Source organism: Janibacter indicus, assembly GCF_900176385.1.
Taxonomy (GTDB): Bacteria; Actinomycetota; Actinomycetes; order Actinomycetales; family Dermatophilaceae; genus Janibacter; species Janibacter indicus.
The window spans coordinates 1-111,374 of sequence record NZ_FWXN01000010.1; the positions used below are offsets into that span (position 1 = coordinate 1).

118 protein-coding genes, 1 pseudogene and 1 riboswitch (1 of these 120 running past the window's edge) are annotated in these 111,374 nt (G+C 71.0%); of the genes and pseudogenes, 58 read left to right on the forward strand and 61 right to left on the reverse strand.

What is annotated here, in order from left to right; translation table 11 throughout:
• From B9B60_RS17585 to zwf, 5 genes are all read right to left on the reverse strand, one after another.
• Positions 1–230: hypothetical protein (locus B9B60_RS17585; RefSeq protein ID WP_234993875.1), on the reverse strand; the 230-nt coding region annotated here is incomplete at its 3' end.
• 87 nt (positions 231–317) lie between these two features.
• The gene (ppgK, locus tag B9B60_RS12435) at positions 318–1,097 is read right to left on the reverse strand and encodes a polyphosphate--glucose phosphotransferase (protein ID WP_084451852.1); all 780 of its coding nucleotides are present in this window, start codon (positions 1,095–1,097) and stop codon (positions 318–320) included.
• The gene (eda, locus tag B9B60_RS12440) at positions 1,090–1,716 is read right to left on the reverse strand and encodes a bifunctional 4-hydroxy-2-oxoglutarate aldolase/2-dehydro-3-deoxy-phosphogluconate aldolase (protein ID WP_084451854.1); all 627 of its coding nucleotides are present in this window, start codon (positions 1,714–1,716) and stop codon (positions 1,090–1,092) included. The genes ppgK and eda overlap by 8 nt, the downstream gene beginning before the upstream one ends.
• The gene (edd, locus tag B9B60_RS12445) at positions 1,713–3,527 is read right to left on the reverse strand and encodes a phosphogluconate dehydratase (RefSeq protein ID WP_084451856.1); all 1,815 of its coding nucleotides are present in this window, start codon (positions 3,525–3,527) and stop codon (positions 1,713–1,715) included. The genes eda and edd overlap by 4 nt, the downstream gene beginning before the upstream one ends.
• The gene (gene zwf, locus B9B60_RS12450; protein WP_084451857.1) at positions 3,524–4,981 is read right to left on the reverse strand and encodes a glucose-6-phosphate dehydrogenase; all 1,458 of its coding nucleotides are present in this window, start codon (positions 4,979–4,981) and stop codon (positions 3,524–3,526) included. The genes edd and zwf overlap by 4 nt, the downstream gene beginning before the upstream one ends.
• Positions 4,982–5,070: 89 nt before the next feature.
• Here zwf and B9B60_RS12455 point away from each other — a divergent pair, with 89 nt between their 5' ends.
• The 4 genes from B9B60_RS12455 to B9B60_RS12470 all read left to right on the forward strand — a co-directional run bounded on the left by B9B60_RS12455 (position 5,071) and on the right by B9B60_RS12470 (position 9,483).
• Positions 5,071–6,252, forward strand: a complete 1,182-nt coding sequence (locus tag B9B60_RS12455; protein WP_084451858.1) for an ROK family transcriptional regulator — start codon at positions 5,071–5,073, stop codon at positions 6,250–6,252.
• A 100-nt stretch (positions 6,253–6,352) separates the two neighbouring features.
• Positions 6,353–8,038: a glycoside hydrolase family 13 protein gene (locus B9B60_RS12460; RefSeq protein ID WP_084451859.1), complete on the forward strand. Its 1,686-nt coding sequence runs from the start codon at positions 6,353–6,355 to the stop codon at positions 8,036–8,038.
• Positions 8,039–9,052 carry a LacI family DNA-binding transcriptional regulator gene (locus B9B60_RS12465; RefSeq protein WP_084451860.1) on the forward strand — a complete coding sequence of 338 codons (1,014 nt, stop codon included), beginning with the start codon at positions 8,039–8,041 and terminating at the stop codon, positions 9,050–9,052.
• Between the two features lie 74 nt (positions 9,053–9,126).
• The gene (locus B9B60_RS12470; RefSeq protein ID WP_084451861.1) at positions 9,127–9,483 is read left to right on the forward strand and encodes a helix-turn-helix domain-containing protein; all 357 of its coding nucleotides are present in this window, start codon (positions 9,127–9,129) and stop codon (positions 9,481–9,483) included.
• A gap of 2 nt (positions 9,484–9,485) precedes the next feature.
• Here the strand turns inward: B9B60_RS12470 and B9B60_RS12475 are convergent, their stop codons facing one another.
• Both B9B60_RS12475 and B9B60_RS12480 read right to left on the reverse strand, forming a co-directional pair.
• Entirely contained in the window at positions 9,486–10,073 is a 588-nt protein-coding gene (locus tag B9B60_RS12475; protein ID WP_084451862.1) for a ClpP family protease, read from the reverse strand.
• On the reverse strand, positions 10,070–10,699 hold the full coding sequence (locus tag B9B60_RS12480) for a ClpP family protease (protein ID WP_084451863.1): 630 nt from the start codon (positions 10,697–10,699) through the stop codon (positions 10,070–10,072). Before B9B60_RS12480 ends, B9B60_RS12475 begins: the two co-directional genes overlap by 4 nt.
• 90 nt (positions 10,700–10,789) lie before the next feature.
• Here B9B60_RS12480 and B9B60_RS12485 point away from each other — a divergent pair, with 90 nt between their 5' ends.
• The gene (locus B9B60_RS12485; protein WP_143445571.1) at positions 10,790–12,190 is read left to right on the forward strand and encodes a MoxR family ATPase; all 1,401 of its coding nucleotides are present in this window, start codon (positions 10,790–10,792) and stop codon (positions 12,188–12,190) included.
• Entirely contained in the window at positions 12,180–14,204 is a 2,025-nt protein-coding gene (locus tag B9B60_RS12490) for a vWA domain-containing protein (RefSeq protein WP_084451865.1), read from the forward strand. Before B9B60_RS12485 ends, B9B60_RS12490 begins: the two co-directional genes overlap by 11 nt.
• A gap of 65 nt (positions 14,205–14,269) precedes the next feature.
• Here B9B60_RS12490 and B9B60_RS12495 read toward each other — a convergent pair whose 3' ends face one another.
• Genes B9B60_RS12495 through B9B60_RS12515 form a run of 5 tightly spaced genes read right to left on the reverse strand, consistent with a single transcriptional unit; the run spans position 14,270 to position 18,626 of the window.
• Positions 14,270–15,058 (reverse strand): putative hydro-lyase, encoded by a 789-nt coding sequence (locus B9B60_RS12495; RefSeq protein WP_200811223.1) that lies wholly within the window; start codon positions 15,056–15,058, stop codon positions 14,270–14,272.
• Positions 15,051–15,950, reverse strand: a complete 900-nt coding sequence (locus B9B60_RS12500) for a 5-oxoprolinase subunit C family protein (RefSeq protein ID WP_234993865.1) — start codon at positions 15,948–15,950, stop codon at positions 15,051–15,053. The genes B9B60_RS12495 and B9B60_RS12500 overlap by 8 nt, the downstream gene beginning before the upstream one ends.
• Entirely contained in the window at positions 15,947–16,552 is a 606-nt protein-coding gene (locus B9B60_RS12505) for a 5-oxoprolinase subunit B family protein (RefSeq protein WP_200811224.1), read from the reverse strand. The genes B9B60_RS12500 and B9B60_RS12505 overlap by 4 nt, the downstream gene beginning before the upstream one ends.
• Positions 16,553–16,557: 5 nt before the next feature.
• Positions 16,558–17,328 (reverse strand): LamB/YcsF family protein, encoded by a 771-nt coding sequence (locus B9B60_RS12510; RefSeq protein ID WP_200811225.1) that lies wholly within the window; start codon positions 17,326–17,328, stop codon positions 16,558–16,560.
• 38 nt (positions 17,329–17,366) lie between these two features.
• Entirely contained in the window at positions 17,367–18,626 is a 1,260-nt protein-coding gene (locus tag B9B60_RS12515) for an NRAMP family divalent metal transporter (RefSeq protein ID WP_407656484.1), read from the reverse strand.
• Between the two features lie 131 nt (positions 18,627–18,757).
• Here B9B60_RS12515 and B9B60_RS12520 point away from each other — a divergent pair, with 131 nt between their 5' ends.
• The gene (locus B9B60_RS12520) at positions 18,758–19,438 is read left to right on the forward strand and encodes a GntR family transcriptional regulator (RefSeq protein WP_072624540.1); all 681 of its coding nucleotides are present in this window, start codon (positions 18,758–18,760) and stop codon (positions 19,436–19,438) included.
• A 15-nt stretch (positions 19,439–19,453) separates the two neighbouring features.
• On the opposite strand, the gene nhaA is transcribed toward B9B60_RS12520, so the two are convergent.
• Complete coding sequence (gene nhaA, locus B9B60_RS12525) at positions 19,454–20,734, reverse strand: Na+/H+ antiporter NhaA (protein ID WP_084451868.1); 1,281 nt, start codon at positions 20,732–20,734, stop codon at positions 19,454–19,456.
• A gap of 53 nt (positions 20,735–20,787) precedes the next feature.
• Entirely contained in the window at positions 20,788–20,958 is a 171-nt protein-coding gene (locus B9B60_RS17340; RefSeq protein ID WP_164513578.1) for a hypothetical protein, read from the reverse strand.
• Between the two features lie 176 nt (positions 20,959–21,134).
• On the opposite strand from B9B60_RS17340, the gene B9B60_RS12535 reads away from it, so the two are divergent.
• Both B9B60_RS12535 and B9B60_RS12540 read left to right on the forward strand, forming a co-directional pair.
• Complete coding sequence (locus B9B60_RS12535) at positions 21,135–21,431, forward strand: DJ-1/PfpI family protein (protein WP_084451872.1); 297 nt, start codon at positions 21,135–21,137, stop codon at positions 21,429–21,431.
• Between the two features lie 158 nt (positions 21,432–21,589).
• The gene (locus B9B60_RS12540; protein WP_072624543.1) at positions 21,590–21,859 is read left to right on the forward strand and encodes a DUF7218 family protein; all 270 of its coding nucleotides are present in this window, start codon (positions 21,590–21,592) and stop codon (positions 21,857–21,859) included.
• Between the two features lie 80 nt (positions 21,860–21,939).
• Here B9B60_RS12540 and B9B60_RS12545 read toward each other — a convergent pair whose 3' ends face one another.
• The 4 genes from B9B60_RS12545 to B9B60_RS12560 form a co-directional block, all read right to left on the reverse strand.
• On the reverse strand, positions 21,940–22,329 hold the full coding sequence (locus B9B60_RS12545) for an ectoine synthase (RefSeq protein WP_072624544.1): 390 nt from the start codon (positions 22,327–22,329) through the stop codon (positions 21,940–21,942).
• A gap of 46 nt (positions 22,330–22,375) precedes the next feature.
• Positions 22,376–23,656 (reverse strand): diaminobutyrate--2-oxoglutarate transaminase, encoded by a 1,281-nt coding sequence (gene ectB / locus B9B60_RS12550; protein WP_072624545.1) that lies wholly within the window; start codon positions 23,654–23,656, stop codon positions 22,376–22,378.
• A gap of 52 nt (positions 23,657–23,708) precedes the next feature.
• Entirely contained in the window at positions 23,709–24,224 is a 516-nt protein-coding gene (gene ectA, locus B9B60_RS12555; protein WP_084451874.1) for a diaminobutyrate acetyltransferase, read from the reverse strand.
• A gap of 151 nt (positions 24,225–24,375) precedes the next feature.
• Positions 24,376–25,503, reverse strand: coding sequence for a MalY/PatB family protein (locus B9B60_RS12560; protein ID WP_084451876.1), 1,128 nt, complete (start codon positions 25,501–25,503; stop codon positions 24,376–24,378).
• Positions 25,504–25,544: 41 nt separating this feature from the next.
• Between B9B60_RS12560 and B9B60_RS12565 the strand changes: the two genes are divergently transcribed.
• The 10 genes from B9B60_RS12565 (at position 25,545) to gcvP (ending at position 34,244) form a co-directional block, all read left to right on the forward strand.
• Positions 25,545–26,150: a CDP-alcohol phosphatidyltransferase family protein gene (locus B9B60_RS12565; protein ID WP_084451878.1), complete on the forward strand. Its 606-nt coding sequence runs from the start codon at positions 25,545–25,547 to the stop codon at positions 26,148–26,150.
• Positions 26,140–27,141, forward strand: a complete 1,002-nt coding sequence (locus tag B9B60_RS12570; protein ID WP_143445572.1) for a DUF881 domain-containing protein — start codon at positions 26,140–26,142, stop codon at positions 27,139–27,141. Before B9B60_RS12565 ends, B9B60_RS12570 begins: the two co-directional genes overlap by 11 nt.
• The gene (locus B9B60_RS12575; protein WP_072624550.1) at positions 27,138–27,470 is read left to right on the forward strand and encodes a small basic family protein; all 333 of its coding nucleotides are present in this window, start codon (positions 27,138–27,140) and stop codon (positions 27,468–27,470) included. The genes B9B60_RS12570 and B9B60_RS12575 overlap by 4 nt, the downstream gene beginning before the upstream one ends.
• On the forward strand, positions 27,467–28,252 hold the full coding sequence (locus tag B9B60_RS12580) for a DUF881 domain-containing protein (RefSeq protein ID WP_084451882.1): 786 nt from the start codon (positions 27,467–27,469) through the stop codon (positions 28,250–28,252). Before B9B60_RS12575 ends, B9B60_RS12580 begins: the two co-directional genes overlap by 4 nt.
• 22 nt (positions 28,253–28,274) lie before the next feature.
• Positions 28,275–28,664: a glycine cleavage system protein GcvH gene (gcvH, locus tag B9B60_RS12585; protein WP_084451883.1), complete on the forward strand. Its 390-nt coding sequence runs from the start codon at positions 28,275–28,277 to the stop codon at positions 28,662–28,664.
• Between the two features lie 81 nt (positions 28,665–28,745).
• Positions 28,746–29,195, forward strand: coding sequence for an FHA domain-containing protein (locus B9B60_RS12590; protein ID WP_072624553.1), 450 nt, complete (start codon positions 28,746–28,748; stop codon positions 29,193–29,195).
• Between the two features lie 2 nt (positions 29,196–29,197).
• On the forward strand, positions 29,198–29,902 hold the full coding sequence (ftsR, locus tag B9B60_RS12595) for a transcriptional regulator FtsR (protein ID WP_234993866.1): 705 nt from the start codon (positions 29,198–29,200) through the stop codon (positions 29,900–29,902).
• 22 nt (positions 29,903–29,924) lie between these two features.
• A complete protein-coding gene (locus B9B60_RS12600) occupies positions 29,925–30,401 on the forward strand; it encodes a bifunctional nuclease family protein (RefSeq protein ID WP_072626199.1) in 477 nt (158 codons plus the stop codon).
• Between the two features lie 155 nt (positions 30,402–30,556).
• Positions 30,557–31,132, forward strand: a complete 576-nt coding sequence (locus B9B60_RS12605) for a MerR family transcriptional regulator (RefSeq protein WP_094078824.1) — start codon at positions 30,557–30,559, stop codon at positions 31,130–31,132.
• 42 nt (positions 31,133–31,174) lie between these two features.
• Positions 31,175–31,271: riboswitch (glycine riboswitch) on the forward strand.
• A gap of 72 nt (positions 31,272–31,343) precedes the next feature.
• Positions 31,344–34,244 (forward strand): aminomethyl-transferring glycine dehydrogenase, encoded by a 2,901-nt coding sequence (gcvP, locus tag B9B60_RS12610; protein WP_084451887.1) that lies wholly within the window; start codon positions 31,344–31,346, stop codon positions 34,242–34,244.
• A 78-nt stretch (positions 34,245–34,322) separates the two neighbouring features.
• Here gcvP and B9B60_RS12615 read toward each other — a convergent pair whose 3' ends face one another.
• The 6 genes from B9B60_RS12615 to B9B60_RS12640 all read right to left on the reverse strand — a co-directional run bounded on the left by B9B60_RS12615 (position 34,323) and on the right by B9B60_RS12640 (position 44,172).
• Positions 34,323–37,580 carry an AAA family ATPase gene (locus B9B60_RS12615; protein ID WP_084451889.1) on the reverse strand — a complete coding sequence of 1,086 codons (3,258 nt, stop codon included), beginning with the start codon at positions 37,578–37,580 and terminating at the stop codon, positions 34,323–34,325.
• Positions 37,577–38,758 carry an exonuclease SbcCD subunit D gene (locus tag B9B60_RS12620; protein ID WP_084451891.1) on the reverse strand — a complete coding sequence of 394 codons (1,182 nt, stop codon included), beginning with the start codon at positions 38,756–38,758 and terminating at the stop codon, positions 37,577–37,579. Before B9B60_RS12620 ends, B9B60_RS12615 begins: the two co-directional genes overlap by 4 nt.
• Before the next feature lie 147 nt (positions 38,759–38,905).
• Complete coding sequence (locus B9B60_RS12625) at positions 38,906–41,383, reverse strand: ABC transporter permease (RefSeq protein ID WP_084451892.1); 2,478 nt, start codon at positions 41,381–41,383, stop codon at positions 38,906–38,908.
• On the reverse strand, positions 41,376–42,146 hold the full coding sequence (locus B9B60_RS12630; protein ID WP_084451893.1) for an ABC transporter ATP-binding protein: 771 nt from the start codon (positions 42,144–42,146) through the stop codon (positions 41,376–41,378). Before B9B60_RS12630 ends, B9B60_RS12625 begins: the two co-directional genes overlap by 8 nt.
• A 77-nt stretch (positions 42,147–42,223) precedes the next feature.
• Entirely contained in the window at positions 42,224–42,916 is a 693-nt protein-coding gene (locus B9B60_RS12635) for a response regulator (RefSeq protein WP_084451894.1), read from the reverse strand.
• On the reverse strand, positions 42,913–44,172 hold the full coding sequence (locus tag B9B60_RS12640; protein WP_159451207.1) for a sensor histidine kinase: 1,260 nt from the start codon (positions 44,170–44,172) through the stop codon (positions 42,913–42,915). Before B9B60_RS12640 ends, B9B60_RS12635 begins: the two co-directional genes overlap by 4 nt.
• Positions 44,173–44,286: 114 nt before the next feature.
• On the opposite strand from B9B60_RS12640, the gene B9B60_RS12645 reads away from it, so the two are divergent.
• A complete protein-coding gene (locus B9B60_RS12645) occupies positions 44,287–45,768 on the forward strand; it encodes a glutamate-cysteine ligase family protein (protein ID WP_084451896.1) in 1,482 nt (493 codons plus the stop codon).
• A gap of 82 nt (positions 45,769–45,850) precedes the next feature.
• Here the strand turns inward: B9B60_RS12645 and B9B60_RS12650 are convergent, their stop codons facing one another.
• A complete protein-coding gene (locus B9B60_RS12650; protein WP_084451897.1) occupies positions 45,851–46,462 on the reverse strand; it encodes a histidine phosphatase family protein in 612 nt (203 codons plus the stop codon).
• Positions 46,463–46,547: 85 nt separating this feature from the next.
• On the opposite strand from B9B60_RS12650, the gene B9B60_RS12655 reads away from it, so the two are divergent.
• Both B9B60_RS12655 and B9B60_RS12660 read left to right on the forward strand, forming a co-directional pair.
• Positions 46,548–47,003, forward strand: coding sequence for an OsmC family protein (locus B9B60_RS12655; protein WP_084451898.1), 456 nt, complete (start codon positions 46,548–46,550; stop codon positions 47,001–47,003).
• 6 nt (positions 47,004–47,009) lie between these two features.
• Complete coding sequence (locus B9B60_RS12660) at positions 47,010–48,056, forward strand: ArsO family NAD(P)H-dependent flavin-containing monooxygenase (RefSeq protein ID WP_084451899.1); 1,047 nt, start codon at positions 47,010–47,012, stop codon at positions 48,054–48,056.
• On the opposite strand, the gene B9B60_RS12665 is transcribed toward B9B60_RS12660, so the two are convergent.
• Positions 48,057–48,611, reverse strand: coding sequence for a YceI family protein (locus B9B60_RS12665; RefSeq protein WP_084451900.1), 555 nt, complete (start codon positions 48,609–48,611; stop codon positions 48,057–48,059). It lies immediately after the preceding gene.
• A 139-nt stretch (positions 48,612–48,750) separates the two neighbouring features.
• Between B9B60_RS12665 and B9B60_RS12670 the strand changes: the two genes are divergently transcribed.
• Positions 48,751–49,371: an L-threonylcarbamoyladenylate synthase gene (locus B9B60_RS12670; RefSeq protein ID WP_084451902.1), complete on the forward strand. Its 621-nt coding sequence runs from the start codon at positions 48,751–48,753 to the stop codon at positions 49,369–49,371.
• Positions 49,372–49,390: 19 nt separating this feature from the next.
• Here the strand turns inward: B9B60_RS12670 and B9B60_RS17710 are convergent, their stop codons facing one another.
• The gene (locus B9B60_RS17710; RefSeq protein WP_268766764.1) at positions 49,391–49,516 is read right to left on the reverse strand and encodes a hypothetical protein; all 126 of its coding nucleotides are present in this window, start codon (positions 49,514–49,516) and stop codon (positions 49,391–49,393) included.
• Here B9B60_RS17710 and B9B60_RS12675 point away from each other — a divergent pair.
• On the forward strand, positions 49,515–49,835 hold the full coding sequence (locus B9B60_RS12675; RefSeq protein ID WP_143445573.1) for a DUF4190 domain-containing protein: 321 nt from the start codon (positions 49,515–49,517) through the stop codon (positions 49,833–49,835). The genes B9B60_RS17710 and B9B60_RS12675 overlap by 2 nt on opposite strands.
• 100 nt (positions 49,836–49,935) lie before the next feature.
• On the opposite strand, the gene B9B60_RS12680 is transcribed toward B9B60_RS12675, so the two are convergent.
• Positions 49,936–51,063 carry a methyltransferase domain-containing protein gene (locus tag B9B60_RS12680; RefSeq protein WP_084451906.1) on the reverse strand — a complete coding sequence of 376 codons (1,128 nt, stop codon included), beginning with the start codon at positions 51,061–51,063 and terminating at the stop codon, positions 49,936–49,938.
• A 114-nt stretch (positions 51,064–51,177) separates the two neighbouring features.
• On the opposite strand from B9B60_RS12680, the gene B9B60_RS12685 reads away from it, so the two are divergent.
• Entirely contained in the window at positions 51,178–52,473 is a 1,296-nt protein-coding gene (locus B9B60_RS12685; RefSeq protein WP_084451908.1) for a mechanosensitive ion channel, read from the forward strand.
• Between the two features lie 100 nt (positions 52,474–52,573).
• On the opposite strand, the gene B9B60_RS12690 is transcribed toward B9B60_RS12685, so the two are convergent.
• A complete protein-coding gene (locus B9B60_RS12690) occupies positions 52,574–54,202 on the reverse strand; it encodes an AMP-binding protein (protein ID WP_084451910.1) in 1,629 nt (542 codons plus the stop codon).
• Between the two features lie 75 nt (positions 54,203–54,277).
• On the opposite strand from B9B60_RS12690, the gene B9B60_RS12695 reads away from it, so the two are divergent.
• Positions 54,278–54,781: a GNAT family N-acetyltransferase gene (locus tag B9B60_RS12695; protein ID WP_327078590.1), complete on the forward strand. Its 504-nt coding sequence runs from the start codon at positions 54,278–54,280 to the stop codon at positions 54,779–54,781.
• A gap of 54 nt (positions 54,782–54,835) precedes the next feature.
• Here the strand turns inward: B9B60_RS12695 and B9B60_RS12700 are convergent, their stop codons facing one another.
• The 5 genes from B9B60_RS12700 to B9B60_RS12720 form a co-directional block, all read right to left on the reverse strand.
• Positions 54,836–56,038: an MFS transporter gene (locus tag B9B60_RS12700; protein WP_143445585.1), complete on the reverse strand. Its 1,203-nt coding sequence runs from the start codon at positions 56,036–56,038 to the stop codon at positions 54,836–54,838.
• Between the two features lie 35 nt (positions 56,039–56,073).
• A complete protein-coding gene (locus B9B60_RS12705) occupies positions 56,074–56,523 on the reverse strand; it encodes a MarR family winged helix-turn-helix transcriptional regulator (protein ID WP_084451914.1) in 450 nt (149 codons plus the stop codon).
• Between the two features lie 102 nt (positions 56,524–56,625).
• Positions 56,626–58,641, reverse strand: coding sequence for a choline BCCT transporter BetT (gene betT / locus B9B60_RS12710; protein ID WP_084451916.1), 2,016 nt, complete (start codon positions 58,639–58,641; stop codon positions 56,626–56,628).
• Positions 58,638–60,398: a choline dehydrogenase gene (gene betA, locus B9B60_RS12715; RefSeq protein ID WP_084451918.1), complete on the reverse strand. Its 1,761-nt coding sequence runs from the start codon at positions 60,396–60,398 to the stop codon at positions 58,638–58,640. The genes betT and betA overlap by 4 nt, the downstream gene beginning before the upstream one ends.
• The gene (locus B9B60_RS12720; RefSeq protein WP_084451920.1) at positions 60,395–61,903 is read right to left on the reverse strand and encodes an aldehyde dehydrogenase family protein; all 1,509 of its coding nucleotides are present in this window, start codon (positions 61,901–61,903) and stop codon (positions 60,395–60,397) included. Before B9B60_RS12720 ends, betA begins: the two co-directional genes overlap by 4 nt.
• Positions 61,904–61,994: 91 nt before the next feature.
• Here B9B60_RS12720 and B9B60_RS12725 point away from each other — a divergent pair, with 91 nt between their 5' ends.
• Positions 61,995–62,582, forward strand: a complete 588-nt coding sequence (locus tag B9B60_RS12725; protein ID WP_084451922.1) for a TetR/AcrR family transcriptional regulator — start codon at positions 61,995–61,997, stop codon at positions 62,580–62,582.
• A gap of 80 nt (positions 62,583–62,662) precedes the next feature.
• Here B9B60_RS12725 and B9B60_RS12730 read toward each other — a convergent pair whose 3' ends face one another.
• Positions 62,663–63,400: a class I SAM-dependent DNA methyltransferase gene (locus B9B60_RS12730; RefSeq protein WP_084451924.1), complete on the reverse strand. Its 738-nt coding sequence runs from the start codon at positions 63,398–63,400 to the stop codon at positions 62,663–62,665.
• Positions 63,401–63,513: 113 nt separating this feature from the next.
• Here B9B60_RS12730 and B9B60_RS12735 point away from each other — a divergent pair, with 113 nt between their 5' ends.
• Positions 63,514–65,877, forward strand: coding sequence for an ATP-binding cassette domain-containing protein (locus B9B60_RS12735; RefSeq protein WP_084451926.1), 2,364 nt, complete (start codon positions 63,514–63,516; stop codon positions 65,875–65,877).
• Positions 65,878–66,163: 286 nt separating this feature from the next.
• Here B9B60_RS12735 and B9B60_RS12740 read toward each other — a convergent pair whose 3' ends face one another.
• The 3 genes from B9B60_RS12740 to B9B60_RS12750 all read right to left on the reverse strand — a co-directional run bounded on the left by B9B60_RS12740 (position 66,164) and on the right by B9B60_RS12750 (position 69,744).
• Positions 66,164–67,081, reverse strand: coding sequence for an SDR family oxidoreductase (locus tag B9B60_RS12740; protein WP_234993867.1), 918 nt, complete (start codon positions 67,079–67,081; stop codon positions 66,164–66,166).
• 52 nt (positions 67,082–67,133) lie between these two features.
• Complete coding sequence (locus B9B60_RS12745; RefSeq protein WP_084451928.1) at positions 67,134–68,159, reverse strand: TerC/Alx family metal homeostasis membrane protein; 1,026 nt, start codon at positions 68,157–68,159, stop codon at positions 67,134–67,136.
• 175 nt (positions 68,160–68,334) lie between these two features.
• On the reverse strand, positions 68,335–69,744 hold the full coding sequence (locus tag B9B60_RS12750; protein ID WP_084451930.1) for an FAD-binding oxidoreductase: 1,410 nt from the start codon (positions 69,742–69,744) through the stop codon (positions 68,335–68,337).
• 171 nt (positions 69,745–69,915) lie between these two features.
• On the opposite strand from B9B60_RS12750, the gene B9B60_RS12755 reads away from it, so the two are divergent.
• The 3 genes from B9B60_RS12755 to vapC are packed head-to-tail and all read left to right on the forward strand — an operon-like array spanning position 69,916 to position 70,870.
• Positions 69,916–70,245 carry a single-stranded DNA-binding protein gene (locus B9B60_RS12755; RefSeq protein WP_084451932.1) on the forward strand — a complete coding sequence of 110 codons (330 nt, stop codon included), beginning with the start codon at positions 69,916–69,918 and terminating at the stop codon, positions 70,243–70,245.
• A gap of 20 nt (positions 70,246–70,265) precedes the next feature.
• A complete protein-coding gene (locus tag B9B60_RS12760; protein ID WP_094078827.1) occupies positions 70,266–70,475 on the forward strand; it encodes a type II toxin-antitoxin system VapB family antitoxin in 210 nt (69 codons plus the stop codon).
• Complete coding sequence (vapC, locus tag B9B60_RS12765; protein ID WP_084451934.1) at positions 70,472–70,870, forward strand: type II toxin-antitoxin system VapC family toxin; 399 nt, start codon at positions 70,472–70,474, stop codon at positions 70,868–70,870. Before B9B60_RS12760 ends, vapC begins: the two co-directional genes overlap by 4 nt.
• A gap of 19 nt (positions 70,871–70,889) precedes the next feature.
• Here the strand turns inward: vapC and dapA are convergent, their stop codons facing one another.
• Positions 70,890–71,780, reverse strand: coding sequence for a 4-hydroxy-tetrahydrodipicolinate synthase (dapA, locus tag B9B60_RS12770; RefSeq protein WP_084452107.1), 891 nt, complete (start codon positions 71,778–71,780; stop codon positions 70,890–70,892).
• Between the two features lie 74 nt (positions 71,781–71,854).
• On the opposite strand from dapA, the gene B9B60_RS12775 reads away from it, so the two are divergent.
• The 8 genes from B9B60_RS12775 (at position 71,855) to B9B60_RS12810 (ending at position 78,487) form a co-directional block, all read left to right on the forward strand.
• Entirely contained in the window at positions 71,855–72,766 is a 912-nt protein-coding gene (locus B9B60_RS12775; protein ID WP_084451935.1) for a LysR family transcriptional regulator, read from the forward strand.
• Entirely contained in the window at positions 72,763–73,683 is a 921-nt protein-coding gene (locus B9B60_RS12780) for a dihydrodipicolinate synthase family protein (protein WP_084451936.1), read from the forward strand. The genes B9B60_RS12775 and B9B60_RS12780 overlap by 4 nt, the downstream gene beginning before the upstream one ends.
• Positions 73,680–74,204, forward strand: coding sequence for a putative immunity protein (locus tag B9B60_RS12785; RefSeq protein ID WP_084451937.1), 525 nt, complete (start codon positions 73,680–73,682; stop codon positions 74,202–74,204). The genes B9B60_RS12780 and B9B60_RS12785 overlap by 4 nt, the downstream gene beginning before the upstream one ends.
• A gap of 84 nt (positions 74,205–74,288) precedes the next feature.
• The gene (locus B9B60_RS12790) at positions 74,289–74,534 is read left to right on the forward strand and encodes a hypothetical protein (RefSeq protein ID WP_084451938.1); all 246 of its coding nucleotides are present in this window, start codon (positions 74,289–74,291) and stop codon (positions 74,532–74,534) included.
• 453 nt (positions 74,535–74,987) lie between these two features.
• Complete coding sequence (locus tag B9B60_RS17590) at positions 74,988–75,140, forward strand: hypothetical protein (protein WP_234993868.1); 153 nt, start codon at positions 74,988–74,990, stop codon at positions 75,138–75,140.
• Between the two features lie 126 nt (positions 75,141–75,266).
• On the forward strand, positions 75,267–75,767 hold the full coding sequence (locus B9B60_RS12800) for a hypothetical protein (RefSeq protein WP_084451939.1): 501 nt from the start codon (positions 75,267–75,269) through the stop codon (positions 75,765–75,767).
• Positions 75,768–75,802: 35 nt separating this feature from the next.
• A complete protein-coding gene (locus B9B60_RS12805; RefSeq protein WP_084451940.1) occupies positions 75,803–76,810 on the forward strand; it encodes a hypothetical protein in 1,008 nt (335 codons plus the stop codon).
• Positions 76,811–76,930: 120 nt separating this feature from the next.
• Positions 76,931–78,487, forward strand: coding sequence for a calcium-binding protein (locus tag B9B60_RS12810; RefSeq protein ID WP_084451941.1), 1,557 nt, complete (start codon positions 76,931–76,933; stop codon positions 78,485–78,487).
• Between the two features lie 48 nt (positions 78,488–78,535).
• Here the strand turns inward: B9B60_RS12810 and ilvD are convergent, their stop codons facing one another.
• From ilvD to B9B60_RS17860, 7 genes and pseudogenes are all read right to left on the reverse strand, one after another.
• Positions 78,536–80,341 (reverse strand): dihydroxy-acid dehydratase, encoded by a 1,806-nt coding sequence (ilvD, locus tag B9B60_RS12815; protein WP_446027413.1) that lies wholly within the window; start codon positions 80,339–80,341, stop codon positions 78,536–78,538.
• A gap of 188 nt (positions 80,342–80,529) precedes the next feature.
• Positions 80,530–82,686 (reverse strand): NAD(+) synthase, encoded by a 2,157-nt coding sequence (locus tag B9B60_RS12820; RefSeq protein WP_084451943.1) that lies wholly within the window; start codon positions 82,684–82,686, stop codon positions 80,530–80,532.
• Positions 82,687–82,695: 9 nt separating this feature from the next.
• Complete coding sequence (locus tag B9B60_RS12825; RefSeq protein ID WP_159451208.1) at positions 82,696–83,181, reverse strand: DUF4345 family protein; 486 nt, start codon at positions 83,179–83,181, stop codon at positions 82,696–82,698.
• Positions 83,168–84,172: a sterol desaturase family protein gene (locus B9B60_RS12830; protein ID WP_084451946.1), complete on the reverse strand. Its 1,005-nt coding sequence runs from the start codon at positions 84,170–84,172 to the stop codon at positions 83,168–83,170. The genes B9B60_RS12825 and B9B60_RS12830 overlap by 14 nt, the downstream gene beginning before the upstream one ends.
• Before the next feature lie 133 nt (positions 84,173–84,305).
• Entirely contained in the window at positions 84,306–85,553 is a 1,248-nt protein-coding gene (locus B9B60_RS12835) for a hypothetical protein (RefSeq protein WP_143445574.1), read from the reverse strand.
• Positions 85,550–87,382: an NHL repeat-containing protein gene (locus B9B60_RS12840; RefSeq protein WP_143445575.1), complete on the reverse strand. Its 1,833-nt coding sequence runs from the start codon at positions 87,380–87,382 to the stop codon at positions 85,550–85,552. The genes B9B60_RS12835 and B9B60_RS12840 overlap by 4 nt, the downstream gene beginning before the upstream one ends.
• Positions 87,383–87,505, reverse strand: a pseudogene (locus tag B9B60_RS17860) (putative Ig domain-containing protein); the annotation flags it as partial. It abuts the gene before it with no gap.
• A gap of 206 nt (positions 87,506–87,711) precedes the next feature.
• Here B9B60_RS17860 and B9B60_RS12845 point away from each other — a divergent pair.
• Both B9B60_RS12845 and B9B60_RS12850 read left to right on the forward strand, forming a co-directional pair.
• Positions 87,712–88,173 (forward strand): endonuclease/exonuclease/phosphatase family protein, encoded by a 462-nt coding sequence (locus tag B9B60_RS12845; protein ID WP_143445576.1) that lies wholly within the window; start codon positions 87,712–87,714, stop codon positions 88,171–88,173.
• On the forward strand, positions 88,170–88,466 hold the full coding sequence (locus B9B60_RS12850) for a hypothetical protein (protein ID WP_084451954.1): 297 nt from the start codon (positions 88,170–88,172) through the stop codon (positions 88,464–88,466). The genes B9B60_RS12845 and B9B60_RS12850 overlap by 4 nt, the downstream gene beginning before the upstream one ends.
• A 109-nt stretch (positions 88,467–88,575) precedes the next feature.
• Here the strand turns inward: B9B60_RS12850 and B9B60_RS12855 are convergent, their stop codons facing one another.
• Positions 88,576–88,947 (reverse strand): helix-turn-helix domain-containing protein, encoded by a 372-nt coding sequence (locus B9B60_RS12855; protein ID WP_143445577.1) that lies wholly within the window; start codon positions 88,945–88,947, stop codon positions 88,576–88,578.
• Between the two features lie 341 nt (positions 88,948–89,288).
• Here B9B60_RS12855 and B9B60_RS12860 point away from each other — a divergent pair, with 341 nt between their 5' ends.
• On the forward strand, positions 89,289–91,241 hold the full coding sequence (locus B9B60_RS12860) for a sortase domain-containing protein (protein WP_143445578.1): 1,953 nt from the start codon (positions 89,289–89,291) through the stop codon (positions 91,239–91,241).
• 74 nt (positions 91,242–91,315) lie between these two features.
• On the opposite strand, the gene B9B60_RS12865 is transcribed toward B9B60_RS12860, so the two are convergent.
• Both B9B60_RS12865 and B9B60_RS12870 read right to left on the reverse strand, forming a co-directional pair.
• Positions 91,316–91,699 (reverse strand): YqhA family protein, encoded by a 384-nt coding sequence (locus B9B60_RS12865; RefSeq protein ID WP_200811226.1) that lies wholly within the window; start codon positions 91,697–91,699, stop codon positions 91,316–91,318.
• 31 nt (positions 91,700–91,730) lie between these two features.
• Positions 91,731–92,555 carry an isocitrate lyase/PEP mutase family protein gene (locus B9B60_RS12870; RefSeq protein ID WP_084451960.1) on the reverse strand — a complete coding sequence of 275 codons (825 nt, stop codon included), beginning with the start codon at positions 92,553–92,555 and terminating at the stop codon, positions 91,731–91,733.
• A gap of 162 nt (positions 92,556–92,717) precedes the next feature.
• Here B9B60_RS12870 and B9B60_RS12875 point away from each other — a divergent pair, with 162 nt between their 5' ends.
• Positions 92,718–93,302: a CAP domain-containing protein gene (locus tag B9B60_RS12875; protein WP_084451962.1), complete on the forward strand. Its 585-nt coding sequence runs from the start codon at positions 92,718–92,720 to the stop codon at positions 93,300–93,302.
• A gap of 107 nt (positions 93,303–93,409) precedes the next feature.
• On the opposite strand, the gene B9B60_RS12880 is transcribed toward B9B60_RS12875, so the two are convergent.
• Genes B9B60_RS12880 through B9B60_RS12890 form a run of 3 tightly spaced genes read right to left on the reverse strand, consistent with a single transcriptional unit; the run spans position 93,410 to position 96,774 of the window.
• A complete protein-coding gene (locus B9B60_RS12880) occupies positions 93,410–94,213 on the reverse strand; it encodes a hypothetical protein (RefSeq protein WP_226282483.1) in 804 nt (267 codons plus the stop codon).
• Between the two features lie 5 nt (positions 94,214–94,218).
• Positions 94,219–95,037 carry a SatD family protein gene (locus B9B60_RS12885; RefSeq protein WP_084451966.1) on the reverse strand — a complete coding sequence of 273 codons (819 nt, stop codon included), beginning with the start codon at positions 95,035–95,037 and terminating at the stop codon, positions 94,219–94,221.
• A 48-nt stretch (positions 95,038–95,085) separates the two neighbouring features.
• The gene (locus B9B60_RS12890) at positions 95,086–96,774 is read right to left on the reverse strand and encodes a bifunctional [glutamine synthetase] adenylyltransferase/[glutamine synthetase]-adenylyl-L-tyrosine phosphorylase (RefSeq protein ID WP_084451968.1); all 1,689 of its coding nucleotides are present in this window, start codon (positions 96,772–96,774) and stop codon (positions 95,086–95,088) included.
• A 20-nt stretch (positions 96,775–96,794) separates the two neighbouring features.
• Here B9B60_RS12890 and B9B60_RS12895 point away from each other — a divergent pair, with 20 nt between their 5' ends.
• The 10 genes from B9B60_RS12895 to B9B60_RS12930 all read left to right on the forward strand — a co-directional run bounded on the left by B9B60_RS12895 (position 96,795) and on the right by B9B60_RS12930 (position 103,400).
• Complete coding sequence (locus tag B9B60_RS12895) at positions 96,795–97,076, forward strand: hypothetical protein (RefSeq protein WP_084451970.1); 282 nt, start codon at positions 96,795–96,797, stop codon at positions 97,074–97,076.
• 242 nt (positions 97,077–97,318) lie between these two features.
• A complete protein-coding gene (locus B9B60_RS12900; RefSeq protein ID WP_200811227.1) occupies positions 97,319–97,684 on the forward strand; it encodes a hypothetical protein in 366 nt (121 codons plus the stop codon).
• A 127-nt stretch (positions 97,685–97,811) separates the two neighbouring features.
• A complete protein-coding gene (locus tag B9B60_RS12905) occupies positions 97,812–98,201 on the forward strand; it encodes a single-stranded DNA-binding protein (protein WP_084451974.1) in 390 nt (129 codons plus the stop codon).
• 16 nt (positions 98,202–98,217) lie between these two features.
• A complete protein-coding gene (locus B9B60_RS12910) occupies positions 98,218–99,246 on the forward strand; it encodes a DUF4192 domain-containing protein (protein WP_084451976.1) in 1,029 nt (342 codons plus the stop codon).
• A 14-nt stretch (positions 99,247–99,260) separates the two neighbouring features.
• Entirely contained in the window at positions 99,261–99,425 is a 165-nt protein-coding gene (locus B9B60_RS17345) for a hypothetical protein (protein WP_192910208.1), read from the forward strand.
• Entirely contained in the window at positions 99,422–100,453 is a 1,032-nt protein-coding gene (gene dprA, locus B9B60_RS12915; protein ID WP_084451978.1) for a DNA-processing protein DprA, read from the forward strand. The genes B9B60_RS17345 and dprA overlap by 4 nt, the downstream gene beginning before the upstream one ends.
• A 118-nt stretch (positions 100,454–100,571) precedes the next feature.
• Complete coding sequence (locus tag B9B60_RS12920) at positions 100,572–101,681, forward strand: hypothetical protein (protein ID WP_143445579.1); 1,110 nt, start codon at positions 100,572–100,574, stop codon at positions 101,679–101,681.
• Between the two features lie 45 nt (positions 101,682–101,726).
• Positions 101,727–101,852, forward strand: coding sequence for a hypothetical protein (locus tag B9B60_RS17715; protein WP_264158390.1), 126 nt, complete (start codon positions 101,727–101,729; stop codon positions 101,850–101,852).
• A 7-nt stretch (positions 101,853–101,859) separates the two neighbouring features.
• Positions 101,860–102,405 (forward strand): hypothetical protein, encoded by a 546-nt coding sequence (locus B9B60_RS12925; protein WP_084451982.1) that lies wholly within the window; start codon positions 101,860–101,862, stop codon positions 102,403–102,405.
• Positions 102,405–103,400: a hypothetical protein gene (locus B9B60_RS12930; protein ID WP_084451984.1), complete on the forward strand. Its 996-nt coding sequence runs from the start codon at positions 102,405–102,407 to the stop codon at positions 103,398–103,400. The genes B9B60_RS12925 and B9B60_RS12930 overlap by 1 nt, the downstream gene beginning before the upstream one ends.
• A 5-nt stretch (positions 103,401–103,405) precedes the next feature.
• On the opposite strand, the gene B9B60_RS12935 is transcribed toward B9B60_RS12930, so the two are convergent.
• Both B9B60_RS12935 and B9B60_RS12940 read right to left on the reverse strand, forming a co-directional pair.
• Positions 103,406–103,663, reverse strand: coding sequence for a hypothetical protein (locus B9B60_RS12935; RefSeq protein ID WP_143445580.1), 258 nt, complete (start codon positions 103,661–103,663; stop codon positions 103,406–103,408).
• 5 nt (positions 103,664–103,668) lie between these two features.
• The gene (locus B9B60_RS12940) at positions 103,669–103,920 is read right to left on the reverse strand and encodes a hypothetical protein (protein WP_200811228.1); all 252 of its coding nucleotides are present in this window, start codon (positions 103,918–103,920) and stop codon (positions 103,669–103,671) included.
• 144 nt (positions 103,921–104,064) lie between these two features.
• Between B9B60_RS12940 and B9B60_RS12945 the strand changes: the two genes are divergently transcribed.
• From B9B60_RS12945 to B9B60_RS12970, 5 genes are all read left to right on the forward strand, one after another.
• Complete coding sequence (locus tag B9B60_RS12945) at positions 104,065–104,835, forward strand: hypothetical protein (protein ID WP_084451990.1); 771 nt, start codon at positions 104,065–104,067, stop codon at positions 104,833–104,835.
• Positions 104,836–104,876: 41 nt separating this feature from the next.
• Complete coding sequence (locus B9B60_RS12950) at positions 104,877–105,539, forward strand: hypothetical protein (protein ID WP_200811229.1); 663 nt, start codon at positions 104,877–104,879, stop codon at positions 105,537–105,539.
• Positions 105,536–106,345: a GIY-YIG nuclease family protein gene (locus B9B60_RS12955; RefSeq protein ID WP_084451992.1), complete on the forward strand. Its 810-nt coding sequence runs from the start codon at positions 105,536–105,538 to the stop codon at positions 106,343–106,345. The genes B9B60_RS12950 and B9B60_RS12955 overlap by 4 nt, the downstream gene beginning before the upstream one ends.
• Positions 106,346–106,385: 40 nt before the next feature.
• Positions 106,386–107,216, forward strand: a complete 831-nt coding sequence (locus B9B60_RS16965; RefSeq protein ID WP_143445581.1) for a competence protein CoiA family protein — start codon at positions 106,386–106,388, stop codon at positions 107,214–107,216.
• Positions 107,217–107,373: 157 nt separating this feature from the next.
• Complete coding sequence (locus B9B60_RS12970) at positions 107,374–107,619, forward strand: hypothetical protein (protein WP_143445582.1); 246 nt, start codon at positions 107,374–107,376, stop codon at positions 107,617–107,619.
• Here the strand turns inward: B9B60_RS12970 and B9B60_RS12975 are convergent.
• The 7 genes from B9B60_RS12975 to B9B60_RS13010 all read right to left on the reverse strand — a co-directional run.
• Positions 107,592–107,939 carry a hypothetical protein gene (locus B9B60_RS12975; RefSeq protein WP_143445583.1) on the reverse strand — a complete coding sequence of 116 codons (348 nt, stop codon included), beginning with the start codon at positions 107,937–107,939 and terminating at the stop codon, positions 107,592–107,594. The genes B9B60_RS12970 and B9B60_RS12975 overlap by 28 nt on opposite strands.
• A 389-nt stretch (positions 107,940–108,328) precedes the next feature.
• Positions 108,329–109,120: a protein NO VEIN domain-containing protein gene (locus tag B9B60_RS12985; protein ID WP_084452004.1), complete on the reverse strand. Its 792-nt coding sequence runs from the start codon at positions 109,118–109,120 to the stop codon at positions 108,329–108,331.
• Positions 109,117–109,434 carry a hypothetical protein gene (locus tag B9B60_RS12990; RefSeq protein WP_084452006.1) on the reverse strand — a complete coding sequence of 106 codons (318 nt, stop codon included), beginning with the start codon at positions 109,432–109,434 and terminating at the stop codon, positions 109,117–109,119. The genes B9B60_RS12985 and B9B60_RS12990 overlap by 4 nt, the downstream gene beginning before the upstream one ends.
• Complete coding sequence (locus B9B60_RS12995) at positions 109,434–109,688, reverse strand: hypothetical protein (protein WP_084452008.1); 255 nt, start codon at positions 109,686–109,688, stop codon at positions 109,434–109,436. The genes B9B60_RS12990 and B9B60_RS12995 overlap by 1 nt, the downstream gene beginning before the upstream one ends.
• Before the next feature lie 63 nt (positions 109,689–109,751).
• Entirely contained in the window at positions 109,752–110,462 is a 711-nt protein-coding gene (locus B9B60_RS13000; protein WP_159451209.1) for an RES domain-containing protein, read from the reverse strand.
• Positions 110,463–110,470: 8 nt separating this feature from the next.
• Positions 110,471–110,872: a hypothetical protein gene (locus tag B9B60_RS13005; RefSeq protein ID WP_084452012.1), complete on the reverse strand. Its 402-nt coding sequence runs from the start codon at positions 110,870–110,872 to the stop codon at positions 110,471–110,473.
• Between the two features lie 97 nt (positions 110,873–110,969).
• Positions 110,970–111,374: the 3' portion of an FUSC family protein gene (locus B9B60_RS13010; RefSeq protein WP_084452014.1), read on the reverse strand. The gene runs 669 nt beyond the window's last position; the window shows 405 of its 1,074 coding nt (coding positions 670–1,074); its start codon lies off the right edge, out of view; its stop codon occupies positions 110,970–110,972.

A 111,374-nucleotide genomic window follows, 5' to 3' on the forward strand; every position in this document is an offset into this window, starting at 1 on the left:
TCTCCCGGCAGGTTCGCCTGCGACAAGTACGCCGCCGCCCGCCGCAACACCTCGTTCTCCTGCTCCAGCATTCGGTTACGGCGCTTGAGCTCGCGGGCCCTGCGCACCGCCGCCACCACGCGGCTTTGGTCATCGGAGCCGACTCCCGCCAGCAGTTCGACGACATCCTCAAGTCCACGGAGGTGGCCGCTGTCATCGATCGTCAGGAGCGGCACATCACCGCAGCACACGCCTACACCGTCGATCGGACCGTTCCCGGCATCAGGATGAAGCCGTGAAGGTCACCGACGAGCCCGGCCCGACTGAGGACCCCATCGTCATCCGGCCGCGGGCATCACCACGGGTTGGTCGGCGACCCGTCGGCCTGCCAGAGCGGCGCCGATGACCCCCGCGTCGTTGCCGAGCGCTGCCGGGACGATCGGGGCGCGGGTGCGCACGTGCGGGAGGAACCGGTCGGCCGATGCGCTCACCGCCCCGCCGACGACGATGAGGTCGGGGGTGAGGAGGCTCTCGAGGAGCCCGTAGTAGGCGGTGAGCCGCTCCGCCCACTTCACGTACGAGAGCCCTTCCCGCTCCCGGGCCGCGGTCGAGGCGAGGTGCTCGGCGGGGCGGCCCGACATGGGCAGGTGACCCAGCTCGGTGTTCGGCACGAGGGTGCCGTCGACGAGGAGGGCGCTGCCGATGCCGGTGCCGAGGGTCGTCACGACGACGACACCGGAGCCTGCCGCCGCGGCGCCCCGCCTGGTCTCGGCGATGCCGGCGGCATCGGCGTCGTTGACGGCCGTGACGGGGCGCGCCAGTGCCGTGTGGAGCGAGTCCTCGACGGGGTACCCGATCCACGACGGGTCGATGTTCGCGGCCGTCTCGACCACCCCGCGCCGGACGACGGCCGGGAGGGCGATACCGACGGGGGTGGCGTCGGTCGGTGCCAACGCCCGCACGATCTCCGCCACACACTCGGAGATCGCCGTCGGCGTGGCCGGCCGGGGGGTGTCGGCGACGAATCGCTGTCCCATGAGGATGCCGCTGCCGGCGTCGACGAGGGCGGACTTGATCGTCGTCCCGCCGACGTCGACCCCGACGACGTGCTCAGGCACGGATGGTCCCGGCCACCGCGAGCGCCTCGCTCGCGAGGCGGGTGATCTCGCCCCAGTCAGCGACCTCGACCACGGCCGCGGGGGTGATCCACGAGCCGCCGACGCAGCCGACGTTGGGGAGCGCGAGGTAGTCGGCGGCGTCGGCCGACCCGATCCCACCCGTGGGGCAGAAGCGCATGTCGGGCACCGGGCTGTGCACCGCCTGGAGGAAGGGAGCACCACCCGAGGCCCGCGCGGGGAAGACCTTCGCCTCGCGGATGCCGCGCTCGCGCAGGGCGAGCATCTCGCTCACGGTCGCGGTGCCGGCGAGGAAGGGCAGCCCGGTCTCCGTCATGGCGTCGAGGAGGGGGTCCGTGGCGCCCGGGGAGACGAGGAAGCTCGCCCCCTTCGCTGCAGCCTGCCCCGCCTGCGCCGGGTCGACGACCGTGCCCGCCCCGACGGTGATCTCGGGCACCTCCTCGGCGATCCGCTCGATGGACTCGAGCGCGGACGAGGTGCGCAGGGTGAGCTCGATGATGTCGATGCCGCCCGCGACGAGGGCCCGTGCGAGCGGGACCGCCCGGCTGGCGTCCTCGAGGATGACGACGGGGATGACGGGGGAGATGTCGAGAAGGCTCATGCGTGACCACCTGAGAAGAAGAAGGACGCGCCCTCGTCGGCCGGGCCGGCCGACGCGCGCATGTTGTCGAAGAGCTCACGGCCGGTGCCCGTGAAGTCGTGGGAGACGAGGTGCGCCTCCCGCGCACTGATGTCGTCGTGGACGAAGAAGGTCCCGGCATCCGCGTCGACGGTGACGAGATCGCCGTCCACCACGCGGCAGAGCGGGCCGTCGAGGCTGGCCTCGGGCGTGACGTGGATGGCCGCGAGGATCTTGCCCGAGGCGCCGGACATCCGGCCGTCGGTGACGATCGCGACCCGGTGGCCTCGGTCCTGGAGGACCCCGAGCGCGGGCGTGAGCTTGTGCAGCTCCGGCATCCCGTTGGCCGCCGGACCCTGGTGCCGGACCACGGCGACGAGGTCGCCGTCGAGGCTGCCCTCCTCGAAGGCGCGCAGCAGGTCGTGCTGGTCGTCGAAGCACCGCGCCGGTGCGGTGACGCTCCGGTGCTCCGGCGCGACCGCGGAGACCTTGACGACGCCGCGACCGAGGTTGCCCTCGATGACCCGCAGACCGCCGTCCGTGGCGAAGGGGGCGTCCACCGTCCGCAGCACGGACTCGTCGAGGCTCTCTGCCGGTCCCTCCTCACGCACCACCTCGCCGTCGCGCAGCCGCGTCTCACGGGTGTACCGCCGCAGGCCCCGGCCATCCGCGGTGAGGACGTCCTCGTGGAGCAGTCCGTGCTCGAGGAGGGTGCGCACGGTGACGGCGAGCCCGCCCGCCGCCGCGTAGTGGTTCACGTCCGCGGAGCCGTTGGGGTAGATGCGGGCGAGGAGGGGCACGACCGTCGACAGGTCGGCGAGGTCGTCCCAAGAGAGGATGATGCCGGCGGCCCGCGCGATGGCCACGAGATGGAGAGTGTGGTTCGTCGAGCCGCCCGTTGCGAGGAGCGCGACGCACGCGTTGACGACCGCCCGCTCGTCGACGACCTCCCCGAGCGGCGCCTGCCCGGCGAGCGCGAGCTCGGTGACCCGGCGCCCGGCCTCGACGGTCAGCGCCTCCCGCAGTGGCGTGCCGGGGTTGACGAAGGTGGCTCCCGGCAGGTGCAGGCCCATGACCTCCATGAGGAGCTGGTTGCTGTTCGCCGTGCCGAAGAAGGTGCACGTGCCCTCGGAGTGGTACGAGCTGGCCTCCGCGTCGAGGAGGGCGCGCCGGTCGACCTTGCCCTCGGCGTACTCCTGCCGCACCCGCGCCTTCTCACCGTTCGGCAGTCCCGAGGTCATCGGACCCGCGGGCACGAAGAGGGTCGGCAGGTGGCCGAAGGACAGCGCACCGATGAGCATGCCCGGCACGATCTTGTCGCACACGCCGAGCAGGAGCGTGCCGTCGAACATGTCGTGCGAGAGCGCCACAGCGGTCGACATCGCGATGACGTCACGGCTGAAGAGCGAGAGCTGCATGCCGTCGCGTCCCTGGGTGATCCCGTCGCACATCGCGGGCACGCCGCCGGCGACCTGCGCGATGCCGCCCGCCCCGAGCACCGCCTTCTTGAGCGTCTCGGGGTAGCCGGCGAAGGGGGCGTGCGCGGAGAGCATGTCGTTGTAGGCCGTGACGATCGCGATGTTGGGCTTGACCAGGCCGCGCAGGTCCCTCTTCGCCTCCCGAGGTGCTCCGGCGAAGCCGTGGGCCAGGTTGGCGCAGCCGAGCCGGCCGCGGGCGGGTCCGCGGTCGGCGGCGGCACGCACCCGTGACAGGTAGGCCCGGCGGGTCGTCGCGCTCCGCTCGCGGAGTCGGGTGGTCACGTCGTCGATGACGGGGTGGAGGGTGGGGTTCATCGGGTCACGTCCTCGTTCCAGGAGCGTCCGTCACGCTCGATCAGCAGGTCGGCCGCGGCGGGGCCGTCGGTGCCGGCCGCGTAGGGGCGGGGTCGGCGGGCACCGACCCCACGGATGATCGGCTCGACCCAGCGCCAGGCCGCCTCGATCTCGTCGCGGCGCATGAAGAGCGTCGTGTTGCCGCGCACGACGTCCATGAGGAGTCGCTCGTAGGCGTCGGGGGAGGGTGCGCCGAAGGCCTGGGAGAAGTTGAGGTCGAGCGAGACGGGGCGAACTCGGATCCCGCCGGGTCCGGGCTCCTTGGCGACGAGGTGGAGCCTGACGCTCTCGTCGGGCTGGAGGCGCATGACGAGCCTGTTCGGCTCCTGCGTCCCTTCGCTGCCGGGGAACATCGGGTGCGGGGTCGGCTTGAAGGCGACGACGATCTCGGAGCAGCGCTCGCGCATCCGCTTGCCGGTGCGCAGGTAGAAGGGGACGCCCGCCCAGCGCCAGTTGCGGACCTCCGCCCGGAGCGCGACGAAGGTCTCCGTCCGGCTCGGCGCCTCGACCTCCTCGACGTAGGAGGGGGCGGCCGCGCCGTCGACGAGACCGGCCGTGTACTGCCCGAGGACGCACGCGCCGTCGAGGTCCTCGAGCGGCGTGAGGGCCTGCAGGACCTTGAGCTTCTCGTCGCGCACCGACTCACCGGCGACCTGGGTCGGGGGTTCCATCGCGACGAGGCAGAGGAGCTGGAGCAGGTGGTTCTGCAGCATGTCGCGCATCGCGCCTGCACTGTCGTAGTAGCCGCCGCGGCTCCCGACACCGACCGACTCGGCGACCGTGATCTGCACGTGGTCGATGGCCGTGGCGTGCCACAGCGGCTCGAAGACCGAGTTGGCGAAGCGCGTCACGAGGAGGTTCTGCACGCTCTCCTTGCCGAGGTAGTGGTCGATCCGGAAGATCTGCGACTCGGCGAAGACCTCGCCGACGGAGTCGTTGATCTCCCGGGCAGAGGCGAGGTCGTGCCCGAGCGGCTTCTCGAGGACGACACGGCTGCTCGGCTGGACGAGCCCGATCTCGTCGAGGCGGTGGCAGATCGTCCCGAAGAGGGCCGGCCCGACGGCGAGGTAGAACACCCGGACCGGGTTCGCCCGCTCGCGGAGGCGACCCCCGAGTGCGTGCCAGTCGTCCGGCTCGTCGACGTCGAGGCACACGTGCTCGAGCCGCGCGGCGAAGTCGTCGATCTCGCCCGACGTGACGCCGGGGACGAACTCCGGGAGCGCGCCGCGCACCTTGTCGCGGTAGCCGGCGTCGTCGAGACCGGCGCGCGAGACGGCGACGACGCGCGTCCGCGTGGGCAGCTGGCCGTCGCGCAGTCGGAGCAGCAGCGCGGGGAGCAGCTTGCGGAGGGCGAGGTCGCCCGTGCCTCCGAAGATGACGAAGTCGGTGGCCTCGAGAGGCGCGGTCACGTTCATGGGCGGTGAGCCTAGGGAAACTTATGAACGCTTGCAATACAAAAGGCAGTATTCGAAAGAACTAAAGTCCTGCGTGGTTGAATGACGCGGTGCCCGCCCCCTCCGCGCCCGCCACTGCCGGGGAGGTCCTCGCACTCATCCGCGAAGGGCGAGCGACGACCCGAGGCGATGTCGGTCGGGTCACCGGGCTCTCCCGCACCGCCGTGACCGCTCGGCTGTCCGCGCTCCTCAGGGCCGGGCTGCTCGTCGAGACAGTCGTCGAACCCTCGGGAGGTGGCCGCCCGCCGGCGCGCCTGACCTTCAACTCGGACTTCGGGGTCGTCCTCGCCGTCCCGCTCGGACGGAGCCGGACCCAGGCCGCGGTGTGTGCCCTCGACGGCGAGGTCCTCGCCGCCACGGCCTTCGACCACGCCGACGGGGCATCGCCGGCGGAGATGATGCCGCGGATCCTCGGGGCACTCGAGGAGCTCCTCGCATCGATCGACGTGCCGCCGGAACGAGTCCGGGGCATCGGGGTCAGCCTGCCCGGCACCGTCGACACCGAGCGCGGCATGAGCCTGTCCTCGCCGATCATGCCCGGGTGGGACGGCGTGCCGCTCGCCCCCTTCTTCGACGCCTACGGGGAGGCCCCGGTACGCGTCGACAACGACGCGACCGTCCTCGCCCTCTCGGAGGCCGACGGCCACCGTCGGCGCTTCGACGACTTCGTCGCCCTCAAGGCCTCGACCGGGATCAGTGTCGGCATCTTCGGCGGAGGGCGCCTCCTGCGGGGCGCTCTCGGCGCGGCCGGGGAGATCGGGCACACCCGCACCCCGGCGGCGGCGGGACGCACCTGCCGGTGCGGTGGCACGGGCTGCCTCGAAGCCGTCGCGGGCGGCTGGGCGCTCGTCCAGGACACGGTGGCCGCGGACCGTCCGGTGGCCCACGTGCGCGAGCTCGTCGCCAGGGCCATCGAGGGCGACGCCGCCGCGCGTCGGCAGCTGCGCGAGAGCGGACGGCGGGTCGGCGAGGTGCTGTCCGGGGTCGTCAACCTGCTCAACCCCGGGGCGGTCGTCGTCGGTGGCGACATGGCTGCGGGCTACGACTTCTTCGTCGCGGGACTGCGCGAGACCCTCTACGCGGAGGCGACGGCACTCGCGACGCGGGACCTCGAGATCCTGCCGAGCACGCACGGGCAGGAGGCCGGAGTCGTCGGCTGCGCCCAGCTGGCCCTGAGTGAGGTGCTCCGACCCGAGCGGGTGGACCGCTACCTCGCGCGGGCGGGGTCCTGAGGGCTCGCGACACGCGCTTGCAGCAAGTTGCAGATCTCTTGCACGGCAACTTGCGGCTGCGTTACCGTCGGTCGGCACTCACCCCGACCGAGAGAGACCGATGACCCACCCCGCACCCACCGCACCCACCGCGCCCGCCCCCTTCGCCCACGAGGACGCGGCCGACTGGTACCGCGGCGCCGTCATCTACCAGGTGTACCCGCGCAGCTTCGCCGACAGCGACGGTGACGGCATCGGTGACCTGGCCGGCATCCGCGCACGGCTGCCCCACCTGCGGGACCTCGGCGTCGACGCCGTGTGGATCTCGCCCTTCTACGCCTCACCCCAGGCCGACGCCGGCTACGACGTCTCCGACTACCGCAAGGTCGACCCGGTCTTCGGTGACGCCGCCGACGCGGAGGGGCTCGTGCGCGATGCCCACGAGCTCGGGCTGCGGGTCATCTTCGACATCGTCCCCAACCACTGCTCCGAGGAGCACGAGTGGTTCCAGCGGGCCCTCGCCGAGGGGCCCGGCTCCGCCAGCCGCGCGCTCTTCCACTTCCACGAGGGCCGGGGCGAGGCCGGCGAGCTGCCGCCCAACGACTGGGAGTCGATCTTCGGCGGGCCGGCGTGGACCCGCGTCGAGGGCGGCGAGTGGTACCTGCACCTCTTCGCCCCACAACAGCCGGATCTCAACTGGGACAACCCGGTCGTGCGCGAGGAGTTCCGCTCCGTCCTGCGCTTCTGGCTCGACCTCGGGGTCGACGGATTCCGCGTCGACGTCGCCCACGGCCTCGTCAAGGCACCCGGCCTGCCGGACATCGGTCGGACCGGTCAGTTCGGCCTGCTCGGCAACGCACCGATGCCCTTCTTCGACCAGGACGGTGTCCACGAGATCTACCGCGACTGGCGGCGTGTCCTCGAGGAGTACCCCGGTGAGCGAGTCCTCGTCGCCGAGGCGTGGACCCCGACCATCGAGCGGTCGGCGTGCTACGTCCGCCCCGACGAGATGCACCAGGCCTTCAACTTCACCTACCTCGCGACGGACTGGGACGCCTGCGCCCTTCGCGAGGTCGTCGACACGACGCTCGAGGCGATGCGGCGGGTGGGCGCCCCGGCGACCTGGGTCCTGTCCAACCACGACGTCACCCGGCACACGACCCGTCTGGGCAACCCACCCGGCTCGGGGACCCAGATGGTGACGCCCGGCGACCCGGTCCTCGGCCTGCGCCGCGCCCGGGCCGCGACGCTCCTCATGCTCGGCCTGCCCGGCTCCGCCTACCTCTACCAGGGGGAGGAGCTCGGCCTGCCTGACGTCACCGACCTGCCCGACGAGGTCCGCGCCGACCCCTCCTTCCACCGGGCGGCCGGGCAGGAAGGCTTCCGGGACGGCTGCCGCGTGCCCATCCCGTGGTCCGGGACGAGCCAGCCCTACGGCTTCGGCCCACGAGAGGGCGACCCGAGCTGGCTGCCGCAGCCGGACGCGTGGCGCGAGTTGAGCGTCGAGGCCCAGACCGGGGTCGCCGGGTCGACCCTCGAGCTCTACCGCTCCGCCCTCGACGTGCGCCGCGAGCAGCCCTCGCTCGGAGCCGGCGACGAGGTCGAGTGGCTCGACGCGCCCGACGGCGTCCTCGCCCTGGTCCGGCGCGGCGAGGACGGCGCGCCCGTCGTCGTCACGACGAATCTCACGAGTGAGGAGGTCCGCCTCCCGCTGCCCGGGGGCCTCCTGCTCGCATCGGCGGAGCTCGCGGTCGACGGCGACGAGGCCGTGCTGCCGGCTGACACGACCGCGTGGTGGCTGGGCTAGATGACCGAGTCGCGCCCGGGAGCCCGTCTCGCCGACGTCGCTGCCCACGCCAGGGTCAGCCAGGCGACGGTCTCGCGCGTCCTCAACGGTCGGGCGGGCCCCTCCGCGTCGACGCGACAGGCCGTCCTGGCCGCGCTCGACGTGCTCGGCTACGAGCGACCCCGCCGGCCCAAGGAGACGAAGGCCGGTCTCGTCGGGCTGATCATGCCGGAGCTGAGCAACCCGATCTTCCCGGCGATCGCCCAGGTCATCGAGCAGACCCTCGCGAGACACCGCTACATCCCGGTGCTCGGCACACAGACCCCGGGCGGGTCGACGGAGGACGACCTCGTCGAGGTGCTCATCGCGCGCGGCGTCGACGGGATCATCTTCGTCTCCGGCCTGCACGCCGACATGACGGCCGACCACGAGCGGTACGCACAGATCGCGGCGCAGGGCATCCCCTTCGTCCTCGTCGACGGGTACAGCGAGCGGATCTCGGCCCCCTTCGTCTCGGCCGACGACGCCGCGGCCATGGAGATGGCCGTGAGCCACCTCGCCGAGCTGGGCCACGAGCGAGTGGGTCTCGCGCTGGGGCCCGAACGGTTCGTCCCCGTCGCCCGCAAGGTCGCCGGGTTCGCCGACGCGATGCGCCGCAGGGGCCTCGACGCAGGCCACGTCGAGCACTCGCTCTTCACCCTGGCGGGTGGGCAGGCGGCCGCCGGTGCGCTCCTGGACCGGGGGTGCACGGCGATCGTGTGCGGCAGCGACATCATGGCGCTGGGCGCGGTCCGTGGCATCCGTGCCCGTGGGCTCTCGGTGCCCGAGGAGGTCTCCGTCGTCGGCTTCGACGACAGCCCGATGGCGGCCTTCTCCCATCCCGCACTCACGACGCTGCGCAAGCCGGTCGAGGCGATGGGGACCGCAGCGGTCGACGCGTTGCTCGACGAGATCGGCGGCAGCACGGCCCACCGCGCGGAGTTCCTCGTCCAGCCCGAGCTCGTGCTCCGCGGGTCGACAGCGCGGGCACGCTGACGCGACTCGACCCCCGGATTCTGCCGGGAGCGGAACTCTCACCGCAGCGCCGCCGGCCAGTCCTACGCTGAGGCATGGCCGAGTCAGCCCAGACCACCCACCGCGAGGCGACCCCCTTCGAGCGGGCGCTGCTCCAGCGACGACGACGAGCAGCCGAGCCACTGTGGCGCGAGGCCCTCGGCGAGCGCCTGCGCGGCTTGCGGCACGAGCGGGGCGACACCCTCGACGAGACGGCCGAGCGAGCCGGCATCTCGATGCAGTACCTCTCCGAGATCGAGCGTGGGCGCAAGGAGCCGTCGAGCGAGATGATCGCCGCGGTCGCGGGGGCACTCGACGTCACGCTGCTCGACCTCACCCTCTCGGTCGCCGAGTCACTGCAGGAACCGACCAGGACGAGGGGGAGCGCCTCCGCCCTCGCCCTGGCCGCTTGAGCTCACCGCACGTCGATCACCTCGTCGACGATCCCGAACTCGAGCGCTGCCGCGGCGGTGAGCACCCGGGTGCGGTCGGTGTCGGCCCGGAGCTGCTCCGTCGTCCGCCCCGTGGCCCGGGCGAGGATGCCCTCGATGTCGGCCCGGACCCGAACGAGCTCGTCGGCCTGCAGGATGAGGTCGGGGATAGGCCCCCGGCCCTGGGCCGACGGCTGGTGCAGCACGACCCGGGCGTGGGAGAGCGCCGACCGCTTGCCCGGCGCGCCCGCCGCGAGGAGCACGGCCCCGACCGAGATCGCCTGTCCCACACAGGTGGTCGCGACATCGGGGCGGATGTAGCGCATCGTGTCGTGGACCGCGAGCATCGCGCTGGGGTCACCCCCTTCGCAGTTGATGTAGAGCTGCACGTCGCTCTCAGGGGCCACCGCCTCGAGGTGGATGAGCTGGGCGATGAGGGCATTGGCCACGCCCGCGTCGATGGCCGTGCCGAGGTAGATGATGCGCTCGGCGAGCAGGTGGGAGTAGACGTCGAGGACCCGCTCACCCCGCGGGTGCTGGGCGATGACGTTGGGGATCGGGTAGGTGCTCATCGGGTGCTCCCGACGAGGCCGCCGCGGAAGCCCGTGGGTGTGCGGCCCCCCGGCACGACGTCGGCGTAGCTGGTGACGATCTCGTCGACGAACCCGTAGTCGAGCGCCTCCTGCGCGCTGTACCAGCGGTCGCGCAGTGAGTCCTCGAAGACCCGCTCCAGCGGCTGACCGGTGTCGTCGGCGATGAGACCGAGCACCGTGTCGCGGGTGTGCCGCAGGTCGTCGGCCTGCAGCTCGACGTCGACGGCCGTGCCACCGATGCCGGCCGACCCCTGGTGCAGCAGGATCCGTGAGTGCGGGAGCGCCCGCCGCTTGCCCGGAGTGCCGGCCGAGAGGAGGAACTGGCCTGCGCTGCAGGCGATCCCGAGCGCCAGCGTGCTCACGTCATTGGGCACGAGCCGCATGATGTCGCGGATGGCGAGCATCGCGGGGACGGAACCACCGGGGGAGTGGATCCACAGGGCGATGTCGTTCGTCGGGTCGTCGGCGGCGAGTGACATCAGCTGGGACATCAGCAGCGTGCCGTTGTCGTCGTCGAGGACGCCGTCGAGGACGAGGACGCGCTGCCGCAGCAGTTCGCGTCGGGCCCGGTCGTCGAAGGGGGAAGGGGTAGGTGTCTCGCTCATACCTCCACCGTCGCGCTGGGTCGTCCGGATGCCGGCAGGATTCCGCCTGCAGCAGATCTGCCCACAGCGAAGGGGTCTAGCCTGCGGAGGGTGAGCACCACGACTGCCGCCCCCACCATCTCGACCGTCGCCGAACTGCGCGCCGCCGGCCACGAGGCCAAGCCGCTGCGGGTCGAGATCCGCGACAACCTCCTGGCCCGCCTGCGTGCCGGTGAGGACCCCTGGCCGGGCCTGCACGGCTACGAGGACACGGTGATCCCGCAGGTCGAGCGGGCACTGCTCGCCGGGCACGACATCGTCCTGCTCGGCGAGCGCGGTCAGGGCAAGACCCGCCTGCTGCGCACCATCGCCGGGCTGCTCGACGAGTGGACCCCGGTCATCGAGGGCTCGGAGCTCGCCGAGCACCCCTACGAGCCCATCACGCACGCCTCGCGGCGCCGGGCCCAGGAGCTCGGCGACGACCTGCCCGTGACCTGGCTGCACCGCGACGAGCGCTATGTCGAAAAGTTGGCCACCCCCGACACCTCGGTCGCCGACCTCATCGGTGACGTCGACCCGATGAAGGTCGCCGAGGGACGCTCGCTCGGCGACCCCGAGACGATCCATTTCGGGCTCATCCCGCGCAGCCACCGCGGCATCGTCGCGATCAACGAGCTGCCCGACCTCGCGGAGCGGATCCAGGTGGCGATGCTCAACGTCATGGAGGAGCGCGACATCCAGATCCGCGGCTACGTCCTGCGCCTGCCGCTGGACGTGCTCGTCCTCGCGAGCGCCAACCCCGAGGACTACACCAACCGCGGGCGGATCATCACGCCGCTCAAGGACCGCTTCGGCGCCGAGATCCGCACGCACTACCCGCAGGAGCTCGAGGCCGAGGTCGCCGTCACCCGGCAGGAGGCGCACCTCGTCGCCGAGGTCCCCGACCACCTGCTCGAGATCCTCGCCCGGTTCACCCGCAACCTACGGGCCTCCTCGTCCGTGGACCAGCGCAGCGGCGTGAGCGCCCGCTTCACCATCGCGGGCGCGGAGACTATCGCGGCGTCCGCCCTGCACCGGGCCGCCCGGCAGGGCGAAGGGGAGGCCGTCGCCCGCATCGTCGACCTCGAGACCGCGGTCGAGGTCCTCGGCGGCAAGATCGAGTTCGAGAGCGGCGAGGAGGGCCGAGAGCACGAGGTCCTCACGCACCTGCTGCGCACCGCCGTCGCCGACACGGTCCGGCACCTCGTGCGGGGGATCGACTTCGGCCCGCTCGTCACGGCGATCGAGGAGGGTGCCGAGATCGCCACGGGTGAGCAGGTGAGCGCACGGGACTTCCTCGACGGGTTGCCGGCACTCGGCGAGTCGCGCGTCTACGAGGAGCTCTTCGAGCGGCTCGACGCGCAGACCGACGGTCAGCGGGCCGCAGCCGCCGAGCTCGCGCTCGAGGGCCTCTACCTGGCGCGCAAGGTCGGCAAGGACTCTGCTGGGGGCGAGACCGTGTATGGCCAGTAGCCGCAGTCGATTTCGGCGCTACGCCGGGGGTGATCCGCTCGCCCCGCCCGTCGACATCGCCGAGGCGCTCGACGACATCGGCGAGCGGGTCATGGGCGGCTCCTCGCCCGAGCGGGCTCTGCAGGAGCTGCTGCGCCGGGGCACGTCCGACCGGATCGGGCTCGACGAGCTGTCCCGACGCATCCACGAGCAGCGGCGGGAGATGCTGCAGCGGCACAACCTCGACGGCACCCTCCAGCAGGTGCGCGAGCTGCTCGACCGCGCGGTGCTCGAGGAGCGCAAGCAGCTCGCCCGTGACGTGCGGATGGACGAGACCGACCGGTCCTTCGCCGAGATGAGGCTCGACGGGCTCCCTTCGTCCACGGCCGCGGCGGTAAGCGAGCTGCAGGACTACCCGTGGCAGTCCTCGCAGGCGCGGGCCGACTACGAGCAGATCAAGGACCTGCTCGGTCGGGAGGTGCTCGACCAGCGCTTCGCCGGCATGAAGCAGGCGCTGGAGGGGGCCACGGACGAGGACCGCGTTGCTGTCGGAGAGATGCTGCGCGATCTCAACTCCCTGCTCGAGAAGCACCAGCGCGGCGAGGACACGCCGCAGGACTTCGACGACTTCATGGCCCAGCACGGGGACTTCTTCCCCGAAGGGCCTCAGGACATCGACGAGCTCGTCGACGCGCTGGCCCAGCGAGCCGCCGCAGCCCAGCGGATGCTCGCCTCGATGACGCCCGAGCAGCGCCAGGAGCTCATGGAGCTGTCCGCGCAGGCCTTCGGCTCGCCCGACCTGATGGAGGCACTGGGGCGGCTCGACGGCAACCTGCAGGCCATGCGTCCGGGAGAGGACTGGAGCGGGTCGGAGCGCTTCGGCGGTGACCAGGGGCTGGGCCTGGGCGACGGGACCGGGATGCGCCAGGACATCGCGAGCCTCGATGCCCTGGCCGAGCAGGTGTCGCAGACCTACGGCGGAGCACGGCTCGACGACATCGACCTCGACGCCCTCGCCCGGGTCCTCGGTGAGGACGCCGCTGTCGAGGCCCGTGCGCTCCGCGAGCTCGAGCAGGCCCTGCGCGGCAGCGGGGCGCTGCGCCGGGACTCCGAGGGACACCTGCGGCTGACGCCCAAGGCCATGCGTCAGCTGGGCAAGGCCCTGCTCCGTGACATCGCGCAGCGCATGTCCGGCCGTCAGGGCCAGCGCGATCTGCGACAGGCGGGCGCGGCGGGCGAGCGCTCGGGCGCGACCCGGCCCTGGGCCTTCGGCGACACCGAGCCGTGGGACATCCCGCGCACCGTGCTCAACGGCGTGCTGCGCCGGGCGGGTGCCGGCGCCGACGGTGGTCGGCTCATCACGACCGATGACATCGAGGTGGCCGAGACGGAGGCGCGCACCCAGGCCGCCGTCGCGCTGCTCGTCGACACCTCCTTCTCGATGGCCATGGACGGACGCTGGGTGCCGATGAAGCGGACCGCGCTGGCGCTGCACACCCTGATCCGCACCCGCTTCCGCGGTGACCACCTGCAGCTGATCGCCTTCGGGCGGCACGCGCGCGTCATGGAGATCGAGGAGCTCACCGCGCTCGACGCCTTCTGGGACAAGGGGACCAACCTCCACCACGGGCTGCTCCTGGCGCACCGGCACTTCCGCAAGCACCCCAACGCGCAGCCCGTGCTGCTCGTCGTGACCGACGGCGAGCCCACCGCGCACCTCGAGCCGCACGGGGAGACCTTCTTCGACTACCCGCCGCACCCCCTGACGATCGCCAGGACGGTCCGCGAGCTCGACGCGGTGAGCCGGCTCGGGGCCCAGACGACCTTCTTCAGGCTGGGCGAGGACCCCGGTCTCGCGCGCTTCATCGAGTCACTCGCCCGGCGGGCGGACGGCCGGGTCGTGGCGCCCGAACTCGACGACCTCGGTGCTGCGGTCGTCGGCTCCTACCTCGGCGCGCGGCACCCCGGGCGCGGGAGCGATGCGGGCGGCTACGGCAGCTGGTTCGGCGACCGGGGCTTCTGGTTCGACGAGTGATGCCGGCGCGACGGCGGGTCTGGGGCCGGTGCCGACCGTAGTGCGCCGAAGGACCAAGGGGTATGTCAGGGCACGAGGTAGTCGGAGTCGCGCGCGTCGGTGATCGCCATCATCCCGGGAGCGTGCCCGATGGCGAAGGGCGGGCGAGACTGCATGATCGCTGCCTGCGGGGTCACCCCGCAGGCCCAGAAGACCGGGACCTCGCCCTCGTGCACCGGCACCGGGTCACCGAAGTCGGGCGCCGCCAGGTCACGGATCCCCAGGGCGGCCGGGTCGCCGATGTGCACCGGGGCGCCGTGCACCGCCGGGTAGCGGGAGGTCACCCGCACGGCCGTGGCGACCTGATCGGCGGGCATCGGCCGCATCGACACCACGAGCGGGCCGCCGATCGATCCGGCCGAGCGGCACGGACGGTTGGTGCTGTACATCGGCACATTGCTGCCGGTCTCGATGTGCCGCACCGGGGCGCCGGCCTCGAGCAGGGCCGCCTCGAAGGTGAAGCTGCAGCCGATGAGGAAGGCCACGAGGTCCGGGCGCCACAGGTCGCGCACGTCGGTCACCTCGTCGACGAGCTCGCCGTGCTCGTACACGCGGTAGCCCGGCAGGTCGGTGCGCAGGTCGCCGTCGAAGATCTCGCAGGCCACCTCGCCCGGCTCGGTGACGTCGAGGACGGGGCAGGGTTTGGGGTTGCGCTGGGCGAAGAGCAGCACATCGTAGGCCTGCTCACGCGGCACCGCGATGAGGTTGGCCTGGGTCCAGCCGGCACTCCACCCGGATGTCGGCACCGACAGCCCGTCGCGGAACCGCGCGCGGGCCTCGGTGGGGGACAGGGTGGCCGGGACGAGGTCAGCCACGGCGGACACTCCCTTCGATCTCGAAACGCAGTCGCTGGCCGGGCTGGGCCTGGGCCGCCCGCCCGATGTCCGCCGCGACGACGACCCCGATCACGGGGTAGCCGCCGGTGACGGGGTGGTCGGCGAGGAAGAGCGTCGGCTGACCCGACGGGGGCACCTGCAGGGCGCCCGGGACCATGCCCTCGCTCTTGAGCTCGCCGTCGCGGGCCCGCTCCAGGCGGGGGCCGGACAGACGCATGCCGACCCGGTCGCTCTCCGAGGTCACCTCGTAGGCGCCGCCCACCAGCGTGTCGAGGGCGTCCGCGACGAACCAGTCGTCACGCGGACCCGGCACGACCCGCAGCCGGACCTCGCCCGTCGTCGGCGTGGCCACGGGGGCCACGTCGACGACCGGTGCCGCGAAGGGAGCCCGCCCCACCGGGAGCAGGGTGCCGGGCGAGGGCACCGCGGGCCCGAGGCCCGCGAGCGTGTCGGTGGACCGCGAGCGCAGGACCGGGTCGACGTCGATGCCGCCGCGGACTGCCACATAGCTGCGCAGCCCCGCCGTCGCCGCCCCCAGGCGAAGGGAGGCACCGTCCGGCAGCCAGGTCACGGCGGCGTGCCCCACGGGCCGCCCGTCGACGGTCGCGGGGGTCGTCGCGCCGGTGACCGCGACCCACATGCCGCCGAGGGCCCGCACCTCGAGGCCACCGAAGGTGACCTCGAGTGCGGCGGTGCCCTCGGGGTTGCCGAGCAGCCGGTTGGCGAGCCGCAGCGAGTCGGGGTCGGCGGCACCGGAGCGGCCGACCCCGAGTCCGGCCAGACCCACGCGGCCGAGGTCCTGCACCGTCGCCTGGGGCCCGGTGGCGACCACCTCGAGCGCTCGCGTCCCGGTCACTGCCCCGGTGCTCACGACGACACCTCGACGTAGCGCACGGTCGTGCCGGGCACGAGGAGTGCGGGCGGCTCCCGGCCGATGTCCCAGACCTCGAGCGCGGTGCGGCCGATGAGCTGCCAGCCGCCGGGGGACTCGCGGGGGTAGACGCTGGCGAACTCGCCGGCGATCGCCACCGATCCCGCCGGCACCCGCGTGCGCGGGTTGTCGCGGCGCGGCACCCGCAGCCGCTCGTCCCCGCCGACCATGTAGCCGAAGCCGGGCGCGAAGCCGCAGAAGGCGACGGTCCACGGTGTCCCGGTGTGCGCTTCGATGACGCCCCGCTCGCCGAGGCCGGTGATCCGACCGACCTCGGCCAGGTCCTCACCGTCGTAGACGACCGGGATCTCCACCTCGCCCGTCGTCGCCCGCTCGTGGCTGCCGACGGTGATGCCCGAGACCCGGCGCGCCAGCCCCTCGACGTCGGTGACCCGCGGGTCGATGGTCAGCAGGAGGGTCGTCGCGGCCGGGACGAGGTCGACGACCCCGTCGGGCAGGTCCTCGTCGAGACGGGCATACAGGGAGAGCACCTCGTCGAGATCAGCGAGCTCGACGAGCAGGGCCGTGTCACCTGCCGGCATGAGCCTCACCTCGGCTCCCCGGCGAAGGGGGTCACGCCGACCCCGGCCGCGTCCAGCCCCGCCCGGACGCGTCGGGCGATCTCGACCGCGCCGGGGCTGTCGCCGTGGACGCACAGCGACCCGGCGGGTGCCGGGACGACGCTGCCATCGACCGCGACGACCTCTCCCTCGGTCGCGATGCGCACGCATCGCTGGGCGATCTCGTCGGGTTCGTGCAGGACGGCCCCGGGCTCGCGGCGGGAGACGAGCCTGCCCTCGGGTGTGTAGGCGCGGTCCGCGAAGGCCTCGCCGACGGTCGTCAGCCCGGCCTCCTCGGCGAGCCGCAGCCACGCCGAGCCCGGCAGCCCGAGAACGGGCAGGCTGCGGTCGTACTGGACGACGGCCTCGACGACCGCGGCCGCCTGCTCCTCGTGGTGCACGATCGCGTTGTAGAGCGCGCCGTGTGGCTTGACGTAGCGCACCCGCGTCCCGGCGACCCGGGCGAAGGCCTCAAGCGCCCCGATCTGGTAGAGCACGTCGTCGGTGAGCTCGGCCGGCACGACGTCGATGAAGCGGCGCCCGAAGCCGGCGAGGTCCCGGTAGCCGACCTGGGCCCCGATGGCGACCCCGCGCGCCGCCGCACCCTCGCAGCTGTGCCGCAGGACCGTGGGGTCCCCGGCGTGGAACCCGCAGGCGACGTTGGCGCTCGTCACCACCTCGAGCATCGCGTCGTCGTCGCCGAGGGACCACCTGCCGAAGCTCTCGCCGAGGTCGGCGTTGAGGTCGATCTGCATCATCTGCTCCTGTCGTCGTAGGTCGCGGTCGGTCCCGGGCCTCACTGCTGCCAGAGGTCGACGATCCCGCTGAAGGACTCGTAGCCGAGGTAGATCGTCAGCAGCCACACGACGAGGCCGACGTAGGCCAGGACCTTGGGGTAGCGGTAGCCGCCGAGCAGGTCGCGGCGCATGAGCGCCACCCAGATGATGATGCCGAAGCCGAAGGGGAGGATGAGGCCGTTGAGTGCACCGGCGAGGACGAGCAGCGTCGCCGGTGTCTGCCCGAGGGAGAGGTAGATGACCGCGGAGAAGACGATGAAGCCGATGACGACCCACTGGGCGTGCCGCTTGATCGACTCGCTGAAGGTCGTCAGGAAGCTGACCGAGGTGTACGACGCCCCGATGACGCTCGTGATGCTCGCGGCCCAGAGGATGACGCCGAAGATGTGCAGCCCGACCTTGCCGAGCGCAGCCTCGAAGGCCACAGCGGGCGGGTTGTCGACGCCGACGAGGTTGACCCCACCGACGACGACACCGAGGATCGCGAGGAAGAGCAGCGCCCGCATGACGCCCGTGACGAGGATGCCGGTGGTCGAGCCGCGGCTGATCTCGGCGACGCGCTCGGGCCCGGTGATGCCGGAGTCGACGATGCGGTGGGCGCCGGCGTAGGTGATGTAGCCGCCGACCGTGCCGCCGATGAGGGTGGTGATGATGAGGAACTCGACCTTGTCGGGCAGCACGGTCTGCTTGAGCGCCTCGCCGTAGGGCGGCTCGGTCGCGACGGCCGCGTAGGCGACCATCGCGATCATCAGCACACCCAGGACGACGACGATCCGGTCCATGGCCACGCCGGCACGCTTGCTGACGAAGATGCCGATGGCGACGAGCGCGGAGATGGCGCCGCCGATCTTGGCGTCCACGCCGAGCATCGCATTGGCGCCCAGTCCGGTGCCGCCGATGTTGCCGATGTTGAAGACGAGCCCGCCGAAGACGACGAGTCCGGCAAGCACGTAGCCGAAGCCGGGGATCACCTTGTTGGCAAGGTCCTGGGCGCGCAGGCCGGAGATGCCGACGACGCGCCAGACGTTCAGCTGCACGGCGACGTCGACGATGATCGAGATGACGATCGCGAAGGCGAAGGCCGCGCCGAGCTGCGCGGTGAAGACGGTGGTCTGGGTGATGAAGCCCGGGCCGATCGCGCTGGTGGCCATGAGGAACATCGCCCCGAGGAGAGCCCCCTTCGTGGCCGTCGCGGCCGTGCCGGAGGGCGGCATCACCGATCCGTCGTCTTGGGTGTCGGGGTTGGGAGCCTGCGTCATCGGGGTTCTCCTGTCGCTCACGGGACCACCTCAGTGTGCTCCCGATCCGCCAAACTAGCGATTGTTCAACAATCCTGCAATACCCTTATCGGCTAGAGTCGCGGCAGGCCGGTGACGAAGGGGTGAGCGGGATGGCGGACGACTGGGTCGCGGCGCTGGAGGCGCAGCGCGAGCAGATGGGGCGCGCGAGCGCGACCGACAAGGTGGCCGATGCGCTGCGCACCCGCATCATCGAGGGCGATCTGCGCCCGGGGGTGCGGTTGTCGGAGGAGCGCATCGGGCGAGCGCTCGGCGTCTCGCGCAACACCCTTCGCGAGGCCTTCCACCTGCTCGGCCACGAGGGACTCGTCGTCCGCGAGTTCAACCGCGGCGTCTTCGTCCGCTCGCTGGGGGCCACTGACGTGCGTGACCTCTACGCCTTCCGCCGGGTCCTCGAGACCGCTGCCGTCCGACGCCTGGCCGAGCGGGGCGGCGACCTGACCGGCGTCCGTGCCGCCGTGGACGAAGGGGGGCGCGCCGCGGCCGACGGCGACTGGCGGGCGCTGGGCTCGGCCAACATGCACTTCCATGCCGAGCTCACCGCGCTGGCGGGGATCCGCCGGCTCGACGACGCGATGCGACAGGTCCTCGCGCAGATGCGGCTGGTCTTCGCGGCGATGGACGACCCCCGCACCTTCCACCAGCCCTACCTCGCTCACAACCGTGAGCTCGTCGAGCTCCTCGACGCCGGCCGCTGGGCCGAGGCGGAGGAGTCGCTGCTCGCCTACCTCGAGACGGCCGAGAGCCAGCTGCTCACGGCTCTGGCCGCCTGAGGTAGAGCGAGCAGGTCAGGCCGGCTGCGCCCCGGCGGCCTTGGCGGCCCGGCTGCGCATCGCGAGGACGCCGCCCCCGGCGAGCGCCGAGACGAGCGAGCCCAGGAGCACGCCGATCTTGACGTGCTCTTCGGCGACACTCGCAGCGCCGTAGGCGAGCTCGCCGACGAGGAGCGAGACGGTGAAGCCGACGCCGGCGACAAAACCCATGCCGATGATGTCCGGCCAGCGCAGCGAGTCGTCGAGCTGGAAGGCCGGCAGGCGGCTCAACAGGAAGGCCGTGGCGGTGATCCCGATCGGCTTGCCGAGGAAGAGGCCGGCGATGATGCCGAGGGTGATCGGGTCCTGCATGGCGGTGCGGAAGCCCTCGAGCCCGCCGACGGTGACGCCTGCCGAGAAGAAGGCGAAGACCGGGACGGCGACGAGGGTGGTGAAGACTCCCCACTGGTCGGCCAAGTAGGCGGTCAGTCCGTCGTAGATGGGGGTGCCGTCCTCGTCGGTCGAGCTCTGCACCCGGGCGCGCTCAGTCGCCACGACGGGGACGGTGAAGCCCAAGAGTACGCCGGCGACGGTGGCGTGGATCCCCGACGCATGGACGAGCGCCCAGGTCAGGACGCCGAGCGGCGCGAGCACCCACCAGGTGATGACGCCGCGCTGGACGAGGACCGCGAAGGCCGCAAGGGGCACGAGGGCGAGCAGGAGCCACTGCAGCTGCAGGCCCTGCGTGTAGACCACGGCGATGATCGTGATGGCGATGAGGTCGTCGACGATCGCGAGGGTGAGCAGGAAGACGCGCAGCGCTGGGGGCAGGTACCGCCCGACGACGGCCAGGACCGCGACGGCGAAGGCGATGTCCGTTGCGGTCGGGATGGCCCACCCGCGCAGCGCTCCCTCCGAGTCGGACGAGATGGCGATGCCGGCGAAGACCAGGGCCGGCACGGCGACGCCGCCGAAGGCCGCGGCGATGGGTAGCGCCGCTTGCCGCGGGTCGCGCAGCTTGCCGGCGACGAACTCCTCCTTGAGCTCGAGGCCGACGACGAAGAAGAAGATCGCGAGCAACCCGTCGGCCGCCCACTCGCCGATCGTCAGGTCGAGGTGAAGGGCGTGCGGGCCGACGGTGAAGTCGCGGACCGCGGTGTAGATATCAGCGGCGGGAGTATTGGCCAGAAGGAGGGCGACGACGGTCGCGCCGAGCAGGAGCGCTCCGCCGACGGCGTCGCTCTGCGCCGTGGCGTGCACGCCGCGCCACAGCTCGTGGGGAGCCAGACGGCTCGTGGTTCGGGGGGTCTGGGACATGCGTGACGACCTGTCTTGCGAGGGGAGGGGGGCTGGTGGCGACGTGTGGCACGTCAGCCGCTCGGCGGCGGGCAGCCGGCGATCTCCCCGTGGGCGTTGGTGCCCCAGGTGCTGATCCAGCCGTTGGTCCCGGGGTGGCGCACCGTGCGCATGTGCGCGCGCATGCGCGCCGCCTCCGCGAGGAGGCGGGGCTGCGCGGCGGAGCGCGACTCAGGACCGGTCACAGGGAGAGTCTAGAGATCGACGAAGAGAGGTGATCGGCGGACTCGCCGCGGTCACCTCCCTTCGTGCTCCGGTCGTGGCTCCGCGACCGCCGGCGGTCTCCTTGACGAAGAGCATCGCGATCATGCCGATGACGCAGGCGCCCATCATGTAGGCGGCCGGGAACTCGAGGAAGCCGGTGCCCAAGCACCTGCACCCCGGTCTTCAGGACCCGGAACTCCTGCGGCAGGTCGTTCCAGTTGGGGCGCCGGTCGCGGCGATCTGCCACGCCATCTGGATGCTCGTGGAGGCGGACGCGGTCCGCGACCGCACGCTCACGTCGTGGCCGAGCCTGCAGACCGACGTGCGCAATGCCGGCGGGACGTGGGTGGACCCGGAGGTGGTCACCGACGGCTCGCTCGTGACGAGCCGAAAGCCTGACGACCTGCCGGCCTTCAACGCCGCGATGCTCGACGTGCTGGGTGCCGTCGGCTGAGCGGTCACCGCGCCCCCTCGGTCGGGTCGGCGTGCGGTCCGGCGGTGGAGTGGTGCATGCTGCCCATCTACCCCACCGCAGGTGGATCATGCCGCCCGGTGCATGTCACTCGGGGGCGGGGGTAGGACTGTCTGACGTGACCATGAGAGGAGCACACCATGCCCGAGCGGACACCAGGCCCGAGCGTCAAGGACGACGAGCTCTACGAGGAGTTGCGCGACGACGGAGCGAGCAAGGAGAAGGCGGCGAGGATCGCCAACGCCGCGGCCAACAGCTCACGCTCAGAGGTCGGGCGCCGCGGTGGCGAGTCCGGGTCGTACGACGACTGGAGCGTCGACGAGCTGCGCGAGCGCGCCAGAGAGCTCGAGATCGAGGGGCGGTCGTCGATGGACAAGGCTGAGCTCATCGACGCCCTGCGTCACCACTGATCCCGTCCTCGTCGGGAGAGCGCGAAGGGGGCGGACCACACCGGGTCCGCCCCCTTCGTCGGCCGGGGCCGGGGGAGTGCTCAGTCCTCGGTGAGGACCGGGTACACGCCGTTTTCGTCGTGGACCTCACGACCGGTGACCGGCGGGTTGAAGACGCACGCGCAGTGGATGTCCTCCTCAACGGTCACGGTGTGCTTGTCCGCGTCGTCGAGCATGTACATCACGCCGGGCTCGAGGACGTACTCCTCGCCGGTGTCGCGGTCGAGCAGCGTGCCCTTGCCCTGGTAGACGTACACGGCCTCGACGTGGTTCGCGTACCAGAACTCCGAGGACGTCCCCGCCTTGAGGATCGTGATGTGGAAGCTGAAGCCGACCTTGTCCTTGGCGAGCACCATGCGGCGGCTCTGCCAGTTGCCGTGGGTGACGTCGTACTCGGTGCCGTCGAGGTCGTTGACGTTGAGGACCTTCATGCGGATCTCCTTGTCTCGTGGTGCAGTTCGGTGGGGCGAAGGGGGATCAGGCGCCGGTGCGAGCCGGTGCCCCGAGGACCTCGCGGGCGGCGTCCTCGAGCTGGTCGAGGCCGGCGGCCATCTCCTCCTCGGTGATCGTCAGGGGCGGCATGACCTTGACCGCCTCGCTGTCGGGACCCGAGGTCTCGACGAGGAGCTTGCGCGCGAAGGCGGCCTTGGCGATCTTCTCGGCGACCTCGTGGTCGGCGAAGGCGACGCCGGCCAGCAGACCGCGGCCGCGGACCTCGCTGCCCTCGGCGAGGCCGGCGAGGACCTTGAGCCGCTCACGCAGCTGGGCGGCGCGGTCGGCGATGTTGCGCTCCAGGGCGTCGTCGGTCCAATAGGTGCGCAGCGCCTTGGTCGCGGTGACGAAGGCCGGGTTGTGCCCGCGGAAGGTGCCGTTGTGCTCGCCGGGCTCCCAGTCGTCGACCTCGGGCTTCATCAGTGTCAGCGCCATCGGCAGACCGTAGCCGGAGATGGACTTGCTCAGCGTGATGATGTCGGGGTCGAGACCGAAGGGCTCGAAGGAGAAGAAGGTGCCGGTGCGGCCGCAGCCGGCCTGCACGTCGTCGATGATCAGCAGGACGCCGTGCTCCTTGCACAGGGCCTCGAGCTCCTTGAGCCACTCGCCGCGGGCGGCGTTGAGGCCGCCCTCGCCCTGAACCGTCTCGACGATGACTGCGGCGGGCAGGTTGTGGCCCGAGCCGCTGTCGGCCCAGATGCGCTTGAGCCAGGCGAAGTCGGAGGTCTCGCCGACGATGTAGTCGTCGTAGGGGGCCGAGGTCGCGTGGTAGAGCGGCGTGCCGGCACCGGCGCGCTTGAAGGCATTGCCCGTGACGGCGAGCGAGCCGAGCGTCATGCCGTGGAAGGCATTGGTGAAGGAGACGATCTCCTCGCGGCCGGTGACCTTGCGCGCGGTCTTGAGCGCGGTCTCGACGGCATTGGTGCCGGTCGGCCCGGGGAACTGGATCTTGTGGGTCAGGCCTCGCGGCTCGAGGATGACCTCGGTGAAGGTCTCGAGGAAGTCGCGCTTGGCCTTGGTGTGCATGTCCATCGAGTGCGTCACGCCGTCGCGGGAGACGTAGTCGAGGAGCGCCTCCTTGAGCACGTCGTTGTTGTGCCCGTAGTTGAGCGCGCCGGCACCGGAGAAGAAGTCGGTGTAGACCTCGCCGTCCTCGGTCGTCTGGTGCACGCCCTTGGCCGTGTCGAAGACGACGGGCCAGTTGCGGCAGTAGGAACGCACCTCGGACTCGCGCTGGGTGAAGATCTCGGTGGCGGGGTTGGTCATGTCAGGTCCTTTGGTCGAAGGGGGACTGGGGCTCAGCTGTCGTGGGGCCGGGTCAGAACGGTCCGATGCGGTGCAGCACCTCCGGGTCGTGCCCTTCGTCGGGGAAGTGGGCCTTCACGAAGAGGTCGGTCTCCTCGTGCTGGGCGTCACGGGTGCGGGCGAAGCGGGCGAACAGCGCGCGCGAGGCCTCGTTGTCGTCCGTGATGGTCGTCTCGAGCATCGTCACGCCGGGGACCTCGGCTGCCAGGTGGTCGAGCATCCGCCCGGCGAGGCCGTGGCCCCGCTGGTCGGCGTCGACGGCCACCTGCCAAACCATCAGGGTGCCGGGGGAGTCGGGGCGGACGTATCCGCTGACGAAGCCGACGACCGCGCCGTCGCGCTCGGCCACGACGCTGGTCGCGGCGAAGTCCCGCGCCCACAGCAGGTAGGCATAGGAGGAGTTGAGGTCGAGCGTCTGGGAGTCCCGCGCCACGCGCCACATCGCGCCACCGTCCTCGAGGGTCGGTCGGCGCAGCACGAAGGGGGACTGCTGGTCGGTCGGGAGGGTCGTCTCGTCGTCAGCGGTCACCTGTTTCAACTTAACGTGACCTGCCGACAGATCAAATCAGGGTTCTGCCCGAGTCCCGAATTACGTTGTGCTGCAACGATATTCGTCCAATCGTGATCCGGGCCACCTCGTGACCTTCGCGAAGGGAGCGTGGCCGGGCCCCTCCCTTCGGTCACTGGAGGCTGGCCGCGATCCGCAGCACGGCCTCCTCGAGGATCTGCGGTGACGTCGCGAAGTTCAGCCGCGCGTGACCCTCGCCGGCGCCGAAGGGGGGTCCGGACATCAGGGCCACCCGGGCGTCCTGCCGCAGCCGGACCGCAGGGTCGTCCCCGAGGTCCAGCTCGCGCAGGTCGAGCCAGGCCAGGTAGGTCGCCTCGACGGGCCGCCAGCGCACCGACGGCAGGTGACGCTCGAGCAGCTGGGCCAGCAGGGTGCGGTTTGCATCGAGGTCGGTGACGAGGTCGACCAGCCACGAGCGGTCCTGCTCGAGGGCCACGGTGTGCAGCCGGACGGCGAGGTGGCTCGTCGTGTAGCCAAGACCCTCCGGCAGTGCCGCGAGGAGGCCGTCGGCGGCCGTGCCCGCAGCGATGCCGGCCGCCTTGACCGCGGCGAGGTTCCACCCCTTCGCCGCCGAGATCACTGACAGCCACCCCTGCGCCTCGGGGACCGCCAGAGCGGGGGTGAAGGAGGCGCCCGGCAGGACCAGCGGAGCATGGACCTCGTCACTGACCACCCGGACGCCGTGGCGGTCGGCGACCTCGGCAACCGTGCGCAGCTCGTCGGCGGTCGGGACCACGCCCGTCGGGTTGTGCGGGTTGGCGAGCATCAGGGCCCCGCGCCCGTCCCGGGCGAAGGCCTCCTCGAGGGCCGCGGCGTCGAGGCGACCTTCCTCGGTCAGGGGGACGGTGACGAGACGGCGGCCGAGCTCGGCGACGACCGTGTGGAAGGGCGGGTAGACCGGAACCGTGATGTAGACCGGGTCGCCCGGGTCGGTCATCACCGCGAGCGCCGCCTTCATGCCCGACATGACGTCCGCCACCGGGCGCATGCGGCCCGGGTCCACGTCGGCGCCGGACTCGCGGTAGAAGTCCGCGAGTGCCTCGAGATAGGGCTCGTTGACCGGGTAGCCCAGATCGCCGTCGCGCGTGATCCGGGCGAGCTCGTCGGCGATGCCGGGCGCCGGCAGGACATCCATCTCGGCGACCCACAGGGGCAGGACGTCCTCGGGATGCAGCCGCCACTTGATGCTCGTGCGGCGCCGGCAGGTGGCTTCGTCGAGGGTGAGCACGCGGCGGTCCATGGGTCCACTCTGGCATCGACCGCAGCGCCTACGCTGGCGACGTGGGTGCGGTCGAGGAGCGAGAGGGTCCCTGGCGGGTCGACGAGGTCCTCACCCTGCCCAATGCGCTGTCGGTGCTGCGGCTGCTCGGTGTCCCGCTCTTCCTGTGGGCCATCCTCACCGGGCGCGACGGGCTGGCGCTGATCACGCTCATGGCCTCGGGCATCACCGACTACCTCGACGGCAAGCTCGCGCGAGCCCTCGGCATGACCTCCCGCGTCGGTGCCCTGCTCGACCCCCTCGCGGACCGGCTCTACATCTTCACCACGGTGGTCGCACTCGCCTGGCGCGACGTGATCCCGTGGTGGCTCGTCGTGCTGCTGGTCGCCCGGGACGCCGTGCTGGCCGTGCTGCTGCTCGTTGCCGGTCGGCAGGTGCGGGCGCAGATCCCGGTCCACTTCGTGGGCAAGGCGGCGACGTTCAACCTCCTGTACGCCTTCCCCCTCCTGCTGCTCGCCGACGGGCGCGGCACGCTGGCGGACCTCGCCCTCCCACTCGGCTGGGCCTTCGCGTGGTGGGGTGTGTGGCTGTACTGGATCTCGATCGCCATCTACGGTCTCGAGGTCACCACCGCGCGTCGGACGAGAGGAGCAGCACGTGCGACCTGACGCACCAGACGGCGGCCGCCGGCGCCCTGCTCCCGAGCGGATGGCCGAGGAGGACCTCGGCGAGGACGAGGTCGACTACGCCGACGCGTCGGGGGTCGCCCACCCCGAGCGTCGCCGCGATGCCTCGATGACCCTGCTCATCTCGATGCTCGAGCGTCCCCTGGACCCGGGCTACGCCGCGGCCGCGGACAAGCGCCGCGCCGAGGGGCTGCCGGCGTCGACCGGCACCCGCCGGCCGCTGCTGCTCGTCTGGCTGCTGCTCATCGGGCTGGTCATCGGCATCAGCACCGCCGCCCTTCGCGATCGTGACGGGGCCCGTTCCGAGGCCCGGGCCCAGCTCATCCAGCAGATCGAGGACAAGCAGGCCGAGGTCGACAAGAGCGACCGTCGAGCGCGGACCCTGCAACGCGAGGTCGACGCCGCGACCGCACGGCTGGACCCCGACCTCGTCGGCACCCGCCAGGCGGAGCTCGACGCGCGCCGGGTCTCCAGCGGACTCGTGGCGGTCCAGGGCCCTGGCCTGCGCATCACCCTCGACGACGCGCCGGGTGGGGGCACGAGCGCCGACGGGGACCCCCGGACCAACGTGAGCAACGAGGGCCGGGTCCAGTCCAAGGACATGCAGCTGATCACCAACGGTCTGTGGGACGCCGGGGCCGAGGCCATCAGCATCAACGGCCAGCGGCTCACCTCCAGGACCGCGATCCGCTTCGCCGGCGAGGCGATCCTCGTCAACTTCCGGCCGCTCACCAGGCCCTACACGATCGAGGCGATCGGCGACTCCGGCCAGATGCAGACGCGCTTCGCCGAGAGCGTCGCCGGCTCCTACCTCACCGGCCTCGAGTCCAACTACGGCATCCAGACCTCCCTGACGACGCAGGACGAGCTCCACCTGCCCAGCGCCGTCAACGTCAGCACCCGTGAGGCGACGGTCGTCCCGCAGGGACGCACCGCGCCCAAGGTGGTTCCACTCGAGAAGGAGACCTCGTGATCCCCGCCCTCGGACTCGTGGTCGGGATCGTCCTCGGCCTGGTCCTGCAGCCGGACGTCCCGATCTGGCTGCAGCCCTACCTGCCGATCGCGGTCATCGCCGCCCTCGACGCCGTCTTCGGCGCCGTCCGGGCGACGCTGGACGGCATCTTCGACGACAAGGTCTTCGTCGTCAGCTTCCTGTCCAACGTCGTCGTCGCCGCCTTCATCGTCTTCCTCGGCGACCAGCTCGGCGTCGGTTCGCAGCTGTCGACGGGTGTCGTCGTCGTGCTCGGCGTGCGGATCTTCTCCAACGTGGCCTCGATCCGACGACACCTCTTCAAGGCATGAGCAGCACCCCCGAGACGCCCGAGACCGAGGGCGACGAGACCGTGGCGTCGACGAGCGCTTGGCGACGGGTCTACCTCATGGCCCGGCCGAGGGCCACGCGCGCCAATGCCTTCGCGCTGCTGCTCGCCTGCCTGCTCGGCTTCGCGATCGCCACCCAGGTGCGGCAGACGCAGTCGCAGGGTCTCGAGGACCTGCGGCAGGACGAGCTGGTGCGCATCCTCGACGACGTGACGCAGAACGGCACCCGGCTCGACGACGAGATCAACGAGCTCGAGACGACGCGCGACGGGCTGGCCTCGAGCGAGGGCAACTCGCCCGAGGCCATCGCGGCGGCGCAGCAGCGGGCCGACACCCTCGGCATCCTGGCGGGCACCGAGCGCGCCACCGGCCCGGGCATCACCCTGACGATCGAGGACGCCGACGGTGCGGTCGACGCGGCCGCCCTGCTCGACGCCGTGCAGGAGCTGCGTGACGCCGGAGCCGAGGCGATGCAGGTGGGCGACGTGCGCATCGTGGCCAGCACCTGGTTCCGCGACGGCGACGACGGCGTCATCGCTGACGGGACGACGCTGGACAAGCCCTATACCTTCACGGTCATCGGTGACCCGCAGACGATGAGCTCGGCGATGGAGATTCCCGGTGGCGTGTCGGAGTCGGTGCGCAGCAAGGGCGGAGAGCTGACGATCCGGGAGTACGAGTCGATCAACGTCGAGGCATTGCACACGGATTCGTCGCCTCGTTACGCTCAGCCCGTCCCGGAGCCGACCGACGGCTCGAACTGACCCGGGCTCGACGAGGAGAGAGATGAGCGACGTGACCTACCCCGAGGACCTGCGGTACACGACCGACCACGAGTGGGTGCGCGAGACGGGTGACGGCACGGTGCGCGTCGGCATCACCCACTACGCGCAGGAGGCGCTCGGCGACGTCGTCTACGTCAGCCTCCCTGCGGTCGGTGACACCGTCGAGTCCGGCGGCTCCTGCGGCGAGGTCGAGTCGACGAAGTCGGTGAGCGACCTCTACGCGCCCCTCCCGGGCACGGTCACGGCGGTCAACGACGCCCTCGACGCCACCCCCGAGCTGGTCAACTCCGACCCCTACGGCGAGGGCTGGATGTACGAGCTGCAGCTCGGCGACGGTGCCGACACCTCCGGTCTGCTCGACGCGGCCGCCTACCAGGCCGAGATCGGCTGACGCACGCGCACGACCGTGACCGGCCCGACGTGGGGCCGGTCACGTAGGCTTGACCACGGACACGACAGGAGGGAGCGCTGGATGAGCGGCAACAACGACAACCAGCCCGCACGACAGGACCCGGCGACCCAGCAGTTCACCGGCGTGGGGAGCAGCCTGCCGGCTGACCCGCCGGACTCGGACTACCACCTCACCCGCGACGAGCAGGCGACGGTCGACGCGCTCAACCCCGGCACGGCGCTGCTCATCGTGCTGCGTGGTCCCAACACCGGGGCGCGATTCCTGCTCGACGACGCCGAGGTGACCACCGGTCGTGGCCCGGAGAGCGACATCTTCCTCGACGACGTGACCGTCTCGCGCAAGCATGCGGTCTTCTCCCGCGACGGGCAGGGCTTCGGAGTGCGCGACGTGGGCTCGCTCAACGGCACCTACGTCAACAAGGAGCGCATCGACCAGGCTGCGCTGCGCACCGGCGACGAGGTCCAGATCGGCAAGTTCCGCCTCGTCTACTACGCCAGCTCCGCCAGCTGACATTGCCTGACGACCGCATCGGGATCGGGGCCCTGATCGCTCGGCTCGAGGGCGACTTCCCCGACCTCACGATCAGCAAGGTGCGCTTCCTCGAGAGCGAGGGCCTGGTGACGCCGGCCCGCACGGCGTCGGGCTACCGCAAGTACTCAGCCGACGACGTCGACCGGTTGCGCTACGTCCTCACGGCACAGCGGGACCGTTTCTGGCCGCTCAAGGTCATCAGGGAGCGTCTCGACGCCCTCGACCGCGGTCTCGACGTCGCCGACGACGGGGCGGTCGTCGCGCCGACGCACGACCAGCCCACGGGTGGGCGGCTCGGTCCACGTGACCGGGGCCGCCCCCTTCGGCTGACGGCCATCGAGCTGCAGCACGCCGCCGACATCGACACGGGCACCTTCCGTGAACTGATCGCCTACGGGCTGCTGCCCAAGTCCCGCGACCACTTCGACGCCGCCGATCTCGAGGTGGCTCGCGCCTGCGGGGCGCTCGTCGACGCGGGCATCGACGTGCGCCACCTGCGTCCCTTCAAAAGTGCCGCCGAGCGCGAGGTCGGTCTCGCCGAGCACGTCCTAGGTCAGCAGGCCCTGCGGGGCCGCGGCGCCGACGTCGCCGGGCTCGACGACGAGAGCGTGCAGCGACAGGTCGTCGAGGACTGCCTCGAGCTCCACGTCGCGCTGGTGCGACGTGGCCTCGACGACGGCACCTGACCCGGAGGGATACGGTGTGGGGGTGAAGCCGCTCGACGTCCTCGGTGTCCGCGTGGAGATGCCCACCTCCCAGCCCATCGTGCTCCTGCGGGAGCGTGACGGCGGTCGTCACGTGCCGATCTGGATCGGGGCCGCGGAGGCCACGGCGATCGCCTACGCCCAGGAGGGGGTCGAGCCGCCGAGGCCGCTGACCCATGACCTGCTCGTCAACGTCATCGACGCACTGGACCGCCAGCTGACGACGGTGCGCATCGACGCCGTGCTCGAGGGGGTCTTCCACGCCACCCTCGTCCTCGACGACGGCACGGAGATCTCCTCGCGCAGCTCGGACGCGATCGCCCTCGCGCTGCGCACCGGCGCCGAGGTGGTGACCACCGACGAGGTCCTCGACGAGGTCGGCATCGAGTCGTCCGACGAGGAGGAGGACGAGGTGGCGAAGTTCAAGGAGTTCCTCGACGAGGTGTCCCCGGAGGACTTCGAGGCGCCGGGCGAGGACTAGCTCCGCGACCTGATCGTTACCGACACGCGCACTCCTCGAGGGCGAGATGTTTGACCCCCGGCGGAGGTCGCCGTAGCGTCGAAGACATCACCGGTAGCACACCGGTGTCATTCCCGGTCGCTTCGGTCGGGCCGACGGTGAAGCAGGAGGGCGCAGTGGACGCCACGACGGACGAGGGCAAGACCCCGGTTCGCGCCCAGGGCGTGCTCTTCGACGACGACCTGCCCGAGCTGTCCGAGGACATCGGTTACCGCGGTCCCGCCGCGTGCAGCGCCGCTGGGATCACCTACCGCCAGCTGGACTACTGGGCCCGCACCGGGCTCGTCGAGCCGTCGGTGCGCGGCGCCGCCGGCTCCGGCAGCCAGCGGCTCTACGGCTTCCGCGACATCCTGGTACTCAAGGTGGTCAAGCGACTGCTCGACACCGGTGTCTCCCTCCAGCAGATCCGTGTCGCGATCCAGCACCTGCGTGAGCGCGGGGTCGAGGACCTGGCCCAGATCACCCTGATGAGCGACGGCGCGAGCGTCTACGAGTGCACGTCCGCGGACGAGGTCATCGACCTGGTCCAGGGTGGCCAGGGGGTCTTCGGCATCGCCGTGGGTCGCGTGTGGCGCGAGGTCGAGGGTTCGCTGCTCGAGATCCCGAGCGAGCGCATGGGCGGCGACGATGAGGCGCCCACCGAGCTGCCCGGCGACGAGCTCTCGGCACGCCGCCGCGCCAAGCTCGCCTGACGCCGTCCCTCAGCGTGGCCGCTGATAGCCTGTGGCCGCTGCTCACCCCGCGGGGGAGAGTCCTCGCACCTGTCGGTTGCGGGGCGCCGAAGGGGCAAACTCCCCGGAACCTCTCAGGCGCCAGGACCTCGTGGATCAGGCACCTCTGGAGCGCTTGCGCGTGACAGATGGGGAGGCTGACTTCGTGTCCACCCACGTCCAAGGGAGCCTCATGAGCGCCTCGTCCCCCCTGTCCGAGTTCGTCGGCCGTCATGTCGGCCCCCGTGCGGACGACGTCGAGCAGATGCTCGGCCTGATCGACCAGCCCTCGCTGGACGCGCTCTGCGATGCGGCCGTCCCCGGCGCGATCCGCCAGACCGATGCGCTCGGCATCGAGGCGGCCCCGAGCGAACTGGCGGTCATCGAGGAGTTGCGCGCCCTCGCCGCCAAGAACACCGTGCACACGTCGATGATCGGCCTGGGCTACTACGGCACGGTGACGCCGTCGGTCATCCAGCGCAATGTCCTCGAGAACCCCGCGTGGTACACCGCCTACACGCCCTACCAGCCCGAGATCAGCCAGGGCCGGCTCGAGGCGCTGCTCAACTTCCAGACGATGGTGGCCGACCTCACCGGGCTGCAGACCTCGGGCTCTTCCCTGCTCGACGAGGGCACCGCCGCAGCCGAGGCGATGACCGTCATGCGGCGCTCGAGCAAGGCCGCCAAGGACGCGGTCCTCCTCGTCGACGCCAACACCTTCCCGCAGACCCAGGCGGTCATCAGCACCCGCGCGGTGCCCTTGGGCATCGACGTGGTCGTCGCCGACCTCTCCGGCGTCGACACCGTGGACGCGCTGCGTGCGGCCGCCGGCGACCGTGACGTCTTCGGCGTCCTCGTGCAGTACCCGGGCGCCGACGGCATCATCGGCGACTGGCGCGCCCTGACGTCCGCGGCCCACGAGGTCGGGGCACTCGTCACGGCCGCTGCCGACCTGCTCGCCCTGACGCTGCTCACAGCACCGGGGGAGTGGGGCGCCGACGTCGCGGTCGGCACGACCCAGCGCTTCGGTGTGCCGATGGCCTTCGGCGGTCCCCACGCCGGCTACATGGCCGTCCGGGCCGGGCTCGAGCGGACGCTGCCCGGTCGCCTTGTCGGGGTCTCCGTGGACGCCGCCGGTCGTCCGGCCTACCGCCTGGCCCTCCAGACGCGCGAGCAGCACATCCGTCGCGACAAGGCGACGAGCAACATCTGCACCGCGCAGGTCCTGCTCGCGGTGATGGCCTCGATGTACGCCGTCTACCACGGCCCCGACGGACTGCGGGCGATCGCCGAGCGGGTGCACGGCACCGCGGTCGGGCTCGCGACGCGGCTGCGCGAGGCGGGCGTCGACGTGGCCGAGGGTCCGTGGTTCGACACCCTGCGCGTGACCATCCCCGGCGGCGCCGCCGACGCGGTCGCGGCAGCGCTCTCCGCGGGGGTCAACATCTGGCGGGCCGACGACGACACCGTCCTCGTCTCCGTCGACGAGACCACCGACCCGAGCGAGGTCGCTGCGGTGGCCGGCGCGCTCGGCGCTTCCGGTGACGGCGCCGTGGCCGACGAGGTCGACTCCACGCACGCTCCTCGCGTCAGCCCTGACTGGCCGGCGGCACTGGTGCGGACGAGCGACTACCTGACCCACCCGGTCTTCCACTCCCACCGCAGCGAGACGGCGATGCTGCGCTACCTGCGGCGGCTGTCCGACCGGGACTTCGCGCTGGACCGGGGCATGATCCCGCTCGGCTCGTGCACGATGAAGCTCAACGCCACGACCGAGATGGTCGCCATCACCTGGCCGGAGTTCGCCGGTCTGCACCCCTTCGCCCCCGACGACCAGACCGTCGGCATCCGTGAGCTCGTCGGGCAGCTGAGCGGCTGGCTCAGCGAGGTCACCAGCTACCACTCGGTGTCGCTGCAGCCCAACGCCGGCTCGCAGGGCGAGCTCGCCGGCCTGCTGGCGATCCGCGCCTACCACGCGGCCAACGGCCAGGCGGAGCGGCGCATCTGCCTCATCCCTGCCAGCGCCCACGGCACCAATGCCGCGTCCGCGGTCATGGCCGGCATGAAAGTCGTCGTCGTCAAGACCGCCGAGGGCGGTGACATCGACATGGACGATCTGCGCAGCAAGGTCGAGCAGCACCGCGACGACCTCTCGGCGATCATGGTGACCTACCCCAGCACCCACGGCGTCTTCGAGGACACGATCAGCGAGCTGTGCGCCCTGGTGCACGACGCCGGCGGTCAGGTCTACGTCGACGGGGCCAACCTCAACGCCCTCGTCGGGCTCGCGCAGCCCGGGCGCTTCGGCGCGGACGTCAGCCACCTCAACCTGCACAAGACCTTCTGCATCCCGCACGGCGGCGGCGGTCCGGGCGTGGGCCCGGTGGCGGTGCGCGAGCACCTCTCGCCCTACCTGCCCAACCACCCCCTGGCGGAGGCAGCGGGTCCGGCCACCGGCGTCGGCCCGATCAGTGCGGCGCCCTACGGCTCGGCAGGCATCCTCCCGATCTCGTGGGCCTATGTGCGGCTCATGGGCGGTGACGGTCTGTCGCGGGCGACCCAGGTGGCCGTGCTCAACGCCAACTACATCGCCCGACGTCTGGGCGACCACTACCCCGTGCTCTACAGCGGCCCGGGTGGCGTCGTGGCCCACGAGTGCATCCTCGACCTGCGTGGCCTGACCAAGGACACCGGGGTCACCGTCGACGACGTCGCCAAGCGACTCATCGACTACGGCTTCCACGCGCCGACGATGAGCTTCCCGGTCGCGGGCACGCTCATGGTCGAGCCGACCGAGTCCGAGGACAAGGGCGAGATCGACCGCTTCTGCGACGCGATGATCGCCATCCGCCGCGAGATCGACGAGGTGGGTACCTCCGGCGACGTCGAGGCCTCGGTCCTGCGCAATGCTCCGCACACGGCGGCCGAGCTGGCGGGGGAGTGGACCCACTCCTACGACCGGTCCACCGCCGTCTTCCCCGTCGGCGTCGACGCAGCAGACAAGTACTGGCCCCCGGTCGCCCGCATCGACGGTGCCTACGGTGACCGCAACCTCGTCTGCTCCTGCCCGTCGCCGGAGGCCTTCGAGGACTGAGTCGACCCCCTTCGCGGGCGGGTCGAGGTGATGGGGACCGTCTATCCGGTCGCGGCCACCTCGACCCGGGCGGAGGGGTCAGGCTGCGCCCGGGACGCCCGTGATCGTGACGGTCGAGCCGTGGTGCGACTTGTCGATGCGCACCTGGGTGGGGATGCGGGTGCGCATCTCGCTGACGTGGCTCACCACGCCGACGCTGCGACCGCCGTCGCGCAGGCCGTCGAGGACGTCGAGCACCTGCTCGAGGCTGTCCTGGTCGAGGCTGCCGAAGCCCTCGTCGACGAAGAGCGTGCCGAACTCGATCCCCCCCGACTCCTCACGGATGGCGTCGGCGAGCCCGAGCGCCAGGGCGAGGGAAACGGTGAAGGACTCACCTCCGGACAGGGTCGCCGTCGCCCGGTCCTGACCGGTCCACAGGTCGCGGACGAGGAGGCCCAGGCCCCCGCGCCGCTGGCCCCTGGCGGACGTGTCGTCGTGCGCCAGCTCGTAGCGACCGTCGGCCATCGCCGACAGGCGTGAGTTGGCCAACTCGACGATCCGCTCCAGTCGAGCGGCGAGCACATAGGTGCTCAGCCGCATGCGCTTGTCGTTGTCGGCGCTCGTCCCGGTGACGAGGTCGGCCATCCGCCGCACGAGCTCGGCCTCGCCGGCGGCGGGTCCGATGAGCGCGCACTCGTCGATCACGAGCTGGGAGACGCGCACCAGCTGTCGGTGCACCGTGGCCGTGCTCGCCTGGTGGCGGCGAGCGTCGTCGGCCTCGTGCTTGGCTCGCGCGGCAGTGGCTGCCAGCTCATCGACGTCGGCAGGCTCGGCATCGAGCGCGGCCACCACGTCCGGCTCGGCGAGGACCTGGTGTGCTGTGGCCAGCTGCTGCTCGTGCGATCGGACACGACTGTCGAGCTCAGCCACCTCGGTCCTCGGGCGAGCCGCTGCCCGCACACTGTCAGCGTCGTCGAAGCCGTGCTCCACGAGGGCGTCCGACAGGTGGCGAGCCGCCTGGGCCACCCCGGCTCGTGCCCGACGCTCGTCGATCGTGGCCGCGGCGAGGGTCTCTGCATGCGTCACGGCCCGGGCGTGTACCTGGTCGACCCGTCGCACGTGGTCCACGAGGTCACCGACCCATCGCCGGGTCGCCTCGACCTCGTCCGGGCGGTCCACGCGCTCGAAGGGAGGTCGGCTCACCTCGTCGAGGCCCGCGTCGGCCGGGTCGACGCAGGCGCAGGTGGTCGCGTGCTCCGCCACGGCCGCGCCGATCGCGTCGGCAGCCTCGGCCAGCTGCTCGCAGAGCTGGTCGCGGCGGGCCCGCAGCGAGGCGAGCTCGTCGGCGGCCTCACGCCCGGATGCGTGGGCACGCAGCAGCCGGGCGGCCCGCTCCTCGACGCGACGCTCGACCTCAGCGGCCCCACTGACCGAGGTGCGCAGCTCGGACACCTCTGTCGCGAGCTCCTCGAGGACTGCGAGCTCGGCGGGCGACACCTCGAAGAGGTCGGCCGGTGCATCGGACGCTGCCGCGGCGGGCTCGCAGTCGGACTCGCGGCACTCGGACGGGCCGACCGCGGCGAGGCGGAGCACCTCGGCGCGAGCGACCTCCAACTGTGCGGCCACCTCTCCGCGTGCCTGACGGGCGGCCTCGTGGACCCGCTCGGCGTCACCGGCGACCGCTCGCGCGGCTTCGATGTCCTCCGGGGTGACGACCCGGGTCGACCGCGCGGGGCGGGGGTGCTCGGTGGACCCGCAGACGGAGCAGGGGTCGCCCTCGGAGAGCAACCCCGCGAGCTCTCCCGCCATGTTGTCGAGACGGGCCGCCACGAGCTCCTGGACGCCTGCGCGCAGCTCCTGGGCGTGCTCGCGCGCCGCCTGGGCTTCGTCGGTCGCGCGGCGCAGGTCCGCCTCGACGGCCCTCGCCCCGCGGCGGGCCGCGACCAGTGCGTCGACGCGATCGAGCTCAGCAGCGGACGCGGTCAGTCGCTCCCGGTCGTGCTGGAGTCGCTCGCGCACCACGTCGTCGGCCTCGGCCTCCTCCGTGAGCCGGGTGACGAGCTCCTCGGTCCGCGAGAGCGTGGCTCGAGACCGGGAGAGTCGCTCCGCGAGGATGGGCAGCTCCCCCGATCTGCGCCGCAGAGCGACGGCCTCGTGGCGCGCGCGCTCGAGGCAGAGAGTGCCCTCGGCGAGCGCCCCGGCGTCCTCGCCGCCGTCCACGGGCCCGTCGGACCCCTCGTCGGGCTCCGGGAGGTCGATCGCGTCGATCCACGTGGCCCACCGGGTGCGCAGCCCCTCGGGCAGCGCGGCGACGGCCTCCTCGCGTGACTGCCGTGCCGCGGCGAGGGCGGACTCCGCGCGCGCCATGGCCGCGACGTGGGGGAGAGCTGCGGCGGCCGCTCTCGCGTCCTCGAGCGCGCGTCGCCGGGCGGCGTGCTCCTCAGCGACCGCCTCGAGACCGGCCACCTGGCTGCGGGCCGCACCACCACGACGCCGCAGGTCGATGCGTCGCCGCTCGGCATCAAGAGCCTCGCGTGCAGTCCCGGCAAACGTGTCTGCCTGGTCGACACGGGTCATCGCCTCGGCGACCACCCGCTCGAAGGTTTCGCCGACCGCGCTGAGCGCCTCCGGCAGCTGCGCCGCATCGAGATCAGCCCACGCGGCATCGGGCTCGGGCAGCTCCTCCTCGGCGGCCGAGAGCACGTCGACGAGGTGTGTCACGTGGGTCGACAGCTGGGCCTGTGACTGCTTGAGCGTCGCCTCGGCCGACTGCCGGCGTCGGACCAGCTCCTCCTCGACGCCGGAGTAGTCGGAGATGTCGAAGAGCCGCTCGAGAACCTCGCGACGCTGCTCGTCGGTGGCCCGCAGGAAGGCGGCGAAGTCTCCCTGGGGCAGCATGACGACCCGACGGAACTGCTCGAGCCCCATACCCAGCAGGTCGTCGAGCACCTGGGCCGTCTCGTCGATGCGGGTGCTCATGGTGTGCCAGCCAGCAGCGCGGCGCTCCTCGAGGCGCACTCCAGCGGGCTCGGTCGTCGTGCCCGAGCCGCGTCGCTTGGGACGCTCGTGGGCGGGGTGGCGGACCACTCGGAGCCGACGCTCGCCCAGGGTCAGTTCGAGCTCGACCTCCGTGGGGACATCGGGTGCGGCGTGCTGGCTGCGCAGCGAGGTGCTCTGGCGGTCGCCGGGCACGCCCGCGTAGAGCGCGAAGCAGATCGCGTCGAGCAGGCTCGTCTTGCCCGAGCCGGTCGGGCCGTGGATGAGGTAGAGGCCACCCGCCCCGATGGTCTCGAGGTCGAGCTCGATCGTGCCGGCGAAGGGCCCGAAGGCGCTGGCCCGCAGGCGGTGCAGTCTCACGCGACGCCTCGCCGGCGACGCCGAGGAGCCCCGTGCTCCTCGGCCCGGTCACGGTCGCGCCGGCCGGCCTCGAGGGCATCGGAGAGCAACTGGCGCTCCTCGTCGTCGGCGGTGGCTCCCCGCCGCACGTCGCTCACGAAGTCGCAGCACACCTCGAGCGGCTCGCGCCGCCGGACCCGGGCGGCGTAGCTGTGCACGGGCACGACGTCACCACTGGGTTCGAAGCCCAGCTGGAGCAGGTGGGGGAAGCGTCGTCGCAACCTGTCGTAGGCACCGACGGGACGGATCGGGTCGATGAGGGTGACCTGGACCCACGCCCGCTCCGCCGCCTCGTGACGCGCGTCGGTGAGCACCTCGTCGAGAGTGCCGCGCACGAGGGCGATCTCGCGGTGGACGGGCGCGGCAACCTGTTCGACGGTGGTCGCTCCGCGCTCGTCGAGCGTCACGAGCAGGGACCCCTTGGTCTGGCCGGCCTCGCTGAAGGACATGGCCACCGGCGACCCGCTGTAGCGGACGGTCTCGGCCACCCGCTGGGGACGGTGGAGGTGACCGAGGGCGGTGTAGGCCACCCCGTCGAAGGTGCTCGCGGGGACCATCGCCACGCCACCGGTCGTGATGTCGCGCTCCGAGTCGCTCGCCGCGCCGCCGCTGGCGAAGCAGTGGGCCATGACGACGGTGCGGGGACCCCGACTCGCCACATCTGCGCGCACCCGCTTCATCGCGGCGGTGAGTACGGCCGTGTGCGAGCGCTCGGCGACGCCGAGCTCGTCGGTCACGGTCGTGGCGGTCGGCTCGAGGTAGGGGATGGCGTGGACGGCCGTGTCGCCGACGAGCACGGGAGATCCGATCGAGCGCACGTCGGAGCGGATGTGCAGCCCGGCCCGCTGCAGGAGGTCGGCGGCGAAGCCCAACCTGATCGCGGAGTCGTGGTTGCCGCTGGAGAGCACGACTTGGGAGCCCGCGTCGATGAGTCGGGTCACCGCCTCGGAGAGCAGCTCGACGGCCTCGGGCGCCGGGAGTGCCCGGTCGTAGACGTCACCCGAGACGAGCACGGCGTCGACCGCCTCGCTCCGCACGGTCTCGACGAGGTGGTCCACGTAGTCCGACTGTGCCGGCAGCAGGCCGGCGCCGTGGAAGGCCCTCCCCAGGTGCCAGTCGGAGGTGTGGATCAGCTTCATGACCGCCACGCTATGAGGCACCGCCGACAACCCGGTGGCGCGACACCCCCTTCGCCATGACGAAGGCGGTGCCGAGGTGCGAGGCACGAGCCTGGAAGGGGGGTGGGACCGCCCCCTGCGCGGTCCCACCCCCGGTCACCGCGACGGTCAGTCCGCGGCGAGCGCCGCGGCGGGTGCCACGCGGGCGGCCCGGCGCGCGGGCAGCACGGAGGCCAGCAGGCCGGCGATGACTGCACCGGCGCCCACGGCGAGCAGCTGCGACCACGGCAGCACGAGCGGCGCGTCGGTGAACTCGCCGAGCAGCGCGGTGACGCCGACCCAGGCGTAGCCCGCCCCGAGGACCGCGCCCAGCAGGGTGCCGACGACGGCGAGGAGGACCGCCTCGACGGCCAGCATGCGCCGCAGCTGGCCCCGCGTCAGGCCGAGCGCCCGGAGCAGGGCCGACTCCCGGGTGCGCTCGATGACGCTGAGCGACAGGGTGTTGGCGATGCCGACGACCGCGATGACGACCGAGATCGCGAGCAGGGCGAGCACGATCGCCAGCGCGAGGTCGAGCGTCTCGGTGTGGGTCTGGCGCACCTGCGCCCCGCCACCGACCTCGCTGCCCTCGATCTGGGTGGCGACCTGCTGGACCCCCTCGACGGTGCGGTCGACGTCTGCATCGTCGGCCAGCCGGAGGAAGACCGCGCCGGTCGTGGGGCTGTCGTCGAGCTCGCGCAGGACGGTGGGGTCCACGAGCCAGCCGGCACCCATGCCCTGCCCGACCGCGACGGTGAGCTCCGCGCGGCCGCGCGGACCGCTGACAGTCACCTCGTCGCCCGACGCGATCCCGGCCTCGAGCGCCTGCTCCTCCGACAGCACGACCTCGTCGGTGGCCGGGTGGGTCACGGCCGACGGGTCGCGGACGACGTCGTCGATACCCGGCGGCAGCGCAGCCACCTGCACGTCGCGACGCTCGCCCGCGCCGGTGACGCGCACCGTCGTCGTCTCGACCGCGGCGTCCCCGGCGACGCCCTCCACCCCGGCGAGGCGTGATGTCTGGGCGTCGGTGACGTCGTCGCCCTGGACGACGACGTCGACCGCGTACTGGGCGTCGATGACCTCGGTGAGGGCGGACTTCGCCGTCGCGGCACCGACGGCCGTCATCGACACGAGCGTGACGCCGACGAGCAGGGCCGCCGTCGTGCCCGCCGCCCGCGCAGGGTTGCGCACGGCGTTGTCGACCGCGAGCCGCCCCGCGGGGCCGAAGGGGCGCGCCGCCACCGACCCGACGAGTCGCACGAGCCACGGGACGAGCACGCTGCCGACGAGCAGCACCCCGGCGAAGGAGAGGAACCCGCCGAGCACCCCCGGCAGCACCTGGTGGCTCGCCGCCGCGGCCGCGAGCGCGCCGCCGCCGAGCACGATCAGCACCACACCGCTTGCGACGCGCAGCCGACCCGCCCGGGAGCGGGCCGTGATCGCGGCATCGGGTCGCAGCGCGGCGAGGGGCGCCACCCGCGAGGAGCGCAGCACCGGGCGCAGGGCCGCGCACACGACGACCACGACGCCGGCGAGGACCGGGAGGAGGACCGCCTTCGCCGGGACGTCGAGCACGAGGGTCGGGAAGTAGTTGGAGGCCCAGGCATTGCCCGCCGCCACCAGCGCCGACGCCAGGCCGATGCCGGCGAGCACCCCGACGGCGGAGAAGACGAGCCCGACGACGAGCGCCTCGACGAGGGCCGAGCGCACGACCTGCCCGCGCGTCGACCCGACCGCCCGCAACAGTGCGGTCTCGCGGGCCCGGCGGGCGAGGAGGATGCCGAAGGTGTTGCCGATGACGATGGCCGAGACGAAGAGGGCGATGGCGGCGAAGGCCGTGAGCAGCACCCCGAGCACGTCGGTGCCGCCGGTCACCCGGCTCACGAGGTCGTCCGACGCCTCGGTGGTGGACGCGACGTCGGCGTCGAGGGGAAGGGCGTCGCGCAGGGCCCGCGTCGTCGCGGCCTCGTCGCCCCCGCGCACGTCGATCTCGGTCCACCCGGTGAGCCCGGTGAGGTCGGTGACGCCGGCTGCCGTCGTGAAGACGACGGGGGTCCCGCTGCCGTACACCGGGTGGTCGGCGACGTCGACGATGCCGACGACCTCGGCGCGCACGGGCGATCCGTCGTCGCCGGAGGCGAAGGTCACCTCGTCGCCGACCCGGCTGCCGAAGGAGCTCGCCGTCGCCGTCGAGAGGGTCACCTCGTCGGAGGCGCGGGCCGCGCGGCCCTCGACGACCCCGGGGGCGTGGGTGGAGGTACCGGTCGTCACGAGGGCACCCCGCTGGCCGGCGGGCGTGCTCGCCATCGTCCACGACTCGCGGACGGCGTCGACCGACGTCACGCCGTCGACCTCGGAGACCTCGTCGACGATCCCCGCGGGGAGCGACGGGGAGTCCGCGTCGTCCCCCTTCGGCGTGACGACGCTGGCGTAGGGGGCGTAGTGACCGGCCACGGAGGTGCGCATCGAGCTCTGGAGCGTCCCGGTGAGCACGAGCGTGGCGGCGATGAAGGCGACACCCAGCACGACGGCCAGGCCGGGTGCGAGGAACCGTCGCGACTGGTGACGAAGGGAGGCGAGGGTCAGCTGGAGCACGTCACTCACCCAGACCCTTCATGGCCGCGAGCACCCGGTCCTCGGTCGGGTCGTCGAGGGACCCGGCGAGGCGACCGTCGGCGAGGAGCAGCACCCGGTCGGCGTAGCTCGCGGCCCGGGGGTCGTGGGTCACCATGACGACGGTCTGCCCGAGCTCGTGGACGCTGGAGCGCAGGAAGGCGAGCAGGTGCGCCGAGGTCCGCGAGTCCAGGGCTCCCGTCGGCTCGTCGGCGAAGACGACGTCGGGCGCGGTGACGAGCGCGCGGGCCACGGCGACCCGCTGCTGCTGCCCGCCGGAGAGCTCGCTCGGCCGGTGCTCGAGCCGGTCGGTGATGCCGAGGACCCGGGTGACGTGCTCGAGCCGCTCGCGGTCGACGGACCGGCCCGCGAGGGTGAGGGGGAGCAGGACGTTCTGCCGGGCGGTGAGCATCGGCAGCAGGTTGAAGGACTGGAAGACGAAGCCGATCCGGTCGCGCCGCAGCAGCGTCAGCTGCCGGTCGGACAGCCGGGTGATGTCGGTGTCGCCGACGTGGATCTGCCCGGAGGTGGGCTGCTCGAGGCCGGCGAGGCAGTGCATGAGCGTCGACTTGCCGGACCCGGAGGGTCCCATGATCGCGGTGAGGCGATCGGCGGCGATGTCGACGTCGACGCCGTCGAGGGCCGTGACGGCCGAGTCGCCGTGGCCGAAGACCTTGCGCAGGCCCGTCGTGCGGGCCGCGACGGCCTCGGTCGCGTGGCGTGGGTGGAGGGCGGGTGTCTGCGTCGTGGTCATGGTGACCAGCCTTGTGCGCCAACGCTGCCGGCACATCGGTCCGTGGTCTGGACCTCGGCCCGCCGGACCGGCCCCGCCTACGACCGTGGTCGTACGTCCACGAGCCCGGTCTCGTGGGCGAGCAGCACCATGTGCACCCGGTCGCGCAGGTGCGCCTTGGCGAGGATGCGTCCGATGTGCGTCTTGACGGTCGCCTCGGCGAGGTGGAGCTCGGCGGAGATCTCGGCATTGGTGAGCCCCCGGGCGACCGCTCTCAGCACCTCGAGCTCGCGGGGGGTCAGCTCGGCCAGTCGGGGGTCGGCGGTCGGGTCGGGCGCCGGCGAGCCCGCCCCGCGCAGGTGGGGGGAGAACCGCTCGATGAGCCGCCGGGTCGTGCTCGGGGCGATGACCGAGTCACCGCGGTCGACGGCCCGGATCGCGGCGAGCAGCTCCTCGGGGCCGGCGTCCTTGAGGAGGAACCCGCTGGCACCGGCCCGCAGCGCGGCGTGCGCGTACTCGTCGAGGTCGAAGGTCGTGAGGACGATGACCCGTGGCCCCTCGTCCATGCCCCCGATCGCCTCGGTGGCCGCCACGCCGTCCATGCGCGGCATGCGCACGTCCATGAGGACGATGTCGGCCGGGGTCGTGGCGAGCAGGTCGAGCGCGGCGCGCCCGTCACCGGCCTCGCCGACGACGGCCATGTCGGGCTGCGCGTGGAGCACCATGCGGAACCCGGCACGCACCAGGGCCTGGTCGTCGACGAGGACGAGCCGGATGGTCTCGTCGGTCATCGTGCCTCCTCGTGGCGAAGGGGGAGTGTCGCCCTGACCGCGAAGCCACCGCCGGGCACCGGGCCGGCGGTCAACGACCCGCCGACGCTCGTCGCGCGCTCCCGCATCCCGATGATGCCGTGCCCGTCCCCGTCGTCGGTGGCCGCCGCGCCGCGTCCGTCATCGCGCACCTCGACGCCCAGCACGTCGCCCGTGGTGACGCGCACCGCGACGCGGGCGGCCGGGCCCGCGTGCTTGATGACATTGGTCAGCGACTCCTGGACGATGCGGTACGCGGCGAGCCCGGCGTCCCGGGGGACCGCGGCCGTCCCCGGCGCGAGGTCCAGGTCGACGTCGATACCGGTGGCGGCGACCCGGTCGACGAGGTCCGGCAGGTCGCCGAGACCCTCCGTGGGGGCGTACTCGACGGGGTGCGGGGCGCTCCCTTCGTCATCGGTGGTGCGCAGGACCCCGACGAGGTGCCGGGTCTCGGCGAGGGCCTCGCGGGCGGTCGCCCCGATCGTCTCGAGCGCGCGCACGGCCTGCTCCCGGTCGAAGCCCCCACCGTGCTCCGCCGCGTAGGCGGCACCGTCGGCCTGGACGACGACGACGCTCAGCGAGTGCGCGACGACGTCGTGCATCTCACGGGCGATGCGGGTGCGCTCGTCCTGGGCGGCGATCCGGGCCCGCTGGTCGCGGTCGCGCCGCAGGGCGAGGTTCTGCTCCTGGAGGCGGGCGACGAGCTCGCGGCGCTTGCGGGTGAGGTCACCCCAGAGCCAGCACACGAGCGCGAGCCCGCTGAAGAGGATCGTCATGAGCACCAGGGCCAGCACGCTCGCCCCGTCGTACGCGTACCAGTCCCACACGGCCAGCGGCCCGGAGGCCACGGCGGCCACGAGGCCGAGGCGGCGCACCCACCGGCGCGGGGCGTAGGCGGCCACCGCGTAGCCGGCCATGAGCGACGAGAGGTTCGACGGCATCGGTGAGTCCGCCACGACGAGCTGGGCCACATGGCCGAGGACGACGAGGCCGAAGCCGAGCTCCGGGCGGGTGCGTCGCCACGCCAAGGGCAGCGTCTGCAGCGATGCGACGACGAAGAGCAGGAGCATCTCGACCGCGCCGACCGGCAGGCCGGCGTAGGAGATGGCGTAGCCCAGGGACGTGACGACCCACATGGACCCGGCGATGACGAGGTCGACGAGCCCGGTGTGCGCGGCGAACCACGACCGCACGCGCGCGGTCGGGCCCCGCCTCGGGGTGATCGTCTCGGTGGTCACCGGGCGAGCGTAGGCAGGGCGGAGGGGGCGGCGCATCCGACCGTGGTCTGATACTCGCCCGCGACGCGTGCCGTGGGTAGATTCAGCACCAGCCGACACCGGGAGGGGCACCCCATGGGCAAGGAAGTCGCCGCGCAGAGCTACTCGCGCGAGGAGCGTCAGCGCTACCGGGAGAAGGTCCAGCAGAACCTCGACGTCTTCGAGCGGATGCTCAACGAGCGCGCCTTCGACGAGGAGGTGCCGCTCACCGGGCTGGAGATCGAGCTCAACCTCATCGACGACGGGCAGCAGCCGGCCTTCGTCAACAACGAGGTGCTCGAGGCGATCGCCGACCCCGAGTACCAGACCGAGCTCGCGCAGTTCAACATCGAGCTCAACGTCGCGCCGCGGCCGCTGCCGGGTGACTCGGCCCTGCGGCTCGAGGAGAGCCTGCGCGAGTCGCTCAACCGCGCCGAGTCCAAGGCCGAGGAGGCCGGGGCGCGGATCATCGCCATCGGGATCCTGCCGACGATCCGGCCCGAGCACTTCCAGGGCGAGTGGATCAGCGACAACAACCGCTACACGGCGCTCAACGACTCGATCTTCGTCGCCCGTGGTGAGGACATCGTCCTCGACATCGAGGGACCCACGGGGGAGCGGCTGCACACCTTCGCCGACTCGATCGCCCCGGAGTCGGCGTGCACCTCGGTCCAGCTGCACCTGCAGGTCGGTCCGACGCAGTTCGCCGACCACTGGAATGCTGCGCAGATCATCTCGGCGCCGCAGCTGGCGCTCGCCGCCAACTCGCCCTTCTTCTTCGGACGGCGGCTGCACGCCGAGACCCGGGTCGCGCTCTTTGCCCAGGCGACCGACACCCGGCCGATCGAGCTGAAGAACCAGGGCGTGCGTCCGCGCGTCTTCTTCGGCGAGCGGTGGATCACCTCGATCTTCGACCTCTTCGAAGAAAACGTGCGTTACTTCCCTGCGCTGCTCGCCGAGGCGACGGAGGAGGACCCGGTCGCCGTGCTCGACGCCGGGGGCACCCCCGAGCTCGGCGAGCTCAACCTGCACAACGGCACCGTCTACCGGTGGAACCGCCCGATCTACGACCCCGGCAAGGGGCACCCGCACGTCCGGGTCGAGAACCGGGTCCTGCCCGCCGGCCCGACGATCATCGACACCCTGGCCAATGCCGCCTTCTACTACGGCTGCGTGCGCACGCTGGCCAACGAGGACCGGCCCATCTGGACGCGCATGTCCTTCCCGGCCGCGGAGGCCAACTTCGAGACGGCGGCCCGCGACGGCATCAACGCCCGGCTCTACTGGCCCGGTCTCGGCGAGCTCGGAGCCGACGAGCTCGTCCTGCGCCACCTGCTGCCGATGGCCCGACGCGGCCTGGAGGACTGGGGTGTGGCCGAGAGCGTCATCACCCGCTACCTGTCGGTCATCGAGGGGCGCTGCACCTCCGGCGTCAACGGCGCCGTGTGGCAGAGCGAGTGCGTGCGGCGACTCGAGGAGGGCGGGCTGGACCGGGCTGCCGCCCTGGCCGAGATGACCGGGCTCTACACCGAGCACATGCACACCAACGCCCCGGTGCACACCTGGCCCCTGCCCTAGCCCCTGTGGCTGCATTGCCCTACGGCAATGCAGCCACCGCAGGCCGGGACTCTGCATTGCCGTAGGGCAATGCGGCAGGTCGTCAGCAGTTCCAGCTGATGATGCAGGGGTCCTCGCGGTGGTGGCCGAGCACGGCCAGCCGGGAGGCGTCGAGCGTCAGCTGCGCCGCGAGCCTGGGAGAGGTGCGCAGCCACACGGTCGCCAGGATCCGCGAGGTGTGACCGTGGCCGACGAGCACGACGTCGCCCTCGTGCAGGTGCGCTCGCACTCGGGCCAGCACCCGAGAGGCCCGGGCCGCGACCTCCTCGACGGTCTCGCCCGGCGTGACCCCCGGGAGCACTCCGTCGCGGAAGACGTCCCAGTCGGTGCCGAGCTCCTCGCGGATCTGCGCCGTCGAGCGACCTTCGTAGGCCCCGTAGTCCCACTCGCGCAGGTCCGTGTCGACCGAGGCCTCGAGACCGGCGAGGGTTGCGGTGTCACGCGCTCGCCGCAGGTCGGAGGTGAGGGTCAGGACCGGTCGGATGCCGCGCTCCTCGAGCCGAGCGGCAGCCTGGGTGGCGCGGGCCCGGCCCTCGTCGGTCAGGGGCAGGTCGGTGCTGCCCGTGTGCCGTCCGTCGCGGCTCCACTCGGTCTCGCCGTGCCGCAGCAGCACGAGTCGACCGGCGGGCGGGGACGCGGGGGTGGGGGAGGCCATGCGGCCCAGACTAGTGACGGCCCGGTCTGTCAGGATTGCCCACGGGCCGTGAGCGGCGGCCGCACCGACCACTTGGAGGCTGACCATGACGAGCGATGAGCCCACGGGCGGGACGGGCCCCGGCCACCGCAGTGTCGAGCTGACCCGAATCGGGTTGGGGCGCTACGAGATCCGCAATGCTCGTGGCGGCACGATCACCATCGGCGACGGCTCCTCCGACGACTTCACGCCCGTGGAGCTGCTCCTCGCCGCGCTCGCCGGGTGCAGCTCCGTCGACGTCGACCACATCACCTCACGCCGCGCCGAGCCCGAGTCCTTCCACGTCGTCGCCGAGGGCGAAAAGGTCTCCACCCCCGAGGACGGCAACCACATGAGCGACCTGGCCGTCACCTTCCGACTGGGCTTCCCCGAGGGCGAAGGGGGAGACCGCGCCCGGTCGGCCTTCCCGCGCTCGGTGGCCCAGTCACGCGACCGGCTGTGCACCGTCTCGCGGACGGTGCAGATCGGGGTCCCCGTGGAGATGACGGCCGAGGACGCCTGAGGTCGTATGCCCCGACAGGTCGACGTCGCCGTCCTCGGTGGTGGTCAGGCGGGTCTGGCGACCTCCTACCATTTGCGCCGCGTCGGCATCGACCACGTCGTGCTCGATGATCGCGCCCATCCGGGTGGAGCCTGGGCCTCGGCGTGGCCGTCCCTGCGCCTCTTCTCGCCGTCGGCCTACTCCTCCCTTCCCGGCTGGCCCATGCCACCGCACCCCGACACCTTCCCGCCCGTGCAGCACGTGCGGGCGTACCTGCGTGACTACGAGGCGCGCTACGAACTGCCCGTGGAGCGACCGGTGCGTGTCGACGACGTACGGAGCACCCCCGACCGGCTCCTCGTCGAGACCGACCACGGCGAGGTCGCGGCGCGCTACGTCGTGAGTGCCACGGGGACGTGGGCGGCCCCCTTCGTCCCCATGGTCGAGGGGGCCCACACCTTTGCCGGGCGCCAGCTGCACAGCGCGCAGTACCGCGGTCCCGAGGACTTCGCGGGGCAGCGCGTCGCCGTGGTCGGTGGCAGCAACTCCGGGGTGCAGATCACCGCCGACCTCGTCGAGACCGCCGACCGGGTCTCGCTCGTCACGGCACGGCGGCTGCGCTTCCTGCCCGACGACGTCGACGGTCGCCACCTCTTCGACGAGGCGAGCGCCCGGCTGCGCGACCCGCACGCCGCGGAGGCGGCCTTCGTCGGCAACATCGTCGTCCTGCCCCAGGTGCGCCGCGCCCGGGAGCGGGGAGCGCTGCGCGTGCGGGCGATGTTCGACCGGATGGTCCCTGAGGGAGCCGTCATCGGGCGCGACCGGATCGAGGTCGACACGGTGATCTGGTGCACCGGCTTCCGGCCCGCGCTGCGGCATCTGCGCTCGCTGCGGCTGCGCACTTCCGCCGGCATCCCGGAGGTCAGCGGCAACCGCTCCGTGCGCGACCGGCGGGTCTGCTTCGTCGGCTACGGCGACTGGACCGGGCCCGCGTCGGCAACCCTCATCGGGGTCGGACGCACGGCCAAGGCACTGGCGGCCGAGCTCGCCACGGAGCTCGGCGCGCGAGGGTGACTACTGGTCCTGCTTGACCAGGGAGATCTCGAACTCGAGGTCGATCTTCTCGGAGACGAGCACGCCGCCCTTGTCGAGCGGCATGTTCCACTCCAGCCCGTAGTCGCGGCGGTTGACCCGGCGCGAGCCCTCGAAGCCGGCACGGACGGCGCCGAAGGCGTCGACCATGACGCCACCGAGCTCGAGGGGGATGGTGATCTGCTTGGTGACGTCGCGGATCGTCAGGTCGCCGCTCACGATGTAGGCGCGCTCGCGGATCTCCTCGATGTTGGTGCTGACGAAGGTGATGTCGGGGAAGCGCTCGACGTCGAAGAAGTCGGGGCTGCGCAGGTGGTCGTCGCGCTGGCCGTTGCGGGTGTCGACGCTCGCGGCCTTGAGGGTGACCTTGGCGGTCGAGCCGTCGAGGTCGTCGACGTCGACGCGCACGTCGCCGGTCACGTCGTTGAAGGAGCCGCGGACCGTGGAGATCATCGCGTGGCGGGCCGAGAAGCCGATGCGGCTGTGGCCGGGGTCGATGGTCCAGTGACCGTTGAGGTCGAGCTCGTTGTCCGTCATGTGCTCCCCTGGGACGAAGGAAAAGTCGTTGAAGAATGCAGCAACGACCTGTGGCTCGTCCAGTCTCGCAGCAGACGCCCCGGATCCGGGCGAGTCGGGGCCCTCGCGTGGCGTGGTTCGTCACGCCTACGGTGGACCCATGGCCACCTTCGTCGAAGTCCACCCCGACAACCCCCAGCCCCGCACCGTCGGCAAGGTCGTCGAGCGACTGCGTGAGGGCGCGCTCGTCGCCTTCCCCACGGACTCCGGCTATGCCCTCGGCGGCCGCCTCGACGACCAGGCGATCAAGGACCGGATCGGCGAGATCCGCCGCCTCGACGACAAGCACCACTACACGCTGCTGTGCGCCGACTTCGCCCAGCTGGGGCAGCTCGTGCACGTCGACAACGCGATCTTCCGCGCGGTCAAGGCGGCCACGCCCGGGCCCTACACCTTCATCCTGCCGGCGACCAAGGAGGTGCCCCGCCGACTGCTCCACGCGAAGAAGAAGACCGTCGGCGTGCGCATCCCCGACCACCCGCTCTCGCAGGCGCTGCTCGCCGGGCTGGGCGACCCGATGCTCATCTCGACCCTCCTGCTGCCGGCGGAGTCGCGGACCCCGACCTTCGGCTGGGACGTCAAGGAGGAGCTCGACCACCAGGTCGACATCGTCATCGACGCGGGCGAGGTGAGCACCGAGCCGACGACGGTCGTCGACCTGTCGTCGGGCGCTGCCGAGATCGCCCGCTACGGGGCGGGGGACGCCACCCCCTTCGAGTGACGAAGGGGGCGACCACCCGTCAGGAGCCGAGGACCTCGGCCCGGGCGGCGACGAAGGCCGCGACGCAGGCGCGCACGTCGTCCTCGCTGTGGGGAGTGCTCCCCGTGGTCGACGCGGCGCGGCGCGCATACGGTGGGGTCACCATGACGCAGCCACCCCCGCAGATGCCGCCGCCCTACCCCTTCCAGCCCGTGCGCCAGCACGGCACGGCGACCGCCGCCCTGGTCCTCGGGATCCTGGGCATCGTCGTCGTGCCCGGTCTGGGGATCGTCGCCTGGATCCTCGGCCACATGGCCCTCAAGGAGATCGACGCCAACCCGCAGGCGGGCTGGTCCAACCGCGACCACGCCAACATCGGCAAGATCCTCGGCATCGTCGGCACGGCCCTCTTCGCGATGATCTTCCTCTGCGTCGGGGTGTACTTCGTCGGGCTCTTCGCCATCATCGCCGGCTCAGGAGCCTGACCCGCGGCGCGCAGCCCTGTTGCCGGCCGGTCCCTCGGTGCCCGAGGAAGTCTTCGCCGACCTCGGGACGGAGCGGCCCGGGTCGTCCGGACCGACGGGATCAGCGCCGCTCCAGCAGCACGATGACCTCGTGGTGCCGGGTCTGGGGGAACATGTCGAACAGCCGCGCCTCGACCACCCGGTGACCCGGGAGGGCGGCGAGATCGTGCGCCAGGCTGCGGGCGTTGCAGCTGGAGTAGACCACGTGCCGTGGTGCGGCGGCCTCGATCGCGGCGCACAGCTGGGGGCCGATCCCGCGACGGGGCGGGTTGACGACGACGAGCTCGTGGTCGACCTCCGCCAGCACCCGGGCGTCGCCGACCCGGAAGTCGGCGGCGACGCCGAGCTCGGTCGCCGAGCGGCGGGCGCTCGCGACCGCGTCGGGCGCCACCTCGACCCCCTCGACACGGCGTGCGTCCGCCCCCTTCGCCATCGCGGCGTTGAGGGCGAAGCCGCCGACCCCGCAGTAGAGGTCGAGGACGCTGCGTGGCGCGATCTCGTCGACCCACGCCCGGGCCTGGCGGTACAGCCCGGCGGCGACCACGGTGTTGGTCTGGAAGAAGCTGCGCGGCCGCAGGTGGAAGACGATGTCGTCCAACCGCATCGGCAGGGTCTCCTTCTCGGTGAGGACGATCTCCTGCTCGCCCTCGAGCACCGCCTTGTGCTCCGGCTGGAGGTTGACCGAGACGACCCGCAGGCCCGGTGCCGCCGCGCGCAGCGCCTCCAGACCTCGCCGGATCCGGCCGATCTGCCCGGGTGAGCGCAGCACAAAGCGCGCCATGAGCTCGCCGTCGGGCGAGCCGGTCACGATGAGGTGCTTCAGCTCGCCCTGGCGACCCGGCACGTCGAAGGGGGTCAGGCCCAGCTCGGCGACGGCGGGCACGAGCCGGTCCAGTGCAGCCGCGAGGTGCGGCTCGTAGAGCCCGCACTCGGGCAGGGAGACGCCCCGCTGGGCGGCATCGAGGATGCCGAAGGTCGGTGCGTCGCGGGTCCCGGCGACGACGAGCTTCGCCTTGTTGCGGAAGGCCGACTCCGGCCCGACGAAGGGGGCCCGCCACACGTCCGGGGGGACGGCGTCCGCGAGGAGCTCGCGCATCTCGCGCTCGAGGTCGACGACCTGCCGCTCGTAAGGGAGGCCCATGAGGGTGCACGAGCGGCACTCACCGGCCTCGTGGTGTGAGCAGCGCATGGGGTTCACCTAACCATCCGGCATCGTCAGGTCTCTCATCCGGCACCGACGGCGGATGGTTAGTACGGTCGAAGGGCAATACACCTGAATGTCTCGACAAACTGGGAGGACATCATGGATTCCGGCTTCTTCGACGGGGTCGATTGGCCAGGGCTGCTCGGCAAGGCGCTGGCCGCCGTGGCGATCCTCGTCATCACATGGCTCGTCGCGATGATCGTCAAGTCGCTCTTCACCAAGCTCTCCAGCAAGATCCCGGCGCTGCAGCGGGCGGGTGCCGACGGCGCCTCCGTCGGCACGACCCTCGGCTCCATCGGGTCGCTCGTCGTGTGGATGCTCGGCCTCGTCGCCATCCTGCAGGTCCTCGGTCTGAGCCAGGTGCTCACGCCGATCCAGGGCATGGCCGACGGGGTCCTGGGTTTCCTGCCCAACCTCATCGGTGCCGGCGTCGTCTTCTTCGTCGGTGCGTTGCTGGCCAAGGTCGTGCGTCAGCTGGTGCAGACCGCGCTCTCCGCGCTGCCCTTCGACCGCTGGCTGAAGAAGGCCGGTTCGACGACGAGCTCGCTCCCCGGCGCGCCGCAGGTCTCGCCGGCCGGTCCGCCGCCCCCGCCGCCGGGGCAGCCGGCTCCGCCGCAGCAGCAGACCCAGCAGTTCCAGCAGTCCGGTGGGCAGGGGCCCGCGGCGTCGATCCCGCGCACCCTGGCCACGGTCGTCTACGCGCTGATCATGATCGTCGTGACCATCGCCTCGCTGCAGATCCTGGGTATCGAGTCGATCTCCCGTCCGGCCGAGCAGATGCTCCAGTCGATCTTCGACGCCGTCCCCGTGATCATCGCCGCCGGCATCATGCTGGCCCTGGGCATCTTCATCGCCCGCTTCGCCGGTGACATCGTCGAGCAGGTCCTCGACGGCGTCGGCCTCGACCGCCAGATCGCCGAGCTCGACGTCCTGCCGGCCGAGACCAAGGTCGTGCCGGTCGTCGCCAAGATCGTCCAGATCGCGATCGTGCTGTTCTTCGCGGTCATGGCGGCCCAGCTGCTCGACTTCCCGCAGATCACTGCCTTCCTCAGCGAGGTCCTCGGCCTCGGTGGCAAGGTGATCTTCGGTGCGGCGATCATCGCGGCCGGGTTCTTCGTCGCCAACCTCCTGGCGAAGCTGCTCACCGGCGTCGGCGCGACGATCGTCAAGTACGCGACGATCGTGCTCTTCGTCGCGATGGGCCTGAAGTACATGGGCATCGCCGACTCGATCATCGAGCTCGGCTTCGGTGCGCTGGTCGTCGGTGGCGCCGCGGCCGCGGCCCTGGCCTTCGGCCTCGGTGGTCGCGACGCGGCGGCCCGCACGCTCGACAAGCTCTCGGCCAAGGCCGAGGCGCAGTCGGGCCCCACCTCGTCGGGTGACCAGCAGGTCTGACCTCCCGACCCATGACGAAGGCGGTGCCCTGAGGAGGCGCGCCAGCGCCGTCTCGAAGGGGTGGTACCCCGGTGACCGGGGTGCCACCCTTCGTCGTCGGTCAGTCCTGCAGGAGATGGCGCGCCTGCTCGCGCATCTCGACCTTGCGCACCTTGCCGGTCACGGTCATGGGGAAGGCATCGGTGACGTGCACGTAGCGCGGGATCTTGTAGTGCGCGAGCTTGCCGTTGGCGAACTCGCGCACCTCGTCGGCCGTGAGGGACTCGGCACCCTCCCTGAGCACGACCCAGGCCATGAGCTCCTCGCCGTAGCGCTCGTCGGGCACGCCGATGACCTGCACGTCGGCGATGGAAGGGTGCGTGTAGAGGAACTCCTCGACCTCGCGGGGGTAGACGTTCTCGCCGCCGCGGATGACGAGGTCCTTGATCCGCCCGACGATCTCGATGTAGCCGTGCTCGTCCATCGTCGCGAGGTCGCCGGTGTGCATCCACCGGGCGGCGTCGATGGCCTCGGCGGTCTTGTCCGGCTGCTCCCAGTAGCCGAGCATGACGCTGTAGCCGCGGGTGCACAGCTCGCCGGTCTCGCCGCGCGGGAGGGTCACGCCGGTCACCGGGTCAACCACCTTGGACTCGATGTGCGGCATGGACCGACCCACCGTCTCGGTGCGGCGGGCCAGGTCGTCGTCGACGCGGGTCATCGTCGAGACCGGGGAGGTCTCGGTCATGCCGTAGCTGATCGCCACCTCGGCCATGTTCATCTCGGCCACGACCCGCTTCATCACCTCGACGGGGCAGGTCGACCCGGCCATGATCCCGGTGCGCAGGCTCGACAGGTCGTAGTCGGCGAAGTCCACGAGCCCGAGCTCGGCGATGAACATCGTGGGGACGCCGTAGAGGGAGGTGCACCGCTCATCGATGACGGCCTGGAGCGTGGCCGCCGGCTCGAAGGACGGCGCGGGGATGACCATGCAGGCGCCGTGCGAAGTCGCCGCGAGGTTGCCCATGACCATGCCGAAGCAGTGGTAGAAGGGCACCGGGATGCAGATCCGGTCGGCCTCGGTGTAGCGGATCAGCTCGCCGACGAAGTAGCCGTTGTTGAGGATGCTGTGGTGGCTGAGCGTCGCGCCCTTGGGGAAGCCGGTCGTGCCCGAGGTGTACTGGATGTTGATCGGGTCGTCGGGGGTGAGGGTCGCGCCACGCTCGGTGATGGCCTCGTCGGGGACCTCGGCCCCGCTGGCCACGAGCTCCTCCCACGACGGGTCGCCGATGTAGACCACGTCGCGCAGGTCGGGCAGCTCGCCGCGCACCTCCTCGACCATGGCGCGGTAGTCGGAGGTCTTGTGCTGCTGGGCGCTCACGAGCATCCGCAGGCCGGACTGCCGCGCCACGTAGGTCAGCTCGTGGGCCCGGTAGGCAGGGTTGATGTTGACGAGGATCGCGCCGACGCGCGCCGTGGCGTACTGGAGCAGTGTCCACTCGGCGCAGTTGGGCGCCCAGATCCCGATCCGGTCGCCGGCGGAGACGCCCTGCGCCAGCAGGCCCTTGGCGAGGGCGTCGACGTCGGCGAGCAGCTTCCGGTAGGTCCAGCGCCGCTCGCTCGGGACGTCCACGAGGGCCTCGCGGTCACCGTGCCGCGCCACGGTCCTGGCGAGGTTGTCGCCGATCGTGTCCCCGAGCAGGGGCGTGTCCGAGGTGCCGGACGAGTACGAAGGGAGTGCGGGCTGGGTCATGCGTCGAACCTCCTGCGGTCGCGTCGTTGCGATACCGGAGCAGCCTGCCACGACCGGGCCTGCGATGCTGTCGACGTGACGAGCCACGACCTGACCATCCGACCCGCGACCGACGACGACTGGGAGCAGATCTTCCCCTTCTGGTCGCGCATCGTGGCCGAGGGCAGGACCTACGCCTACCCGCTCGACCTGTCGTCGGACGGGGCGCGCGGCCTGTGGATGGAGCCGGCCCCCGGCCGCACGGTCGTCGCAGAGGTCGGTGGCCGTGTGGCCGGCTCGGCCAAGATGGGTCCCAACCGCCCGGGTCGCGGGTCGCACATCGCGACCGGGTCCTTCATGGTCGACCCGGATGTCGGCGTCAGGGGCGTGGGCCGGGCCCTCGGCGAGCACGTCATCGGGTGGGCCCGCGACGAGGGCTACGCCGGGATCCAGTTCAACGCCGTCGTGGAGACCAATGAGCGCGCGGTGGGGCTGTGGCGCTCCCTGGGCTTCGACGTCATCGGTACCGTGCCGGGGGCCTTCGACCACCCGGAGCACGGTCCCGTCGGACTGCACGTGATGTTCCTCGACCTGCGGTAGGACGCCCTCCCCGGTCCCTGAGGAGGTCGCGCAGCGACCGTCTCGAAGGGCCCCTCAGTCGGCGCCGCCGACGAGCACCGCCTCGCCCTCGGCGTCGCTGTGCGTGGCCGGGGCCTCCTCGCCCCGCAGGAAGCGCGAGCCGTAGGTGAAGATCGCGACGCCCACGAGCACGGCGACGGTGCCCATCCAGAAGGGGGCGCTGAGGCTGACCTCCTCGCCCAGCCGGCCGGCCGCCCACGGGGCCACGGCACCTCCGGAGAAGCGGACGAAGGAGTAGGCCGACGAGGCGACCGGGCGCTCGACCGGCGCCGAGCCCATGACGGCCTCGGTGATGAGGGTGTTGTTGACCCCGAGGAAGGCGCCGGCGAGGACGACCCCGACGACGAGCGCGGCCCTGGAGTCGTTGAGGAGCGCCATCATCGCCAGGTCGAGGGCGAAGAGCGTCAGGGCCCCGGTGATGGAGGGGATCGTGCCGAAGCGCCGCTGGAGCCACGGGGCGGTCTTGACCGACGTGATCGCGAGCAGCAGCCCCCAGCCGAAGAAGACCCAGCCGACCTGCGAGGCGCTCATGTCGAGCGGGAAGGGGGTGAAGGCCAGCAGGGTGAAGAAGCCCATGTTGTAGAAGAGCGCGGTGAGCGCCACGGTGAGCAGGCCCGGGTGGCGCAGGGCCTTGAGTGGTGCCGCGAGCGAGGTCTTGGCGCCGGACGGGGGAGTGGCCGGCAGGAGGACGGACGTGACGACCACGGCGACGACCATGAGGACCGCGACGCCGAAGAAGGGCGCCCGCCACGAGATCGAGCCGAGCTGGCCGCCGACGATCGGGCCGACGGCGATGCCCAGGCCGAGCGCGGCCTCGAAGAAGATCACCGCCTGGCCGACGCTGCCGGCCGAGGCGACGACGATCGTCGACAGCGCGGTCGCGACGAAGAGCGCATTGCCCAGACCCCAGCCGGCACGGAAGCCGACGATGGCGCCGATGCTGTCGGACATGCCGGCGAGCGCGGAGAAGACGATGATGAGCGCCAGCCCGGTGATGAGGGTGCGCTTGGCGCCGATGCGCGAGGAGATGAAGCCGGCGACGAGCATCGCGACGCCCATGATCGCCATGTAGCTCGTGAAGAGCAGCGAGGTCTCGCTGGGCGATGCGCCCAGCTCGTCGGCGATCGGCTTGAGGATCGGGTCGACGAGGCCGATGCCCATGAACGCGATGACGCACGCGAAGGCGACGGCCCACACGGCGCGTGGCTGCCGCCACATCGACGGGGTGGTCTCGGCGGGTGCTGCTGGGGTTGTCACTGCTGACCTTCCTGCTGGGACGAGCTGGCCTCCATGACCTCGCGCAGCACCGTGACGGCGGTCGCGAGGTCCTCGGGGGTCAGGGTGGGGTGCTCCCGGATGACCCGGGAAACGGTGGCGGCGCTGCGCTCGCGGACGACGGCGAGCGCGCGGCGTCCGGGGGCGGTGAGGGTGACCCTCGTGGCGCGGGCATCGGCCGGGTCGGGCTCCTTGGTCACCCAGCCCCGCTCGACGAGTGTCGCGACGGCTCCGGACATCGTCGGCTGCGAGGTGCGGTCGAGCTCAGCCAGTCGTCCGATGCCGGTGGGCCCGTGCTCGTCGACGAGCGAGAGCACCCGGATCCCGGCGGGCGGGGTGTGGTGGATGTGCTGGCGGGAGGCGCGGACGAGACGGGCGGCGTAGGTGACGAGGTCGCTCGCGGTCTGGTCGATGGAGTCGTCGGGCACGTCCCGTCACGTTACATAGGGATCCTATGTAACGCAATCGGGCAGACGAGAGGGCCGCGACACCGGGTGGTGTCGCGGCCCTCTCGTGGCGAGCGGGTCCGTCTAGACCTGGTCGGCGAGGACCCCCGCGGCGGACCAACGCTCGAGGTGGTCGAGCACGTCGTGGCAGACCTCCTCGCGGTCGTAGGCGAAGACGTCGTAGCCACCACCGGTCGGCAGGGCGACTTCGAGACGCGCCGTGCGGTCGTCGGCCTCGATCATCCGAGCGCCGTAGCTGGGCGCCGCCACCTGGCGCACCTGCACGGACCAGACGAAGGGAGCGGCCCCCTCGCCGACGACGAGCCGGGCGGACCCCGGCCGGTCGGGGCCACCGTCGTGCACCTCGACGGTGGCGGTCCTCCCTTCGTCGGTCATCGCGTCGGCGACCTCCTGCAGGGCCGGGACGACGACGCTCGCCAGGCGCTGGTTGGCGCGCTTGAGGCTCACGGTGCCGAAGGTGTTGGCGACCCGGCGACGCCACGACCCCTGGTGCGCCCCCTCGCGACCGACGAGGTGCGAGGCGAGCGAGAGGCGGGCGGCCGTCGTCTGGGTGCGCTCGGCCTCGAGCGCCCGGTGCAGGCCGATCATCACCAGGACCATGACGATCGCGAAGGGCAGTCCCATGACGATCGTCGCGTACTGCAGCGCCACGATGCCGCCGACGACGAGCATGGCGATCGTCAGCACGCCAGTGGTACCGGCCCACAGGATCCGCAGCCACGGGCGGGCGTCGGTCTCGCTGTCCGGCAGCTCCGAACTGAGGTTGGCCATGACGAGGGCGCCGGAGTCGGCGGAGGTGACGTAGAAGAGCAGCCCGACGAAGGTCGACAGACCGACGAGGAAGAGCGCCCCGGGGTACTGCTGGAGGAGGGCGTAGAAGCCCTGCTCCGGCTGGTTCACCGCCATCTCGCCGAAGGCCGCGTCGCCGTCGGCGATCTGCTTGACCGCGCTGTTGCCGAAGATCGAGACCCACATGACGATGTAGCTGAAGGGGATCGTCAGCGTGCCGAGCATGAACTGCCCGATCGTGCGGCCCTTGGAGATGCGCGCGAGGAACATCCCGACGAAGGAGGCCCAGGCGATCCACCAGGCCCAGAAGAAGAGGGTCCACAGCGACATCCACTCGGTCGGGTGGTCGTAGGCCATCGTGTCCAGGGTCATCCCGGGGAACATCGAGACGAAGTCGCCGACGTTCATCGTGATGGCGCGCAGCAGGAAGGCGGTCTCGCCGGTGACGAGGATCCACAGCGCGAGCAGGATCGCGAGCAGGACGTTGAGCTGGCTGAGCAGCCGGATGCCGCGGTCGACGCCGGTGGTCGCCGACACGGTCGCGGTGACGACGGCGAGGCCGACGAGACCGATCTGGGCGGGGATGCCCTGCGGCACGTCGAACATCACGCCGAGGCCGACGTTGAGCATGACGACGCCGATGCCGAGCGAGGTCGCGACGCCGAAGATCGTCCCGAGCACGGTCGCGATGTCGACGGCGTCGCCGATGGGTCCGCGCACCCGCTTGCCGACGAGGGGGTAGAGCGCAGAGCGCACGGCGAGGGGCAGCTTCTTGCGGTGGGCGAAGTAGCCCAGCGCCACACCCATGAGCGCGTACATGCCCCAGCCGGTGATGCCGTAGTGGAAGAGCGTCCACACCGTGGCCTCGCGGGCCGCGTCGACGGTCTCGCCCTGACCCTGCGGGGGAGCGAGGTACTGGCTCGCGGGCTCGGCCACGGCGAAGAACATCACGTCGGTGCCGATGCCGGCCGCGAAGAGCATCGAGGCCCACGCGAAGGTCGAGTACTCGGGACGGTCGTCGTCGTCGCCCAGTCGGATCCGGCGGTAGCGCATGCCGACGTAGACGACGAAGACGAGGATCGCGGTGGCCAGCAGGATGTAGAACCAGCCGAACCAGTTGGAGATCCATCCCACGACGCTGCCGAGGGTGGCCTCGGCGTTGCTCGGGGCGATGAGGGCCCAGGCGGCGACGACGACCGTCGCGACGACGGAGACGACGAGGACCGACTTCTTGGCTTGGGGTTGCGTCACCCGGTCCCGTGTCAGCTCGGGGTCGATGACCGTGCTCATCGGGCCTCCCCCTTCGGCTGGGCATCACGCACTGCCGCCAGGGCGCTGGGGATCTTGGTGCGCGCATCCCAGGCGTCGTTGCGCGGGTCGCCCTGCGGGTAGAGGGGCATGCCCTGCTTGGCGCGGTAGACCGGCGGGTGCTCCGCCGCGAGTGGCGTGTTGCCGGCGATGAGGTCGGCCGCCTTTTCCGCGACCATCATCACGGGGGCGTAGATGTTGCCGTTGGTGATGGTCGGGAAGACGGAGGCGTCGACGACGCGCAGCCCCTGCGTCCCGTGAACCCGCATCGAGCCGGGGTCGACGACCGCCATCTCGTCGGTGCCCATCTTGGCCGAGCACGACGGGTGCAGCGCCGTCTCGGCGTCCTTGGCGACCCAGTCGATGATCTCCTGGTCGGTCTGCACGTCGGGCCCGGGCGAGATCTCGCCACCGTCGAAGGGGGCGAAGGCCGGCTGCGAGAGGATGTGCCGCGCGGCGCGCACGACCTCGACCCACTCGCGGCGGTCACGCTCGGTCGACAGGTAGTTGAAGAGGATGGCCGGCTTGGTCCGCGGGTCGGCGTTCTTGATGTGGACGTGGCCGCGCACGTCGGAGTTCATCGGCCCGATGTGCACCTGGTAGCCGTGCTTGCCCTCGGCAGCCGTGCCGTCGTAGCGCACGGCGATCGGCAGGAAGTGGAACATGAGGTTGGGGTAGGCGACCTCGTCGTTGGTGCGGATGAAGCCGCCGCCCTCGAAGTGGTTGGAGGCGCCGACGCCGCGGTTGAGGAAGAGCCACTCGGCGCCGATGTAGGGCGCCTTCCACTTCTTCAGCCACGGCGAGATGGACACCGGCTGCAAGCTCGTGTGCTGCAGGTAGACCTCGAGGTGGTCCTGCAGGTTCTCGCCGACGCCGGGCAGCTCGACGCGGGTCTGCACACCCGCGGCGCCGAGCACGTCGGGGTTGCCGACACCGGAGAGCTGGAGCAGCTGCGGTGAGTTGAAGGCGCCACCGCAAAGGATGACCTCGCCGGCGTCGACCGAGTGCCGGCTGCGGCCGCCGCGCACGAAGTCCACGCCGGTGACGCGGGTGCCCTGCCAGCGCAACCCGGTGACCATGGCCAGCGTCGTGACGTCGAGGTTCTTGCGATCACGGACCGGCCGCAGGTAGGAGCGTGACGCCGACATCCGGCTGCCCTTGTAGACATTGCGGTCGAAGGGGGCGAAGCCCTCCTGGCGGTAGCCGTTGACGTCGTCGGTCCGGGCGAAGCCGGCCTGGGTCGTCGCCTCGAAGAAGGCCTGGAAGAGGGGCGAGTCCGCCGGTCCGCGCTCGAGCTTGAGCGGGCCGGCTCCGCCGCGCCACGCGTCGGCGCCGGCGATCGTCGTCTCCATGCGCTTGAAGTAGGGCAGGCAGTGGGCGTAGTCCCACGCCTCCATCCCGTCGAAGGAGGCCCAGGTGTCGAAGTCACCGGGGTTGCCGCGCTGGAAGATCATGCCGTTGATGCTCGAGCTGCCGCCGAGCACCTTGCCGCGGGCGTGCGGGACCCGGCGGCCGCCCATGTGCGGCTCGGGCTCGGTCTCGTAGGCCCAGTCGTAGAGCGGGTTGCCCGAGGGGAACATCAGCGCGGCGGGCATGTGGATCAGCGGGTCGGCGAGGAAGTCTGCGCGGCCGGCCTCGAGGACGAGGACGCTCGTCCCCTCGTCGGCGCTCAGGCGGTTGGCGAGGGCGGATCCGGCGGACCCACCTCCGACGATGACGTAGTCGTAGCGATCTCTCATGCGTCCTCTCCCTCGGTCGTGGCGTCGTCGAACCACCCGGCGCGCGCCGGGCGGGTGTTGTGCCAGATGTGCTTGGTCTCCTGGTACTCGTGCAGGCCGGCCAGGCCGAGCTCGCGCCCGATGCCGGACTGCTTCATGCCGCCCCACTCCGCCGCTGGGACGTAGGGGTGGAAGTCGTTGATCCAGATGGTCCCGTGGCGCAGTCGGCGGGCGACGCGCTCGGCGCGCCCGGCGTCCTGGGTCCACACCGCGCCGGCCAGGCCGTAGATCGTGTCGTTGGCGATCGCGACCGCGGCGTCCTCCGCCGCCTGGCGGGTCTCGCCGGAGAAGGTCTCGACGGTGAGGACCGGCCCGAAGGACTCGTCCTGGACGCACGTCATCTCGCTCGTGCAGCCGTCGAGGATCGTCGGCGGGTAGTAGCTGCCACCCGCGAGGTCGCCACCGGGGCGCTCGCCGCCGCAGCGCAGAACCGCGCCCTCGGCCAGACCCGCGGCGACGTAGGCCTCGACCTTGTTCCGGTGGGCGTCGCTGATGAGCGGGCCGGTCTCGGCGCGCTCGTCGAAGGGGCCGCCGAGGCGGATCGCCTGAGCGCGGCGGACGAGTTCGTCGACGACCTCGTCGTGCACCGACTCCTCGACGACAAGGCGCGAGCCCGCGGAGCAGACCTGGCCGGAGTCGAGGAAGATCGCGGTGAGCGCGTTGTCGATCGCGGCGTCGAGGTCGGCGTCGGCGAAGATGACGTTGGGGTTCTTGCCGCCGAGCTCGAGGGCGATCTTCTTCACCGTCGGGGCGGCCGCGGCCATGATCGTGCGGCCGGTGTGCAGGCCGCCGGTGAAGGAGACGAGGTCGACCTCGGGGGCCTCGGTCATCGCGGCGCCCACGGTGGCGCCGGGCCCGAGCACGAGGTTGGCGACGCCGTCGGGCAGACCGAGCTCGGCGAGGGTGCGCACGAGCCAGATCGAGGTCTGGGGCGTCAGCTCGCTCGGCTTGAGGACGAAGGTGTTGCCCGCGGCCAGAGCCGGAGCGACCTTCCACGCCGTCTGCAGCAGCGGGAAGTTCCACGGGGTGATGAGGGAGCAGACACCGACGGGCTCGCTCACGACCCTTGAGGAGACGTCGGGCATGCCGGGGTCGACGACCCGGCCGGCCTCGGCCTGGGCCAGGCCGGCGAAGTGCCGGAAGACCGCGACGATGTCCTGCATGTCGATCCGGGTCTCGACCATGCGCTTGCCGGTGTCGAGGGCCTCGAGGCGGGCGACCTCCTCGAGCTCGCTCTCGAGTCGGTCGGCGAGGCGGTGCAGGAGGGCGGCGCGCTCGGGCGCCGGCGTGCTCGGCCAAGGGCCGGAGTCAAAGGCCTCCCGGGCGGCGCGGACGGCCTCGAGGGCGTCGGCGGCACCCCCTTCGTCGACCGTCGCGACGACGGATCCGTCGGCGGGGCAGGTGATCTCACGGGTCTCTCCGGACGCGGCGGTCCGCCAGTGCCCGTTGATGTGCAAGGTCGTCATCGGTGGCTCCCTGTCGGTGGCGTGGGTCGGCACCGACCGTAACGTACGTTTCAGTTCCATGTGAAACGCGCGTTACGTTTAGGCTGGCGGCATGGCCACCACGGAGCGCCGTCGTCCGGCGCGGGAGCGGCTGCTCACCGCAGCCGACGAGTTGATGTTCGTCGAGGGCGTCGTGCTGACGCCCGTCGACGTCATCCTGCGTCGCGCCGGTGCCTCTCCCGCCACGCTCTACGCCAACTTCGGCAACAAGGACGGGCTCATCGCCGCGGCCCTCGAGCGTCGGCTGGGGGAGTGGACCGAGGTCTGGGACGCCGCGGTCGCCGACGCCGAGACGCCGACCGACCGGCTGCTCGCGATCTTCCCGGCGCTGCGGACCTACCAGCGCGAACGCCTCGACGAGCGGTGGTGCGCCTTCAGTGGGACGGCCGCCGCGACGGGTAACCCGGCGCCGGCGGTGGCCGAGATGCTCACGGCCGAGGACACCCTCCTCCACGAGCGGATCGAGTCGCTCGCCGCCCAGGTGGTGCCGGGGGAGCGCGGGGTGCGGCTGGCCGACGAGGTCGTCGTCGCCTACCTCGGGGCCATCACCGGCATGCTCCGCGGCGACCAGGAGCGGGCCATCGCCGCCGGCGAGCGCACCGCCGCCCACCTCGTCGAGGTCGCCCTCGCCGAGGTCTGACGCTCAGGAGTGGGGGTCGTTGCTCCCGTGTGCGGCACGAGGGGTCCAGCGAGGACGGCCCGGACATGCTGCCCACCTCATCATGGGCGGCGCCACACGCTGACATGGGACTCGCTGTCGGGGCCGAAGGGGGTCCCGCTCCAGTCCTCGTGGCGGCTCTCGAGCTCGAGCCCAGCGAGGCGGGCCATGAGGTCGAGCTCGCTGGGCCAGACGTAGCGGTAGTTGTGGGTGCCCCGGCGGTAGCCGCCGTCGGGCCGCTGGGTCAGGTGGTGCGAGGTTGCCTGCTGGGTCACCGGGTCGAAGGTGTCGAACCCGACGTGGCCGTCGGACACGTCGAAGGGGACCGCCACCTGGCCCGGGACGAGCCGACGCAGGGGAGGGACGCCGACCTCCACGACGAACCGGCCTCCGGGGGAGAGGTGACGTGCGGCGTTGCGGAAGCACTCGACCTGCTCGTCCTGCGTCCGCAGGTTGCCGATGGTGTTGAAGACGAGGAAGACCAGGGTGAACTCCCCGTCGGCGCGCACCGTCGCCATGTCACCGACGACCACCGTCAGGTCCTCCGCAGAGACCTTCGTCCGCAGCACGTCGACCATCGGGGCGGACAGCTCGATCCCGGTGACCGGGACCCCCTTCGCCAGCAGCGGGACCGCGACACGACCGGTGCCGATCGCGAGCTCGAGCACGGGCCCTCCACCCGCGAGTGCGGCGAGCGCGTCCACCACGGGATCCAGCACCGCCGGCGCGGACATGCCGGTACCCGCCGGGTCGTCGTAGCGCTGCGCCTGCTCGGCGGTCCACACGTCGCTGCTCGTCATCGCACCAGCACAGCAGGGCGAGGTCGCGGGCCGCCACCGGATTTCGACGACGTCGTCGCGGCGATCTGGTTGGATCACAGGTGGCCCACCCACCCCCTTCGTCTGGAGCTCGCATGCCGCACGCCGCCGACAGCCACGACCTCATCCGGGTGCAGGGAGCGAGGGAGAACAACCTCAAGGACGTGAGCGTCGACCTGCCCAAGCGGCGGCTGACGGTCTTCACCGGGGTCTCGGGCTCGGGCAAGAGCTCGCTCGTCTTCGGGACGATCGCCTCCGAGTCGCGACGGCTCATCGACGAGACCTACAGCGCCTTCCTCCAGGGCTTCATGCCCTCGTTGGCGCGGCCCGACGTCGACCACCTCGAGGGGCTGACGACGGCGATCATCGTCGACCAGGAGCGCATGGGGGCCAACCCGCGCTCGACCGTCGGCACGGCGACCGACGCCAACGCCATGCTCCGCATCTTGTACTCACGCCTCGGCCAGCCGCACGTCGGCCCGCCGACGGCCTTCTCCTTCAACGTCCCCACGCGCAAGGCGAGCGGGTCGATGACGACCGACAAGGGGACCCGCACCGAGCGCAAGACGGTCAAGCAGCAGGTGTACCTCGGCGGCATGTGCCCGCGCTGCGAGGGCATGGGCCAGGTGAGCGACATCGACCTCACCGCCCTCTACGACGACACCAAGACGCTCGAGGACGGGGCCCTCACCGTCCCCGGCTACTCGATGGACGGCTGGTACGGCCGACTCTTCGCCGGCATGGGCCTGCCGATGGACAAGCCCATCAAGGACTTCACCAAGAAGCAGCTCGAGACGATGCTGTGGAGCGAGCCGACGAAGATCAAGGTCGAGGGCGTCAACCTCACCTTCGAGGGGATCATCCCCAAGATCCAGAAGTCGATGCTCTCCAAGGATCCGGAGGCGATGCAGCCGCACGTGCGCCGGTTCGTCGAGCGGGCCGTGACCTTCCAGACCTGCCCGGAGTGCGAGGGCACCCGCCTCACCCCGGAGGCCCGTGCGTCGAAGATCAAGGGCAAGAGCATCGCCGACCTGTGCTCGATGCAGATCAACGACCTGGCGGCCTGGGTGCGCGAGCTCGACGAGCCCGGCTTCGAGCCGCTGCTCGCCGGGCTGCAGCACCTGCTCGACTCCTTCACCGAGATCGGTCTGGGCTACCTCTCCCTCGACCGCCCCGCGGGCACCCTGTCGGGGGGAGAGGCGCAGCGGGCGAAGATGATCCGTCACCTCGGGTCCTCGCTCACCGACGTCACCTATGTCTTCGACGAGCCGACGATCGGGCTCCACCCGCACGACATCGACCGGATGAACGATCTGCTCCTGCGCCTGCGCGACAAGGGCAACACCGTGCTTGTCGTCGAGCACAAGCCGGAGACGATCGCCATCGCCGACCATGCCGTCGACCTCGGCCCCATGGCGGGGTCGAAGGGGGGAGAGATCGTCTTCGAGGGGAGCGTCGAGGAGCTGCGGGCCAGCGACACCCTCACCGGGCGCCACCTCGACCACCGGGTCTCGCTCAAGGACGAGGTCCGCTCCGCCACAGGGGCGCTCGAGATCCGGGGTGCCAGCACGCACAACCTTCGGGACGTCGACGTCGACATCCCGACCGGGGTCCTCGTCGCGGTGACGGGCGTCGCCGGGTCGGGCAAGAGCTCGCTGATCCACTCGGGCCTCGACCACCGCGACGAGGTCGTCGTCGTCGACCAGTCGGCGATCAAGGGCTCGCGCAGGAGCAACCCCGCGACCTACACCGGGCTGCTCGAGCCGGTGCGCAAGGCCTTCGCCAAGGCCAACGGCGTCAAGCCGGCGCTCTTCAGCTCCAACTCCGAGGGCGCCTGCCCGACGTGCAACGGCGCAGGCGTGATCTTCACCGAGCTCGGGGTCATGGCCACGGTCGAGTCGCCGTGCGAGGACTGCGAGGGGCGCCGCTTCCAGGAGGCGGTGCTCGAGTACGAGCTCGCCGGCAAGAACATCGCCGACGTCCTCGAGATGTCGATGAGCGAGGCCGAGGCCTTCTTCGCCAAGGAGGGCCCGGCCTCCCTGCCCGCCGCACACAAGATCCTCACCCGTCTCGTCGACGTGGGCCTGGGCTACCTCACCCTCGGCCAGCCGCTGACGGCGCTGTCCGGTGGTGAGCGGCAGCGGCTCAAGCTCGCCGTGCACATGGGGGACAAGGGCGAGGTCTACGTCCTCGACGAGCCGACGACCGGCCTCCACCTCGCCGACGTCGACAACCTGCTCGCCCTGCTCGACCGCCTCGTCGACTCCGGCAAGTCGGCCATCGTCATCGAGCACCACCAGGCCGTCATGGCCCACGCCGACTGGATCATCGACCTCGGGCCCGGTGCCGGTCACGACGGTGGCCGGGTCGTCTTCGAGGGCACACCTGCCGATCTCGTGGCGAAGGGGGAGACCCTCACCGCAACGCACCTTGCGGCCTACGTGGGTCACGAGAGTTAGGACGCCTCCCTCGCGCGGCCGCCGCGCGGTGTCCCTGAGCGTCGGCGAGTGGGCCCAGGACGACGTCGAGGACGCCGACATCGAGGTCATCAAGAACTCCGGCACGACGTACAACTACGAGGACAAGACCTTCGCTACGGGGTGAAGTTCTGTGAGGCCTTCGACGCCGACGTCGCCATGCTGGCGACGATCGCCCTGGCCGTCGAGGAGGTCACCCCCGACCTCGCCAAGGCAGCCGCCAAGGCGAAGTGGTCGGGCGTCACGCTCCGCCCCGACACCGACGGGCTCAGCGCCGGCCGAGCCGCCGGTGGCCCTGCTGATGCTTGCGCAGCCGACGCTGGGTCCGCTCGCCCTGCCGGACGACGAAGGGGGTCAGGGCCAGCCCGAGCGCCGGGAAGAGGTCGCCGAACCGGACCACGGCCCCTCGCCACCCGGGCAGGGCGGTCACGAGCCGCGGCTCGTCGAGGACCTTGCCCACCGCGGTCACCACCTCGTGGGGCTGGAGGAGCTTGCCGGAGAAGGAGAGCGCGGCACCGGGGTCGTCGAGCCGGTCGTGGAGCATCGGGGTCCAGATGCCGTCGGGGCAGATGCACGAGATGTGCACGTCCTTGACCTTCGCTGCGCGCAGGTCGGCCATGGTGCTCAGGCTGAACCCCATGACCGCGTGCTTCGAGGCGGCGTAGACCCCCTCGCCGGGCACCGCGGTCAGGCCGGCGAGCGAGGCGATGTTGATGACCTGTCCGCCACCGCTGGCCCGCATCGACTCGATGGCGGCCAGGGTGCCGTTCATCGTCCCGATCGCGTTGACCTCGAGCATCAGACGGCGCTGCCGTGCGTCGTGCTCCCACGCGGGCCCGGTGAAGAGCACGCCGGCATTGTTGACCCAGACGTCCAGGCGACCGGCGATGGCGATGATCCGGTCGCGCGCGGCCCGCACGGCCGCGTCGTCACGCACGTCGAGGGTGAGGGCCGTGGCCCGCTCGCCGAGCTCGCTCGCTGCCTGCTGCGCTGCAGCGTCGTCGACGTCGGTGACGAGCACGTGGTGGCCGCGCTCGACGAGCATGGTGGCGATCTGGCGGCCGAGACCGCGCCCGGCCCCGGTGACCACCGCCCCGGCCGGCCAGCGATGGCCCGTGGCGGGGGCGGTGTCGACGGGCTGGGTGTCGCTCGCGCGGGGGCTCTTGCGGTGGTTGGCAGGGGTCACAGCGGCAGTCTCCCGCACCGGGGCCACCGGTGCGGGAGATCAGCCGCGACGCTCAGACGTCGACCCTCTCGTGGTCGTCGTCGCGGAGGTCCGCTTGCGTGGCGTCCGTCCGGTCGAGCGAGCGCATCCGCCACAGCGAGGCGACCACGGCCACGACCATCGACACGAGGATGACCACGAGCGAGTGCCAGGTCTCGATGTGCGGCACCCACGTGATCGGCTCGCCGCCGTTGATCCAGCTCACCTCGTTGGCCTCCATGGCGTGCAGGACGAGCTTGACGCCGATGAACCCGAGGATCGCGGCGATGCCGTAGTGGAGGTAGACGAGGCGCTCGAGCAGCCCGCCGAGGAGGAAGTACAGCTGGCGCAGACCCATGAGCGCGAAGATGTTGCACGCGAAGACCAGGAAGGGGTCGGTGGTCACCGAGAAGATCGCCGGGATCGAGTCGATGGCGAAGACGAGGTCGGCGGTGCCCAGCGCAAGGATCACCAGGACGAAGGGGGTGAAGAAGCGCACCCCGTCCTTGCGCACGACGGCCTTGGACCCGTGCCACTCGTCGGTGAAGTTCAGGCGGCGCTTGAGGGTGCGGATGACGAGGTTGTCGGGGGCGCCCCCTTCGTCGTCGTGGCCGAAGGCCTGCTTCCAGGCGACGTACACGAGGTAGGCGCCGAAGAGGTAGAAGACCCAGGCGAAGGACTCGATGACCTGCACGCCGACGAGGATGAAGATGCCCCGCAGGACGATGGCGATGAGGATGCCGATCATCAGCACCCGCTGCTGGAGCGCGTGCGGCACCGCGAAGCTGCCCAGCAGGATGATGAAGACGAAGAGGTTGTCGATCGAGAGCGAGTACTCCAGCAGCCAACCGGTGAGGAACTCGCCGGAGCGTTGGGTGTCGCCCATGGCGAAGAGCACGCCGGCGAAGACCAGGGCGAGTGAGACGTAGACGGCGACCCAGGCGCTCGACTCCTTCATCGACGGCACGTGGGGACGCTTGATGACCAGGAGCAGGTCGAGGATCAGGATCGCGCTGAGCACCGTCAGCGAGGCGATCTCGAAGATCTGGTAGGCGGACACGGAAGAACCCTTCGGGGTGGGGGACGGCGGACAACTCCGCGAACGTCTCTCCCGCGCTGTGCGCGCCTCCACGACCGGGAGCCGAGGCCCCGTAGTGACGATCGTGGCGTGTCGGGATACTCCCCTTCGCCGCTTGCAACTTACCTGCGGGGGAGTGCCACGACGAAATCGGGCGTCAGAGGATCGTGCCGTCCGGGTCGTAGGTGGCGCGGACCTGCGTGTGCCGGGTCGCGTTGCCGGAGAGGTACTCCCGCTGGGGCCGGCCGGCCTCGAGATAGCCCAGGTAGCCACCCGAGCTGCGTGCTCCCATGAGGTCGTGGGCGTGGGCGATCCACGAGCGGGCGCGGCTGTAGTGGGTCGACGTGGCGCTCGTGGGCAGGCCGACGTACCACTGGACGCTGGCGGTGTGGTTGCGCCACGGGAAGGGCGTGGCCGTCGCCCACGGGGAGCCCACCGCGCCGTCGAGCGGGTCGAGGATCGCCGAGGCAGCCAGGCCCCGAGAGGCTGCCGATCGCATGGCGGAGACGACGGCCTCGGCTGTGCCGCTCGTCATGACCCGCACGATGTCGGCGCCGGCGACGAAGCGGGTGCGGGGCGTCGTCGACCCGCCGCCGAGGTAGCGGATGGCGTCGAGGTGGGCACGTGACGTCGTGCTCGTGCGGGTGGGGGTGATGCCGATGGCGCGGCGAAGGGAGAGCGCCCGGGAGTCCTGCCGTCCGGCGGGGCAGACGCCGAAGACCCGCACGGACAGCGACGACCCGGCGGTGTCGACGTGTGCATTGGCCCAGGTGTCGCTCGGCTGCTCGGCGACCCACTCCGCCCACCGGCGCACCACGGTGGCGGCCGACGACGCGGGGAAGCTCAGCGAGAAGAAGCCCATCGACGTCGCCGGGATGGTCCGGTAGGTGAAGGACGTGACGAGGGCCGCGCCGGAGCCGCCTCCGCGCAGCGCCCAGTAGAGGTCCGCGTCGTGGGAGGCGTCGACGGTGCGGATCCGACCGCGGCCGTCGACGACGGTGGCACGGACGAGGCGGTCCGCGGTCAGGCCGTAGCGCCGGCTGTCGACGCCGAGTCCGCCGGCCAGGGTGAGCCCGGCGGTGCCGACCGTGGGGCAGGTGCCGGTGGGGATCGAGCGCCCTTGTGCGGCAAGGGCCTCGTGGACGGAGTAGAGGCCGGCGCCCGCCCCGACGGTCGTCTGGGTCCGGCCCGGTGTGAGGTCGACCGACCGGAGGCTGCGGGTGTCGACGACGAGGGCGCCGGTCGTGGCCGATGCACCGACGTAGGAGTGGCCCCCGGAGCGGCCGGTGACCCGCAGCCCGTGGTCACGGGCGAAGCCCACGCAGGTGGCGACGTCGCGGGTGGACAGCACCCGGGCCACGGCGGCTGGACGCCGGTAGTCCCAGTGCGGGTCGAAGAGCGGGGCTCGGCTGCGGTAGGCCGAGGTGCCCGGCAGGGACACGCTCCCGCGCAGGGCGGCAGACAGGTCGGCCCAGTCACCGGGGCTCGGTCCGGCCGACGCTCCCTGAGCGGCGACGAGGGGGAGCGCGGCCCCCGCGCCGAGGACGGTACGGCGTGTGATCTCCATGCCTCGTCAGACGTCTGGGCACGCCAGGTGGTTGTCGTCGTCATCCCTTCGTGACCTGCGCTCGTCCCCACACGACGACGCACGTCGGTGCCCGTCCACAGGTCCGGGTGCGACACCTCGGTCGGCCGCTCGCTGGGCCACGGTGGACGGACACACGACGAGGGGAGTGCCATGAGCGGGTCGACGACCGAGGCGATCGAGGAGACCAACGAGGTCGCGCTGACCGGGCGGCTGAGTGGTGAGGCGAGCATCCGCGAGCTGCCGAGCGGGGACGAGCTGGTGACGTGGCGGGTCGTCGTCGCGCGGGGAGAGGGCGAGCCGGTCGACACGATCGACCTGGCCTGCTGGACCGCCGGCACCCGTCGGGCCGCGCGGCGGCTGGCCGACGGTGATCGCGTCCGGGTCGAAGGGAGCCTGCGGCGCCGCTTCTTCCGGACCCCGGCCGGGGCGGCCAGCCGCTACGAGGTCGAGGTCAGACGGCTCGTCCGGGACCGCCGATGATCGAGGTGTATCCTTGGTGTATGGGGCGCACCAACATCGAGATCGACGACGACCTCATCGCCGAGGCCATGCGTCGCTATGGGCTCGCGACCAAGCGTGAGGCGGTCGACTTCGCCCTGCGTCGTCTCGTGGGGCCGGTCATGACGCGCGAGGAGATGCTCGCGATGGAGGGCAGTGGCTGGGACGGCGACCTCGACCAGGTGAGGTCCGACCCGGTGGAGCCGGTGTGACGCTCGTCGACACCTCCGTGTGGATCGAGTACCTGCGCGGCACCGACTCGCCGTCCACCCGCTATGTGCGAGAGCACCTCGGCGGCGACCTGCACACCACCGAGCCCGTGCTCATGGAGCTGCTCGCGGGGGCTCGCGTCGGGGCGTCGACCGCGCGGCTCGAGCGGTTGCTCCTCAGCCAGAGTTGGGTGCGCCTGGAGCCGCCGCTCGACCATCGAGGTGCGGTTGACGTCTTCCACGCCTGCCGCTCGGACGGGCATCCCGTCCGGTCGCTCAACGATTGCCTCATCGCTGCCGCGGCGCTGCGGGTCGGCCTCCCGGTGGCCCATCGCGACGCCGACTTCGAGCGCATCGCAGCAGTCACCGGCCTCACCGTCGTCGACCTGCGTGGGTGACCGAGAGCTCTGCCTGGGCTCACGCGGCCGGGGAATGGCTTGCGCTCAGCCAGATTTTCACGGCGTGGGGCAGCGGCTCCTCGACCATTGGCAGGCGGACCGCTGCCGACGAGATGATGCCGGCCGCCGTCAACGCGGCCTTGGCCGTCGCCGCGCCCGGCCCCGGTCGCATGAGGCCGAGGGCCAGCGGCATCAGCTCGGCGTTGATCGAGCGCGCCTCGTCGAGTCGTCCTGCCCGGACGGCGTCGATCAGTCGGCCCGTGAGCCGGGGCGCGAGGTTGGCCACGACCGAGACGAGGCCCACCGCACCTGCGGCGAGATGGGGCAGGTTCAGCTCGTCCGACCCGCAGTAGTGGTCGAGTCCGGTCGCTCTGGCGAGGGTCATCGACTCGACGAGATCCCCCTTCGCGTCCTTGATCCCGACGACGGTCGGCAGCTCGGCGAGCCGGGCGAGGGATGCCGGCGTGAGGGCGGTCCCGGTCCGGACCGGCACGTCGTAGAGCAGCACCGGCACGTCGGTGGCCCCGGCGACCGCGGTGCAGTGCTCGACCAGCCCCGCCTGGGAGGGTCTGGAGTAGTAGGGAGTGACGAGCAGCAGCCCGTCGGCTCCGGCCGCGGCCGCCTCGCGTGCGGCCGCGATGCTGTCGGCGGTCACGTTGTTGCCCACCCCGGCGATGACGCGCGCGGCTCCCTTCGTCCTCGAGGCGACCGTCGCGATGAGTGCGGACACCTCCTCGCGCGTCAGCGTGGGCGCCTCTCCCGTCGTGCCGGCGACGACGATGCCGTCGCAGCCGCCGTCGACGAGGTGGTCCACGAGGCGCTCGACGTCGGTCCGGCTGACGCGACCATCCGGCGTCATCGGGGTGACCATGGCGACGAGGTGCTGTCCGAGGGTGGGCTCAGTGCTCATGGCGTCCACCGTGGTGCCCGAGGACACCGCCGGTCCAGCGATGGTTCATTGGCCGGACTCATTAGCATCGCTTCATGATCGATCTCGCGGCCCTGCGCTCCCTGACCAGCATCGCCGGTCGCGGCACCCTCGCCCGCGCGGCCGCCGAGCTCGGCTACACGCCCTCGGCGGTCTCGCAGCAGGTCAAGCGGCTCGAGCGCGAGCTCGGCACGCCGCTGCTGGCCCCGGCGGGGCGGGGCGTGGTCCTCACCCCTGCCGGCCGCGCGCTCGTCGATGCCTCCGGAGACGTCTTTGCGGCGCTCGAGGTGGCCTCGAGCGCCGCGCGATCCGTCGCGGGTGGACGCCCCACCGGTCTGCTGCGCATCGGGGCCTTCTCCACGGCGATCCGCGGGCTCCTCGCCCCGGCGCTCGTCGACCTCGGCCGGCACCACCCGGACCTGCGGGTCGACATCATCGAGCTCGACCCGCTCGAGGCGCTCTCCGCCGTCGACGTGGGGTCCGTCGACCTGGCCTTCGTCCACGACGCCGACGGGGTGCCGACGGCAGCGCCGGCGAGTGTCCGACAGTCCGTCGTGCACACCGATCGCGGCGACCTCGCCGTGCCGGCCGGGCATCCGCTCGCCGAGGCGTCCGCGTCGGTCGAGGAGACGGATCTCGCCGCCCACTCGTGGGTGACGAGTCCTCCCGGGACCGTGTGCCACCAGTGGTTCCGTCGGCTCTTCGCCGCCAGCGGGCGCGAGCCGGACGTGCGGCACGTCGCCGACGACTTCTCGACCCAGCTGGCGCTCGTCGCCTCCAGCAACGTCCTGGCCCTCGTCCCTCGGCTGGCGAGGCCCGAGGTCCCCGACGGCGTCGTCGTCCGCCAGCTGGCCACCGCACCGACCCGAGAGGTGCGCGCGGCGTGGCGGGTCAGCGCCCACGACAGCCCGGCCATCCGGGCCGTGCTGTCGCAGTGGGTGGATCCCGATGGTGGACTGGGGACATGACCACGTCCCGCCTCCTCACCGGGCTCAGCGCCTTCCCACTCACACCCATCGCCGACGACGCCGTCGACGAGCGGGCATTCGCCCGGATCGTCGAGCACCTCGCCACGGCGGGCGTCGACAGCATCACGGCGCTGGGCTCGACCGGCAGCTACGCCTACCTCGACCGTGACGAGCGGCGCCGGGTCGTCGAGCTCGCGGTGGCTTCGGCCGGTGACGTCCCCGTCCTCGCAGGCATCGGTCATGTGCGCACGCGCGAGGTGCTGCGCCACGCCGACGACGCGCAGGCCGCCGGTGCCGCCGCGCTGCTGCTCGCGCCGGTCACCTATCAGGCCCTGACCGACGACGAGGTCCTCACGCTCTTCGCCGACGTCTCGGCGGCCGTCTCGGTGCCCGTCGTCGTCTACGACAACCCCGGCACGACCCACGTGAGCTTCAGCGACGAGCTGCACGCCCGGATCAGCCGGTTGCCGCACGTCGAGGCGATCAAGATCCCGCCCGTCACCGGGGGAGTGGACGTGGTCAGGGCGAGGGTGGGCTCCCTTCGTTCCGCGATCGCGCCCGGGGTGACCATCGGCATCAGTGGCGACGCCGTGGCTGCAGATGCGCTGGTCGCGGGTTGCGACGCCTGGTTCAGCGTCCTCGCTGGCACGCTGCCGGGGCCCTGCCGCGCGATCGTCGATGCGACGTCCGCCGGTGACGCGCAGGAGGCCCAGCGGATCTCGGTGCAGCTTGATCCGCTGTGGCGGCTCTTCGGTGCCCACGGCAGCTATCGGGTCGTCGCCGCGCTCGCCGAGGAGCTCGGGGCCGTGGCCCACCCCTGCCTGCCTCGACCCGTCCTGCCTCTCGACGAAGGGAGTCGCGCCGACGTGCGCGCGGCGCTCGCCACCCTTCGTGAGGAAGGGCTGGTCGAGCAGTGATCCTGCCCCCGGTCCGTGACCCGCGGATGATCACGGTCCGTCGTGGCGGGACCCTCACGGACGACAACCACCAGCTGCTCGCGCGCTGGGCCGCCGACTGCGCCGAGCACGTCCTGCCGCTCTTCGAGGACGTGGCGCCCAAGGACCACCGGCCACGTGAGGCGATCGAGGCAGCCAGGGCCTGGGCGAGGGGCGAGATGCCGATGATGACCGCGCGGGCACTCGGAGGCCATGCCATGGGGGCGGCGCGACCGCTCACGGGGGCCGCGCGTGGCGCCGCCTACGCCGCCGGGCAGGCGGCCTGCGTCGGCCATGTCGCCGAGCACGACCTCGGGGCCGCCGCCTATGCGATCAAGGCGGTCGTGGCCGACGCGCCCCGGGGTGGGGGAGAGGAGACCCGGCTGGCCGAGTGCGCGTGGCAGCGCCAGCGACTCCCCGACGCTGTCCGCGATCTGGTGCTCGAGGACATGGCGCGGCGCAACGACATCTGCTGGTCGGTCTTCGACGTGGACGCTGCCTGACACCCGTGACGCCCCTGCCGTCGGTTGCGCGGTGTCGTGCGTGACGGGCAGGAGGGGCAGCGGTACCGTGGTCGAGGAAGGGATGTGATCCAGATGACACCCGAGATCCACGACCTCGGCTCCGACGTCGAGACGCGTCTGAGCGAGGTGGCCCGCAGCCACGGACGCACGATGGAGGCCGAAGCTGCCGGCATCCTCACGGCCATCAGTCAGGGTCGGACCCACGACCCGGAGGCCGTCATGAACCTCTTCACGGCGGCGCGACGCAAGGTCTCCAAGGAGGCGCTGGCCCCGCCGACGCAGGTCGACTTCACGCCCGACGGCTACTGATTTCCCCGGTGCATTCCTTCGACGACCCGGTCGCCGAAGCAGTTGCCGCTGACGTCACGGGATGGGGGTTCGACTGGCTCGACGGCCGGGCGACCGAGGAGGCCCGACGTAGAATTATGTCAGATTGCTCGAGGCTGCACTCGCCGCGTCGGACTCGGCCCTCGACATCGACACCGGCGGGGAAGAGGTGATCGACGAGGCCGGCGACCTCCTTCGCGCATGGTCCTCACCGAGGCCGGGCCACCCAATGCGCTCCGGGCGCGTGATCGGTTGGGGCCGCGTGGTGCCGTCTCACGTCACCCGGTGCGCGTCCGCAGTGGTCCGAGATCGCCCGCGTCCTGCGGCAGCACGGCTGCTACCTGGCCCAGCGTGGGCCGGAGTCGGCCTTCGAGCTCATCGAGCAGTTCCTCGGACCCTTGTGCGACACGGGAGTTCTTCGACATCGGGGCGATCGTGTGGATCCTGCGCAACTGCGTCTGGTGGGTCCCGGACTTCACGGTCGAGCGCCATGAGGCCACGCTGCGCCGGCTGGATGCTCGGCTATGTCAGGGGCAGACCGTGGTGGCGCACTCGAGCCGGCACCTCGTCGTGGCCCGTCGCCCCTGAGCTACGCCTCGGGAGCATTGCCACCGCCAGATGTGTTGAACGCCGATAATCCACATTATGTCAGCACGGCTAGAAAACTAGCCGTTTAGGCTTGCGGACTGCCCCCCGCTCTTGCACACTCGGTCCATGGGAATCTTCGCGCGAAACCGTCAGCTCGAGCAGGAGCGGGCGCCGGACTACTTGCAGCACGTGCAGGCGACGGCCGCCAGCCTGGAGCGGGCGCAGCACACCCGCGATCAGGCGATCGTCGCTGCCCGCCGACACCACAAGCTCGCCGACGTCTCGACTGCGGCCGGCCTGAGCCTCAGTCGCGTGAAGCAGATCGTCGCGCCCTACGACCGCGCGGGCGCAGGGCCGATGGCCAAGCTGCCCCCGATCACAGAGAACGACCTCAACCTCGAGCGCCGGGACCGGGCTCTCCACGACGCCGGCGGCGCCGCGGGCGTGGAGATCGACGGCGGCCCGGGCAATGACCTGCTCGACAGCGACTCCGACCAGCCGGGCGCGGACAAGCTGGTGGGTGGGCCAGGGAACGACCGGCTGATTGCCGGAGGTGACGGGACCGGAACCCCGAATGTGAGTGGCCCAGACCGGTGTGTCATCACCCGAGCATCGGCGACCTCCTGATCGGTGGCCCGGGAGACGACCGGCTCGAGCCAGGCATGGCCCACAACGAGTCCGATGGCTGGGCGCGCGCCGACACCATCAGTTTCGCCGATGCACCAGCGTCCCCGGGAACCCAGGGCGTCACCGTTGACCTGACCCGCGGCACGGCGACCGGGCACGGCAACGACACCATCTTCCTGGCCGCACCGGGCGTGGAGGACCCTGCTGCTGCCGCGCGGCACGGCGTGGTCCTGGCCGTGGTGGGCACGCGGGGCGACGACACGCTCAAGGATTTCGTCTCGCCGCCCAGCACCGCGAATCACCCGACCTCGAACGTCACCCTTGTCGGGGGGCCCGGCAACGACAGGGTCACCGCCGCCGGTGGCGGAACCACCGTCCAGGAGGGCGTCGCGCCCGGCCGACCCGAATCCCTGGGGTCCGGCACCTACCGGGTCGGGCAGGAGTTCGCCGGCCAGGGTCCCGGGTCGGCCAACGTCTACCGCAGCACCTCACCTGGCACCACCGAGTTCTGGCTGAACGGCGGCGGAGGTCGGGTCATCGGAGGCCTCGGACAGGACGCCGTCCGAGTGCTCGGAGGTACCAGCAAGCACTCCATCTCCTTCGGAGCGGGCAAGGCCTTCCTCCTCGTGCACGGAAAGGCCGTCCACCGACCGGTCACTGCCACCCCGGGTACCGTCCTCGCCTACTCCCGGGACCTCGGCACCTCGAAGTCCGCGGTGAAGGTCAATGCCGCCACCGGCTCGGTGCGCGTTGCTGGAAGGAATCTGGGGACGGTCAGGGGCGTCAGGTCCTGGGACCTGCTGACCCAGGGGGCACTCACCTTCACCGGAACGGCCAGGGCCGACAACCTGTGGGTGATCGCGAAGCGCATCAACGCCCGCCTCCGGGCCGGGAACGACACCATCACTGCCCGGGTCCGCACCCGTACCGGTACCCGCGTGGACGGCGGCAAGGGGCGCGACACCGTGCAACTCCGTCACCAACGAGGCGCACAACTGGTGAAGTTCAAGGCCAAGCTGATCAGCATCGAGATCCGCCGCTGACGCCACGGTTCACCGATCCTTCCCCTGACGCAACCTGACGCAACCGATCACCCTCCCGGTTCGTAGTGACCATGAACGCGGTGCTGGGACCGCGCCACTGAGCTCATTCCGGGGGAAGCCATGACGATCCGCACACCGCACCGCACCGCCCGCCAGCACGCACGCGCCCGCATCGCTGCCGTCACCGGACTGGGGTTGGTGATCCCGGTGCTGGCACCCGCACTGGCACCCGCACTGGCACCCGCACTGGTCCTGGCCGTCACCGCTCCCGCCGCGCAGTCGGCCACCCCGACCTGCCACGGCAAGCCCGCCACCATCGTCGGCACCGCCAAGGACGACGTCATCACCGGCACAGCCGGTGATGACGTCATCGTGGCCGGCTACGGCTCCGACATCGTCAAGGGTCTTGACGGGAACGACACCATCTGCGGTGGCCTGGGGGACGACGGGCGGAGCTCTGATGATGGCTGGAACGACGACCTCGACGGTGGGCCCGGCGACGATCTGCTCGATGGTTCCAGCGGCGCCGACAAGCTGACCGGCGGGGCCGGCAACGACCGTCTGATCGGCGGTTGGGACGGCACCGGTAGTGAATTCTGCTCCGATGGCCTCTGCGAGGAGAGCTCGGCCGGCGACCTGCTGATCGGCGGACCCGGCAATGACCGTCTGGAACCCGGGCAGGACAGTGAGGGCATCGGCGGCATCGAACGCATGGACACCATCAGTTTCGCCGATGCCCCGGCCACGCCCGGTTCTCCCGGTGTCACGGTCAATCTGGCAGCCGGCACGGCCACGGGTCACGGCAATGACGTCCTTCATTTCGCCGAAGGCGACGGAGGTGGGGACGAGACGGTGGTGGAGGTCGCAGTTCTCGGGAGTCGGGGCGACGACACGATCAGCGATTTGCCGAGGGGATACGAGGTCAGTCTCAACGGGGGCCCCGGCAACGACACCATCACCGCGCATGATTCCAGCACGACCATCGTCGAGGGCGTCGATCCCGGCCGCTCACTGCCTCTGGGCCGAGGGACCTATCGGATCGGCCAGGAGTTCGCCGGCCAGGACCCAGGTCGATCCAACCGCTACCGGCGGACCGCGACCGAGAACGGGCGTGGCGACAATCTCGGTGGGTTCATCCTCAATGGCGGCGGTGGGACCGTGACTGCTGGACCGGGCTGGGACAACCTCAGGATCGCTGGGAACAGCACGCACCGGATCAACCTGGGCGCTGGCAGGGGTGACGTGGAGGTGCAGGGGAAGGCAACCCACGGCCCAATCACCGCCAGCACCGGAGCGGACGTCCGCTACTTCCGCGACCTCGGCTCCTCGCGGTCCGCGGTCAAGATCAACGCCAGCAAGGGAACCGTCGCCGTCAGCGGCACGAACGGATTCAAGAACCTGGGCACCGTCAGGCGGGTCACCGACTGGACCCTGCGCACCCGCGGCGCCCTCACCTTCACCGGCACCTCCAGGGCCGACCAACTCACCGCCCGCGCCCAGCTCCTCACCGCCCGCCTCTACGAGGGCAACGACAAGGTCACCGCGGTGATGCTCGCCAAGAAGGGCACCAGCATCAACGGCGGCAAGGGCCGCGACACCGCCCGCCTGCGCCTGCAGAAGGGCAAGAAGCAGGTCAAGTTCAAGGCCACGCTGATCAGCGTCGAGATCCGCCGCTGAGTGACCTTGTCACCTGTGTCAGCCCGGTCAGCCCAGCTCAGCCCCGGCTCATTCGGGCACGCGGCGGTAGGCGCCGTCGCTGGCCGCGGTGGCCATCGAGGCGTAGGCCCGCAGTGCCGCCGAAACCACCCGGTCCCGGTTGAGGGGCGTGTAGGGCTTGTCCCGCTTCTCCTGGGAGATGCGACGCTCGTCCAGCACGTCGTTGGCCACGTCCAGGTTGATGCGGCGGTTCGGGATGTCGATGGTGATCGGGTCACCGTCCTCGACCAGTGCGATCAGACCGCCGCCGGCCGCCTCGGGCGAGATGTGCCCGATGCTCAGACCCGAGGTCCCACCGGAGAACCGGCCATCAGTGATCAGGGCGCACTTCTGTCCCAGCCCGCGGCCCTTGAGAAAGGCGGTCGGGTAGAGCATCTCCTGCATGCCGGGGCCACCCTTCGGGCCCTCGTAGCGGATCACCACGACGTTGCCGGCCTCCACCTGGCCACCCAGAATCCCCTCGACAGCGGCGTCCTGGGACTCGAAGACCTTGGCGGTGCCGGTGAAGTTCCAGACTGCCTCGGGGACGCCTGCGGTCTTCACCACGCAGCCGTCGGCGGCCAGGTTGCCCTTCAGGATCGCCAGGCCGCCGTCCACGGTGTAGGCGTGCTCGACGTCGCGGATGCAGCCCTCGGCCGCGTCGGTGTCCAGGCTGCCCCACTCGTTGGAGGTGGAGAAGGCCTCGGTGGTGCGGACCCCGCCCGGAGCTGCCTTGAAGAGGTCGAGCGCCTGGGCCGAGGGGTTCTCGGCACGGATGTCCCAGTTGGCCAACCACTCGGTGACCGAGGCGGAGTGGATCGAGGCCACGTCGGTGTTCAGCAGCCCGCCGCGGTTCAGCTCGCCCAACAGGGCAGGAATTCCGCCGGCCCGGTGCACGTCCTCCATGTGGTACTTCGGGGAGTTCGGCGCGACCTTCGACAGGCACGGCACCCGACGCGAGATCTCGTCGATGTCATCGACCGAGAAGTCCAGCTCGGCCTCACGGGCCGCCGCCAGCAGGTGCAGCACGGTGTTGGTGGAGCCGCCCATCGCGACGTCCAGGGCGACCGCGTTCTCGAAGGCAGCGCGGTTGGCGATGTTGCGCGGCAGCACCGACTCGTCGTCGTTCTCGTAGTACCGCTTGGCGAGTTCGACGACGACCCGACCGGCCTCCTCGAAGAGCGCGCGGCGCTTGGCGTGGGTGGCCAGGGTGGAGCCGTTGCCGGGCAGCGCCAGGCCCATCGCCTCGGTGAGGCAGTTCATCGAGTTGGCGGTGAACATGCCCGAGCAGGAACCACAGGTGGGGCAGGCGGAGCGCTCGATGACGTCCAACTGCTCGTCGGTGACCGTGTCATTGGCCGCGGCGACCATGGCGTCGACCAGGTCGAGCTTGGAGTGCACGATGCCCTCGATGGCGGTGGTCTTGCCGGCCTCCATCGGGCCGCCGGAGACGAAGACCACCGGGATGTTGAGGCGCAGCGCGGCCAGCAGCATGCCGGGGGTGATCTTGTCGCAGTTGGAGATGCAGACGATGGCGTCGGCACAGTGCGCCTGCACCATGTACTCCACGGCGTCGGCGATCAGTTCACGGCTGGGCAGCGAGTAGAGCATGCCGCCGTGGCCCATCGCGATCCCGTCGTCGACGGCGATGGTGTTGAACTCCTTGGCCACCCCGCCGGCCGCCTTGATCTCCTCGGCCACGATCTTGCCCAGGTCCCGCAGGTGTACGTGACCGGGGACGAACTCGGTGAACGAGTTGGCGATGGCGATGATCGGCTTGCCGAAGTCGGAGTCGGTCATTCCGGTGGCGCGCCACAGCGCGCGGGCACCGGCCATGTTCCGACCCGAGGTGGAGGTGGCAGAACGGAGTTGGGGCATGGCCCCAGCCTAGGTGGGCCCTCTGCTCACTCCTCGGGGCGGGTCACTCCTGGGCTCCGCCCCCGGGACGTCATACCTTTCGTGGCCTGGTGGCCACGAAAGGTATGACGTCCCGCGGCGTCAGCCGAGCAGCGGACTCAGCCGGCTCACTCCTCGGGCACGGCGGCCAGGTCCGCCAACCAGGCGTCGGGGCGGGCATCGGAGGGCATCCGCCAGTCGCCGCGTGGACTCATCGTGCCGCCGGAGCTCACCTTCGGCCCGTTCGGCAGTGCGGACCGCTTGAACTGGTTGGCGAAGAAGCGCTTGATGAAGACCCCCAGCCAGTGCTTGATCTCGGCCCGGGAGTAGGCGACCCGGCTCTCGGTGGGGAACCCGGGCGGCCACTCCCCCGCCGCGGCATCACGCCAGGCGTGTGAGGCCAGGAAGGCGATCTTCTGCGGCCGCACCCCGTGCCGGACCAGGTGGAAGAGGGTGAAGTCCTGCAGGTTGTAGGGGCCGACGGTGTCCTGAGTGGCCTGCGGCTTGACGCCTTCGGTGTCCGGGATCAACTCAGGGGTGATCTCCTGGGCCAGGATCTCGCGCAGCAGCCCGTTGACCTCGGCCTCGGGATCGGCGTCGAGTTCACCGTGGTCGGCCACCCACCGGATCAGGTGCTGGACCAGGGTCTTGGGCACACCGGCATTGACGCCGTAGTGCGACATCTGGTCGCCCACCCCGTAGGTGCACCAGCCCAGGGCGAGCTCGGAGAGGTCACCGGTACCGACCACGATCCCGCCGCGCTGGTTGGCCAGCCGGAACAGGTAGTCGTAGCGCAGCCCGGCCTGGACGTTCTCGAAGGTCACGTCGTAGACCGGCTCGCCGTCACCGAACGGGTGCCCCATGTCCTTGAGCATCTGGGTGGCGGTGGGCCGGATGTCGAGCTCGGCGAAGGTCACGCCCAGCAACTGCGAGAGTCGGGTGGCGTAGCCCTTCGACGTCTCCCCGGTGGCGAAGCCCGGCATGGTGAAGGCCAACACGTCCGAACGCGGCCGACCGAGCCGATCCATCGCCTTGCAGGCCACGATCAGGGCGTGCGTGGAGTCGAGCCCGCCGCTGACCCCGATCACCGCCTTGGGGGTGCCGATGGCCCGCAACCGCTGCTCCAGGCCAGCGACCTGGATGTGGTAGGCCTCGTAGCAGTCCTGGGCCAGCCGGGCCGGGTCATCGGGCACGAACGGGAACCGGTCCACCTTGCGGAGCAACCCCAGGTCATCGGTGGGCGGCTCGAGTTCGAAGGAGATCTCGGTGAACTCACCGTCCCCGATCTCCAGGGCACGGGCGTTGTCGTCGAAGCTGCCCTGACGCAACCGCTCCTGGGTGATCCGGCCCAGGTCCACGTCGGCCACCGTCAGGGTGGGGCGTTCACCGTGCGGAGCGGCGAACCGTTCTCCCTCGGCAAGCAGGGTGCCCAGTTCGTAGATCATCGTCTGGCCGTCCCAGGCCAGGTCGGTGGTCGACTCCCCCTGCCCGGCGGCCGCGTAGACGTAGCCGGCCAGGCAGCGGGCGCTGGCCGAGGCGACCAGCTGACGCCGGTCCTCGGCCCGGCCGATGGTGATCGGCGATCCGGACAGGTTCACCAGCAGCGTGGCTCCGGCCAGCGAGGCCCGCGCCGAGGGCGGCACCGGCACCCACATGTCCTCGCAGATCTCCACGTGCAGGGCCAGGTCGGGCAGGTCGGTGGCGCGGAAGATCAGGTCGGGACCGAACGGCACCTCGATCTCGTCGGCCAACTCATCCTCGAAGTCGTCCTCGAATCCGTCGGGCCCGGCGCTCGCCTGGTCCTGCTGGGCGCGGCGCAGCCCGGGCAGGGTCAGGTACTCCCCCTCCAGGCCGACCCCCGAAGCGAAGTGACGCTTCTCGTAGAACTCCCGGTAGTTCGGCAGGTAGGTCTTGGGCGCGACGCCCAGCACCTCACCGTCCTTGACCACCACCGCGCAGTTGAAGAGTCGGTTCCGGTGTCGGATCGGGGCACCGAAGACCAGGACGGGGGTGAGCCCTTCGGAGTCGGCCGCGATCCGTCGGATCTGGGCATGCACCGTCTCCAACAACGCGTCCTGCAACAGCAGGTCGTCGATCGCGTAGCCGGTCAGCGCGAGCTCCGGGAAGACCGCGACCGCCACCCCGCGGGCGTGGGCCTGCCGGGCAGCGGCGACGATCCTGCTGGCGTTGGTCACCGGGTCGGCGATCGCCACCGGAAGGGTGACGGCAGCAACCCGGGCGAAGCCATGGGCGTAGAGCGAGTCGAAAGCAGTGTTCTCGGCCACGCACCGAGCCTAGTGGGCGCCGACCTCGCTGCGGGCACCGGACGCGCGGCTGCTGCTGGCCCGCTTCATGGCCCAGAGCAACCCGAAGGCGAAGCCCGCCGCCACCGCCTCAAGGATGATCAGCGCGATCGCGAACCCTCCGGGGTTGCCGTCCACGACCAGGCTCCACAGTCGGCCCGCCAACAGCCCGCCGCAGACCAGGCCCAGCATCCACAGTGCCACCGGCTTGAGCGAGTCGCGGAAGAGCCCGGCAATGCTGATCGCGGAGAAGGCCACGTGCATGCCGCCGTAGTTGGCGATGAACTCGTTCTGCGAGTGCGCGTTCAGCTCCAGCCAGCCCGCGTTGTGGGCGGCATTCGGGTTGAAGATCGCATTCACCGCGATGTAGCCGAAGAGCAGCGCCGAGATCACCAGCACCACCGTCACGGTGAGCCGACCCAGCGGGCCCAGGTCGCGGACCGATCCTCCGCCGACCGGGATTTCAGGCGACGACATCCACGTCCTCCTTCTTCCACGACGCCTGCTTGCGCATCTCGGGGGTGACCTTGATGGTGCCGACGTGCACCGGCGCTCCCTCCTCGGGGGTCCAGCCGGGCGGACCGAAGACATAGCCGAGCTTCTCGCGCAGTGTGCCCGCCTGCTTCACGTCGCGGGCGATGGCGACGTACTCGTGGGTCTGCAGCTTCACCATGTTGTAGGTGTTCACCGGCTTGGTGAGCCCGTACAGCGGCCGGTTGATCTCCTCCTGGAAGGAGCCGAACATGCGGTCCCAGATGATGAAGATGCCCGCGTAGTTGCGGTCCAGGTAGAGCGCATCGCTCCCGTGGTGGACCCGGTGGTGGCTCGGGGTGTTCATGATGAACTCGACCGGCCGCCACATCTTGTGGACTCGCTCGGTGTGCACCACGAACTGGAAGACCAGGTTGACGCCGTAGGCGGTGAAGATCATTGCCGGGTGGAATCCGAGGAACGCCAGCCCCAGCCACAGCAGGTAGTGCAGCGAACCGTTCCACTTCTGGCGCAGCGCAGTGGAGAAGTTGAAGTACTCACTCGAGTGGTGCACCTGGTGGGTGGCCCACACCAGACGCACCCGGTGGCTGATCCGGTGGGCCCAGTAGTAGACGAAGTCGACGACCACGATGGCCACCACCCAGCCCCACCAACTGTTCGCCGGGATCTGCCAGGGCGAGATGGCGTAGAGAGCGATGTAGGCGCCGAAGAAGACCAGCTTCAACAGACCCGAGAAGAGGAGGGACACGAGTCCCATCGACATCGAGGTGACGGCGTCCTTGCGGAAGTAGGAGCCGATCGCGTGCTGCGACTCCCCCGAAGGCAGCTTCTTGCTGGCCTCGGACTCGGGCTCCTTCTCCTCCAACAACCACGAGGCGAGCGCCTCGAGAGTGATCAGGGCGAAGAAGAACGGAATGGCCAGGACTGTCGGTTGCTTCACCCCGTCAGGCAGGGAGTTCCAGAAATCAGCGAGCATGGGAAGAACTCTATGTGACCACATGGTCACATGCAAGCGGATTCGTGGGCTTGCTCACATTTCTTCACCCACGACGAGTGGGGCACCCGTCCTGCGGATGCCCCACTCGTACGTCGGTACGTCGGTGCGGCGCTCAGCGCCGCTTGACCTGCACCACCTGCTTGACAGAGCTGGACGTCACGCTGGCCGAGCCGAGCCAGCGGACGGTGAGGGTGGCCTTGCCCGTGGCCTTGGCGGGAACCTTCACAACGACCGTTCCGGCGCCGCCCTTCACCCGCACCTGCTGGATCCGGCCCCAGGCATTCACCCGGACCGTGCCGGCGACCGGCACCCCGGCCACACTCGGCGTCACCTTGATCCGCAGCGTGACCTTCTTGCCCGGGCGGGCGGTGCGTGGAGCGCTCACCCGGACCCGGGACCCCGCCTTCCGCACCTGGACCGAGGTGGCGGCGTGCACCTCACCGGCGCCGGGAGCTGCCAGCACCAGGGAGACGCGGTGGGTGCCCACCGGCAGGCTCCTGGCCGGGACCTTCACGCTCGCCCGACCCGCTGTCACCGGTGCGCTGTACACCTTCCCGGCCACCTGGGCCCGCACGGTGCCGGCGTCGGCTCCGGCCACCCGGACCGGGACCGAGGTGGCTCGACCGAACTCGACCTTCACCGCAGTCGCGCTCAATCGCGGCGCCACCACCGGCGCGGACGCCACGGTGACGGGCACGTCGACCACGCGCTGCCACGGTGTCGACTGGACCAGGGCCACGGTGGCCCGACCCGGTGCCACGTCGCCCGGCACCGTGAAGGTGACCTGCTGACCGGCGGCGGTGCGCTTCACCGTGGGCTCCCCCAACACCCGGGCGCCGATCTGGACCCGGTCGAAGGTGGGAGCCGTGCCCACGTTGCCGCTGAGCAGCACGGTGGCCTCAGCCCCGGCCACCACCGGAGCGGTGACCTCGGCCTTCGGGAGCCGCTGGACGGTGTACTCCACCGAGGCCAGCGAGGTGTTCTCGAACTGGTCGACCACGTGGAAGGAGCCGCGGTGGCCGTTCTCGTAGTGCTCGGGGGCCGAGCCGCCGTCCAGGTGGATCTCCCCCCGGTCGCCGGTGTCCATGAAGCCGTTGAGCTCCACCCCGGTGGCCGAGCCGGACCGGATCGCGACCAGGAACTTGGGTTCCAGGCCGGTGGCCCGCAGCTCGAACTTCTGCTCCGACCCCACCGAGAGAACGGTGCCGGGCAGGCCCAGGCTGTTGGCCGGGAAGATCTGCACGGTGCCGGCCGCGTGGGCGGGGGCGGCCAGCAGGGCGATCGAGGCGGTACCGGTGGCGAGGGCCGCAGCGGCTCCCAGCAACCGGGAACGCATTGCTCGACAACGTCGCGGGCTCATCGGGTGACCTTCACGTCAGCGGTGGCCTTGCCACCCGAGACGGTGGCCGAGCCGGCCCAGGTCGCGGTCACCTTGACGGTGCCGGGCTTCTGGTTCTTCTTCACCGTCAGCTTCACCACGGCCACGCCCTTCTTCACCACTGCGCTCTTCTTGGTGGCCCCCACCTGGATGGTGACCTTCCCGTTGACCGCGGCGGCGGCCAGGCCGGGCGCGGTGACCCGAACGGTGGCGGTGACGGCCTTGCCCCGCTTCACCTTCTTGGTCGCGGTGACCTTGACGCTGCCCTTGGCCTTGGCCACGGTGACCCGCAGGGTCCCGTTGCTGTTGGTGAACCCTTCGGCACCGGTGAAGGCCAGCGCGACGGTGCGGGTGCCGGGCTGCAGGCTGGCCGCCGGCAGCACGATCCTGGCCGAGCCGTTGCTGACCGGAGCGGTGATCGTCCGGGAGCCGACCACGGCCCGCAGGGTGCCGTTCGCCTGGGGTGCGACCCGCACGGTGACGGTCGCCGCCTTGCCGTAGACCACCGAGGTGGCTGGGGCACTGAGGGAGGTGACCGCCGGAGCGGCCTTCTCCACCTCGAGGACGAACTTCTCCTGCGACCCGAGCACCCGGTCGGACTGGACCACGAAGTCGAAACGTCCCTCGGCGGTCGGGGTGCCGCTCAGGGACCCGTCGGCGCTCAGGGTGACACCGGCCGGCAGCTCACCGGAGACCAGGCTGTAGCGGGCAGCCGGTGCCCGGTCGCCGGCCCGCGACGTGGGAGCGACCGATGCCTTCAGCTCCGCACCGGCGGTGGCCAGCGGCAGTTCCTCGGTGGTGAACCGGGGCCGGTCGGCCATCAGGAAGACCGACCCCTTGTTGGTACCGCCCAGCACGGTGCCGGCGCTGGGGTCGGCGGCCACCCGGATCACGTAGGTGAGCGGGTCGGGCCCCTCCAGGGCGGTGCCGCGGTTGTTCGGGTTGGCGGTGTCGACGGCCCACACCTTGTTGAGCTTGGTGTCGGCCACCAGCAGCTTGCCGGTGCTCGGGTCCACGGTGATGCCGTTGGGTGCCGAGCCCGAGTTGAGGGTGCTGGTCACGACATTGCCGCCCGGAGAGGTGGGCGTACGAGTGGGGTCGATCTGCCACACCGAGGTGTCCTTGGTCGAGGAGAACCACACCTTGTTGGCCTCCTCGTCGATGGTCAACCCCGAGACGTAGACGTCACGGCTGCTCATCACCAGGCTGGCGGCGTTGTTCGCCCGCAGGTCGAACTTGCGCAGGTAGGTGGTCGGGTTGTCGGTCATCAGGCTGGTGTCCACCACGTAGAGCAGCCCGCGGCGCTGGTCGATCGCCAGGTCCGAGGGGGTCGCGTCGGCGTTGATGGCCAACGTGCTGGGGGTGGCGCCGAGCGCGCCGTCGTAGACATGCAGCTTGCCGCCGTAGAAGTCGGCCACGTAGACGGTGTGGCTCTGCTCGTCGACCGCCAGGGCCCGCAGCGAGCCGGTGTTGACGTTGCCGGGCACCTCCACCGTGGTGACCTTGTTCCGGTCGGCGCCGGTGCCGCGGGTGTCGACCACCGCCACCTTCTTGCCACCCGAGACGTAGAGCTTGCCGGTGGTGGAGTCCACCGCGATGCCGGTGGCGTAGTCGGGCAGACCGGTGATGGTCTCGACCGGCTCACCGGTGGTGGTGTCGTAGACGTCCACCAGACCGTCGCGGTACTGCAGCACGTAGCCCCGGTGTGCGGTCGCATCCACCACGGTCTTGCCCGAGGAGGCGTTGACCGCATTGACCAGGTCGTAGCCGTAGGGTGCGCCCGGCTTGCGCACCGAGGGGGTCACCCTCACGGTGAATCGCTTGGTGGCGGCCGCGGCACCGGTGGTCTGCACCGTGAAGGAGTGCGACGCGGCGTTCTGCGGGGTGCCGGTGATGGTGCCGTCCGCGGCCAGGACCAGGCCGCTGGGCAGGCGACCCCGGCTGGCAGCAGGCCCGCGACGCTCGCCGGATCTTCACCGAGGCCCGTCGCACCGGCACCGCGTGGGTGACCGGCACCGAGGCGCACCCGTGGAGTGGTGCTCTGCCCAAGCGGCTCCACCATGAGGCCCGGGGTGCTGGGTACCGGCTGTGGCTCCCTCCAGGTGGTGAGGGCACCTGGATCGCGATCAACGAGCGATACGTGAGGCGGTGGCAGGCCTCCTGGCAGCCGGTGATCCCGGGGCGGCGTGGCCTGAATCCCCGCGGCATCGTCCGTGCCTCCTTCAGCATCCCCGGCGCCGGTCGCATCACCGTGCTGGCCAGCCACTACCTGCCCCGCAGGATGCACGACGCCCGGGCCGCGAACCGGCGCCTCACCCGGGCCCTGGCCACCGACGCCCGACGGTTCGCCAAGGGCACCCGGCTCGTGTTCTTCGGCGGTGACGTCAACACCCGCTCGCACAGCCCCTTCCCGAAGACGGCGCTCCAGCCCTGCTGGGCCCGGCCACCTGGCGTCGACGTCATCGCCAACTGGCGCCACGACACCCGCGTCCGCCTCCGCAGCGCCCGGGTACTGCCCCTGCGGCTGCACTCCGACCACCGCGCCATCACCGCCACCTACTCGATCCGCACCATCCGCACAACGAAGGGACGACCCCGATGAAGATCCTCCGCCGCTTCCTCGCCCGCGACGCTGTCCGCCGGGCCATCCGCACCTGGCTCATCACCACCCTCGGCCTCCTGGTCCCCGGCCTGCTGGGCTGGCTCCACGCCCTCACCGCCTGGGCCGACGGCCAGGGCTCCACCCCTTTCCCCGATGCGCACGGGCTTGCCTACCTGGCGGTGTCGGCCAGCGTGGCCGGGGTCGTGGCCGTGCTCAACCTGCTGTGGAATGCCGTTGAGGACCGGGCAGGTCGAGGCCTGCTCCGGGACGTGCACCCTCCCAAGGGCGAATGACCCTTCTCGCGCATTGTTCTGCCCCTCACCCGTCCGGGTGAGGGGCAGAACGCGTCACTGCTCGCCGCGCTCATTCGCGCAGCGCCAGGCCTCGCCTCGGCACGACCTCTCAGTCGCCGGCGTAGGTGACGCGCACGCCAGGGACGGTCTGCATCACCAGCCAAGCGATGGAACGCCAGTACCCGTCGGGCATGGTCGGGTTTCCGATTGGCAGGGTCAGGGTCGCCTTGGTGGAGTCCTTCAACTGCCGGGTGAGCTCGCCAACAGTGGATGTCTGCTGGTCCCACAGAAGCATCATGGCGACGGTGACGCCTGCAGGAACTGGGTAGTTGTTCTTACCCTTCACACGCTCCCAGTTCTCGATGGTCTGCGAGGAGACGTTGTGAAATCGGGCCATCTCGGCGCGCGAGAAACCCAACTGTTCGCGCATGGTGCGGAACTCGGCGGCGGTCATCGGGGCGTCGGTGGCGATGGGGGTCATACCTGCAAGGATCGGGGGGGCCTGGTCTACGGGGTCGGGCATGGGGGTCTCCTCAGCTCTCACGGCATTATGGACCCTCCACACTCCCCCTAGGCCCCCGCCTCGGTGGGGGCCTTCTCTGGCTACCCGAGGTGCTTGCCGGCCGGCGCGACCAGCCACCATCAGCCCAGGTGGAACTGTCCAGCGAAAGTTTGCCGTCAGACTCGCGTCATCCGTCACATTGCTTCCCGTCTCATCAGGGTGAGAGCCGCTCGGGCTTGCTCCGACCCCCGTCAGCAACCGAAACGATGAGGCACAAGATGAGACTCCCAAGATCCCGTAGGCTTCCCAGAGCGCTCGGTGTGTTCGCAGGGGTATCCGCCCTCCTGCTTGCCGGGCTGGCGACCGCAACTCCGGCGCAGGCAGGCGACGTTCCCCCTGCGCCCGTCACCGAGTTCCGTGCACCAGTGTGTGCCGGCACCACCAGCCAGGACCCGAAACAGGTCAACCCTGGAGACCACCACGGCGAGACGGACCTGACCCGAGTTTTCGGTGCACGTCTGGTGTCGTACAACAAGGGCAACGTGGTCCCCCTCTACGACACCTTCGGTGGTGCCGATGGTGCGTACCCCGCCCTCTGTGGCACGTACTACGACCCCGAGACACAAGGCCCCAAGTCCGTGTGGATGTTCTGCACTGACGTTCGGTCGAAGGTGTGCGGCGATCTTGGCCCCGGAGGCACCCTCAGCGAGGGTGCGACCCCGAAGGGCGAGATGAGTGATCTGCCCAAGAACTCGCGCTTGGACAAGACCCAGGAGCGGATCATCGGTTGGCTCCTGCAGAACGGTCACCCCTACGATCGTTCTCCCGGCGAGCCCGCAACAACCCGAGCAGACCAGACCAGTAGCGCAAATCGGTTCGCACTGCAGAACCTCATCTGGTGCGTGTCCGACCCGGACCTCACGAACGCGACCTTCCAGGCCATGTGTTCTAGGAACCTCCCGCAGACCGAGATGGACCGGATCCTGTCCATGACGGCAGAGACCGCGGTGGTGAACCTCTTGCTGACTTCTTCCGGTGATGTCGTCGTGGGCACCCCGCGCGAGATCACCCTGAACACCAATGTCTACAACCAGCCCATCACCCTGAACGCCACCGGTACCGCTGCAGGGTCGTTGACAGTCTGCGGTGGACCGGCCGCCCTGAACGGCAACCAGCTCACCGTCAGCGGGACGGACCCGACCCAGAACACGACGGTGAAGCTGTGCCTCACGCCGTCCAAGGCTGGCTCCTATGGCTTGGAGGCCACCGCAGCAGCAGTTTCGTCCGACCATCTGCAGTGGGCCCAGAGCGGGTCGGACTGCCAGGTCTTCGCACGGTTCCGCCACGACGCCGGGGCGCCGGTCTCCGCGCGTATCGGCTTCACCATCAAGCAGGGCCTCGACAACAGCACCAAGAGCCAGCCGAAACTGACGACGAAGGCGTCCCACAAGGTCGCTCGTCCTGGCGCCAAACTGCACGACACCGTGAAGCTCACCGGCTTCAAGGCCGGTCACGGCTCGCGGGGTACCGCCACTCTGTTCGGTCCCCTTACCAAGGTCACCAGCAAGTCCTGCACCCCGGCGAACAAGGTCGCAAGCGTCAGCTTCACCCCTCGCAACGGCAGCGTGCGCACCTCCAAGATCAAGGTCACACGACCCGGGTATTACACGTGGGTGGCATCGACGTCTGCTGACTCGAAGAACAAGGCGGCCAGCCACAAGTGCGGCCTCGCAGTTGAGACCACTCTTGTCCGTAAGAAGCAGTACAACATCTCGAAGGTCGACACCGGCTTCAGCGGAGTTGCCGCGTCCGACCAGACACTGGCACGGATGCGTCCCAACACTGTCTCCATGCCGGCTACCCAGCTCAACGCCACCCTGACTGGCTCGGGTCACCGCAAGGGTCGGATGCTCATCCCCGGCGACGTTCAGACCGTGGGCCAACTCAACGCCTCGGCAGCGATCGGCGACAAGGTCGGAACCACCGTTCTGGCTGGACATGTCTCCGATGCGAAGGATCGTCCCGGGGCCATGTGGAGCCTCAAGAAGGCCCGCAAGGGCCAGGTGATCACCGTTGACGCCAACGGTAAGAAGGTCAAGTACCGCGTGACCAAGGTGGAACGCTTCTCGCGAGCTGGGAAGCTCCCGGCCCGGCTCTTCAACACCGCCGGCCAGCACCGCCTCGTCCTCATCTCCTGCGCCGACAAGGTGACCAAGGACGGTCGTTGGCACTACACCAACAACCTCGTCGTCACCGCCGTGCCGGTGAAGTAGAGGTCGTATACACGCTAGGCCCCCTTCCCCCGAGCGGGAGGGGGGCCTTCGTGCAGTCTGAGGTGTACTCCGTATCACCACGTCAAGGTTCTGCGCACGTTGACGTTGAGCACGTTCGGGTTGACGTGGCTGAGCCACTCCGGCTTGTCGGGGTGGTCGTCCATCCGGATCTTCGACACGAACGTCTCGTAGCCGCCGATGATCACCATGATCAACAGGTTGGCGATCATCACCACGTCCACCATGGCCAGCACCAGCATCATGATCTGGGCTTCGTTCATGGCGTTGAAGTGCGTGACCAGGTGCCACAGTTCCTTGCCGAACTGGGCCACGTAGACACCCTGGGCGATGATCAGGCCCAGATACAGCGGCGCTTGCAGCCAGCGCGAGACGAAGATCGTGTGGCCGAGGATGTCGGCAAAGGTCGAGGTGGGGCTGGTCTGCTGCGGCGAGGTCACGGGAGGGAAATTTACCCTGCCTTGACGGGCATCAGTTCAGGATGCGCATGTTTTCCGGCAGGGCTCCCCCGGCGAGCACCTCAGCAGCCAGATCGGCCAGCGCCGTCAGGGCCACCCGCTGCGGGTTCGGACCGTAGGAGACCCGCGCGACGCCCAGCTCTGCCTGCCGGGCCAGCGGCACCGACCCGGGCACCGCAATGGTGCTGAGCCGCTGCGGACCGTAGGCCTCCACCAGAGTGGCGATCTGCTCCTCCCCCAGCTTGCCGGGCACGAAGACGACCGGTGCCCCGGCCGCCAGGTAGGCCCGGCCCCGTTCCACCGCGTCGTCCAGGATGGCCGAGGGACTCCGGTCACCGGCCCGCAGGAAGGTGTCGGTCCGGGCGTTGAGCACGAAGCTGGGCACTCCGGCCTCCCGGGCCGCGGCCATGATCGCGGCCACCTGCTCGGCTGCCTGGTCGAGCGGCTTCATCTGGTCCTCGATGTTGGCCCCGACGATGCCCAGCTCGATCGCTGCCCGCACGGTGCCAGCCGCGTCGCCGTAGCCGCCCTCCAGGTCGGCAGTGACCGGCAGGTGGGTGGCCGCCACGATCCGACGACACATGTCGAGCATCTCCGCCAGCGGGATCACCTCTCCGTCGGGCCAGCCCAGGGTGGCCGCGATGGAGTGGCTGGCAGTGGCCAGGGCAGCGGTTCCGGGGACCTCGGTGACCACCTTGGCGCTGATCGCGTCCCAGACGTTGACCACCGTGAGCAGCTCGGGTGCCCGGTGCAGGGCCAGGAGGTCGGCCGCGCGCTGTTCGACGGTGCCGAGCGGCTGATCGGTGCTTTCGGGGCTGTTGCTGGGGGTCGTCTCCATACCCCCAGTGGAGCACACCGATACGAATCCGGGCCACCTGCTTACGCGGGAAGGAAACCCGAAAAATCCCTCACTACGAAACCGGGCCAGCCTCTTACGCAACGGGGAAAACGGTTGACCAAGGGGTTACTTGCCGCCGATTCGGAGTGCAGTGTTCTACCCATGAGTCGACGGATCGCGTCGGCGGCAGTGGCGGTGGTCATCACCGGCCTGCTCGCCGGTTTCGCGCCGGCGGCCAACGCTGCGGGGGTAGCGTCCGGGGGGACGAACATCACGGTTGCGAAGGCTGCTGGCCACAAGATGACGGGGAAGACCGTGGTTGCCAAGAAGGCTGCCCGGTCCAACAACAACAGCAGGGCCGCTGCCTACGAGGCAGCGATCGTGAAGCAGACCAACGCCTACCGGCTCCGCAAGGGCTGCAAGGCGCTGAAGGTGGACAAGCACCTGAAGCTGGCTGCTCGTCGGCACAGCGACCTGATGGTCAAGCGCGGCGAGCTCTCGCACCGCCTCAAGGGCGAGGCCAAGCTCTCGACCCGCATCGTCAAGGCCGGTTACAAGCCCTGGCGCGTGGTGGCCGAGAACCTGGCCATGGGCTTCGAGACCCCGCGGGCCAACATGGACGCCTGGATCGCCAGCCCCGGCCACAAGGCCAACCTGGACGACTGCCGACTGCGCCACATCGGCGTCTCCGTGCGCTTCGGCGGCGGCATCGCCTGGGTCACCCAGGACTTCGGCGTCCAGCGCTGAGACCGCCCACCGGAACCGGTGGCGACCAGCACCTGCTCTGCGGCAGGTGCGGCCGCCACCGGTTCCGACATTTTCGGGGCCCGACGGCACGGGCCGGCGCTGGGACGTCAGCCCAGCAGGGCCACCGCTGCCAGAGCGATCAGCCAGGAAGCGAAGCTGCCCACCAGGAAGTACTCGGTGACGGCATGGATGCCGGGACCACGCGAGGAGTCCCGGGCCGCCTGCAGTTCGGGAAAACGGAGCAACCCCTTGGCCGCCACCACGATGCCGGCGGCGGTGAACTGGCCGGTCAGCCCCAGCCCCAGGATGAAGACCCGTTCCATCGGGCCCAGCAGCCGCCCGCCCTTCAAGGAGTGCGCGGGGCCCTCCAACAGTCGCACCCGCTGGACCTCCTGGGAGCCCGTACCTCGATTCGGGCTGAGGGTGCCGGTGGCCCGCAGCACCAGCCTCACCACCACATTGCCCGTGGAGAGCTGGACCAGGAACGCACCGACCACGAGCAGCAGCCGGTCGACGCTGTCCAGGTGCCACACCGCCCCGCCACCGGCCTGCACCCATCGGCCCAGCAGCCCGTCTCCGGTGCCCGCCCAGGGGGCCAGCACCAGGGCCAGGGCCAGCCAGCACATCAGCCATCCCAATGGCCACCAGGCCGCACCGGCCGCCCGGGGGGTGCGGGGAGCACGAGCGGCCCGGCGGGCGCCACCACCGAAGCCGATCGGGACCAGCCGGCCCCAGCCGAGGACCACCAGGACCAGTACCGCCAGTGCGACCAGGTCGCGCGGCGAGGTCAGTCCGGCGGCCAGCCCCAGGCCGACCACCCCGGCCGCGCCGATCACCTCGGGGAGCCAACGCATCGGACGGGCCGAGAAGACCAGGTCGGTGATCCCGACTCCGATCAGCAGCAGTGCCACCCAGCTCACGGCGTCATCCCCTCCTGGTCAGCGGTGTCCTGTTCACTCCCGATCCGTTCACTCCCGAACCGTTCACTCCCGAACCGTTCACTCCCGATCCGGGTCAGCTGGGCCGTCATCTCGAGCAGCGTCCCGATGCCCTGGTTCCTGATCCGTTGCGAGACCGCCGAGCCCGAGATCGAGAGCCGCTCGGCGATCGCGCGCTGACTCTCGCCGGCCACCAGCCCCCGCACGATGGCCAGGTCCCGCGCCGACAGGTGGGCGGTCAGTTCGTCGCGCCCGACGAGGGCTGAATTCACGGCCATGGCCACAGCAGACCACGCACCCCCGCCACAACTGCCGGGACCACCAGAACTGCCGGGACCTGCCGCCACGGCCAGCCGGTCCCGACGATGTCGGCTGCGCGCGCGGCGCTGTTCGGCGGCCACCTGCTCCAGCGCCTCCCGAGCGGCCCACCAGCCCGGTCCGTCCTCGGTCAGGTCCACCGGCTGGCCCGGCTCTTCCGATCGAGCAGAGGGATCGGAGGGAGCAGAGGGATCGGCTGGAACCGCGAGGGCGTGCACCTCGCCGACCCCGATGCCGTGCCGCACGTCGAACCGCGGACGCAGCTGGATCCGTAGCCACCAGACCAGGCCCAGGGCCTGCCCCAGGGTCTGGCAGTGCCCCTGGTACTCGTCTCCCACGGTGATCCGCAGGTCGGAGCCGAAGCGTTCGTTGGCCGCGGCCAGGGTCTCGCTGAGTACCTGGTGCAGCAGGACCCGGTCAGCGGCAGCCCGGGAGGCCACCACATCACCGATCACCACAAATGAAGCATTCGTCTTCATTTTACTCACCTGAAGAAGATAGCTTCACGATTCACCGGATGTCCAGCATCAGCCCCAGAAGACCCGTTCCACCACCGCGTGGGCGTGCCGCGTGGTGCGCAGGTAGTCGTTGAGCAGCTTGTCGCTCTCCCCGGCCTCGTAGCCCAGCACCATCGAGACCGCCGCCCGTTCCCGGGTCGCGGTGGGCAACTGGTCGCTGGAACGCCCCCGGACCAGGGTCGAGGCATTGCGGACCCGGGAGACGAACCGCCAGGCCTCGCACAACACATCGGCGTACTCGGCCTCCAGCAGTCCGGCCTCCTTGGCCGCGGCCAGCGCATCCAGGGTGCTGGTGGTGCGCAACGCCGGTACCGCACCGGCGTGCTGCATCTGCAGCAACTGCACGGTCCACTCCACGTCGGCCAGTCCCCCACGCCCGAGCTTGAGATGGGTGTTCGGGTCGGCTCCTCGCGGCAGTCGCTCGTCCTCGACGCGTGCCTTGATCCGACGCACCTCGATCACCGCGTCCTCGTCGATGCCGCCGGCCGGGAACCGCAGCGGGTCGATCAGTTCGTGGAACCGGTCCCGCAACTCCTGGTCGCCGACCACCGCATCGGCCCGCAGCAGGGCCTGGAACTCCCAGGTCTGCGACCACTTCGCGTAGTAGGCGGCGTAGGACTCCAGGGTGCGCACCAGCGGTCCCTGCTTGCCCTCGGGCCGCAGATCGGCATCGACCTCCAACGGCGGGTCCGTGGCGGGCAGGGCCAACACCCGGCGCAGCTCGTTGACCACCGCAATGGCGTACTTGGAGGCCCGATGCGGGTCCGCTCCCGGGATCGGGTCGTGGACGAACATCACGTCGGCATCCGAGCCGTAGGAGAGCTCGAAGCCGCCGTACCGGCCCATCGCCACCACCGCCATCCGGGTGGGCGGCTCCGGGTAGCCCTTGCTGGCCGCGACCGACGCCATCACGACTTGCAGGGTGGCCTCCAGGGTGGCGTCGGTGAGCCGGCTCAATCCCTGCCCCACACCGGCCACGTCGTTGACCCCGAAGAGTTCGCCGGCGGCGATCCGGAAGAGCTCACGGCGGCGCACCCCCCGGATCGCTCGGACGGCGTCGGCCAACTGCTGGTGTCGACCACCGGTGGCGAGCATCTCGCTGGTGAGCGTCTCGCTGGCCAACGGGGTGAGGTCCTCGCCGAGCAACTGCACGCCGCGGGGTTCCCGCTCCAGCAGGTCGGTGGCATACCGCGAGGTGCCGAGCAGGGTGGCCAGCCGCTGGGCGACCTCCCCCTCGTCGCGCAGCGTGCGCAGGTACCAGTGGGTGCGGCCCAGCGAGTCGCTGATCCGGCGGAACCCCCACAGTCCGGCGTCCGGGTCCGGGGTGTCGGCGAACCACTCCAGCATCGCGGGAAGCAGGGTGCGTTGGATCGTGGCGGTGCGCGAGACCCCGGAGGTGAGCGCCTCCAGGTGGCGCAACGCGGCAGTGGGGTCGGAGTACCCCAGGGCGGCCATCCGCGCCTCGGCCGCGGCCGGGGAGAGCCTCGCTTCCTGGCCGGGCAACGCGGCCACGGCGGCCAGCAGCGGGCGGTAGAAGAGCTTCTCGTGGAGGCGACGCACCTCGCGCCGGTGCCCCCGCCAGGCGTCCTCCAACCCGGCCACCGGGTCCTTCAGGAACCCCATGGACCGGCCCAGCGCCCGCAGCGCGGCCTCGTCGTCGGGCACCACATGGGTGCGCCGCAACTGCACCAGTTGCATCCACCTACTCGGCTGTTGGGATGAGCGGCTTCGGCGCCGACGGCGTCTACCTCCCGCGCCCCGGCCTCGCCGCCGATGTTCACTACACCGACGAGGAGCTCGAGATCGAGCTCTACCGCGTGAGTGCTACGGGCTCCCCTGTCGATCTCGCCGAGCGGTGGGTGCAGGGTCCGAACGCCGACGATAGGACCCTTGAGCTCCTCGGCCTGCAGCCGGCCGAGTACGTCATGCCCGGGGACAGCCTCTCCACGAGCCTCGGCGATGCAGACCTGGCCGAACTGATCCGGCGGGTCTCGGGCTGATCGGCGGAGGCATGAGTCGGCCAGAGTTCTGGTCGGCGCCTCCGCCATGCGTGCTTCCAAGCGCCCCGACCCGGTGCCCGAGAGCCGGTCGGGGCGCTTCTTTGCGCCCTCGTTGATCGCCCCGGACCCCTTCGCGGACCTAGGTGACCGCGGGGCCGACCTGTGTCCCGCCCGAACTGAGGAGGGAACGCATGTCCAGCTCACCCCACCACGCTCGACGCGGCTCAACCCACCGAGCAGTCGTGGCCACCCTCGCCGTGGTCCTGGCGTCCGCACTGTGCCTGGCCGCCGCCTCGCCGGCGGACGCGGCCGAGCCCGTCGAGGACATGGGCTGCCGGATGCTCATCTGGGCCTCCGACAGCGTCTTCGACACCTCCTACGCCCACGACGGCATGCGGCACACCTTCCGCGGCTGCCTGGTCAAGCGCGGCTGGTCGACGAACTCCTACCGCGCCCTCAAGGAGAGGCAGTGGCGGCTGAACAACCACCTGGCCAGCTCGGAGTGCCGGGTCGGCGACTACCACCTGTCCGGCGTCAGGCGGACCACCTACAAGGGCATCCGCGTTGTCGTCTTCAAGTACCGCTTCGACTACCTGGTGCCCTGCTGAGCAACCCCGCACGAAGCTCGAGCCGGATCCGAACAAGTTCGGCCGAAGTGATCGCTGCCGGACCCCAATCGGACCTAGGTGACTGCGGGACGAATCCGAACGTCTCGCAGTCACCAAGGAGGAAGTCATGTCCACCACCGTCACCTTCGCCGGCAACCTGGCCGAGGCTCCCGAGCTGCTCTACACCCGCGAGAACAAGCCGTTCGTCAGCTGCCGGGTCTTGGTCAACCGGCGCGTGCAGAACGACGAGGGGGAGTGGGTCAACGACGAGCCCACCGCCCACAACGTCAAGATCTTCGGCACCGCCGCCACCCACGTACACGACAGCTGCGGATCCGGTGACCCGATCTTCGTCCACGGCCTCGAGCGCACCGAGAGCTGGCCGGACAAGGAGACCGGCGAGAAGCGCACCAAGGACGTCGTGGTCGTCGACAACCGCTTCGGCGAAGTCGGCGTCTCGCTCAAGTACGTCTCCGCGCGCATCGAGCGCGCCACCCGCCCGGCCCAGGCCAGCTGACCGCGCGGAGGTTTCCATGGATCTCGTCGTACAGTCCCCGGACGAGCTGCTCGCCGCAGTGCCGCACGTCCTCGGCTTCAAGCCTGAGGAGTCGATCGTCCTCGTCCCCTTCCGGCCCGGGCTCCCCATCACCCGCGTCGACCTGCCGAAGACGGCCGCCGACCGCGAGGAAGTGTGGGACGCCATCAGCGGCCCCTACGGCCGCCACGCCCGACCCGGCTCGCGCCTGGCGATCCTCTGCTTCACTGACGACCGCCGCAGCGCCGAGCTGGCCAGCCAGCACCTGTCCAACCGCCTCGAGACCGTGGGCATCACCACCCACATCCGGCTATGGGCCGACGGCGAGCGGTGGCGTGAGTTCAATACCGGCTCCACCGGCCTGCAGAACCCGGCGACCGCTGAGCGGATCGCGGCCGCGACCGTGCTGACCGGCGCCGCCCAGCCAGCCGCCAGCAGGGCCTCCCTGGCTGCGTCCATGGTCGGCGACCGTGAGCCGATCGCCCAGCTGATCCCCGCGGCCCGGGCCGCGGCCGCGGACAGCACTCCCGCCCTGGAGCGGGACTGGGCCCTGGACCGCCTCGAGCAGTTCCACACCGACGGCAACCGGCTCTCCGACGTCGACGGCGCACGGATGCTCGTCGCCCTGGAGTCGATCGGTACCCGCGACGCGGTCTGGGAGGACATGAGCCGGGAGAACCACACCTCCCACATGGCCCTCTGGAACGACCTCACCCGCCGCGCCCCCGACGAGGTCCGCGCAGCGCCGGCCTCCATGCTCGGCTTCGCCAGTTGGCTGCACGGCGACGGTGCCAAGGCCTGGTGCGCACTCGACCAGGTGCCCGCCGACCGGCCCTACTCCATGGCCGCCGTCGTCGCCTCCGCCCTGCAGAACGGCATCCACCCCCGCGAGTGGGATCGATACCAGACCCAGATGCGCGATCTCGCCGGCGAGCTCGACGAGTCCTACGTGCCCAAGCCTCCCGGCCAGCAGCGCGACATCCCGGGCACGCCGCCCGTCACCGACCGCCCGGCCCCGGGCCGCTGAGAAGGGACACCGCGATGAACTACGACGACACCGACCCGATCGACGACGTCCAGCCCAGCGCCACCGAGCGCCAGCTGCGCCGCCTGGTGGTGCCAGAGCCCGCGGCCTACGCCCCTGACAAGCGCCTCGACATCATCCACGCCCCCGACCTCGACCTGCTGTGGGGAGGCCAGGCATGAGCGCCGACGTCGACGACGCTGACCGGCTCGCCCGCGTCACCCTCAGTCGGACCATCGAGCCTGGAGATCTCCGCGTCACCGGCCTGGTCGGCGAGCTCGGCGCCGGCAAGGTCCTGGACTACCTCGAGGCCGCCGGCGAGGTGGAGAACCACTGGGGCTTCGGCATCGCCCAGGAGCTCGGCCGCGTCGACCCCGCCCAGGTCCTCGAGCAGGCCGCCGCCCGAGGCATCCGCTTCATCGTCCCCGGCGACACCGAGTGGCCCACCCAGCTCGGCGCACTCCGCAACACCGGCGCGCTCCACGACCGCGGCGGCGAACCCGTCGGCCTGTGGGTCCGCGGAGTCCATGACCTGCGCCAGTTCGCCTGCAACGCCGTGGCGGTGGTCGGCTCACGATCCGCCACCAGCTACGGCACCGAGCAGGCAACCGAGCTGAGCCGCGACCTCGCAGCCATGGGCCACACCGTCGTCAGCGGCCTCGCCTACGGCGTCGACCAGGCGGCCCACCGCGGCGCCCTCGTCGCCGGCGGCCCGACCATCGCCGTCCTGCCCGGCGGCGTCGACCGGCCCTACCCGGCCGCACACGCCCAGCTGCTCGAGGCGATCGCCGAACGCGGCCTGGTCGTCTCGGAGGCACCTCCGGGAGCCGGCCCCACCCGAACCCGCTTCCTGGCCCGGAACAGGATCGTCGCCGGCCTCGCCGAAGGAACCGTGGTCGTCGAGGGCGCCGTGCGCAGCGGCGCGATCAACACTGCCCACTGGACCACCAACCTGCACCGACCCCTCATGGGCGTCCCTGGTCCCGTGAGCAGCGTGGCCTCCACCGGCGTGAACCAGCTGATCCGTCTCGGCCAGGCCAGCATGGTCACCAACGCCCAGGACGTCATCACCGATGTCATGACCCACGCTGCCAGGTCAGTAGCTGGTGGCGCTGAGCAGCTCGACGAGTCCTTCGTCCCGGGCCCGGTGCGCTCCACGCAGCGCGCGGTTCCCAGCCCGGCCGCCGGGGTTTCCGCGCCCCTCCGATGAAGCCTCAACTGGCGCCTGTGGATAACCCGATTTGGGTCTGAACGCACACCTACTCTGCTGAGAGTTCCTAGGTCTCGTCGGCGCCGCCGACCCGACCGCACCTCGGGAGGAAGACACCATGAACAACCCACCGCGGAACACGCCGCGAGACGAACCGACACCCCACGAGTCCAGCGACCGCCCTGCCCCATGGGTCCTGGACCTCGGCCTCGAGGTCGCATCGGGCCGCCGTCCCTGGTTGCAGCCCCTCGCGGGCGCTGCGCTCCTATTCGGCACGCCGTTCCTGATCAAGATGATCGGCGGGGCCGACCTGGCGGCCGCCGAGAAGGCGCCCGAGCTGGCCGCGTTCATCGATCAGCTGACCGGTTTCGTGACGGCGTTCTCGTGGGTGCTGGCGGGAATCTCCCTCGTCCTCGGGGTCGGCTACTGGTTCATCTGCCGCCACGCCTACGCCGCCTGGTGCTCGCTGCCCGAGGAGGAACGTGAGGAGCTGGCGCGGCAGCGCGTAGAGGCGCTGAGCCGGGCACTGGCCAGGCTCGGAGGTATCGACCCAGCAGGGCTCCCGATCACGTCTGAGGATCTGGAGCAGCTGGGAGACCGCCACCGCCTCCTCCTCGAGGACCTCCGTGTGCGATCCAGCCAGACAGCCACGCAGATCTGCGCCGGAGCTCGAGCACGGACCGACGACCTGGTGATGGCCGGCCGGCTCCACCGCGCCCTGTCCAAGGACACCATCGTCCGGCCCCCGCACGCCGCGAGCAGCGCCACGGACCCGCGCGTGCTCGCACTTGTCGAGCTCGACACGGAGATCCAGGCAGAGGCCGCGGCGATCGGGGAGTCCCTGGACACCGGTCACTGCAACTGCGACCAGGACACCCACGAGCGCCTCATCCGCGCCGGCGACCTTGCCCACGCTCGCCTCCACGGCATCGACCCGGAGGACCCGAGGGCGCAGAGCGCCGCCCGGCCGCGATCGCGCTGGATCTCCCGCGTGATCTGGACGGGCGTTGCCCTCGCCATCGCCGCACTGCCGATCGGGATGTTGACAGCGATTCCCTCGGTGACGATCAGCGCACTCGGCCTGACTCTCACTGGCGCCGGGTTCCTCGTTGAGAACCGCCGCGTCGGCGGCCGAGCTGCGACCCCGGGCGACCGGCTGCGCAGTCGCCTGTTCGTCATCACCTGGCTCCTGGTCGTGGCCTGCGCCGCAGCAGCGCTTCTGGCGTAGCCGACCACCTGAAACCCAACCGAACCGACAAGGGAGGAACCTCCGATGATCACCCTGACCACCGAGCCGCCGGCCGTGTGCGTCGACTGGATGTGGACCGTGAGCGTCGAGCGCGTCCTGGACGCCGCACCCGACCTGCTCACCTGGGCCGACGCACCTCGCACCGAGTGAGCCGACGATGCGCAGCGCCCACACCGAACGGTCGATGCTGGACCGGCTGAACGTCCGCTACTCGAGCCGCGTCACGAACGGCGGATGGAGCGGGTCCAAGTACCTGCGAGCTGAGCATGTGCCCGCCGGGCTGCGGCTGCAGCGCCACCGCATCTGCGACTTCGTGGCGACCTCGATGCACTCGACACCCTGGGCCCGGGAGCAGCCGATGGCCTTCCCGCCCGTGTTCCACGGACACGAGGTCAAGGTGTCGCGGTCCGACTGGCTCGCCGAGCTGCGCGACCCGTCGAAAGCCGCCGCCTTCCAGCCCCACATGCACTACTGGTGGCTCGTCGCGGCCGCGCGGGACATCGTGCGCGATGACCTGCCCGTGGGGTGGGGACTGCTGATCCCCCACGGCCCTCGCACCCTGCGAGTGGTTGTCCCCGCGGTCCTCAACCCCGATCCGGAGCCCATGCCGCACACCCTGCAGGGAGCCCTGCTGCGTGCCGTGGCCACCACCGAGGCCCGCCTGGCCCACGACGACCTGGACGCACGGAGAGGCGTCAGCTGATGGCGGTCCGGGCGGTGTGCGACTGCGGCTGGTCTCGCCTGTACAAGACCAGGGAGAAGGCGGCGGCCGCCGCCACTGACCACGCCTGTGCCGCCGGCGTACGCCGCGCGACCCGCAAGCACCGCTGCGCCCGCTGCGGCCTGGAGGCGGTCTACGAGAACGCCGGCGCAACCGAGGCCCGCTACTGGTTCTCCCGCCACTCGTGCCGCAAGCAGGAAGAGGCGATGCTCCGCGCCGCCCTGGCCGAGGAGCGCGCCGCCGCGGTCGACCGGACACCGAAGCCGTGCCACCACAAGCAGGCGAACCACCAGCACGGAACCCGCGCCTGCTACGTCCTCGACCGCTGCCGGTGCACGCCGTGCGCGACGGCCAACACCGCCTCAGAAAACGAACGCAATCGGTTGAAGGCCTATGGCCGCTACCACCGCTACGTCGACGCCTACCCGCTGCGCCTCCACGTCCAGGAGCTGCGCGAGGCCGGGATGGGCCTCAAGACGATCGCCGAACGCTCGGGCGTGGCCCACGGCGCGCTGTGGAAGCTGATGTACGGCAAACGCCAGCCTGACGGCTCACAGACGCCCTCGCGGCGGGTCCTGCGTCAGACCGCAGAGAAGCTCTACGCCCTGGACCCGGCCTGGTCGACGCAGCTGCGTTTGGCTGGCGGAGCGGTGCTCGACCAGGAGCGCTCGGCCGCGGTGTCGCGGCGGCTGCAGGCGCTCGTCGCGCTTGGATGGTCGATGTCCGAGATCGGACGTCGGCTCGGGCTGCGGCATGCCGCGAACGTGATCCCGATCGTCCGTGGGGAACGGCGGATGACCGTCGCAACCGCTCGCAAGGCCAACGCTCTGTTCGAGGAGCTGTGCATGACGCTGCCGCCGGCCGACACCGTGCCGCAACGCGTCACCGCGACCCGGTCGCGTCGGTACGCGAAGGAACAGGGCTGGGTGCCGCCACTCGCGCTCGAGGACCTAGACGACGAGCTCGGCGTCGCGTGACCGCCTCAGTCTCCGGGGCCGGTCCAGTTCGGGTCGACCGGCCCCGGGATCAGGTTCTCGGTCCGCAGCCAGTCCATCTTGACGACCGGCCTGAGCGCTGCGTCGTCGTGCCAGACCACAAGGGCTTCCCAGCGTCGCCCCTCGCGCTTCCAGTCGAGGATCAGCCCACGCGACGGCTTGAGCCGGCCCGTGTTCCGGATCAGCACGAACCGCACATCGCCGTACGGTCGCCAGGCGTCGTTCTTCGGCGGGTTGGCAGACACGGTGCTCACTCCGTGGTGAGCAGCTCTGAGGGGATCCACTCCTCGACCGTGGCCCACCGCCCGGGTCTCAGCTGCGCGACGTAGACGACCCTTCCCTCCCACAGGTGCCCGGTCCGTCGCCACTCCAGCAGCAGACCCGGCCGCGGACGCGCCGCATCGACGGGAACGGAGACCCAGCAGTGCCGCCCCGGGTGCTCGGCACCAGCTGGAGCCGCCGGCGGCCGCGAGTCGACCTGGGCGTCCTGGTCGACGCGCACGCGATCCTTCAACGGGATCCCCGCCCCGCGTCCGTAACCACCGCCCGCCATGACTCCTAGGGTAGAACACGTGTTCGAGGGCGCGGCGGTCGACGCCGACCCGGAACGGACGCGCGTGTCGGCTCGTTGCCGTAGTTTCTGGCCATGGACAGTCAGGGCCGTGCGTCGATCCGGTTCACGCTGAACGGCCAGCGCTACGAGCTGGCGCGTGAGGACGTCGAGGCCCGGCTGACCGACGTACCTCCCGACGTGATCCGCAAGCACGCGGTGAGGATCAACGACACGTGGTACCCGGCCATCCAGGCCTTCGAGGTCGCCACAGGGGTTCCGCGGTCTGAGTTCATCTCCCACACCGCCCGACGGCACCTGGCCGCGCTGGGGTTCGAGGTCGCCGGCAACGTCGAATCACGCACGACAGCACCACCCCTGCGCGGCGCGGCGGCCGCGTGGACTGCGCCCCGCCCTACTGCCGCCCCAGTCGAGGTCGGAGGGGAGTGGCACACCGAGGCCAACGTCCAGGCCGCCCTGGTCACGGCCTTGGCGGGCGAGGGATGGCGCATCCTCTCGGTGGCCAACACCGCGACCAAGGAGCACGGCATCGACGTGATCGCCGCCCGCGACGGCCGCACCGCCGGGGTGGAGGTCAAGGGATTCCCCAGCCGCAACTACGCCGACCCGGCCCGTGCCGGCGAGGCCAAGCGCACCAGCCCGAGCACCCAGGCCGGCCACTGGTACTCCCAAGCCGTGCTGGCCGCCATGCGCCTGCGGAGCAAGGAGCCGGAGTGGGACAGCGTGATCGCCCTGCCCGACTTCCCCCGCTACCGCGACCTGCACGCCGAAACGGCCGGGTCGCTCGCCGCGGCGAAGATCGAGGTCTGGTGGGTCGACGAGACCGGCACGGTGCACCGCCCTTGACGGCCTCGAGGTGGTATCGCCGCCCGGCCGGAGACGGCCTGGTGCTCCGGAAGGTCCCGCGCCTGGCCAGCTGGAACAAGGCCACCGACCCTGACCAAGTCCGGCTCCGCGAGTACCTCGAGGACACCGCCGAGTTGCTGGCGCCCCACCTGGTGGCCAGCGGCCCCTGGGTGCTGTCGCTCGAGGTCGGCCTACCCAGGGGACGCGACCTCGCTGACATGGCCGACCTGGACAACTACGCCTTCCCGCTGGCCACCCGGCTCCGCAACGAGGACCTCGTGGCGGTGTGGTGCACCAAGCGGCACGCCGACACCTCGCGGGTCCTCGTCGCCCCGGCGGCCGAGACGGCAGGTCCACGCGATACCTACACGGTCCGCACCACCGCCTCGGCCTCGACGGCGGCGTACAAGGCGCAGGTCCGTGCCGCGGTCCTCGACGCCGCGGCGATCCCCGCCGGCGCCGTGCAGCTGCAGCTGTCCTTCGTCGTCGGTCGGCAGCGCAATTGGCTGACCCTGTGGAAGCCCACGATCGATGCTCTCGACCCACTGCTGGGCCGCACCCGCGAGGACCGCGACTGGCATCCCCAGGACGGGCGGATCACCGACCTCGGCCTGCACGTCCTGGTCGATCCCTCACTTGGCCACGACGTGCTGGTCAGCATCGCCGCGGCTCCAGCCGCCCCCGGAACGGAAGATCCCGCATGACGCTCACCTTCGCCTCGATCATCGCCAGCGCGGGCCTCGACTCGGCCGCGGCCCTGGTCATCCGGCACGCCTACGTGCGCGAGCACGAGGACGGGACCGTAGGCCTTCACGGCGACTCCTCGGACGAGGAGATCTTGGCCTACACGAGCGTCCAGGTGGCCAACCCCCGGATCTTCCCGGCGCAGCCTCCAGGCGTCTGGATCGTGTTCCGCCCCGAGGGCGGAGACCGCGCCCGGTTGTGGTCGGTCCTGGTGAACCATGGTGAGACGCAGAACGACGGCCTACGTCGCACCTTCCACCTCGAGCACTCGGAGCTGATGAGTGACCTGCGGAACCGGCTCGTCATCGGGTGGCGCTCCCCGCGGACGTGGCGGATCCACGCGACCACCGCGGCCGCGTACCCGGTGATGGAGATCGCCGACGCCGAGCCGGTGAGGTTCCCCGGATTCGACGCGCTCACGCTGGACTACCCCCAGCTGCAGGCCGTCATCCGCGAGCACCGCTACGCCGCCTGGCGCACCGCCCTCTCGTCCGTGATCGGGGTCTACCTCATCACCGACACCCGCGACGGTCGTCACTACGTGGGCAAAGCCGACGGCGCCGAGAACATCCTGCAGCGCTGGGCCGCGTATGCGACCAACGGTCACGGCGGCAACGTCGAGCTCCGCAACCTGAATCCGTCCAGCTTCCGGCTGTCGGTGCTGAGGGTTTTCGATCCCGCGACCCCGACTCGCGAGATCGACGCCGCCGAGAGTCACTACAAGTACGCGCTCGACTCCCGCCGACACGGCCTCAATCGCAACTGATACAGCGACTTGCGTCGGCCGTCTCCGGCAGAGTGCCCTCGTGCCACTGACGGCGCAGCATGCCTCGACCGGCGTGCTCGACGCAACCGTTGATCCGCTCGGCGAAGGGGTGCCCTGGGAGGCGATCCACCGGGCGCGGCCTCGCGCGCCCCTGACCTGCCGCGAGTGCGGGCATGGGCTTCACGCCAAGGTCTCGCCCAAGGGCCTGCGGTTCTTCGCCCACGACCGTGCCGCGCCGACCTGCTCCCTGGTGGGCGAGACGATGGCCCACCGGCTGCTCAAACTGCAGCTGGCCTCAGCCATTCGCGATACCGGCTGGTACGCCGAGCTCGAGGTCGCCGGGGACGGCTGGCGGGCCGACGTGCTCGCGACCAGCCCCGACGGCGCCCGGCGGATGGCTTGGGAGGCTCAGCTGGCGCAGATCACCGTCGACGAGCTGCGCGAGCGCACCGCTCGGATGGAGGCTTCCGGCGTGCCGGTGTGCTGGGTCACCGACCGCGAGCGGCCGTGGATCGGAGCGGTCCCCGCCATCCGGCTGTCCCTGGCCGACGAGTCCGGGCCGCCTGTGGCTGTGGATGCCAAGGTCGTCGACGGGACCGGGGTATTCCGCGAGGCGTGGTGTCCGCGCCGGCGCTGCGAGAACGACGGCGGTGCCCCCGGTCCTTGTCCGGGGCACGGCTGGTGGCGCCCGGTTGAGCCGGACGTGGACCTCAGCGTGTTCGTCGCCGGCGTGCTGGCGGGCACGATCAGAGCGCACCGGACCCCTAGGTACAGCAGGTTCTTCCTGGAGTCCGCACGGATCGTGTGGACCACCCGGCCTCACGTGATCACCGAGCGCGCCCCAGCTGGAAGCCAGCGAGCGCCGCCGTGAACACGACGACCTGGCGACCGCGGAGCACGAGCGCCACCTGGCCGCGATCGCGGCCAAGCTCGCCCGCCAGCAGGCACTCACGCCGCCGGCCGTCGAGCTCGTCGGCCGAGAGGCGCGCGGCTACGTCGGCGTGCGAGACGCGACGCCAGAGTGGGCGATGGGCGTGCCCCTGTTCGTCCACGACATGCCGCAGGGCGTGATCAGCCCGGTGCTCAGCAGGATCTCGACCGAGGTGCGTGCGCGGCTCATGGGCCTGCCCCTGTTCGTCGCCACTGAGGCGGAGCGGCGGGCCCTTGCACGGGCATGCGGCCCCGAGCAGCGGATCGTGCTGCTCGAGGTCGAGATCCCGGACCAGCCGCGCCCGCCGACGGCGATCTACAGGAGGGCCGGGCGGGTGCGGTAGACCTGCACCTGGTCGCGCAGCTCGTTGCTAGCGATCGCCAGCCCCGCGTACGCCGCGGCCGCGGCCGCCAGATTGAACGACGACGCCGGCGTGCAGACGACGTCTGAGGCGCTCAACGACCCCGCCTCCAACCGGTCGGCGAAGGTGTCCGCAGCCGCGGCTGCGTCAGCTGCGTGCTGGGAGATCTCTGACGGAACCGGCTTGCCCGTGCCGGAGACGAAGGCCTCCCAGACGAACAGCTCGGCCTCGCCAGCCAGCCAGGGCTCGGGCCTGGTCGTGCAGCGCAGCCCGGGGATTCCGGAGCCAACCCGCTCGAGCACCCACGCCATCTGCACCAGCCCCGTGGCCAGGGCGCCGCTGCCGGCGCCGGCCGACCAGGGCCTTCGAGCGTCCGTCGACGGTCTCGCCCTGGCGCGCCTGCCCCAGCGTCCTCCAGCCGTCGACGGGGCCGACCGGACTGACAGGGACCATCAGGGGAGCCTCGAACCCGAGCGCCACCGGCACACCGGCGTCGAGCGCCTCGAGGACCGCGAGCGCCGCCCCCTCAGGGTGGCTGCCACCCTCACCGACTGGCCGCCTTCCGGGAAGGTCGAGGGCGCCCCAGGCGAAGTTGGAGCGGACTGAGCCGACGTCGACTGCGACCACGCGTGTCTCCATCAGCGCATCATCCACGACCGACGTGGTCGGTGCTCACGGCCAGGGGCTGAGGTCACTGGGAGAGGTTGACCCGGTAGACGGTGGGGTCGGCGGCCGCGGTGACAGACTCGCGCTCGAACTCGAGGAGCGTCGGATCGGTGAGCGCGTTGGTCACCACGGCCAAGAGCCAGTCGGGATCGGTCCCGGCGCTGCGCAGCTCGTTGCGGGTGAGCAGGATCGAGGGCAGCGAGCTCGAGACGCCCTTGACCTCGAGGTGGCGCGCCTGGCCGTCGCGCTCCGCGGTCAGGTCCCAGCCGCACTTGAGGTGTGCGACGCGGGTGACTGTCCAACCGGCCGCTTCGTAGTGGCGCTGGACCACCGCCTCGGCGGCCAGCTCGACCTTGCGGTTCGTGACTGCATCTCCGAAGCCGGCTCCCCAGGACCCGACGGCGATCGTGCTCGAGGTTTCGCGTGGGTCGCCGGGATGGACTGGGGTCTCGATCGGACCGCTGTACTCGCGAACGAGCACTGGCACCGACCGTGGGTGCGTCCGGTAGCCCAGGCCGCGCTCCGTGAGGACCTTGACCAGGTCAGTGCGGAGCGGGATGAGCCGTTCGCGGGTCTCCTTGCCGATCTTGAGCAGCTCGGCCCACAAGGTCATGATGTTGCCGGGGGAGCGATGCCATTCGTCGTCGTGGGGCGCTGCGGTGTCCCACAGGTAGGCGTGGAGGAGCGTGACGAGTTCTTCCTGCTCCTCGGGGCGGTAGAGCTTGAGCGGCACCCGGGCGCGGCCGAGCTCGTCGGCTCGGCTCAGTCCGGCCCGGATGAGGTCAACGAGGCGGCCGTTGGAGTCGTGCGAGCTCACGGGCGATCGCTCGACGAGCCTTGTGGGTACTCGACGCCGAAGTGGTCTGCGATGAGGCCGGTCGTCTCACAGCCCCAGGTCGAGCGGCGATCCATGGGGTCCGGGTCGTCATCGAGTGAGTCGCAAACGCCCGTGCCGGCACCGCAGTCGCGGTGCAGCGCCAGGAGTTTGCGGGCGAGCGGGTCGTTGATCGTGTTGAGGCGACGCATCGCGTCCACCCACCGAGAGACTGGCGCGGGCGAGTCGTCGACCTCGTGCGCGACGTCCATGTGCCAGGCCGCGCTGGCCTCCTCGTCGTACTCGTAGCGGGTCATCAGCGCATCCCGAAGTACGAGGTGATCCGGTCGACCTGCTTCTGGTCCAGCAGAGCCGGTCGACAGGCCCCGTAGGCGTTGGTCAGGTCGATGACGAGCTGGCGGGTCTGGTCGAGGCTGAGGTCGATGGTGACCGTCTCGCCGTCGGTGCTGGTGACTTTGAGGTCGACGCGCTGGACGTCCTCATCGACGTAGCGGGCATGAGCCCCGATCTTCTTGGCCCTGATGGCCTCACCGCGCTTGAAGAGTCCCACGGGTTAATCGTGGCACGCCGACCCCTTGCGCAGGGGTGGAACGGCTTGTGCCAGCTGGGCTGCTCAGTGGGTCGACCAGCGGAGGCCGAGGATCCGGAGAGCCTCTTGGACGTCTGAGTGCTCAGGGGAGAGCGCGTGGTGCTCGATCGCGTCGAGGGTCCGGCTGATCGCGGGGTCCTCGGCTCGCTCGAAGATGGCCCAGAGGGCGAGGTCGTCACCGTGCCTGGAGGCGAAGGTGACGCCGTCGAGCTCAGTGCTGGCGTGCAGGTAGGTGGCCACAGACTGGGTGAGTGCCCTCGGGCGCCCGTCCTTGAGCGCCGCAGCGTCGAAGTCGTGCAGGTTCAGCATGTGAGCGAGGGCGACGAACTGCGGCCGCAGCGCGGCGATGGACTCGGCCGCCGTGACGGCACAGAAGCGGCCGGTCAGTGTCGCACTCGCCGCTGAACGAGGCTCCAGCCACGAGTAGGAGATCTCGCCGGCCCGCGCGGTCGGATACACCGCCCCGTCTTCGTCGTCCTCCACGATGTCGTCCAGCTCGAGCGCGAGCGTCGGGTCCGGCCTGAAGCCGGCGAGTACCTCGAGCAGGCAGGCCAGAAGCGTGGAGCCGGCATAGATGGTGCGGAAGTTGCCCTGCCGGTCGTCCCAGCGACCGTGGAACCGGCCGTCGGCGCCGGCCCACTCCCAACCCGACCACGCCCAGGGCTCCGGCTTGAAGCCGACCCGCCAGACCTCCTCGGCCGCGTCGACGACGACCAGCTGGGGCGCCTCAGCCACCGGCGACGTCATCCGGCAGCGGCGAACGCGCGCGCGGCTGCCAGGACGCTGGGGCCGACCTGCTCGAGGTCGCCTTCACGCAGCAGCCGTGCCGGCGCGACGTCGTCGAGCCGCGGGTTCATGCCCTGGAACCATGCCTGGACGACCGCGGCCGAGTCCTTGCCGCGCAGCAGTGCTGCGATCCGGTAGGCCATCCGCAGTCGGTTGACCACGTCGGTCGACGGCGTGCGCGCGTCGCCGGCGTCGGCCCACTGCCGCACCGCCCGGGTCTCCTGGACCGAGCCCAGGTAGGCAACCAGCTTGGCGCCGAGCAGGTCACGCAGCCGCTCGACGAGTTCCGGCGTGGCCAGCCGCACCGACTCTTCGTAGGCGCGCAGGTCGCCGCGGGCGATGGTCGACTGAGTGCTCATACCTGCAGTGTGCCACGCGCCGCAGTCGAATCCAATACCTAATCCCGCATCGAATCACACCTTAAATCACACCGCCGATAACATAGATTATGTCAGTTCAGTCGGAGCTGCTCGAGTGGCCCTGGCCCCCACGACAGTCAGCGCCCAGCTCGTGCCGGATGCGCCGCAGGTCCTCCATGAGCGAACCCACGAGCACCCACCGCATCCCCTGCGGTGCACTCGTGTCGAGCGGCTCGGTCAGCGCGGGCTGGGTGTCGTCCAGCGCGTCCGGCGACGTCAGCGGCACGGCCAGGCGCAGCTTCAGCCGGGTGTCGTGCGCCGCCCGCCGCAGCTCCTCGGAGATGCCGACGACCAGGGGTTCCTCCCGGACGCCCTCGTCGTAGTGGTCGACGTAGGCCCGGGTCATCCCCCGCACCTGGGTACCGACCTTGTTGAGCATGTCGAGCGTGTCGCGCAGCGCCCCGAGCTCTCCGCGGTAGCGAGCGGCGCGCGGGTTGAGCAG

Bases quoted from the DNA above. Each gene is read 5' to 3' on its own strand.
- eda (WP_084451854.1), bottom strand. From the start codon at position 1,716: ATGAGCCTTCTCGACATCTCCCCCGTCATCCCCGTCGTCATCCTCGAG.
- edd (WP_084451856.1), bottom strand. From the start codon at position 3,527: ATGAACCCCACCCTCCACCCCGTCATCGACGACGTGACCACCCGACTC.
- zwf (WP_084451857.1), bottom strand. From the start codon at position 4,981: ATGAACGTGACCGCGCCTCTCGAGGCCACCGACTTCGTCATCTTCGGA.
- B9B60_RS12460 (WP_084451859.1), top strand. From the start codon at position 6,353: ATGACCCACCCCGCACCCACCGCACCCACCGCGCCCGCCCCCTTCGCC.
- B9B60_RS12465 (WP_084451860.1), top strand. From the start codon at position 8,039: ATGACCGAGTCGCGCCCGGGAGCCCGTCTCGCCGACGTCGCTGCCCAC.
- B9B60_RS12470 (WP_084451861.1), top strand. From the start codon at position 9,127: ATGGCCGAGTCAGCCCAGACCACCCACCGCGAGGCGACCCCCTTCGAG.
- B9B60_RS12475 (WP_084451862.1), bottom strand. From the start codon at position 10,073: ATGAGCACCTACCCGATCCCCAACGTCATCGCCCAGCACCCGCGGGGT.
- B9B60_RS12480 (WP_084451863.1), bottom strand. From the start codon at position 10,699: ATGAGCGAGACACCTACCCCTTCCCCCTTCGACGACCGGGCCCGACGC.
- B9B60_RS12490 (WP_084451865.1), top strand. From the start codon at position 12,180: ATGGCCAGTAGCCGCAGTCGATTTCGGCGCTACGCCGGGGGTGATCCG.
- B9B60_RS12505 (WP_200811224.1), bottom strand. From the start codon at position 16,552: ATGCCGGCAGGTGACACGGCCCTGCTCGTCGAGCTCGCTGATCTCGAC.
- B9B60_RS12510 (WP_200811225.1), bottom strand. From the start codon at position 17,328: ATGATGCAGATCGACCTCAACGCCGACCTCGGCGAGAGCTTCGGCAGG.
- B9B60_RS12515 (WP_407656484.1), bottom strand. From the start codon at position 18,626: ATGACGCAGGCTCCCAACCCCGACACCCAAGACGACGGATCGGTGATG.
- B9B60_RS12520 (WP_072624540.1), top strand. From the start codon at position 18,758: ATGGCGGACGACTGGGTCGCGGCGCTGGAGGCGCAGCGCGAGCAGATG.
- nhaA (WP_084451868.1), bottom strand. From the start codon at position 20,734: ATGTCCCAGACCCCCCGAACCACGAGCCGTCTGGCTCCCCACGAGCTG.
- B9B60_RS12540 (WP_072624543.1), top strand. From the start codon at position 21,590: ATGCCCGAGCGGACACCAGGCCCGAGCGTCAAGGACGACGAGCTCTAC.
- B9B60_RS12545 (WP_072624544.1), bottom strand. From the start codon at position 22,329: ATGAAGGTCCTCAACGTCAACGACCTCGACGGCACCGAGTACGACGTC.
- ectB (WP_072624545.1), bottom strand. From the start codon at position 23,656: ATGACCAACCCCGCCACCGAGATCTTCACCCAGCGCGAGTCCGAGGTG.
- B9B60_RS12560 (WP_084451876.1), bottom strand. From the start codon at position 25,503: ATGGACCGCCGCGTGCTCACCCTCGACGAAGCCACCTGCCGGCGCCGC.
- B9B60_RS12580 (WP_084451882.1), top strand. From the start codon at position 27,467: ATGAGCAGCACCCCCGAGACGCCCGAGACCGAGGGCGACGAGACCGTG.
- gcvH (WP_084451883.1), top strand. From the start codon at position 28,275: ATGAGCGACGTGACCTACCCCGAGGACCTGCGGTACACGACCGACCAC.
- B9B60_RS12590 (WP_072624553.1), top strand. From the start codon at position 28,746: ATGAGCGGCAACAACGACAACCAGCCCGCACGACAGGACCCGGCGACC.
- gcvP (WP_084451887.1), top strand. From the start codon at position 31,344: ATGAGCGCCTCGTCCCCCCTGTCCGAGTTCGTCGGCCGTCATGTCGGC.
- B9B60_RS12620 (WP_084451891.1), bottom strand. From the start codon at position 38,758: ATGAAGCTGATCCACACCTCCGACTGGCACCTGGGGAGGGCCTTCCAC.
- B9B60_RS12630 (WP_084451893.1), bottom strand. From the start codon at position 42,146: ATGACCACGACGCAGACACCCGCCCTCCACCCACGCCACGCGACCGAG.
- B9B60_RS12635 (WP_084451894.1), bottom strand. From the start codon at position 42,916: ATGACCGACGAGACCATCCGGCTCGTCCTCGTCGACGACCAGGCCCTG.
- B9B60_RS12645 (WP_084451896.1), top strand. From the start codon at position 44,287: ATGGGCAAGGAAGTCGCCGCGCAGAGCTACTCGCGCGAGGAGCGTCAG.
- B9B60_RS12650 (WP_084451897.1), bottom strand. From the start codon at position 46,462: ATGGCCTCCCCCACCCCCGCGTCCCCGCCCGCCGGTCGACTCGTGCTG.
- B9B60_RS12655 (WP_084451898.1), top strand. From the start codon at position 46,548: ATGACGAGCGATGAGCCCACGGGCGGGACGGGCCCCGGCCACCGCAGT.
- B9B60_RS12660 (WP_084451899.1), top strand. From the start codon at position 47,010: ATGCCCCGACAGGTCGACGTCGCCGTCCTCGGTGGTGGTCAGGCGGGT.
- B9B60_RS12665 (WP_084451900.1), bottom strand. From the start codon at position 48,611: ATGACGGACAACGAGCTCGACCTCAACGGTCACTGGACCATCGACCCC.
- B9B60_RS12670 (WP_084451902.1), top strand. From the start codon at position 48,751: ATGGCCACCTTCGTCGAAGTCCACCCCGACAACCCCCAGCCCCGCACC.
- B9B60_RS12675 (WP_143445573.1), top strand. From the start codon at position 49,515: ATGACGCAGCCACCCCCGCAGATGCCGCCGCCCTACCCCTTCCAGCCC.
- B9B60_RS17710 (WP_268766764.1), bottom strand. From the start codon at position 49,516: ATGGTGACCCCACCGTATGCGCGCCGCGCCGCGTCGACCACGGGGAGC.
- B9B60_RS12680 (WP_084451906.1), bottom strand. From the start codon at position 51,063: ATGCGCTGCTCACACCACGAGGCCGGTGAGTGCCGCTCGTGCACCCTC.
- B9B60_RS12685 (WP_084451908.1), top strand. From the start codon at position 51,178: ATGGATTCCGGCTTCTTCGACGGGGTCGATTGGCCAGGGCTGCTCGGC.
- B9B60_RS12690 (WP_084451910.1), bottom strand. From the start codon at position 54,202: ATGACCCAGCCCGCACTCCCTTCGTACTCGTCCGGCACCTCGGACACG.
- B9B60_RS12700 (WP_143445585.1), bottom strand. From the start codon at position 56,038: ATGTGGCGGCAGCCACGCGCCGTGTGGGCCGTCGCCTTCGCGTGCGTC.
- betT (WP_084451916.1), bottom strand. From the start codon at position 58,641: ATGAGCACGGTCATCGACCCCGAGCTGACACGGGACCGGGTGACGCAA.
- betA (WP_084451918.1), bottom strand. From the start codon at position 60,398: ATGAGAGATCGCTACGACTACGTCATCGTCGGAGGTGGGTCCGCCGGA.
- B9B60_RS12720 (WP_084451920.1), bottom strand. From the start codon at position 61,903: ATGACGACCTTGCACATCAACGGGCACTGGCGGACCGCCGCGTCCGGA.
- B9B60_RS12725 (WP_084451922.1), top strand. From the start codon at position 61,995: ATGGCCACCACGGAGCGCCGTCGTCCGGCGCGGGAGCGGCTGCTCACC.
- B9B60_RS12730 (WP_084451924.1), bottom strand. From the start codon at position 63,400: ATGACGAGCAGCGACGTGTGGACCGCCGAGCAGGCGCAGCGCTACGAC.
- B9B60_RS12735 (WP_084451926.1), top strand. From the start codon at position 63,514: ATGCCGCACGCCGCCGACAGCCACGACCTCATCCGGGTGCAGGGAGCG.
- B9B60_RS12750 (WP_084451930.1), bottom strand. From the start codon at position 69,744: ATGGAGATCACACGCCGTACCGTCCTCGGCGCGGGGGCCGCGCTCCCC.
- B9B60_RS12755 (WP_084451932.1), top strand. From the start codon at position 69,916: ATGAGCGGGTCGACGACCGAGGCGATCGAGGAGACCAACGAGGTCGCG.
- B9B60_RS12760 (WP_094078827.1), top strand. From the start codon at position 70,266: ATGGGGCGCACCAACATCGAGATCGACGACGACCTCATCGCCGAGGCC.
- dapA (WP_084452107.1), bottom strand. From the start codon at position 71,780: ATGAGCACTGAGCCCACCCTCGGACAGCACCTCGTCGCCATGGTCACC.
- B9B60_RS12775 (WP_084451935.1), top strand. From the start codon at position 71,855: ATGATCGATCTCGCGGCCCTGCGCTCCCTGACCAGCATCGCCGGTCGC.
- B9B60_RS12780 (WP_084451936.1), top strand. From the start codon at position 72,763: ATGACCACGTCCCGCCTCCTCACCGGGCTCAGCGCCTTCCCACTCACA.
- B9B60_RS12800 (WP_084451939.1), top strand. From the start codon at position 75,267: ATGGGAATCTTCGCGCGAAACCGTCAGCTCGAGCAGGAGCGGGCGCCG.
- B9B60_RS12805 (WP_084451940.1), top strand. From the start codon at position 75,803: ATGGCCCACAACGAGTCCGATGGCTGGGCGCGCGCCGACACCATCAGT.
- B9B60_RS12810 (WP_084451941.1), top strand. From the start codon at position 76,931: ATGACGATCCGCACACCGCACCGCACCGCCCGCCAGCACGCACGCGCC.
- ilvD (WP_446027413.1), bottom strand. From the start codon at position 80,341: ATGGCCGGTGCCCGCGCGCTGTGGCGCGCCACCGGAATGACCGACTCC.
- B9B60_RS12825 (WP_159451208.1), bottom strand. From the start codon at position 83,181: ATGTCGTCGCCTGAAATCCCGGTCGGCGGAGGATCGGTCCGCGACCTG.
- B9B60_RS12830 (WP_084451946.1), bottom strand. From the start codon at position 84,172: ATGCTCGCTGATTTCTGGAACTCCCTGCCTGACGGGGTGAAGCAACCG.
- B9B60_RS12835 (WP_143445574.1), bottom strand. From the start codon at position 85,553: ATGAGCCCGCGACGTTGTCGAGCAATGCGTTCCCGGTTGCTGGGAGCC.
- B9B60_RS12850 (WP_084451954.1), top strand. From the start codon at position 88,170: ATGAAGATCCTCCGCCGCTTCCTCGCCCGCGACGCTGTCCGCCGGGCC.
- B9B60_RS12855 (WP_143445577.1), bottom strand. From the start codon at position 88,947: ATGACCCCCATCGCCACCGACGCCCCGATGACCGCCGCCGAGTTCCGC.
- B9B60_RS12870 (WP_084451960.1), bottom strand. From the start codon at position 92,555: ATGGAGACGACCCCCAGCAACAGCCCCGAAAGCACCGATCAGCCGCTC.
- B9B60_RS12875 (WP_084451962.1), top strand. From the start codon at position 92,718: ATGAGTCGACGGATCGCGTCGGCGGCAGTGGCGGTGGTCATCACCGGC.
- B9B60_RS12885 (WP_084451966.1), bottom strand. From the start codon at position 95,037: ATGAAGACGAATGCTTCATTTGTGGTGATCGGTGATGTGGTGGCCTCC.
- B9B60_RS12890 (WP_084451968.1), bottom strand. From the start codon at position 96,774: ATGCAACTGGTGCAGTTGCGGCGCACCCATGTGGTGCCCGACGACGAG.
- B9B60_RS12895 (WP_084451970.1), top strand. From the start codon at position 96,795: ATGAGCGGCTTCGGCGCCGACGGCGTCTACCTCCCGCGCCCCGGCCTC.
- B9B60_RS12905 (WP_084451974.1), top strand. From the start codon at position 97,812: ATGTCCACCACCGTCACCTTCGCCGGCAACCTGGCCGAGGCTCCCGAG.
- B9B60_RS12910 (WP_084451976.1), top strand. From the start codon at position 98,218: ATGGATCTCGTCGTACAGTCCCCGGACGAGCTGCTCGCCGCAGTGCCG.
- B9B60_RS17345 (WP_192910208.1), top strand. From the start codon at position 99,261: ATGAACTACGACGACACCGACCCGATCGACGACGTCCAGCCCAGCGCC.
- dprA (WP_084451978.1), top strand. From the start codon at position 99,422: ATGAGCGCCGACGTCGACGACGCTGACCGGCTCGCCCGCGTCACCCTC.
- B9B60_RS12920 (WP_143445579.1), top strand. From the start codon at position 100,572: ATGAACAACCCACCGCGGAACACGCCGCGAGACGAACCGACACCCCAC.
- B9B60_RS17715 (WP_264158390.1), top strand. From the start codon at position 101,727: ATGATCACCCTGACCACCGAGCCGCCGGCCGTGTGCGTCGACTGGATG.
- B9B60_RS12925 (WP_084451982.1), top strand. From the start codon at position 101,860: ATGCGCAGCGCCCACACCGAACGGTCGATGCTGGACCGGCTGAACGTC.
- B9B60_RS12930 (WP_084451984.1), top strand. From the start codon at position 102,405: ATGGCGGTCCGGGCGGTGTGCGACTGCGGCTGGTCTCGCCTGTACAAG.
- B9B60_RS12945 (WP_084451990.1), top strand. From the start codon at position 104,065: ATGGACAGTCAGGGCCGTGCGTCGATCCGGTTCACGCTGAACGGCCAG.
- B9B60_RS12955 (WP_084451992.1), top strand. From the start codon at position 105,536: ATGACGCTCACCTTCGCCTCGATCATCGCCAGCGCGGGCCTCGACTCG.
- B9B60_RS12970 (WP_143445582.1), top strand. From the start codon at position 107,374: ATGGGCGTGCCCCTGTTCGTCCACGACATGCCGCAGGGCGTGATCAGC.
- B9B60_RS12990 (WP_084452006.1), bottom strand. From the start codon at position 109,434: ATGACCCGCTACGAGTACGACGAGGAGGCCAGCGCGGCCTGGCACATG.
- B9B60_RS13005 (WP_084452012.1), bottom strand. From the start codon at position 110,872: ATGAGCACTCAGTCGACCATCGCCCGCGGCGACCTGCGCGCCTACGAA.